This window comes from Nonomuraea monospora, from assembly GCF_039531895.1.
In the GTDB taxonomy this organism is placed as follows: domain Bacteria; phylum Actinomycetota; class Actinomycetes; order Streptosporangiales; family Streptosporangiaceae; genus Nonomuraea; species Nonomuraea monospora.
This window is the reverse complement of the sequence record NZ_BAAAQX010000002.1, coordinates 1-115343: the sequence shown is the minus strand read 5'-3', so window position 1 is coordinate 115343 and position 115343 is coordinate 1. Positions and strand designations below refer to the sequence as shown.

Sequence of the window (115343 nt, the reverse complement as noted above, 5' to 3'; positions counted from 1 at the left end):
ATCGCCTGGGTGGGCGGGAAATGGGTGGGCGACGTGCCCGACTACCCGCCGACCACCGGGCCGGGGCCGGACGCGCCGCTGCCGTTCATCATGACGGGTGAGGGCGTGGCCCGCCTGTTCAGCAACGCCGTCGCGGACGGGCCGTTCCCCGAGCACTACGAGCCGATCGAGTCGCCGATCGCCAACCCGCTGCATCCGCAGCAGTCGACCACCCCGGTGGCCTACATGTACGACGAACGGGCGGGGCGGGCGTCCCGCTTCGGCACCGCCGCCGACTATCCGTACGTGGCCACCTCCTACCGGCTGACCGAGCACGAGCACTACGTCACCCAGAACGTCGAGCACCTGGTGCAGCTCCAGCCGGAGGCGTTCGTCGAGGTGCCGGAGGGGCTGGCGCGGGAGAAGGGCATCGCGACGGGAGACCTGGTGCGGGTCTCGTCCCGGCGCGGCCGGCTGGAGGTGCGGGCCGTGGTGACCAAGCGGCTCGGGCCTCTGCAGGTGGACGGGCGGCAGGTGTACCAGATCGGGATCCCCATCCACTGGGGGTTCGTCGGGATCAACACCGGGCAGCACTGGCTGGCCAACGCGCTGACGCCGTTCGTGGGTGACGCGAGTGCGCGGACGCCCGAGTACAAGGCGTTCCTGGTCGACATCGAGAAGATCTGATGTACGGGCGGGAGCGGGCGTCGGAGCTGCGGGAGAGGTATCCGCACGCGCGCGAGGTGCTGGGGCTCTACCTGGCGCTGGTCGAGGTGTGGGAGGCGGCCGATCCCGGCGGTGAGGCGTCGCTGACGTGGGCCGCGGCGGAGGTGTTGCCGCGGGTGATGGCGGCCACGGTGGCCTCCGGGCCCCGCCCGCTCGCCGAGGCGGTCGCCGATCGCACCGATGGTGTGGAGTTGCTCGCCGCCTGGATGGCGGGCGAGGACCTCACGCCCGTCGAGCGTTTCCTGGCCCGCGCCACGATGCGCGTCGTCCCGCCGAGCAAGGGCGAGGGCTCGGGGCGGGCGGCCGGGCGCTGTCCCCAGTGTGGCGGGCCGCCGCAGGTCAGCTACCGGGCCGCGAGCGACGACCCGCTCGTCAGCGGACGCCGCGCCCTGGCCTGCGCCCGATGCCCGAACGAGTGGAACTTCTCCGCCACCACCTGCCCGAACTGCGGTGAGACCGGTAAACGCACCGTCCACGCCGAGACCGGTCACAACGCGAAACCGGCCATCGGCCGCCACGAGGCGACCCCGGAGGCGCTGTTCCCGCAGTTGCGCGCCGAATCCTGCGAGACCTGCCAGCGCTACCTCATAGACGTCGACCTGGCCCGCGACCCGGAAGCGGTCCCACGGGTGGACGAGCTGGCCGCCGTCCCCCTCGACCTGCACATGGCCGAACAGGGCTACACCAAGATCACGCCCAACCTGATGGGGTTCTGAGATGCCGCACATCACACCGGGCCAGGCGTACGGCTTCTTCACCGACACCAGCGTGTGCATCGGCTGCAAGGCCTGCGAGGTGGCCTGCAAGCAGTGGAACCAGTTGGAGGGCAACGAGCCGTCGTTCCTGGACGGCTTCGACAACACGGGCAGGCTGGACGCCGAGACCTGGCGGCACGTGCAGTTCCACGACAACGTGCCCGACGAGGCCGTCACCCCCGGCAACGGCACGGCCTGGCTGATGATGTCGGACGTCTGCAAGCACTGCAAACAGGCGAGCTGCATGGAGGTCTGCCCGACGAACGCGATCATCAGGACCGAGTTCGACAGCGTCTTCATCCAGCCGGACGTCTGCAACGGCTGCCGCAACTGCATCGCGGCCTGCCCGTACGACGTGATCGGGGTCACCGAGACGACGGGTATCGCGCAGAAGTGCACCCTCTGCTACGACCGCCTCCAGAACGACATGACCCCGGCCTGCGCGAAGGCCTGCCCCACCGAGTCGATCAAATTCGGCCAGGTCTCCGAGCTGCGGCGGACGGCGGCCAAACGGCTGGACATCCTGCGCGGCCAGGGCGTCACGCAGGCCCGGCTGTACGGGCACGACGAGCAGGTGTACGGCGGGCTGAACGCGTTCTTCCTGCTCATGGACGAGCCGGAGCGGTACGGCCTGCCCGATGAGCGCAACGCCGTGCTGCCCAGCCGCAACAACGCGGGCGGCTACCTGACGGCCGCCGTCACGGCGGTGCTGGGCGTGCTCGGCGGCCTGATCGCGTTGCGCCGCCGCAAGGAGCGCAAGGAGAAGGTGGAGGAATCGGCCGATGGGTGACGTGCAGCACTTCGCCGGCCCGCCGGACTGGCTGTGGTACATCCTGTTCTACTTCTTCCTCGCGGGCCTGTCAGGCGGCTCGTACGTGCTGGCCACCCTGCTCAGGCTGCGCGGCGCCCCCGGCGACGAGCCGATGGCCAGGATCGGCTACTACGTCGCGTTCCCGCCGATGCTCCTCTCGCCGCTGCTGCTGGCGCTGGACCTGGGGCAGCCGCTGCGGTTCTGGCACATGCTGGTCAACACCACGCCCGGCCACCTGGGGCTGAACTTCAAGTACTGGTCGCCGATGTCGATCGGGTCGTGGGCGCTGGTGGTGTTCGGGGCGATCACCACGGTGTCGTTCGCGGCGGCGCTCGTGCGGGACGGCAAGGTGCGGCTGCCGCTCGTGGCGCGGCTGGACGGCCGGGTGTTCAACGTGATCGGCTCGTTGTTCGGGCTGTTCGTGGCCGGGTACACGGGGGTGCTGCTGTCGGTGTCGAACCAGCCGGTGTGGAGCGACACGTTCGCGCTGGGCGGGCTCTTCCTGGCCTCGGGGCTGGCGGGGGCGGCGGCGCTGATGCTGCTGCTGGCCCGCTACCGGCCGGAGGCGCGGCCGAGCACGCCCATGTTGTCGGTCTCTGAGCGGCTGTACTCGCTGCTGGAGCTGGCGCTGATCGTGGTGTTCGCGGTGACGCTGGTCGTCGCGGGCACCCAGGAGATCGTCTTCGGGCTGCCGTGGCTGCTGCTGTGGGCGGTGGTGCTCGCCGGGATGGCGCCCGGCCTGTACGGGCTGGTCACCGAGCGCCTGTCGGCCGACACGGCGGTGGCGATGCGGTACTCGGTGGTGCTGCCGCTGCTGGTGCTGGCCGGGATACTCGCGCTGAGGGCGGCCATCATCTTCAGCGTGCAGGTGTGATCAGGGCTCGACGAGGCCGGCGCGGATGGCGTACCGGGTCAGGTCGAGGCGGTCGCGCATGCCGAGCTTCTGCAGGATGTTGGCCCGGTGCCGATCGACGGTCTTGACGCTGATGACCAGCGTCTCGGCGATCTCCTTGGCCGAGTTGCCCTCCGCGATCAGCTTGACGATCTCCTCCTCGCGCGGCGTCAGGATGCTCTCCGGCATGCGCTCGCCCTCGCGGTCGCGCTGCAGGTAGTCGCGGATGAGCGCGGTGACCGCGCCCGGGTAGAGGAACGGCTCGCCGCGCATCGTGGCCCGGCATGCCTCCAGCAGGTCCTGGTCGGCGACGGACTTGAGCACGTAGCCTGACGCGCCGACCTTGAGCGACTCGAAGAAGTACTGCTCGTTGTCGTACATCGACAGGATGAGGATGCGGATGCCGGGCGCCCGACGGGAGATCTCCCTGGCCGCCTGGAGGCCGGTCATCCGGGGCATCGCGATGTCGAGGATGGCCAGGTCCACGTCCTGTTCCGAGGCGGCCGCGACCGCCTCCGCGCCGTCGGCGGCCTCGGCGACGACCTCCAGGTCGGGCTCGGCGTCCAGGATGAGCCGCAGGCCGCGGCGGACCAGCGCGTGGTCGTCGGCCAGCAGGATGCGGGTCTTGTTCACGTGGTCGTGCTCCGATCACCAGGGATGACGAGACTGACGCGGGTGCCCTCGCCCGGCGGGGAGTCGACGGTCAGGCGGGCGCCGATGAGCAGGGCGCGCTCGCGCATGCCGCGGATTCCCGCGCCCTCCTGGACGGCTCCGCCCCGGCCGTCGTCGGTGACGCGCAGCACCAGGCGGCCGTCCTCGCTCGCGAGCGACAGCCCGGCGCGGGTGGCGCGGGCGTGCCTGGCGATGTTGGTCAGGCTCTCCTGCGCGATCCGATACAGGACGAGCTCGACGTCCGACCCCAGGCCGGGCAGGTCGTGCTGGATCGAGCGGGTCACCTTGACGCCGCTCATCCGGGAGACGTCCGTGGCCAGGGCGCTGAGCGCGGCGTGCAGCCCGAGGTCCTCCAGCACGCCGGGGCGCAGGCGGCGGGCGACCTGGCGCACCTCGTCGAGGCTGGCCCGCACGGTCTCCTGCACGCCGTGCAGGTCGTCCTGGAGGTCGGCGGGGGCGCGGTCCACCACCCGCTTCAGCCCGAGCAGCACCACGGTGAGGCTCTGGCCGATCTCGTCGTGCAGCTCGCGGGCGATGCGCTGCCGCTCGCCCTCCTGCGCGGCCAGCGCGTGGGCGCTGCTGGCGCTGCGCTCGGCCTCCAGCCGGTCCAGCATGGCGTTGAACGTGGCGATCAGGTGGGTGAGGTCGCTGTTGCCGCTGTCGGACAGGCGGTCGCCGGTACGCAGCAGGTCCACCCGCTGCATCAGGGTGGTCAGCGCGTCCAAGGGGGCCAGGCTGCGGCGCAGCAGCAGCGCGTTGGCGGCCAGCATCACGGCCAGCCCGATCAGCAGCACCGGCACCTCGGCCCACACGACGGGGGCGGAGACGGTGGCGGGGGAGATCGCGAGCACGATCGTGCCGGCCGCGAACACCAGCCCGTTGATCGTGACCAGCCGCCGGAACAGGCCCTGAGCCGCCGGCCGGGACGCGCCGCGCGGCGCGCCCGCGCGACGCGTCCCGGCCGGCGGCGCACCCCCGGTGCCGCCTTTCGCAGGATCGTCCATCGCCCCTAGCCTCGTGGCCCGGCGGTGCGGTTGTCCATGCGGTTTGACCCCCATTGAGAAGTACGTCGCTACATGTTCTATCCCCGCTGAGATGGGTGTTCGACCCAATAGTCACAGGGACGCCCACGCCCGGAGGATGGAGCGGAGCCGGAGGGGAGACAGCGACGTGGAAGCCAGCGACATCGCCGTGAACCTGCCGACCGTGACCACGCACGACCCTGTCACCAAGGCCGTGCGGATCATGGCGCTGGGCCGGATGCCCGGCCTGATCGTCGTGGACGGCAGGGGACGGCCCTCGACCGTACTGCCGGGGACGCAGGTGCTGCGGCTGGCGGTGCCGGGGGCGTACCAGGAGGATCCGGCGCTCTGCCGGACGATCGACGAGGCGCACGCCGACCTGTTCTGGGGTGAGCTGGGCGAGCTGACGGTGGGCGACTGCCTGCCACGGCAGCCCCCGACTCCGGCGACGGTGCCGCCCGACGCGACGCTGCTCGAAGTGGCCGCCCTCATGGCCAGGCTGCGCAGCCCGATCGTCGCGGTCGTCGGCCGCGACGGCGTCCTCACCGGGGCGATCACCCTGGAACGGCTGCTGACCTGCCTCGCGCTCTCCGGCCAGGACGACTGACCCACGTCCCGGCCGCGTAGGCCGGGACGACCGACACCCATTCCCCTCACCGGGCGGGCCATCCAGGCCCGCCCGGGCCGAAGCATGCCCACCCCACGGAGGTCACCATGATCCGCTGTTGTCCCGCCCCGCACTCATCCGGCTCGGCAGGCCGGTCCGGGCCGCCGGGGCAGCCGGGATGAGCGCCTTCGCCGCACTGGCGATCTTCCTGGTGGCGTTCTACTTCATCGCCACGGAGAAGGCCGACAAGGTCAAGGTGGTGCTGATCGCGGCCGGGCTGATGGCCGTGCTCGGCCTGATCCCCGGCGCCGGGGTGTTCTTCTCCGAGCACGAGGGCGTCGACTGGAACGTCATCTTCCTGCTGCTCGGCATGATGATCATCGTCGGGGTGATCAAGCAGACGGGCGTCTTCGACTACCTCGCCATCTGGGCCGCCAAGAAGTCCAGAGGCCGCCCGTACCGGCTGATGGTGATGCTGATGGCCATCACCGCCATCGCCTCGCCGTTCCTCGACAACGTCACCACGATCATGCTGGTCGCGCCCGTCACGATCGTGGTGTGCAACCGGCTGCGGATCGCCGCGCAGCCGTACCTGATCGCCGAGGTCCTGGCCTCGAACATCGGCGGCGCGGCCACCCTCATCGGCGACCCGCCCAACATCATCATCGGCAGCCGCGCGGGCCTGACGTTCAACGACTTCCTCATGCACATGGCGCCGATCGTGGTCGTCATCTTCGCGGTGTTCGTGCTGGCGTCGCGGTGGCTGTTCGCGAGCTCGTTCCAGTACAACGCCGAGCACGTGGCCGAGGTCATGGCGCTGCAGGAGCGGCGGGCCATCACCGACCCGCGGCTGCTCGCCCGCTGCCTGGTGGTGCTGGCCGCCGTCGTGGCCGGGTTCGGGCTGCACGCGGTGGTGCACGTCGAGCCGTCGATCGTGGCGCTGGTGGGCGCGGGCGTGATGCTGCTCGTCTCCCGCGCGAACGTCTCCGAGGTGCTGAGCGAGGTCGAGTGGCCCACGCTGGTGTTCTTCATGGGCCTGTTCGTCATGGTCGCGGGCCTGGTGCACACCGGCGTGATCGCCGCGATCGGCACGTGGGCGCTGGACACGCTCGGCAACGACTACTTCATGGCCGCGACGGCGCTGCTGTTCGGCTCCGGCGTGCTGGGCGCCTTCTTCGACAACATCCCGTACGTCGCCACGACCGCCCCCATCGTCGAGGGCGTGGTCGCCGCGGCCCCCGACCCGCAGACCGGGCAGGCACTGTGGTGGGCCTTCGCCCTGGGCGCCGACTTCGGCGGCAACGGCACCGCGGTCGCCGCCAGCGCCAACGTGGTGGCCCTCGGCATCGCCGCGCGCAACGGACACAAGATCAGCTTCTGGCAGTTCACCAGGTACGGGATCGTCGTCACCGCCATGAGCACGGTGCTGGCCTGGCTGTACGTCTGGATGCGGTACTTCACCTGAGTTCGTCCCTGATGCGGGGCCAGGGGGAAATCAGGGACGATCACCGATGAACCGGGCAGGCGCGGGCGGGCATCGTGGGGTGTATGAACCCCGCGAACCGTCTGGCCCAGCTCTCCTTCACCGCCGGACCGGCCGCCCTGCTGGCCGGCTGGTTCCTCATGCGCCCCGTCCAGGGCGGCCTCGAACCCGGGCCGTGGTGGACGGCGGCGCACCTGGTCTGGCTGGCCGGTTTCGCGATGTGCGCGGTGATGCTGCTGGCCATGCGCCGCATGGCCGGGCCGGTGACGGGCGGGCGGCGGGTGGCCGTGGAGGCGGCGACGGGCCTGGCGCTGTTCGGCGTGGCGGCCAACCTCGTCCAGCTCGCCATCGACCTCTACACCGGGTTCGCCGCGGCGGACGGCGCGGCCATGCGCGGCCTGCTGGACACCGTCAAGGGCTATCCCGGGGTCGAGCAGGTCGTGTACGGCCCCGGGGCGCAGGTCTTCTACGCCGCGGTCCTCGCGCAGGCGCTCATCCTGGCCCTGCTGCGCCGGGTCACGCCCGTCAGCGCCGCCGTCACCGCCGGTGGGGTGGTGGTGCTGGCGGTGGCCACGTTCGCGGAGGGCAGGAGCTCGGCGCTGGTCGCGCTGGGGATGGCGCTGATGTGGCTCGGCCTGCTGCTCCTGGGCCGCGGCAGGCCGGACGGCCCCGGCCCGGCCACGCCGGCGCCCGGCACGCGGGCGCTCGGCGCGCGAGCCTAGGGTCGGCACCTGGCACCTGGCACCTGGCACGCGGCGCGCGGCGCGCGGGCGCTTGGCGCGCGAGGCTAGGGCTCGGCGATGAGCTTGCGGACGTCCACGGAACCCCTGAGGTAGCCGTGCCGCTGCATGAGGTCCGCCACCCGCTGCAGCCGCTGCGGGTCCAGCGCGGTGGGAAAGGCGCCCAGCGACACGTCCCGGGCCGACTCCGCGTCGATCTTCGTGTACTTCGGCAGCACCGCCTCCACCTCCTTGCGGTTGGCGGCGGCGCGCAGGCCCTTGGCGAGCCCGCGGCGGAAGGCGGCCAGCGTCGCCGGATGGTTCGACCGCCACTCGTCCGTCGCCATCCAGCCGCTGGTAGGCAGGTCGGTGAAGCGGCCGGGCACGACGTCGGGAACCGCCCGCACCAAGCCCCGCGCCGCGCTGCTCGACAGGTACGGCTCGGCCAGCCACGCGGCGTCCAGCTTCCCGGCGGCGATCGCGTTCGCCATCTCGGGGAACGGCCTCTCGACGAACTTGACGTCCTCGGCGTCCAGCCCGGCGTCCGCCAGCATGGCGGTGACGCTGAGCGTGGCGGCGCCGTTGAGGTTGTTGACCCCGACCTTCTCGCCCTTGAGATCCTCAAGCGACTCGATCTTCGAGTCCTTCGCGACGACGAGGGCGTAGCTGGTGGGGCCGGCCTGCGCCGTCTCGGCGATGACCTTGACCTGCTTGCCGTGGCCGCCGGCCAGGATGGTGGTCACGTAGTCGGTCTGCGCCAGATCCACCGTCCCCGCCTCCAGCTGCGGGATCAGGGCGCCGGCGCCGGTGCCGATCACCGGCTGGACCTCCAGGCCCTCCTGCTCGAAGTAGCCCTTGCCGATGGCGACGAACAGCGGCGCGGCGTCGGCCGTGGGCATGACGCCCACCTTGATCGTGCTCAGCTCCGGCACCGGCTCCGGCGGGGGCTGCGCGGCGGTGCAGGCGGTGGATACCAGGGCCAGAACCGCGGCGGCGGTCAAGCGGATCGCTAAGTTCATCCGGGGCTGCTCCTCACGGGGATCGGCTCGGGAGCGTACCGGATGAAGATCAACCATCGGAAGGGCAGCTCCGCTCGAACGGCCGGTCGGGCAGGTGGCGGCGCCACTCCGCCTGCGTGAGAGCGCGGCCCGCCCGCGCGCACGCCGCCTCGGCCAGCCGCTCGACGCCCGTGGGCAGCCTGGTCAGCCGGCCGTCGCGGCCGATGGCGACCAGCTCGCCCGAGCCGGCGGCGAAGGCCACCGAACGGGCCGCCTCCGACAGCACCACCTCGGGCCCGATCCGCCGCCCCTGCCGCACGTCCCACAGGGTGAGCGTCTCGTCCTGGGCGGCGATCGCGAGCAGCCGGCCGTCGGCGGAGAACGCCGCGTCCCACGCCGCGCCGCCGATCCGCAGCCAGCCGCCGGACTGCGCTCCCGTGGCGACGTCCCAGACGCCGACCCGGCCGGCGAAGTTCACCGCGACCAGCTTCAGGCCGGGGCTGAACCAGACCTCGTCCGAGTGCGCGGGCAGCGTCAGCCGCGCCCCGACCGGCTTGCCGCTCTCCAGGTCCACCACCCGCGACTGGTCGGCGTCCAGCCCGACCAGCCGCCCGTCCGCGCCGGCGGCCCAGCCGAGCAGCCGCGGCCTGGGCACCTGCTTGAGCCGCCGCCCGCCCGGCAGCGACCAGAGCGTGAACGCCTTCTCTCCGGCCGTCCACAGGCCCCTCGGTGTGGGCAGCGCGGCGTTCGTCTCCCACACGTCGGCGAAGCCGGGGGTCAGGCCGGCCAGCTCACGCCAGGTCGCCGAGTCGCGGACGGCGACGCCCTCACCGCGCCTGATCGCCAGCAGCCGGCCGTCGCCGCTCATGGTCAGCTCGCTGTCGTAGTCGTCGAAGGCGCCGGCCGGGCGGCCCTCGCCGTTCAGCGTGACGCTGCCGGAGCCGAGCGCGTGGGTGGCCAGGACGCGGCCGTCGGCGCTGAGCCGCACCGAGTCCAGCTCGTCGGCGGCGCGCGGGTTCGGCTTCAGCGTGACGACCGTGTCGTCGCTCAGATAACGCAGGCCGGTGGGGCCGAACGCCCCCGCGCTCGCCGGGTCCTGCGGCTCGCGCTTGAGCAGCAGCGGCTCGTCCGCGTCCAGCCGCCAGACGGTGACCGTCGTGCCGATGCCCGCGAGCAGCTCGCCGTCCTGGCTAAAGACCGGCAGCGCGCCCGGCTGCCAGCCGTCGATCGTGCGCAGCTCCTCGCGCGTGCGGGTGTCGTACAGGGTCAGGCCGGAATCCTGGCTGATGGCCAGGGTGCGGCCGTCCGGGCTGAAGACGGGGACGCTGTAGCAGTGCGCGCACACGTCGCCGTAGCCGGAGCCCGCCTTGCCCGACGGCAGCGTCCACAGCCCGCGCCCCGCCACGGCGTAGCCGCCGCCCGGATGCACGGCCACCTGCTCCATCGTGGGCAGCGGGATCGACCTCCCGGTGAGCCAGTCGTAGACGTACTTGGCCTGCCCGATCGACACCACCAGCCGCCCGCCGCTGAACAGCACGGACAGCTCGATCTCGTCGGGGGCGCTCAGCCGCTTGCCCACGGACCGCCCCGTCGTCAGCTCCCAGACCCCGACGCCCGCGGCGTCGGCGATGGCCAGCAGCCGCCCGTCCGCGCTGACCGCCACCTGCCGCAGCCGACGGCCGGGCAGCCCGGTGAAGCCGCCGGTCCGCTTACCGGTCGCCACGTCCCACACCTTGACCTCGTCCGGGCTGACGCTGACCAGCGAGCGGCCGTCAGGGGTGAGCGCGCGGACCACGTCGGGGCCGGTGTCCGGGTCGCGGAAGGCCGCCGTGGCCGGGTCGGCGGCCGAGGCGAGCAGGCTGGACCTGGCCTCGTCGGTGGCCGACAGCCGCCCGGCCTCGGCGCTCAGCAGCATGCCGAGCACCGGGTCCTGGCCGCGTACCGCGTCGGCGGCGGCGGCCAGCCGGGCCGACTCGGCGGCGTCGCGCTGCTGCGCCAGCTTGGCGCTCTGCTCCGCCAGCGTCCGGCTCTGCCACACGGCCAGCCCGCCCGCCGCCAGCGCCAGCACCAGCAGCACGGCCAGCCCCACCGCGGCCAGCCGGGTGCGGCGGGAACGACGCCGGGTGAGCGCGGCGCCCGCCGCGAGGAAATCCCGCTCCGCCGGGGTCAGCGTGATGTGCCTGCGCCCGGCCGCGGCCCAGCTCAGCGCGTCGTCCAGGGTGCTGCCCGAGAACAGGTCGCCGTCCCTGCGGCCGTGGTCCTGCCAGCGGCCGACCGCCGTGCTGATGCGGCGGTGCACGGCCAGCCCGTCCCTGTCCGCCTCGATCCAGGCGCGCAGCCTCGGCCACGCCAGCGGCAGGGCGGGGCGCAGCAGCCGTACGGGGTCGGTGCCGGAGACGAGGTACGGGAATGCGGCCACCACCCGCTCCACCCCGTCCGGCAGCTCGGACCTGCGCGGGCGGCGCAGCGCCAGCTCGCCCTCGTCGCTCACCGTGATCAGGCGCAGGAACAGCTCGGGGGCCAGCTCCTTGTCCTCGGGCGAGAGCAGCGCGTAGGCGTCCTCGGCCAGCACGCCGAGCGCGGGATCGTCGGCGGGAGTGCCCACCCGCCGCCCGTCACCGGCACCCAGGGCCAGCAGCCGCGGCGTGTCAAGCTTCCCAGCGCCGCCAGCGCCGCCTCCAGCGCCACCGCCGTTGCCGGCGCCGCCTCCAGCGCCACCGCCTCCAGCGCCACCGCCGTTGCCGGCGCCGCCACCGCCACCGCCCGCGGCGCTGCCGCCGTCGGCAAGGTGCTGGGCGTCGAGGGTGCCAGTGCCGTCGTCGCGGGGCAGGTCAGGCGCGTCGGGGTCTCCGGCGTCGTCGCCGAGCAGGCCGGGCGCGTTCAGACCGAGGCTTGCGCCGCTGACCAGGCTGAGGAGCAGTCCGCGTGCGGACGGCCGCTGCCCCGGCTCCTTCGACAGCGCCGCCCGCACCTGCTCGCGCAGCGAGTCGGGCAGCACGTCCAGGTCGGGTTCGTGGGAGAGGACGCGGTGCATGACCGCCCCGAGCGACTCGCCGGTGAAGGGGTCACGGCCGGTCGCGGCGAACCACACGACCGCGCCCCACGCGAACACGTCGGCGGCAGGCCCCGCCCGCTCGCCGGAGAACACCTCCGGCGCCATGTACCCGGGCGTGCCCTTGACCAGGCCGGTCGAGGTGAGCGACATCTCCAGCGTCCTGGCGATCCCGAAGTCGATCACGCGCGGGCCGTCGGGGCCGAGCAGCACGTTGTCGGGCTTGAGGTCGCGGTGCACCACGCCGGCGTCGTGGATGGCGGTCAGCGCCGTCGCGATCGCCGTGGCCAGCCGGTGCAGCTCGCCGCCCGAGAAGGCGCGGCCGGCCGAGCGCAGGCTGCGGCCCTCGACGTACTCGCTGACGATGTACGGCCGCGGCCCCTCCAGGTCGGCGTCCAGCACCCGGGCCGTGCAGAACGAGGCCACCCGCTGCGCCGAGACCGCCTCCTTCACCATCCCGTCGCGCAGCCCGGGATCCCTGACGGGGTCGCCGCTCAGCACCTTGATCGCGACCCGGGTCCCGTCAGGGTCGTAACCTTCGTAGACGACCCCCTGGCCGCCCGCCCCCAGGCGGCCGGCCAGCCAGTAGTCGCCGAGCCGCTGCGGATCCCCGTCGATGAGCGCGTTCCCCATGACAGGTTGGATGATCGCGACGGCCATTCGGTTGAGGGTTACACGCGGCGGCCGTTCACCCGCACGTTGCGCAGCTCGAAGCCGCTGACGTCGGTCACCACGTCGGCCTCCGCCATCTGCTCGAACACGCTGTTGCTCACCCGCACGCCCTTGATCGGGTTACCCGGGTTGCCGACCAGGTAGAACGCCCTGGGCGCCGTGCCCGCCCGCAGGCCCCGGATGTCGATCGTGCCGACGTCGGGGAAGTAGGGGCCGGTGTGCTTGTTCTCGTAGTTGAGCGCCACCTCGACGACGGAGTCGGCCGCCTGCCCCACCGTGATGTCCTTGAAGTACAGGTCCCGCACGTAGCCGCCGCGCTCCGGGTTCGTCTTGATCCGGATCGCCCGCTCCAGCCGGGCGCTGCTCATCGTGCAGTTCCACGCGAACACCCAGCGCACCCCGCCGGTCGTCTCGCTGCCGACCGTGACGCCGCCGTTGCCGTCGCGCATCACGCACGAGTCGACCAGGACGTTCATGGACGGCTCGTTCACCCGGCGGCCGTCGGCGTTCTTGCCCGCCTTGATCGCCACGCAGTCGTCGCCCGTGTTGAACTCGCACCGCTCGATCAGCACGTCCACGCACGACTCCGGGTCGCAGCCGTCGTTGTTGGGGCCGCGCGGGCTGTCCACGGTGATCCCGCGGATGGTGACGTTGGCGCACAGGACCGGGTGGATGTTCCACATCGGGGAGTCCCTGACCGTCACGCCCTCGATGAGCACGTTGCGGCAGCGGTAGAGCTGGATGAGGTTCGGCCGCAGGTAGTGGCCCTCGCCGAAGACCCGCTCCGCCACCGGGACGCCGCTCTCGGCCTGCTGGGCCAGCAGCTTCTTGTCTGGGCCCTCGGACGGGGCGGGGTCGCTCGACCAGTCCCACCAGTGGGTGGCGTCGGCCTGCCCGTCGATCACGCCCGAGCCGGTGATCGCCACGTTGGTGCGGCCGTGGGCGTAGATGAACGGGGAGTAGTTCATCAGCTCGACGCCCTCGTACCGGGTGAACACCACCGGCAGGTAGTCGGCGGGGTCGCGGCTGAAGCGGATCGTGGCGTCCGCCTCCAAGTGCAGCTCGACGTTGTCGGCCAGGTGGATCGCGCCGGTCAGCCAGACGCCTGCGGGCACCAGCACCCGGCCGCCGCCCGCCGCCGCGCACGCCTCTACGGCCTGCCGGAACGCCTGCGTGCACTTCGTCGTCCCGTCGCCGACGGCCCCGTGGCCGGTGATGGGGAAGGTGCGGGAAGGGAAGCGCGGCGGGCGGATGCGGCGGCGGATGGCGGGCACACGCGCCCAGGCCGCAGCGGCCCGCGCGGTCTGAACGGCCGAGCCCTCTGCACCCGCCGAGCCCGCCGCGCCCGCCGCGCCCGCCGAGCCCGCCGAGCCCGCCGCGCCCGCTGCGCCTGCAACGCCTGTCGAGCCCGCCGCGCCGGCAGCGCCCGCAGCGCCCGTGGCTTGGGCGTATGCCGCCGGAGCGGTCAGAAGGGCGCCGCCTGCGCTAGCCGCCAGGGCCAGGAAACGCCTGCGTGAGTGCGCGGGTGATGGCTGCATGGAGGTCCTCCGTCGCATGGTTGGGGGGTCACGACCGCGCCACGGAGATCCCGCGCAGCTCGGTCATCGGGTGCTCACCGACCCGGTACGGCTCCGCCCGCCGCACCGCCGTGTAGAAGTGATGCAGCCGGCCGCCCCGGGCGACGACGGCAGGCTTGTGCGCGTACGTGTCGTCGGCCGACCCCGGCGGCCCCACGTCCACGAGGATCTCGTCGCTCTTCTCCCAGGTACGCAGGTCGCGCGAGACCGCGTACCCCTCGCGGGCGTGCCCGTCGAAGGAGAGCCCGAAGTAGAACATCACCCACCAGTCGCCGTCGCGCAGCACGCACGGGTCGGAGGCGAAGCGCTCGTCGAACGAGCCGAGCCCGCCGTTGGGCACGATCGGGGTCGGGCGCGGCCGTTCCCAGCGTTCGAGGTCGGGGGAGACGGCGTAGCCGATCTGCTCGCGCCAGCCGTCGTAGGTGCGGTTCTTGGCGTTGTAGAAGCAGTAGTAGAGGCCGTCGTGGCGCAGCAGCCACGACTTGTAGAGGCCGCCGCGCTCCCAGGCGCCGCCGTCCTGCGGGCGCAGCACCGAGCCGGTGTCCTTCCAGGTCCGCAGGTCGTCGCTGACGCAGAACCCGATGATGGCCGCGCCCGTCTCCATGCCGGGCTCCGGGTAGGCGTGGTATGTGCCCACCGCCCGGCCGTCCAGCCAGGTCACCTGGCCGTCGGAGTGCAGCCGGTTGTCGCGCACGATGGAGGTGAGCGCGGCGTTGTAGCGCCGGTACGGATGTCCGGGGTCGCGGGGGAGGACCACCTCGCCCGGCGACCAGGTCTCCAGGTCGGGCGATCGGCTCAGCGCGGTCTGGTAGCCGGTGCCGTCGAAGCCGACGTACGTCATGAGGAACTCGCCGCCGTCGGAGCAGACGAACGGGCAGTCCACGAAGAGGGAGTCGAAGCGGCCCGGCTCGCCGGACGGGCCGACGAGCAGGCGGCCCGCCTTGTGCGGGGTCCTGATGCGAGAGGCGTCGTATGCGGTCGCGGGGGCACTCGCGTCGCCTGCGCGGCCGTTGCCTGCGCCGCTCACTTGGTGGCTCCGAACGTCCAGTGCCCGGCGCGCACCTGCCAGGCCCGCTCGCCCACCGCGACCGCCCCCTCGGGCGCGGTGTGCCGGGTCAGCCCCAGGTCGGGCAGCCGCACCTCGGCCGACGAGCCCGGCGGCACCTCCACCTCCAGTGCGAACTCGCCGTCCGACCGCTGCCACGACACCCCCACCTGCCCGTACGGCGTCCGCGTCGCCGCCCGCACCGACTCCAGGTCGCCGGGCGCGGCGGGCGCGACGATCAGGCGGCGGAAGCCGTTCGAGCCGGGCGCCTGGCCGATGCCGCCGAGCCCCCGGTAGAACCAGGCGTCGATGGCGCCCAGCATGTAGTGGTTCTGGGAGAGGCCGCGCGTCGGCCCGTCCCACGCCTCGGTGAGCGCGGTGGCGCCGTGCCGCACCTGGTAGCCGTAGCTCGGATGGCTGGTGGAGTTGGCGAACCCCCACAGCGCCTCGTGCCGTCCGGCCCTGGTCAGCACCTGGTAGAGGGCGGGCAGCGCGATCTCGCCGACCGTGATGACGCCGTCGCGCACGTCCCGGCTGAGCCGGTCGAGCGCGCCGGGCGTCAGCTCCTCGGGGACGACGCCCATGTCCAGCGCGAACACCTGCGACGCCTGCCCGCCGAAGCCGCCGTCGTCCTGACGGAACGCGCCGGTGAACGCGGCCGAGATCGTGTCCGTCAGCGCGCGGAACCGCTTGGCGTCGTCGTCGCGGCCGAGCACGCCGGCGACCTTCGCCATCGTGGCCGCCGCCCGCCAGTAGCCCCACGTGGACACCAGCGGCACGGGCGTCGAGTCGTCCAGGCCGAACCAGTCGCCGAGCCCGTGCCCGAGTATGCCGTTCTCTGCCTTGCCCGTCAGGTAGTCCAGGTAGCGGCCCATCGCGTCGTAGTGCCGCGCCATGGCCGTGGTGTCGCCGTACCAGCGGTAGATCTGCCACGGCATGCGGATCAGGGCGCCGCCCCAGTTCGGGTCGTCCCTGAACGCGCCCTCGAACACCACGTACTCCGGCGCGGTGTCCGGGACGAGCCCCTCCTCCGTCTGCGCCTCGGCGATGCCGACCAGCAGCTCGCGGCAGTAGGCGGCCACGTCGTAGTTGTAGGCGACGACGTCGAACAGCAGGTGGGCCTGCTCCAGCCAGCCCAGTTTCTCCCGGTGCGGGCAGTCGGTCAGGACGCTGTACATGTTGCCGCGCACCGCGCGGTCGATGATCCGGTGGATGTCGTCGATCAGCGGGCGGGACGTCTCGAACCGGCCGACGTGCTCGTTGTCGGCACGCAGCACCAGCGCCGTCACCGCGTCGGCGCCGACGTGCTCGGGCAGGCCCTGGACCTCGACGTAGCGGAAGCCGTCGTAGCGGAAGCTCGGGTGCCAGGTCTGCGGGCCGTCCTTGGTGACGTACGTGCTGAAGATCGGCGCGCCGGTCGTCGGCTTCGACTGCACCACGCGGCCGAACGCGTCGAGTTGGTCGCCCGGCAGCAGCCGCAGGTAGCGGCCCGCCGGGAGGTCGAGCCGCAGCTCCGGCCAGCCCGCCGTGACCGCGCCGACGTCGAAGACGGCCGTGCCGTCCGTGGCGACGAGCTTGCCCGTCGCGGGCAGCCGCTCGGTGATCCTGATCGGCGGGCACGTCCGCGACCGCAGCATCTGCGTCCCATCGGGCCGGACGGTCACCGGGCGCCAGGAGGAGCGGTCCGTGCCGGGGGCGTCCCAGCCGGGGATCTCCAGGCGGGCGTCGTGGTCCTCGCCGCCGTACCAGTGCGAGCGGGTGGTCGGCCCCTCGGTGGCCAGCCAGTCCGCGCCCGTGACGAAACGGGCGGTCGTGCCGTCGGCGTAGCCGACCTCCAGTTGCGCGATCGCCCTGGGGGCGGCCTTGGAGCCGAAGAACTTCATGTAGCGGTCCTGGTGCGGGAACACGTGCGCGATGCCCGGGCCCAGCGCGACGCCGATCGCGTTGCGGCCCTCGCGCAGCAGCGCCGTCACGTCGTGCGTCGCGTACACGACCCGCTTGGCGAAGTCCGAGTACGGCGGCTCCAGCACCGCGTCGGTCACCGGGCTGCCGTTCACCGACGCCACGTAGACGCCCAGGCCCGCGACGTGCAGCCGGGCGCTGACCGGGGGAGCGGCCAGGGTGAACTCGCCCGCCAGCAGCGGCAGCGGGTACCCCTCGCCGGCGCGCGGGCCGTCGTTCTCGTCGTACCAGTCGGGGTGGGTGATCCAGGCGGCGCTCCAGTCGTCCGGGGAGAGCAGCCCCAGCTCGAAGCTCGCCTCCGCGCTCCAGCCGGACCAGGCGCCGTCCGCGTCGCGCACCCGGACCCGCCAGCGTGCGGCGATCCCGCTCGTCAGCGGCTCGCCGCCGTAGAGCACCCGCTGGTCGGCCGACTCCACCTCGCCGCTGTCCCACAGCCCGTCCACCTGGACGTGGTAGGCGGTCTGCGCGGTGCCGCCCGTGAGCTGCCAGCTCAGCGCGGGACGGGTGGCCTCCAGGCCGAGGGGGTCGGCCAGGTCGCAGGTACGCAGGTTCTTCACCATGACACTCCCGTGATCTTGAGCATGTGCGCGGCCTTGGTCGGCGGCCGGGGCGGCAGGTCCGCGTAGAGCGCCTTCTCCGAATGCCGCCAGCCGACCGGGCCGTGGCCGAGCAGCTCGACGGAGGCCAGCGGGCGTTTCGCCAGCCCGGCGGCGGCGCCCAGGCTGGTGATCGCGGCCGTGCCGTCCTTCGGCCAGGCCAGCAGGGTGGCGTAGAGGGTGTCGCCGCGCCGGGTGAAGCGAATGTCGCCCGGCCGGTAGGCGCGGTCGGCCTCGTTGTACCCCTCGTACCCCTTGGTGGCGCCCAGGCCGGTCGTGCCCTCGGCCGCGCGCAGCCAGGGCGTGGTGCCGTACACGCCCTCGCCGCACACCCGCAGCCAGTCGCCCACCCCGGCCAGCAGTTCGCGGGCGTGGGCGTCCACCGTGCCGTCGGCGTGCTGCGGGATGTTCAGCAGCAGGCAGCCGTTCTTGCTCACCACGTCGATCAGCGTGTGGATGATCTGCTGCGCGCTCTTGCGCGGGTGGAACATCGGGTCGTCGTCGGAGCAGTCGAACCACTCGCCGTCGCTCGTGTCGAACTGCCACGGGTGCGGCTGGGCCTCGTCGAGCTGGCGGCGCTCGCAGTCGAGCAGGACGGCCGTGCGGTCGGCGTCCGGCACGTCCTTGATCGTGACGGCGCCGCCGGTCGGGCAGGTGTTGTAGTAGTGCGCCAGCAGGTCCAGGCCCGCCGTGCTGACCGGCTGCGACTCCACCACGCTGCCCGCGTCGAACGGCAGGCGGCCGTCGTCCAGGTAGACCAGGTCGGGGCGGTAGCGGTCGAGCGCCTCGCGGACGCGGGCGTAGAAGCGCTCCGCCTCGCGGGCCGGCGGTTTCGCGCCCGGGTCGTGGCGTTCCGGGTAGAGCTCGGCGGGGTCCAGGCCCTCCCACCACGTGCCCTTGCCGTCGTTCCTGGTCAGCGCGCCGTCGTAGGGCTCGCCCGTCTCCGGGTCGCGGCCGTGGGCCACGTCGAGCCAGCGCCACGTCCAGTTCTGGTGGAAGCTCAGCCCGAACGGCAGGCCCGCCGCCCTGGCCGCCCGCTCCCAGGCGGCCACGATGTCGCGGCGCGGGCCGACGCGGGCGGCGTTCCAGCCGCGCTGACCGGAGTCCCACAGGTCGAAGTTGTCGCAGTGGGTGGCCAGGGCGACGAAGTAGCGGGCGCCGCTGGACACGTAGAGGTCCATCAGCTCGTCCGGGTCGAAGCGTTCTGCGCGCCACTGGTGGAACAGGTCCTTGGCGCCGCCCTGGAAGTGGGCGCGGTGGTGGGCGTGCTGGCGGCCGGCCCGCTTGCGTTCCCAGGGCTCGGACCAGGGCTGCGTGCCGTAGAGGTGGCGGGCGTACCAGTCGCCTGAGCGGGCCACGGACTGCGGGCCCCAGTGCGACCAGATGCCGAACTTCGCCTCGCCGAACCACTGGGGGATGCGGTGGGTACGCAGAGACTCCCAGGTGGGGTGGAACCGGGTCATTTCACCACTCGTATGTCGAAGGGGGCCAGGCGTAGCGGGCCTGGCTGTAAGGGTTCGCGGCGGCCGGTGACCTCGGTCGCCTGGGCGGTCAGGGTGGCCGTGCTCTCGCGGTCTGACCAGTTGTGGGCGAACCAGAGGCGCTCGCCGCGCGCGTTGACCGCCGAGTGCACGGTGACCTGCTGGGACCGCGTGGCCACCAGGCCCGTGGGCTTGCCGTGGCGGAACAGCTCGGCCGTCAGCTTCCTGCCCGGCAGCGTGCCCACGTAGGTGACTGTGCCTTCGCCCACGCGATGGCGGGTGATCGCGGGCCAGCGGCCGAAGTGATGGTGGTCGTAGTGGGCCAGCGGCTCGGCGCCTTCCAGCTCCAGCCCGTCCGCCCAGTGCCGTGCCACGTCCTCGAGACCGAGCCCGTGCAGGGGAACGGGGCGCAGCAGCGTCGAGTACTCGAGATACCGCACCCCGGCCAGCGCGCGCAGCGGCCCGGGCGCGATCTCGGTGCGCGCCCTGGCCTCCTCGTCGGCGTACCCGGTGCGGAAGGTCATGATCAGGTGCCCGCCGCCCCGCACGTACGCCTCCAGCTCCGCCGCCGTCTCGTCCGTGAGGCAGTACAGCGCGGGCGCCACGAGCACAGGCAAACGTTTGACCTGTGACACGAACCCCACCTGCAGCCCCGCGTCCACCGCCCCCTGATAGAACGTCGCCAGGATCCGCTCGTAGGAGTCCGGGTCGGGGTTACGCCCGTCGGGGGTGAGCGGCGGCTGGAAGGTCAGCGCCCACCTGCTGTCGTGCGAGTACAGGAACCCGACGTCCGTGTCCGGCGTGAGGCCCGTGACGTCCTCGGCCGCCCGCTCCAGCTCCGCGCCGAGCGCCGCGACCTCGTCATGGACACGACCGGGCTGCATGGCGTGCCCGAGTATCCCGCCCCAGTACGTCTCCGCGCCGTAGGGCAGCGTGTTCCAGTGCCAGTACGAGATCATCTCCGCGCCCCGCGCGACCAGCGCCCACGCCGCCTGGCGGAGCTGGCCGTCGTAGGGCGGCAGGTTGAGCTGGGACCCGGCGATGGAGCCCGCGTTCGTCTCCGTCACCCAGAACCGCTGCTTCTTGGACGCGTACATGCGGTCGGCGGCCTGCAGCAGCGCGGCCGGTCCGCTGGCGAACCAGGTGATCTCCACGGGGGAGTCGCCGGCCAGCGCGTCCTGGGGCAGGTAGTAGGCGTTCCCGCTGGTGACCGTCAGGTGCCGGGACAGCTCGACGTCGTGCAACGCCGGGCGCTGGTAGGCCAGGCAGGTGGTCAGCTCGCGGTCGCCGGGTACGAGTTCGCGCACGATGCCCGCCTGCCAGGCGATGAACTCGGTGGTCAGCTCGGCCTGGAACCGCCGCCAGGCCAGGTCGTAGGAGGGGGTCGTGTTGCCTTCGGGCCGCCACAGCTCGTCCCAGCAGGTGAGGCGGTGCGACCAGTACGCCAGGCCCCACTCCTCGTTCAGTCGCCCGACGTCGCCGTACCGGCGTGCCAGCCAGGCCTTGAACCGCTCGAACACCGGCTCGTTGTGCATGAGGTGGAGGCCCGGCTCGTTGTCGAGCTGGATCCCGAGCACGGCCGGGTGGCCGCCGTGGGCGCCGATGACCTGGCGGATGACGCGTTCGGCGTACCGGAGGAAGGTGGGGGAGGTGAAGTCGGCCTCCTGGCGCGCGCCCCAGGGGACGCGCCGGCCGTCCGCCCGCACGACGGCCAGCTCGGGGTGCTTGCGCTGCAACCATGGCGGGACGGCGTAGGTGGGGGTGCCGAGCAGGACCCGCATGCCGCGTTCGTGTGCTCCGTCGAGGACGGGGGTCAGCCAGCCGGGGTCGAACTCGCCGTCGCGGGGCTCCCAGGTGGACCAGACGGACTCGCCCACGCGAAGGGTGTCGATCCGGGCCTCGGCCATGAGGTCGAGGTCGCGCTTGAGGTCGGGGGCCCGCTGGTATTCCCAGTAGTAGGCGGTGCCGAAGCGGATGCCGGTGCTGCTCGTCGGGGGTGATGGCGTCATGAGAGTCCCCAGGCGATCTTAAAACGATTTACCGGATGATATATTTATTCACGCCCGGATGTCAATGCCTGTGAGATCTGGTCTGGGGACGATCAGGTCTATAGGGTTAAAACGTTTTGTCTCACCTCCCGGAGGCGGCGTTGATCTTTCATGAGGACCCCGGACCGGGCACCGGACGGCGGGCGCCGCGAGCGGACTTCGTCTCCGACGCGCCCCGCCTCCCGCTCAACGGCCGATGGCGCTTCCGGCTCTCCGGCACCGCCGACGGCACCGGCCCGTCGCTCCCCGACCCCGGCCTCGACGACACCGGCTGGGACACGATCCGGGTGCCGTCCCACTGGGTGCTGGAAGGCCACGGCGACCCCCTCTACACCAACACCGCCTACCCGTTCCCCATCGACCCGCCGCACCTGCCCGACCAGAACCCCACCGGCGACTACCGGCTCCGCTTCGACCTGCCCCCCACCTGGCCTTCCGGACGCAGCGTGCTGCGCTTCCAAGGGGTCGACTCCTGCGGCACCGTCTGGCTCAACGGCGAGCTGCTCGGGCACTCCAAGGGCAGCAGGCTGCCGTTCGAGTTCGACGTCACCGACGTCGTCCGGCCGCGCGGCAACGTCCTGGCCGTACGGGTGCAGCGCTGGTCGTCCGGCAGCTACCTGGAGGACCAGGACATGTGGTGGCTGCCCGGCATCTTCCGCGACGTGGAGCTGCTGTCGCGGCCCGAGGGCGGCATCGACGACTTCACCGTCCGCGCCTCCTACTCCGCCGGCACCGGCGCCCTCCTCGTCACCTCCGACACACCCGGCCTGGTGGAGGTGCCGGAGCTGGGCATCGCCGTCCCCACAGGACAGGAGGTCGTCGTCGGCGAGGTCGAGCCGTGGAGCGCCGAGCACCCGCGCCTCTACCGCGGCACCCTGCGCGCCGCCGGCGAGACGATCGCGCTGGCCATCGGCTTCAGAACCGTCGAGATCACCGGCGGCCGGCTGCTGATCAACGGGGCGCCGGTGCTGTTCCGCGGCGTCAACCGGCACGAGCACGACCCCGACCGCGGACGCTCACTCGACCGCGAGACCATGATCCGCGACATCGAGCTGATGAAACGGCACAACGTCAACGCCGTCCGCACCGCCCACTACCCGCCGCACCCCGAGTTCCTGCGGCTGTGCGACGAGTACGGGCTGTGGGTCGTGGACGAGTGCGACATCGAGACACACGGCTTCATCTACTCCGGCTGGGAGGGCAACCCGCCCGCCGAGCCCAGGTGGCGCGACGCCCTCCTCGACCGCATCCGCCGCATGGTCGAGCGCGACAAGAACCATCCCAGCGTCGTCATCTGGTCACTCGGCAACGAGAGCGACAGCGGCTCCGCCTTCGCCGACATCGAGACCTGGATCCGCGAACACGACCCCACCCGGCCGCTGCACTACGAACGCGACCCCAGCTACCGGCACTCCGACTTCTACAGCCTCATGTATCCGTCACTGGACGATCTTGAACGCATCGGGCAGCGCAAGGAGGAGACCCCCTCGGACGTCGTCGCGGGATCCCCCGACGACGTGCGGCGGCGGGGGCTGCCGTTCCTGCTGTGCGAGTACGCGCACGCCATGGGCAACGGGCCCGGATCGCTCGTGGACTACCAGGTGATCTTGGAATCGTACGAGCGGTTCTGCGGGGCGTTCGTGTGGGAGTGGATCGATCACGGGCTCGCGGCGGTCGATGAGCACGGGCGGCGGTACTACCGGCACGGCGGGGACATCGACTACCAGCCCAACGGGGAGCGGTACTGCCTGGACGGGCTGCTGTTCCCCGACCGGACGCCGTCGCCGGGGCTTCTTGAACTGCGCAAGGCCATCGAGCCGGTGGCCATCACGGTGGAGGGCTCCTCGGTGGTGGTGGTCAACAAGCACGACTTCGCGACGCTCGCGCACCTGGGCTTCCGGTGGCTCGTGGAGGTGGACGGGGTGCGGGTCGCGGCGGGGATGCTGTCCGTGCCCGAGTGCGCGGCCCGGTCGGAGGTACGGGTGCCGCTACCGGACGCCGTGGACGCCCCGGCGCAGGACGCTGCTGGTGCCGTGTCACGCCTGGCCTCTTCGGGCGGAGAGACGTGGCTGACCGTCGAGGCGGTGCTGGCCGAGGACACGCGCTGGGCGGCGGCCGGGCACGTGGTCGCCTGGGGCCAGACCCGCCTCGGCCCCGGCACCCCAGCCCGTCCCAAGGCGCACCAACCGCACGCCGTCGCGTCTCATCGGGACGGGACGGTGTCGCTCGGGAACGCGACGTTCGACAGCAGGACCGGACGCCTCACCCACCTCGGCAAGCTCGCACTGGACGGCCCCACGTTCGACGTCTGGCGCGCCCCCACGGAGAACGACCACGGCCAGGGCCCCCGCAACGCCCTGGCAGCCGACTGGCAGGCGGCAGGCCTGGACCGCTTCCTCCACCGCACCGGCCCCATCGAACACCCCGACCCCCACACCCTCGTCGTCCACGGCCGCAGCGGCCCCGCCACCCGCACCCTCGGCTTCCGCACCACCTGCACCTACCGCTGGCAGGACGGCGCCCTCCACCTCCTCGTCGAGGCCGACCCCGTGGGCGACTGGGACGACACCGCCTACGGCCACCTCACCCTCACCCCTCCCCGCATGGGCACCAGATGGTCCCTCCCCGGCGGCTACACCGACGTCGTCTGGTTCGGCCGGGGCCCCGGCGAGTCCTACGCCGACAGTCGCGCCGCCGCCCGCGCCGGCAGGTTCGCGGGGTCCATCAATGGGATGCAGACCCCGTACCTCGTCCCCCAGGAGAACGGCAACCACGTCGAGACCCGCTGGCTGGAGCTGTCAGGGCCGGGGCTCCCCACCCTGCGCGTGGACGGCGCGCCGCACCTCGACTTCACCGCCCGCCGCTGGACGAGCGAGGCGCTGCAAGCCGCCCGCCGCCCGCACGACCTGGCCGACTCCGGGCGCGTGTGGCTGAACCTGGACCACGGCCAGCAGGGCGTCGGCAGCGCCTCCTGCGGCCCGGCGCTGCCCGAGCGGTACCGCCTGGAGGTACGCCGTTACTCCTGGTCCATGACGCTGACCGTGGTGAGAGGAAGCTGATCGTATGACAGAACCGTCCAAGTTCGACCACTGCCCGTGGCTGTTCTGGGACCACGCCACCGACGAGGACCGCCGCGCCCAGGACCGCCACCTGGCCGGCCTCCGCGACAGGATCGGCCTCGACGCGGCCGAGAAGGTGTTCATCTCGCCGCTGGCCGCCGTCCACACCGACCGGCTCCGCATGGGCGACTTCTGCTACATCGCCGCGCACGCGTACGTCACGGACGACGTGTCGATGGGGCAGGACTGCACCGTCAACCCGTACGCGGTGGTGCGGGGGCGGGTGGAGCTGGGGGACGCGGTGCGGATCGGGGCGCACACGTCCCTGCTGGGCTTCAACCACGGCACCGCGCCCGACCGGCCGGTCTTCCGCCAGCCGATCACCTCCAAGGGCATCCGCATCGGGGACGACGTGTGGATCGGCTCGAACGTGGTCGTGCTCGACGGGGTGACGATCGGCGACCATGCGGTCATCGGGGCGGGCTCGGTCGTCACCAAGGACGTGCCCGCCTGGGCCATGGTGGCCGGCAACCCGGCCCGCCCCCTCCGCGACCGCCGCACCCCCCGCCCCACCCCGCCCAACGCCCACCCCACCCCGCCCAACGCCCACCCCGCCCCGGCCGACCCCCCCTCCACCCCGGCCGCTCCCGTACCCACGGCGGCCGAGGAGGCGCTGCCCGCACCGGCTGACGTCCAGCCCACGGCGGCCTTGCCCACGGCGGCCGAGGCGCTCACCTCTGCGGGGGCGGCGCACCCCGAGCGGCCCGAGGCGCATCCCGGGCAAGCCGACGCGCATCCCGAGCGCCCCGGGACGCTCACCTCCGCGAACGGAGCGCGGCCCGCCGGGGCCGGGGAACTGGAGGAGCGCCTGGTGGCGTTCGCCGCACGGGCGCGGGCGCAGGCGGAAGCGGTCCTGTCCCGGTGCTGGACCGGCGACCGCTACGTGGACCGCCCCGACGCCCCGCCCACCGTACGCGCCTGGTGCGACGCCGTGGAGATCGCCGACCTCCTGCTCTCCGGCCCCCCACCGACCCCGTCCCGCGCCGAGATCATCGCCTTCCTCCGCGACCGCCAGGACGCGGCAACCGGCCTGATCCCCGAACTCGGCGCCCCAGGCTCACCCGAGGCGGCCGACGGTGGACGACCGGAACTGGAGGGCGTGACCGCCTACCACGTACTCTGCGTCGGCTACGCGCTCAACCTCCTCGGCACCGCCTTCCATCACCCGGTCCACGCCGTCCACGACCTCCGCTCCCAGAACCTGACCACCCTCCTCGACAACCTCGACTGGACGCGCGAGGCGTGGACGTCCGGCTCGGTCGTGGACGCGATCGGCACCGGCCTCTACCGCAACCTCGCCGACTTCGGCCTGCGCGGCGACGTCGAAACCCTGTACGGCTGGCTCCTGACCCGCGCCCGCCAGACTCACGGCATGTGGGGCGAGCCGGACAACGACTCCGGCTGGCTCATGGTGGTCAACGGCTTCTACCGGCTCACACGCGGCACGTTCGCCCAGTTCGGAATGCCGCTGCCGTACCCGGAGCGGGCCGTGGACACCGTCCTCACCCAAGCTCGCGACCCCCGCTACTTCGGCCCGGACACCGGGAACGCCTGCAACGTCCTCGACGTCATCCACCCCCTGTGGCTGCTCGGCAAGCAGACCCGGCACCGCCGCACGGAGGGCGAGACGTGGGCCCGCGACCACCTGGCCCGCGCACTCGGCGGCTGGCAGGACGGCGCCGGGTTCAGCTTCGCGCTGAGCGGGGGGAGCGGCGCGGCGCGCACGCCTGGGCTGCAGGGGACGGAGATGTGGCTGGCCATCATCTGGCTGCTCGCCGACTACCTCGGGCTCTCCGACACCCTCGGCTACCGGCCCCGGGGAATCCACCGCCCGGAGCCGGCGATCCATCTTCAGGGTTGACCAGGTGGTCTCTGGATGGAGGGTCGCGTCAGCGCCGGCTCGGCTTCACGATCGAGGCGGCGCGGCGGCTCACCCCATGCGGAGTATGACCGCAGGGGAAACCCCTAGATGGAGATTCGATCGACTCGAACTGCGCGATCGCCCGGGATCACGATCGGGTCGGCAACCTCCACCACGCGTCCGTGGGAGGACATCAATCGGGTGATCGAGAACACGGGCGTTCCACTGCCGATGTCGAGCAGGTCCATTTCCTCCCGAGTCGGCATGCGAACCGAGGTCTCTTCGACGATGTCACCGTCGACCTCGATGCCCAGTGAGCGAAGCTGGCCGATGTTGCCGCCTGGCCAAGGCTCGTTGTGAGGGTCGGCCACCGGGGTGCCCTCGACATCGCGGGCGAGCAGACACGAACGGCTCAGCTGGCTCGGCACCCCGGAGGCGTAGAACACGAATCGCCGCTCCAGCACACGCGTCCCGACCGGCACGTCGAACAGCCCCGCCAGCCGTTCGTCTGCCTGAATCCACTCGAACCGTTTGTCCAGCCGGTACTGCGACCAGGCGATGCCCTGGTCTCTGGTGAACGACGTTTGCGGAACCACCTGAGATCCCTTGTCGGCCAGGTAGCGATCCATCGAAAGACGGCGGATCGCCGGGCGCGACCGCACTGAGGTGCCCGACCCGCGCTTGGTCTCGACCAGTCCCTCCGTCCGAAGGAGATCGATGGCCTGGCGAATGGTGATGTCCGAGACGCCGTACTCCTCGGCGATCAGGCGGTGGGAAGGGGGGCGGACACCTGGCGCCAGATCGCCTGAGCGAATCTTCTGGCGGAGCTCATTGGCGATCCGCTCGTAGGCAGGTTCCCGTTCCGCCACAGCTACCTTCCCAGTTCTCGCATAAACGCTTGACAAGAGCGTACACATGCTGGCGCCTCCGCTGTCTGATCCCGACCTGTGAGGACGCAACGTGAACCATGACAATGCGCAACCGGAGCCGCCGAGCGGGCAAGGCGGGTGCCGTCACACGGCGGATCTGGGCGGCAGCGCAAGGAGCGAGCGGCTTCTCACTGAGGTGGTGGTGCCGGGAGACACATCCTCGGTGCCACTTCTTCGGCGATACGTCACGCTTGTGCTGACGGCGGCTGGGCACCAAGACCTGGAACGTGTGCGCCTCGTCCTCACCGAACTGCTGAGCAACGCCGTGGTGCACACGCGCTCCGGGCGGCCTGGTTGCTGCGGAAGTATCCGAGGTCGGCGACGGGCTGGTGCGCATCGTGGTCACGGACGCGGGGGCCCGCACCATTCCGCAGCCCCGGCTGTCGGAAGATCACGAAGATCATGGACGTGGCCTGATCCTTGTAGAGGCGCAGGCCACCCGGTGGGGGACACAGCCGGGTTCCCTGGGCACTTCGGTGTGGGCAGAAGTTCTCACGGTGGACGCCGCCCCATCCAAGCGGGCGGCAAATGTGCCCGCCGATGTGGTGGGGGAATGAGCCGTTACGGCGGCGAGGCAGGCTGGGCTCGGCAGATTGACTGCGGGTCGATCGCGGCGGCCATCGCGAGGTGGCCCGGTGTGCTCGGGTGCAGGTGGTCGCCGCTGTCGTGGTGGGGCAGCAGGCGGGCGGGGGCGGCGGGGTCGCGGAGGGCGGCGTCGAAGTCGGCGACCGCGTCGAACGCGCCGCCGTCCCGGATGAACGCGTTGACCGCCTGCCGCGCCCGTTCGCCCTCAGGGGTGTGATACTCGGCGCCCGCGTACGGCGTGATCGTTCCGCCGATCACCCGGACGCCGGCCGCGTGTGCTGTGGCCACCATGCGGCGGTAGGCGGCGATGAGGTCGTCCGGCCGTGCGCCCGCGCCCAGGTCGTTGACGCCCGCCTGGATGATCACGGTGGTGATGCCGGGCTTGGTCAGCACCTCGGCGGCCAGTCGCGCCTCGGCCGGGCGTCCAGTGCCCGCCGCCAGCACCTTGCCGCCCGATACGCCCTCGTTGAGCACCGGCAGGCCCGAGTGGTGGGCGAGCAGGTCGGCCCAGCTGTGGCCGGTGTCCGAGCCGACGCCGACGGTGAGGGAGTCGCCGAGCGCCGCGACGATCGGCACCGGTGAGGGGGTGAGCACGGTCAGGGCGTCGAGCCAGTGCCAGACCGCGACGGGCTCGAGGTACGCGCCGCCGCTCTCCTCGGCGGCGTGGTCACCGGGGAGTGACCGGTAGGCGGGCTTCCACATGCCCGATGGTCGTGTGGTGGCGCGGTTGCGGCCGGTCAGGGTGTCGCAGTCGTTCCGTACGAACAGGCTCACCCCCAGCCACCGCCCCGCCTCCACCCGCCCCGCGACCGGATCGCTGAGCACCGTCTCCCCGGCCCCCACGGTCACTTCACCGCGCCCGCCGAAGGTGACGGTCCGGTTCGAGCCCGGCTCCAGGGCGGCCCCCGCCCGTGACACGCCCACGCACACCCGCCCGAACGTGACGGCCCGCCGACCGAAGGCGTTGGTGAGCCGCACCCGGAGCCCGGTCCCGCCGACGACGGCGCGCACCACGTTGCGCACCGTCACGTCGCGCAGCGAGCCGCCGAGCCGTTCGGACGCGGCGGCCCAGGTGGTCGTCAGCCCCATGCCGAGGTGAAGGAGTACAGCCCGGACCCGACCTGGCACACCAGCGCCGAAGCGGTCCGCCCCACCCCGGCGACCGGCTCGCCGGACTCGCGGACCGACGCGAAGTCCGTCGTGGGCACGTGCACGGTGGCCACCGCCCCGGGTGGAACCCGCACGGTGAGCCGCAGCACCCCATCGGCGATCTCCCACCGACTGGCCAGCCGCCCCAACGGCGTCTCATAGGAAGCGGCAGCCCACCGCAACGAGCCCCCCACCAGGGGCCGGATGCGGGGACGGCGGAAGCCCACCGACCCCTCCTCCTGCCCGAGCCCCGCGACCCCGCCATACAGCCAAGCCCCCACGGACCCGAGCGCGTAGTGGTTGAAGGAGTTCATCGCGACGGGCCCGAAGCCGTGCTCCTCGGTCCACCCGTCCCACCGCTCCCAGATGGTGGTGGCGCCGCGCTTGATCGAGTACCCCCAGGACGGGTAGCGGTCGTCGTGCAGCAAAGCGTAGGCCAGGTCGGCGTGCCCGTGCGCGGACAGGACGGGCCCGAGGAGCCCCACCCCGGCGAACCCGGTGGTCAGCCGCCGCCCGCGCCGTTCCAGGTCGGCGACCAGGTGGGCGACGGCGGCGGGCACCAAAGCGGCGGGGACGAGGCGGTGGGCGAGGGCCAGGAGGTAGCCGGTCTGGGTGTCGCCGGTGATCCGCCCGTCCGCCGAGACGAACTCGCGCGCGAACGCCGCCCCGATCCGCTCCCGCAGCCCCGCGTACCGTTCGTGTGCGGCGGTGTCGCCGAGCACGGCGGCGGCCCTGGCCGTGAGGTCGGCGCTGAGCGCGAAGTAGGCGGTGGCGAGCACGTCGCGGTCGGTGCGCACGTCCGCCTGGAGCCAGTCGCCGTAGTGGCTGCCGACCTTGTCACGCCAGATGAGGCCGGGGTTGTGGCGTTCGACGTGGTCGACCCAGCGGCGCATGCTGGGCAGGCTGTCGCGCAGCACCCGCTCGTCGCCGTACACCTCGTACAGGTGCCACGGCACGATGGTCGCGGCGTCGCCCCAGGCGGGGGTGCCGTGCCGTTCGGTGATGACGTGCGGAATGACGTCGGGCACCGCGCCGGCGGAGGTCTGGGCGCAGCGCAGGTCGGCGAGCCAGCCGGTGAAGAACGCCGCCACGTCCGCGTTGTAGCAGGCCGTGGGGAGGAACACCTGCGCGTCGGCGGTCCAGCCGAGCCGTTCGTCGCGTTGCGGGCAGTCGGTCGGGACGGAGACGAAGTTGTCGCGCTGGCTCCACCGGATGTTGCTCATGAGCTGCCGCACCATGGCGTCCGAGCAGGTGAACTCGCCCGCGACGGGCGTGTCCGAGTGCGTCGCCCGGCCCAGGACCGAGACGTCGGCGTGGCCGGTGACCTCGACGTAGCGGAAGCCGTGCACGGTGAAGCGCGGCTCGTACGTCTCCTCGGCCCGCCCCGCCGTCACGTAGTGGTCGGTGGCCTCGGCGGAGCGGAGGTTGCCGGTGTAGAGGCGGCCGTCGTCGGTGAGCGCCTCGCCGTGCCGCAGCGTGACGTGGGTGCCGGCCGGGGCGCCGCGCACGGTGAGGCGGACCCGGCCGGCGATGTTCTGGCCGAGGTCCACGATGGTGCGGCCGTCGCGGGTGCGCGTCTCGACCGGCGTCAGGTCCTGCGTCACCCGTACGGGCTCGGCGACGGACGGCACGAGCACCGTAAGGTCGGTGCCGGCGACGCGGGCCGGCGCCCAGGAGGAGTCGTCGAAGCCGGGCCGGTCCCAGCCGTCGAGGGCGTGGCGGGCGTCGTACCACTCGCCCATCAGCAGGTCGGCGTAGCGCAGCGGGCCCGTCGTCTCCCGCCAGCGCTCGTCGGTGCCGATGACGGTGCGTGAGCCGTCGGCGTGCTCGGCCACGATCTGGGCCAGGAGCTGCGGGTGGCGGCCGTAGCGCTGGGCCTGCTGCCGTCCGTCCCAGCCGAGGCTGCCCGACCACCAGCCGTCCGCCAGGATCGCCCCCACGCACAGCGGCCCGTCGCCGGCCAGGCCGGTGACGTCGTACACCTGGTACGGGACGCGCCGCCGGTAGTCGGTCCAGCCGGGGGTCAGCTCGCCGTCGCCGACGCGGTGGCCGTTGACGTGCAGCTCGTACAGGCCGCGCGCGGTGACGGCGATCCGCACGGCGGTCGCGGGGCGCAGGTCGGCGACGCGCCGGAAGTAGCGCGGCGCGGGCAGGTGGGCCGTGCGCGGGGTGCGCGGCTCGCGGTGGTCCGTGGGCGGCTCGAACGGCGGCTCGGTCTCGGGGTCGTGCTCGATCCAGGCGGCCCGCCACTCGTCGTCGTGCAGCACCCCGGTGCCGAACCACGACTGCGCCGACCCGCCGTCGCGCGTCTCGACCCGCCAGGTGTAGCGGGCGAACGACTGCAGCGGCGCCCCGCCGTAGTCGGCGCTCACGTCCTGGCCGTCGATCCAGCCGCTGTCCCAGGCCAGGACGTCGCCGGGGCCGCGCACGGTGACGCGGTGGCCGGTGGGGGCGTCGCCGCGCCGGTCGGAGGCCAGCCGCCAGGCCAGCCTGGGCGTGCGGGTGCCGACGCCGTGAGGGGTGCGCAGGTGCTCGCAGCGCAGGTCGTACGGCTGGAGCACGGGTGCGGCGGGCGGCTCGGGGAGCGACCAGTCGTCCGGCATGGGGTCTACCACGTCCACTCCTTCGCGGGCCGGGTCAGGTCGTAGTCGCGGCGCGGGGCGGTGGGGTGCACCTTGCGTCCGCTGTACATCGGGCGGGCGGTCCCCTCGGGGCTGATGCCGATCACGTCGTCGCCGCGCCAGCGCACCTGGTACTCGCGGCCGGCGGCGACCTCGGTGCTGGTCGTCTCGGGGACGGGGAAGGTGACGGTGACGCGCTCGCCCGCGCGCGGGGCGGGGATCAGCAGGTAGCCGTCGGGGGCCCACGCCCCGGCCTGGCCGCCGTCGAAGCCTCCCGACTCCCGTGACACGCGGACCTTGGCGTACCCGGCCCAGTCGGGCACCCGCATGCGCAGCTCCGGCAGGTTCTCGTGCACGTCGAGGTCCACCCGGCCCTCGTGGGGAAGGTGGCTGAGCACGGTGACCTGCTGGGTGGCCCGGGTGAGGAGCAGGTTGATCCGGTTGCCGGTGACGACGGAGTTCCAGCCCCAGAACAGGCCGCGCACGCCGGAGCCGACGCAGCACGCCTGGACGTCGGCGGTGTGGCCCCGGCCCAATTCGACGTCGCACACGTAGTCGTTGGGTGCGCCGTAACCGGCGAAGGCGCCGAGCACCCGCTCGCCCACCCTGACGTGCGTCGTCCAGCCGGGCTCGTCGCCCGACGCGTCGGGCGCGGACTCGACCCAGCTCAGGTCGAGGAGCTGCGACTCCACGAGGTGGTTGCGCAGGAACCGCTCGACCACCCCCCAGTACGCGGTGTGCCCGGAGCGGGCCAGCGTGGTGCCGGTGCCGATGAGGTCCACCAGGGAGCAGCTCTCGTGCTCGTAGCGCTGGTCGGCCAGGTCGCCGGGGGTCCAGCCGAACGCGGTGGCCTGGCCGAGCGCCCAGTCGTAGCTCCTGCGCACGAACGCGGTCAGCTCGTGGTCGCCGGTGTGCCCGGCGTAGCGGGCGAGCCCTTCGAGGGTGCCGAGCCGGGTGTGGAAGTGGCCGCTGCGGTAGGCGCGGGCGGCGTTGAAGCTGCCGTCCTCGTTGTAGACGCCGCTCTTCTCGACGATCAGCCGGGCGAACCAGCCGCACAGCTCCAGCGCGTCCTCGTTGCCGGTGGCCTGGTGGTAGCGGAGCAGCGGCATGATCAACCGGCCGCTGAACGAGGCCGGGTCGGGGGCCAGGTGCAGCGCGATCGCGTTGGGGGAGGGCCAGCCGCCGGGGGTGTACTCGGAGGCGGGGTAGAACCACACGTCCCGCTCCTTGATCGCGATCCGCTTGAGCGCGGCCACGTGCCGGTCGACCAGCCTGCGCGCCTCCGGGGCGCCGTCGGAGACGAACCACGTGGTCAGCGACAGCAGCACGGCCCGCTGGTCGATGAGGTTGGCGTTGGCGGGCCAGCCGCGTTCCGGCCTGGCCTGCCGGTAGCTCAGCCCGTCGGGGCCGAAGAAGCCGGTGAGCCTGGTCCTGAAGCCGTCCTCGACCTCCCGCCAGGTGTCCTTGCCGGTCATCTGCCTGGCCAGCAGGCAGGCGTCGAGCAGCCGGCCGTGGCTGGAGCCCCAGTCCCAGTCGCCGTGCTGGAGCGTCGCGGGGCGGGCCAGCAGGTCGGCGCTGAAGTACGGGATGCCGCCCAGGTCGGGGTCAGGGAGCCCGGCCACCGCGTTCATCGCCAGCTCGGCCCGTTCCTCCAGCAACACCGTGTCGGGAATCTCCGACATGTCTACACCTCATAAATATTCAAGGGCGCATAAACCTCTCGTCAAGCCTCCTTCGCTTCTCGCGCCGCCGTCAAGATGTGTATAGATATTCATGTCTTGTTGGATATGTGAACCTGAGGCACGATGGCCGCATGAGCGATGATGCGGTGGTACGGCCGCGCCCCGAAGCGGTAGTGACCCTGCGACCCGCCTCCGGCGCGCGGATCGAGGGCGGTTTCTGGGGCGCCAGGCAACGGGTCAACCGCGACGTGACGATCCCGCTGGGCGCCCGGCGCATTCGCGAGTCCGGCGCCTTCGCCAACCTGGAGGCCGCCGCCCGCGGCGCCGGAGGGGAGCACCGCGGCAAGGTCTTCGCCGACTCCGACGTCTACAAGTGGCTGGAGGCGCTGGCCTGGGAGCGCGGCAGGGCCGACAGCGACGGGCTGGCGCGGGCGTACGAGGAGGCGGCCGGGCTCGTCGCCGCCGCCCAGGCCCCGGACGGCTACCTGCACACCCACACCCAGCTCACCGGCCGCGAACGCTACAGCGACCTGGCCTCCAGCCACGAGCTCTACTGCGCAGGCCACCTCATGCAGGCCGCCGTCGCCGGCAGCCGCGCACTCGGCGACGACACGCTGCTGCGGGTGGCCGCGAAGTTCGCCGACCACCTCGTCAAGGACCTGCCCGCCGACGCGCTCGACGGGCACCCGGAGATCGAGACCGCCCTGGCCGAGCTCTACCGGGAGACCGGCGTCCGCCCGTACCTCGACCTGGCCGCCCGCATGGTCACCGGCCGCGGGCACGAGCGGCTCCCGCTCAAGGGCCACCACGGGCCGGGCATCCGCCAGGACCGGGTGCCGCTGCGGGACGCCACCACCGTCGAGGGGCACGCCGTCCGCGCCCTGTACCTGGCCGCCGGGGCCACGGACGTCGCCGCCGAGACCGGCGACGGCGACCTGCTCGCCGCGCTCACCCGCCAGTGGCGCGACATGGTGGCGACCAAGACGTACCTCACCGGCGGGCTCGGCTCCGTCTGGTACGGCGAGCAGTTCGGCGGGCCGCACGAGCTGACCCCCGAGACCGCCTACTGCGAGACCTGCGCCGCCGTCGCGAGCGTGCAGTGGTCGTGGCGCATGCTCCTGGCCACCGGCGAGCCCGGCTACGCGGACCTGATGGAGCGCACCCTGTACAACGCCGTCCTGCCGGGCCTCTCCCTCGGCGGCGACCGCTTCTTCTACGTCAACGCGCTGCGGGTGCGCGCCGGCGCCAACCCGGACGACCGGCGCGCCGCCGCCCGGGGCCGCCAGGACTGGTACGGCACCGCCTGCTGCCCGCCGAACGTCATGCGCCTGCTCTCCTCCCTCGGCCACTACCTCGCCACCCGGTCCGAGGACGGCGTCCAGCTCCACCTGTACGCGTCCGGCACCGTCCGGGCGGGGGACGTGCTGCTGGAGGTGCGGACCGGATACCCGTGGGACGGGCGCGTCGAGATCGTCGTCCGGGAGACCCCCGAACGGCCGTGGACGTTCTCGGCCCGCATCCCTTCGTGGGCCGACGGCGCGAGTGTGAACGCGGAGCCCGCCGAACCCGGATACCACCGGATCCGGCGCGCCTGGCGGCCCGGCGACCGCGTCACGCTCGACCTCGCCGTCCGCCCCCGCCTCACCGCCGCCGTCCCCCGCCTCGACGTGGCCCGCGGGCAGGTCGCCGTCGAGCGCGGCCCGCTCGTCTACTGCCTGGAGCAGCCCGACCACCCGGGCGTCATCGTGGACGACCTGTGCCTGGCCGCGACGCCCGGCCTGCGCGACGGCGCCCCGATCGCCGGCCTGCCCGCGGAGGTGGTGCCGATGATCGCACGCGGGCGGATCCACGCGCATCGCGACGAGGACGCGGGCTTCCCCTACCGCACCGCCGCCGCCCCCCGCGAGCCCGAGCACACCGGGCCGGTGGACCTCACGTTCGTGCCGTACTACGCCTGGGCCAACCGCGGCGCAGGGCCGATGACGATCTGGACCCCCATGCACTGAGACGAGGGCGGTGGCCGCACGCGCTCATGCGGCCACCGCCCTCGTCGAAGCGCGTGCGGCTAGCCGACCGTGACCCCGGTGACCGACAGGCCTTCGACGTCCATGGCCACGTCCGCCCGCGACGTCCGCGCGAACGAGCTGTCCCTGATCGTGATGTCCCGCAGCGGCTGCTCGGGATACCCCCGCAGCAGGTACGCGCTGCGCGTGCGATCGCTGCGCACCCCCGCCACGTGCACGTCGCGGATCGGCGGCGGGTCGTCGCCGTTGTGCCCGTCACCGTGGTAGAGGTCGATGGAGACGACCTCCTTGGTCAGCTCGCCGACCTCCACGTCGCGCACGTAGACGTTCTCCACGAAGCCGCCGCGCACCGAGTTCGTCTTGATGTAGAGCCCGAAGTAGAGCCCCTTGCCGCCCCACCGGCAGCGCTGGACGAACACGTTGCGGATGCCGCCGGTGGTGTCGGTGCCGATGGCGACGGAGCCGTACCGGTAGCGCATCTCGCAGTCCTCGATCAGCACGTCCTCGCACGGCACCCCGACGCGGCGCCCGTCGGGGCCGCGCCCGGCCTTGACGGCGATGCAGTCGTCGCCGACGTCGAACACGCAGCCGGAGATGACCACCGACCGGCACGACTCGGGGTCGCAGCCGTCGTTGTTGGGGCCGCGCGAGTAGATGGACACGTTCCTGACCAGCACGTTCTCGCACCGCACCGGGTGGATCTCCCACATGGGGGAGCGGACGATACGCACCCCCTCCACCAGCACGTTCCTGCACAGGTAGGGCTGGATCAGGTTGGGCCGCAGGTAGTGGCCCGCGCCGAAGACGCGCTCCTCGACCGGCACGCCATCGGCGGCCATGCGTTGCAGGGCGGCCCAGTCCTCGTCCTCCCACGGCATGCCCTCGCGGTAGCCGAACTCCGGCGTGCCCACCCACGGCCACCAGTGCTCGGGCCCCGCCGAGCCGTCGAGCGTGCCCTCGCCGGTGATCGCGATGTTCTCCTGGCCGTAGGCATAAATGAAGGGCGAGTAGTTGTAGCACTCGATGGCGGAGAAGCGGGTGTGGACGGCCGGGAGGTAGTCGGCGGGGTCGGTGCTGAACAGGATCGTCGCGCCCGCCTCGACGTGCAGGTCCACGTTGCTGAGCAGGTGGATGGCGCCGGTCGGGTGCGTTCCCGGTGGGACGCGGACGTGGCCGCCGCCCGCCTCGTGGCACGCCTGGATCGCGGCCCTGAACGCCTGCGTGCCCTGCCCGTAGGAGGTCACGTCGAACCAGCGGTCGGGGAACTGCGGCGGGCGCACCCGGTCCCGCAGCTCGTCCGCGTACCGCCAGGCCTCTTCCTCGGTGGCGAACTTCATGACACCTTCCTCATGCGCAGGGCGTGGTAGAGCGGCAGCGCGATCACCCAGGACGGGTTCCAGGTGTTCGCCTCGCCGGTGCGCTGCCAGTTGGTCTGGAAGAAGCCCTCGCCCTGCTCGCCGGGGGTCTGGAAGCCCCAGTCGCCGGGCTCCTGGCAGATGCCCTGGCCCATGGCGTGCAGGATGCGGTCCGCCTGCTCGGCGTACCAGGCCCGGCCGGTGGTCAGGCCGAAGTCGCTCAGCTCGGAGGTGGGGAAGAACACGTCGAGGTGGTGGTTCTGGACGCTGACTGTCGGCCAGCCGCACGCCTTGAAGCCGCGCCGCTCGAACGTGCTGCCCTTGTCGTACTCGGGCGACCACACGTAGACGAACGTCAGCAGCCAGTCGGCCGCCGTCTCCGCCCACTGCGCGTACCGCTCCTGGCCGGTGAGCTGGTACAGCTCCCAGGCGGCCAGGAAGAAGTACATCCCGGCCTCCTTGTCCTCGCCCGAGGCGTCGAGGGTGGCGTGCGCGAACGGCCGCTCGTACGTGGCCGCGTGCAGCCGGTGGTAATCGGCCAGCACCTCCTCGGCGCGCATCAGCCACATGCGCTCCCCGCTCAGCCGGTACGCCCCCAGCATGGCCTGCACGCACGCGATGCCCGCCGCGCTGACCATGGGCGAGACCGCCGTGCCGTGCGGCGTCCAGCCGATCGGGACGACGCCCTCGGGCAGCCGCGTGTGCCAGAACAGCGCGGCGGCGTCCTCCACCGCCTCCTGCCACCCAGGCGGCACGTTTAGGCCGGCCTCCCTGAACTGCAGCGCGAGCGCCGCCAGGTCGGCGATCGTCTCTCCGTGCGCGCGGCTGGACACGAAGTCGGCGTCGTTCCTGCGGAACATCTCCCACCGGCCCTCGTCGACCAGGTAGCGGGCGTGGCGCAGCCCGCGCACCGGCGTGGCGCTGCCCTCGACGTAGAAGCCCGCCGCCCGCCCGGCCCGCTCGAAGCGCCCGAGCATGGCGTCGCACCGCGCCAGCTTCATGCACTGGCCGGTCCACCCGTACAGGTACGAGCGGGGCCGGCCGTGGCGGACGCCCTCGTAGGCGAGGTAGCCGTCGCCGTCCCAGCGCGCGTCCATGGCGATGGTCTTCAGCCGGACGATCTCGTCGATGGGCAGCGGCCTGGCGGCCTCGTTCTGGTAGAGCCGGGTGTGCACGAGCTTGGTGAACCCGAGACCGCGCGGCTCCACCGGGCCCCAGTCGAGGGTGTGGCGGGTGACGATCGTCTCTCCTGGGGCGAGGTCCCGGTAGCCGAGCGGCCGCGCCTCCACCTGGGCCTTGCTGACGTAGCAGACGTCGGGCTCGCCGTTGAACGCGATCACGCCGCTCATCGCCGTCACCGCGGGCCCCGGCAGGACGCCGAGCGACCCGTAGGCGACCTTGCCGTCCTCGTCCCTGATGGCCTCCGGGTGGGCGAACAGGCTGAGGTAGCGGTCGTCCCAGGCGGCGTTGACGGCGGGGATGGGCAGGCGGTGCTCCTCGCACACGTACCCGAGGTGCGGGACCTGGCGGTCCGGGCCGGACGACGGGTTGTCGTTGTAGAGCACGCCCGGCATGGTGACGTGGGCGTCCTGGACGGGGAGGGGGAGCAGGAGGCCCGCCGCCACGTCGGCGAGCTCGCCGTCCGTGTCGTTGCGCCAGATGGTGGTGAGGGTGAGCAGGCCGCCGGGGGTGAAGGCCAGCTTCAGGCTCGCGCTCAGCCCGCCGGCCCGCGCGGTCACCACGACCGTGTCCTCGCGCAGGTGGACGGCGCCGGGCTCGGCGGGTTCGACGCGCCACGGCCGGCCCGCCGAGGCGGTGAGCAGGCCGCGGAGCGGCGCACGCAGATGCGGGCCGCCCGCGTCCCGGTGGCTCAGGTGCAGCTCCGGGCCGTCGGGACCCGCCACCACCTCGACGAGCTTCCCCCCGGGTTCGGCGATGCGCGGGAGCGTCATGACACCCGCCGCAGCCGGATGGCCTGCCCGACCGTCCCGGGCAGCGGGACCGTCACCGAAGGCCCCTCCTGTACCCCGTGCGGCGTCACCGTCATCCCCCACGTGTCGATCACCTCGACCTCGTACCGGCCCTCCGGCACGTCGTAGGCGCGCTCGGGGAACCGGTGCTCGCCGCAGAACTCCAGGTAGTACTCCCCGGGCACCTGCAGCATCGGCGCGTCGCGGTCGACGTACCCGGCCTCGTCCGGGATGGTGACGAGCACCTGCCGCAGCAGCCGCAGCCGCGGCACCGCCTCGCCGACGAGCGTCCCGCCGCCCTGCGACCAGGTCAGGCCGTCCTCGTCGAGGTAGGACTCCCCGTGCGTGACGCACCGCCGCCGCACGGCCCCGTCCCAGGCCTGGGCGACGACCTCCTGCGGGGTGAGGCTGAGCCAGGGGTCGGGCGCGTCGCCCTCGTAGCCGCACATGTCCATGGCGACCGGCTGGTGGTGGTCGCGCGTCTGGACCCACGCGTCGCGCGGGCTGCGCGCGGCGACGCTGCCGTGCGTGAAGCCGCGCCGCCACAGCAGCGGCGACTCGGCGGGCACGGTGATGGACAGCGGGTGGTGGCCGGGGTCCTCCTCGGCGACCAGGCCGGCCAGGCGCACCCAGTCGTGCTCGGAGATGCCGGGGAAGAGCGAGGGGTCGGCCGACAGCGACCACCACACGTTCGGATGCGCGGCCAGGCGTGGCACCACCTCCGTCAGGCAGCGGGCCGCGGCGTCCGCGTCGGCGATGCCGTCGTCCGGGTGCAGCAGCACCAATTCGGCCGTCACCCCGATCCCGGCCAGCTCCGTCACCCGCTCCTCCAGCGAGTCGAGGCTGCACCGGCCCGCCAGCGCCGCCATCCGGACCCGGTCGAAGGGGGAGGACTCCAGCGTGGCGAGCGTCCTGGCGCGCCGGTTGGCGCCTTGCAGGTGCCAGGCCAGCGCGGTCGTCGCCATCCCATTGATGATCATGAAACCCTCGTCATCCGCAGCGCCAGGTACGGCCGGCGCGGCAGCGCCACCCGCGCCTGCTTCCGGTGCGCGCCGTCCACCGGGGTGATCGTCATGTTCCAGGCGTCGATCAGCTCGACCTCGTAGGCGCAGCCGTCGTCGGGCAGGTCCACCGTGACGGCGGACGCCTGCCGCCGCCCGAGGTAACGCAGCAGCACGCCGTCGCGGCGCGCCTCCATGACCTGGCGCAGGAAGGCGATCCTGGCGGGGCTCTGCCCGTACAGGCCGCCGCCGTTGCCGATCCACGCCCGCTCCTCGAAGCCGGACATCGACTCGCCGTGGCCCGCGTAGCCGCCGCGCGCCATGGCCTCCCAGAACCGGTCCACCAGCTCCTCGCCGGTGACGTTGCCCCAGCGCCTGCCGATGTTGCCCTCGTAGCAGATCTCGTCGAGCACCACGGGCTTGCCGCAGGCGCGCAGCCACTCGTCGGTGGGGGTGACGTCCCAGTGCTGGATGCTCTGGTGGGTGACCCAGGGCTTGGTGAAGTCGTAGAGGGTGGCGACCTCGTACATGCGGGTGCCGTTGTGGATGGAGCGCAGGTGCTCGTACGGGTCGAGCCGCACGATCGTGCGCAGGATGTCGTCCCAGTCCTCGACGGTCTTGGACTTGTTGAAGTCGTACTCGTTGGCGGCCGACCACCACACGTTGCGGTAGGCGGCCAGGCGGGCGATCACGTAACGGAGGTAGGCGTGGTCGGTCTCCCTGCCCATGTCCTGGATGCCGCGCCGGCCGAAGTCGTAGGGGTGGAAGAGGATGATGTCGGCCTCGACGCCCAGCTCCAGCAGGTCCCGGACGCGGGCCTCCAGGTGGCGGAAGAAGACCGGGTTGTACCGGGTCTTGTCCAGCCCGTCCGGGTCCGTGCCGGCGAACGGCAGCTCGGGCGGCGTCATCGCGCCGGTCGGCAGCACGCACATGCGCAGCTTGTTGAAGGGCGAGGCGGCCAGCGTGCGCAGCGTGCGCCGCTCGCGCTCCTCGTCCAGGTCGTGCGTCCAGTGGTACGCGGTGGTGCCGAACGGCAGGTACGGCGTGCCGTCGGCGTACTCGAAGTCGATGCCGGACGCGCGCACGGGGCCGTGGTTGCCCTCGGCGGCGGGCGACACCTCGAAGGCGCCCGCGTGGCCGTCCAGCTCGGTCACGTTACTGACGGTGGTGTAGCTCCACGGACCCACCGCGTCCGGCATGAACCGGACGCGGTAGACGCCGTCGCCGTCGTAGAAGCCGTCGGCCTCGACGATGCGATTGCGGAACTGGAACCGGGCCGACAGACGAACGTCAGCGAAGGGGTTGCCGTCGGACGGCCCGGTCAGCTCGATCTCGTGGACGCCCCAGCGTTCCACGGTGGGGGACAGTGTTACCAATCCTTCCCTGCGGCGGCCTGCGCCTTGATGTAGTTGGGGATGTCCTGCTGCTGGGACAGGGCCAGCGCCTGCTCGGGCGTGCCGCCGTCACGCAGGATGTGCTGGCGGTAGACCGACCACAGCGGCAGGTCCCAGAACTCGGTGTTCTGGTAGTTCGTCACGACGGCGTTCTCGCCCCAGTACACGGCCGACGTGTCGAGCTTGGCCAGCTCGGGCACGTTCTTGCCGAAGTTCGACACGACGGCGTCGGTCTGCAGCACGGCCTTGATGCCCTGCTTGGAGATCTCCGTCTGGGCCTCCTCCGACACCAGCCACTTCACGATCCGCAGCGCCTGATCCTTGTGCGCTGCCGACGGCGGGACGAACGCGGCCCTCGTGTTCGGCTGGTAGATGGTCTTGCCGCCGCGCTTGAGCACCGGGACCGCGCTGACCCCGATGTCCACGCTCTTGGCCTGCTCGGCGAAGGCCGCCTCGTCGCCGTCCTCGATGAACAGCTCGCTGCCCGCGTACATGTTCAGCCGCGACAGCGTCTCGACCGCCATGGCCAGGTGGCCCGGCTGGCTCATGTCGCCCTTGAAGAAGTCGGTGACGGTGGTGAACTCGTTGCGCGGGATCTCCAGGAAGCGGTACAGGTTGTCGACGTAGCTCTTCCAGGCGTCACTGCTGATGTCGACCTTGACGTCCTCGGGCGCGGGCTGCTCGCTCGTGGTCGGCAGGAACGGGTAGAGACCGGCCTGGTTGAAGTCCAGGTACTGGTCGGGGTGCTGCATGTAGCCCTTGTAGTGGTCCAGGCCGTCGTCCCTGGTGAGCTGCTTGGCCTTCTTGTACGCCTCGTCGTACGTCATCCCGGGCGAGGGATACTTCACCCGGAACTTGTCGAAGATCTTCTTGTTGTAGAGCAGCACGTGCTCGTCGATGAACAGCGGCACGCCGTAGATCCCGCCGTCGGAGCGCGACCTGGTCAGCTCCACGGCGGCCTTGTTCAGCGTGTTCACGTCGATGCCGGCCGCCTGGAGGTCGGCGGTCAGGTCGCCGACCCAGCCCAGCGGCTCCAGGTCGCGGTCGATGCGGTTCTTCGGGTCCTCGATGATGATGTCGGGCGTGACCCCGGCCTTCTTGAGGTCCTCGTACCGCACGGGGTAGTCCCACGTGGCGTACTTGATCTTGACGTCGGGGAACGCCGCGCGCAGCTTGTTGCCGATGACCTCGTCGAAGACCCTGGTCGCGGACCCCTGCTCGTCCGCGACGGTCGCCTCGAACGGCTTGTAGTTGGCCGCGAAGATGAACAGCTCGTCGTCGCAGACCTGGAACGGCAGGTTGTACTTGTTGCCGACGTCCTTGCAGGCCGCCGCCGAGGCGTTGGCGGGGACGGCGGTGACGGACAGAGCGAGTGCCAGCAGCGCGATCCCACGAACCTTGCTCATCATTCACTCTCCTTGGCGGGCGAATAACTGCACTGGCGCACGACGTTCCGCCGGACGTTGTTCCTGAACTCGGTGATCGTGTGCTCGGGCCAGTTGGACAGCAGGCCCACCGAGTTGCGGAGGAACTCCTCGTTGAAGACCACGTGGCGGATGTTGTTGCGGTTGTAGGAATAGACCATGTGGATGAAGCCGTCGGCGCTCTGCGTGAGCACCGGGTAGGTGAACTGCGGGCCCGACTGGGCCTCGACGTCCACCGTGTTCTCCCAGGTGCGCCCCTTGTCGGGCGACAGCGACACGCGCATGGGGGAGCGGTGCTCCACCCACGGGTTGTAGGCCAGCACGAGCTTGCCGTCGGCCAGCTTCAGCGCGGCGACGCGGGAGTTCGGGTTGCCGATCGGCTCGGCGACGGGAGCGCTCCAGGTGCGGCCGAAGTCGGTGGACTCGCTCTTGTGGATCGCCTTGTCGCCGGTCCGCAGGTAGGCGACCAGCCTGCCCGGCTCCACCTCCACCACCGTCGGCTGGATCGAGCCGCCCGGCGTGCGGATCCACGCCCCGGTGTCCTCCGGATACGCCTTCCACGTGCTCAGGTCCTGGCTGAAGACGTAGAAGCCGGACGTGGAGTTCGCCTCGTCGTAGATCGGCAGCAGCACCTCGCCGTTCGACATGCGGATCGGGTTGGTGCCGACCATCCAGCCCCACTCGGAGCGGATGGTGCTCGGCTCGCCCCAGGTGCGTCCGCCGTCGTCGGAGGTGATGAGCCGGATGGAGGCCTGCTCCCAGCCGTGCCCCTCGATGACGACGAAGAACAGGTAGACCCGCTCGCCGTCCGACCACAGCACCGGGTTGCCGTCGGCCTTGCCCGGCTCGTCGAACACCACCTCCGGCTTGGACCAGGTCCGCTTGCCGGCCTCCAGGCGCGACAGGTAGAGCGCCTGGTTCGCGGCACCCTCCGACGTGCCGCCGTAGTAGACGGTCAGCAGGTCGCCCGTCGGAGCCTGCGTGATGGCGGCGGCGTGCACCTTGGGCACGGCCGGGTCGGGGGCGGCCACGTCCTGGCGGCAGGCGTACGCGCCGGTCGGCGCCACCTTCACGTCTCCGTCGTCAGGCCGGCCCGCCACGTACGAGGGCACCCCGACGGCGACCGCCAGCGCGCCGTATAAGAAGCTCTGTCTGAGTCTCATGAAGCGTCGATCTCCAGATGTTTGATGGTCTTCCTCAGGTAGGAGAAGGCGACGTGCAGCCGCCCTGCTCGGCCGTCGATGACGCTCGGATAGGAGTAACCGAGCTCGTTCTGCCAGTACTCGGAGTCGGAGTCCTGCAGCACCCGCCGGTGCGGCCAGTTCGCGCCGCCGTCCTCGGAGAGGGCGACGACCAGGGGGGTGCGCAGCGCCTTCCTGCGGCGCTGCCCGTTCTTGGTCACCCACCTGAACTGGTCGCGCTCCAGGCTCGCGTCGTTGTAGACGAGCGCGAGCCGTCCGTCGCCGAGCCTCGTGAGCTGGACGGAGGAGTCGTTGTTCGGCAGTCCGGTCCGCTCAGGAGCGGACCAGGTGCGGCCGTCGGCCGAGGCAGAGGCGTGGATCCGCCCCGCCCGCCGGTCGCGGAACATCGCCAGCAGCGCCCCGCCGGGCCGCTGGGCGATCGTCATCTGCACCAGGTCGCCGCTGCCGGGGACCTGGTGCTCGGTCCACGTGCGCCCGCCGTCCGCGCTGAGCTTGACCACGCTGTGGTCGCCGGCGGCGGTGCAGTGGTAGGCGGGCAGCACCCACGTGCCGTCGTCCAGGACGGCGGGCGGGTGCCGGATGAAGGTGCCAGGCTCGGCGAACAGCACGCGCGGCTCGCTCCACGTGCGGCCGGCGTCGGCCGAGGTGCGGGCCACCACGTGCGCGGTGGTCTGGTCGTGCGGCTCCATGGAGGTGTGCAGCAGCCACACCAGCCCGTCGCCGTCCTCGAACAGCACCGGGTTCTGCTCACTGCGCAGCGGGTCCGCCGCGACCAGCAGGGGCTCCTCCCAGCGGTCGCCGGTGCGGCGGGAGACCACCACGTTGGTGCCGGGGTCGCCTTCCCTCGGGCCGCTGAACCAGGTGGACAGCAGGTCGCCGCCGCGCGTGAGCAGCAGGTTGACCGCGTGGTTGTCGGGGCCGTGCGGCACCGGCAGCAGCGCCTCGCGGGCGCCGGGCAGCACGGCGGACGGCCGCACGACGCCGTCGAAGCGCGGGTCGGCCGCCTGGACGGCCGTGCCGGGTCGGGGGTCGCTCATGCGGTCACCTCTCGTACGTCGGGGTCGGGGACGCCGCGCAGGTCCAGCTCCTCCGCGAAGTGGCAGGCCACCCGCCGCCCGCCGACCTCGCGCAGCGGCGGGCGCTCGGTGCGGCACTCGTCCCTGGCGTACACGCAGCGCGGGTTGAACGGGCATCCAGGCGGCACGTTCGCCGGGTCGGCGATGTCGCCGAGCAGCTTGATCCGCTCGCGGTGCCGCTTGGCCGCCGGGTCGGGGTCGGGCACGGCCGACAGCAGCGCCTCGGTGTAGGGGTGCAGCGGCCGCGTGTACAGCTCCTCGGTGGGAGCCTGCTCGACCACCCGGCCCAGGTACATGACCGCGACCACGTCCGAGACGTGCTCGACGATGCCCAGGTCGTGGCTGACGAACAGGAAGCCCAGGTCCGACTCCTCCTGGAGGTCCATCAGCAGGTTGAGGATCTGCGCGCGCACCGACACGTCCAGCGCGCTGACCGCCTCGTCGGCGACCACCAGCCGGGGCGAGAGCGCCAGCGCCCGCGCGATCCCGACGCGCTGCCGCTGCCCGCCGCTGAACGCGTGCGGGTAGCGGCCGGCGTACTCGGGGCGCAGGCCGACGCGTTCGAGCAGCTCGCCGACGCGCTGGTCGATCTCCTCCTTGGTGCCGTAGTCGTGCACCCGCATCGGCTCGCCGATGATCTCGCGCAGCGTCTTGCGCGGGTTGAGCGACGAGTGCGGGTCCTGGAAGATCATCCGCACTTCCGTCCTGTACGGCTTGAGCTCCTTCTCCTTCAGCCCCGCCACGTCGATCACCGAGCCGTCGGGCCGCCGGTAGAGCATCCGCCCGCCGGTCGGGTCGTGCGCCCGCACGATGCACCGGCCCAGCGTCGTCTTGCCGCAGCCGGACTCGCCGACCAGGCCGAGCGTGGTGCCCGCCGCGAGGTCCAGATCGACCTCGTCCACCGCCTTCACCGCGCCGACCTGCCGGCCCAGCAGGCCGCTGCGGATGGGGAAGTGCTTGGTGAGTCCCTCGATCCGCAGCAGCGGTTCGGTGCTCATACGTCCTCCTCCTCGTACAGCAGGCACGAGACCTGGCGGTCCCCGACCTGGAGCAGGCGCGGCTCCACCGCGTCGCACCGCCCGGCCACCACGTGGTCGCAGCGCGGGTGGAAGAAGCAGCCGTCCGGCCGCGCGTACGGGGCCGGCACCATGCCCTTGATCGCCGTCAGCCGCCGCTGCCCGGCCCGCCCCAGCCGGGGCATCGAGCGCAGCAGCGCCTGCGCGTAGGGGTGGCGGGGCGCGGCCAGCACCTGCTCGGCGGTGCCGTACTCGACGACCCGGCCCAGGTACATGACGGCCATGCTGTCGGCCACCTGCGCCGCCACCCCGAGGTCGTGCGTGATCAGCATGATCGCCATGCCGAACTCGTCCTGCAGATCCCGCAGCAGCTCCAGGATCTGCGCCTGCGTGGTGACGTCCAGCGCGGTCGTCGGCTCGTCGGCGATGAGCAGGCTGGGCCGGCACGACAGCGCCATCGCGATCACGGCGCGCTGCCGCATCCCGCCGCTCAGCTCGAACGGGTAGGCGTCCACCCGCCGGTGCGGCATCGGGATGCCGACCCGGTCAAGCATCTCGATCGCCCGCTTGCGGGCCGCGGCCTTGCCGACGTTGTCGTGCAGCCGCACCGCCTCGACGATCTGGCTGCCGATGGTGTGCACGAGGCTGAGCGAGGCCATCGGCTCCTGGAAGACCATCGCGATGTCGTTCCACCTGACCTGCCGCAGCAGCTTGGTGTCCGCGCCGACCAGCTCGACGGGGCCGTTCTCGCGGTACAGCGTGATCCTCCCGCCCTCGATCTGGCCCGGCGGATCCACCAGGCGCAGGATCGAGCGGGCCATGACGCTCTTGCCGCAGCCGGACTCGCCGACGATGGCCAGCGTCTCGCCCTTGCGGACCCGCAGGTCCACGCCGTCCACGGCGCACACGACGCCGTCGTCCATGAGGAAGTGCGTGCGCAGGTCCTCGATCTCAAGCAGCACGTCGTCTGCGGGCACGCCTGCTCACCCTCCTATTGCCGTACGGATCGGCCGCGTCGCGCAGCCCGTCACCGAAGAAGTTCATGGCGACCACGACGACCACCACCGCGACGCCCGGCGCGAGCAGCCACGGCGCGTTCGCCACGACGCGCACGTTCTGCGCGCCCTCCAGCAGCACGCCCCAGCTCACGGCCGGAGCCTGCAACCCCAGGCCGAGGAAGCTCAGGCTGGTCTCGCCGAGGATCATGGCCGGGATGGCCAGCGACAGCGACGCGATGATGTGGCTGGCGAACGACGGGATCATGTGCCGGAAGATGATCGACAGCCGGCCCACGCCGTCCAGCCGGGCGGCGGTGACGAAGTCCTCCTCGCGCAGCGACAGGAACCGGCCGCGCACGTCGCGGGCCAGGCCGGTCCAGCCGATCAGTGACAGCAGCACCGTGATGGCGAAATATCGGGTCAGCGGCCCCCAGTCGGTGGGCAGCGCGGCCGACAGCGCCATCCACAGGGGCAGCGTCGGGATCGCCATCAGGAACTCGATGACCCGCTGCACGACGTTGTCGACGCCGCCCCCGAAGTATCCGGAGACGCCGCCGATGAGCATGCCGAGGAGGAAGCTCGCCGCCACGCCCACCAAGCCGATCGACAACGACACCCGGGCGCCGTGGATCAGCCTGGACAGCAGGTCGCGGCCGTTGGCGTCGGAGCCGAGCAGGAAGAACGGCCGGCCCTTGGTCTCCGGGCCGATCAGGTGGAGGTCGGACGGGATCAGCCCGAGCAGCTTGTACTCGTCGCCGTGCACGAACAGCCCGATCTCGGTCACCTGGGACGGATCCTCGGTGTAGGTCTGCGCGTACGTCGCCGGGTCGCGCTCGGTCGTGTACCCGTACACGTGCAGGCCGTGCTCGCCGGAGAAGCGCAGGACCTGCGGCGGCGCGTACGTCAGCGAGGTGTTCGCCGTCGAGCTGGACATCGGCGCGAAGAACTCCGCGAAGATGGCCACGAAGTACACCGGGATCAGGATCCCCGCCCCGATCATGGCGAGCCGGTGCCTGCGGAACTGCCGCCACATCAGCCGCCACTGCGGCAGCGTCCCTGCTTCCTGTCTCGTGGGTCGCCTGAGAAACATGTGGCGCTACTCTCTGTTGTACCGTTTGCGGATGCGCGGGTCCCACCACGCCAGCGCCAGGTCGCTCACCACCGTGCCGACCACGGTCAGCACGCTGAGGATCATGACGAAGCTGCCGACGAGGTACATGTCCTGGTTCATGACGCCGCTGAGCAGCAGCGGGCCGCCGGTGGGCAGGCTCATGACGACCGAGACGATGGTCTCCCCGCCGATCAGGCCGGGCAGCAGCCAGCCGACCGTGCTGAAGAACGGGCTGAGCGACATCCGCACCGGATACTTCAGCAGCAGCTTCCACTCCGGCAGCCCCTTGGCCCTGGCCGTGTGCACGTAGGGCCGGTAGAGCTCGTCGAGCAGGTTCGCCCTGGTCACCCGGATCATGCCGGCGGTGCCGGAGACCGCGATGACCGCGATCGGCACCCAGAGGTGCCCCGCCAGGTCCAGGACCTTGCCCAGGTTCCAGGCCGCGTCCTGGAACTGCGGTGAGAACAGCCCGCCCACGCTCGCGCCGAAGTAGCGGAACCCGATGTACATGAGGATCAGCGCCAGCATGAACTCGGGGATCGCCATCCCGATGAAGCCGAGGAAGGAGAAGCCGTAGTCACCGATGGAGTACTGCTTGACCGCGCTGTAGATCCCGATGGGGAACGCGATCGCCCAGACCAGGAGCAGCGAGCTGACCGACAGGATCGCCGAGAGCAGCACCCGCTCGCCGATGAGCGTCGAGACCGGCTGCTTCCAGGCAAACGATTGACCGAAGTCGCCGTTGAGGACGATGGCGGAGATCCAGCGCCAATACTGGACGAGGAGCGGGTCGTCCAGCCCGTACCGCAGCCGGAGGTTGGTGATCTGCGCAGGGGTGAGGCTCTCCCCGCCCGCCTGCGCGTTCGCGATCACCGTCGAGACGTAGTCACCCGGCGGCAGGTTGATGATGACGAACGTGACGATCGAGATCGCCCACAGCGTCACCACCACGTACACGAGGCGGCGGCCGAAATATCTCAGCACGTCGCCACCTCAGAAGGAGTACTGCTCGGGCATGGTCGGCCCGGGGGTCACCTGCGCGCTGGCCATGGAGTCGGGCACGTTCTTGAGCGTGTTGGAGACGATGCCGTACTCGTTCGGGTACGAGCTGATCCCGATCGCGTAGAACTGCTCCTTGGAGATCCGCACGACCTCCTTGGCGTGCTCCAGCGCCTTGTTGAAGTCCGGCTCGTTGCGCATCGCGGTGAACGCCTCCAACTGCGCGCGCACCTCCGCCGGCGGCTCGTCGCCGTTCTTGCCCTTGCTGCCGTACCACAGGGCCCAGCGGATGGCGTAGCGGGCGCTGCCGGAGTTGCTCGGCACGTAGTAGTGGTCGCCGCCGGTGCCGGTGATGATGTCGAAGTCGCTGCACGTGTACACGGACGCCTGCGGGTTGTTGCCCATCGTGCGCTCGGTGTACAGCGTGGCCGCGACCGGATCGACCCGCAGGCCGACCCCGACCGCGTCCCAGTGCTTCTTGACGAACTCCAGCGCCTGCACGTGGTGCGGGAAGTCGGTGTTGGACATGACGGTGATGGTCAGCGGCTTGCCGTCGGGGCCGAGCCGCTTGCCGCCGGAGTCCTTCTTCGTCAGCCCCGCCTTGTCCAGCAGCTCGTTGGCCTTGGCGACGTCGTACTCGGTGTACTGCTTGGCGAAGCCGGCGTCGTAGAGGGCGTTGGCCTTGGAGGGCGCCGCCTGCCACGGCTCGCCCTGGCCCGCGTACACGCCGTCGATGATCTCCTTGCGGTTGATCGCGTACGACAGCCCGATCCGGAAGTCCTCCTTCTGGAACAGCTCCCGCAGGTCGTCGTCGCCGATCGTCTGGTTGAACTGGATGATCATCGTGTTGCTGAGCCGGCTCGGCACGTCGAAGATCCGGTACTTGCCCTTCTCGGCGTTCTGCGCGATCAGCGGCTTGTTCTCCGGCGTGTTGAAGTTGCGGGTCTGCATGGTGATCTCGCCGTTCATGATCTTCAGCAGCTCCACCTCGACGTCCCCGAGGACCTCGGCCCTGAAGCGGTCGAGGTAGGGGAGCTGGCGCCCCTGCTGGTCGACCTTCCAGTAGTACGGGTTCCGCTCGGCCACCACCGCCGTGCCGTTGCCGAGCGCGTTGCTGATCTTCCACGGGTGCAGCGTGGGCATCTCGGCGTTGTGCGGGACGTCGTTCTTGTTCATGAACAACTGGGTCCAGTCCTCCAGCTGCTGCTCCTTGGCGAGCTGGTCGGCGTCCGGGTTGTACTTCTTGTGGAACTGCTTGAGGTAGTGCTTGGGCAGCAGGAGGCCGCTCGCCCCGCCCCGCTCGAAGGTGGAGACCGCGATCTGGAACAGCAGGCCCGCCTTCGGCTCCTTGTAGACGTAGCGCACGGTCCGCTCGTCCACCTTCTCGACCTTGGCCTTCTCGGTGGTGCTGCCGTTCTCCAGGAACAGGTCGTAGACGCCGGTCGTGTGCAGGTCGTGGTAGGTGGTCACGTCCTCGAACGCGAAGAGCATGTCGTCGGCCGTGCAGGGCTGGCCGTCGGACCACTTCAGGCCCTCGCGCAGGCGGAAGACGTATTCCCGGCCGCCGTCCTTGACCTCGAACTCGGCGACGTTCGGGATGATGTCGTCCGGGCCCTTCTGGCCGTTCGTGCCGGGCTTGAGACGGACCAGCGGCTCGTAGGCGAGCGTGTAGTACAGCCAGTCGAGGTCGTCCTCGCCGACCATGGCCGAGCTCCAGCTTCCGCCGTACTTGCCGGGCTCCTTGAGCGGGGTCACGACCAGCGGGTTCTTCGGCAGGCGCTGCTCCAGCGGCGGCAGCTTGCCGGCCTTGACCAGCTCCGCCAGCGCGGGCGCCTCCTTGGCCGAGGCGTCGGCGACCTGGGCGGCGCCGCCTCCGGCCGCGCTGGGGCTGGTGTCGAAGAAACTGCAGCCGGTGGCCGTGGCGAGCATCAGCAGGCCGCCGCCCCGGAGCAGGCTCCTCCTCGTGAACGCTTCGTTTGTCATGGGTGCTCCGTTCGGGGTCTAACGATTGACCTTGACCTGACTGAAGGTCGCCGTGGTGTAGACGTGGACGCCGTTCGGCTCCTGGTTGCCGTCCACGGCGAGGCCGACGTAGAACCTGCCGGTCCGCATGACGATGCGCTCGTAGCCGATGCGCTCCCAGTTGAGCGAGTTCTCCGAGAGGAAGGCCTCGAACTCGGTGTCGCCGCCGGTCGGCAGGCTCCGGCAGACCAGCCGCAGCCAGTACGACTTGTCGTCGTCCAGCGGATCCTCGCTGGTCGGCGGGTAGACGCCGACGCTCGGCGCCGTGCCGTGCGAGGCGACCCTGATGGCCTTGGCCCGCTTGCGAGAGCCGTCCTCGTTGCTGGCCGAGTAGCCGATGCCGGCCATCATGAACGGCGAGTTCGGCTCCAGGTCCTGCCGGATCATGATCCCGGCCACGGCGTCCACGTGGTTCTTGCTCACGCCGTCCAGCCGGGCGGTGATCTCCAGGACCTCGCCGCGCTTGCTGAAGCCGACCGCCTTGTAGGCGAAGTGGAAGGAGTCCTTCCAGCCGGCGACCTTGCCGGATCCCTTGATCGTGAACACGCCGTCCTTGAGCGCCGTGTTCCCGGGGATCGGCACCTCGCCGATGTCCTTGACCTGCCACCCCGAGTGCGTCCTGACGCGGTTGACGTGGATCGGCACCAGCGAGGAGGTGGTGGCCGAGCCGGTGCTGTCGGTGGCCCTGGCCGTCAGGAAGTAGGTGCCGTCCGTGACGCCCTTCCAGGTCGCCTGGTACGGCGCCGCCGTCGCCTCGCCGATCTTCTCGTCACCGTGGAAGAACTCGACCTTGGCGATCGTCGCGCCGTCGGCCGCCTTGGCGTCGGCCGTGATCGCGACGGGCTGCTTGTCCTTGTTCGCCGCGAACACCTGGTCGATCGTGGGGGAGGTGATCGCCACCGTGGGGTTGGCCGCTCCGGCCCGCTGGATCGAGTTCAGGTACCGCTCCAGGTTCGTGTACCCGTCGGCCCCGGCGGTCTTGGCGTCGTCGGCGTTGTTCGGGTCGAGCCCCTGCGCGGTCTCCCACTCGTCCGGGATGCCGTCCTTGTCGGTGTCGGCGGGCGCGGCCACCTCGGTGGGTAAGGGCAGGAAGCCGCCCACGTCCTTCTGGGAGTTGATGTGCCGGCCCGTGCCGGTGCGCGCCTCGCCGACCAGCCGGGCGTCGATGGCGTCCCGCCGCGGCAGGGTGGCCCCCGCCTGCTCCAGGACGGTCGCGTACGCCTGCCGCGGCGGCTGCTCGGTGATGCCGTTCGCGAACTCGACCGGCTGCGGCAGCAGCGTGATGCCGCCGATCGGGTAGGTGATGCCGAGCGTGTTGTCGGCCGTGACGTCGGCGTGCCCCTCGATCTCGTTGCCGCTGACGTGCCACTGGCCGAACCGGCCGGGTGCGACGATCTCCCTGGCGATCTTCGGCAGCGTGTTGGGGCCCGGCTTGTAGTAGTTACCGACCAGGTTGATGCCGTTGGACCACTCGCCGCCGTAGCAGGAGGTGATGCCGTGGTTGTAGATCACGTTGTTGCGGTGGTCGACGACCAGGCTCATGCCCTCGGTGAAGCTGAAGCGCGGGTTGCGCGCGTTCTCGTGGATCAGCAGGTTGTGGTGGTAGGTGATGTTGTCGCCACCCCACAGGCCGCCCATGCCGTGCCGGCCCTTGTCGTGCACCGAGTTCGTCAGGCCCTCGGAGATGATGCACCACTGGACGGTCACGTTGGTGTTGCCGTAGACGGAGAAGCACTCGTCCACGCCCCAGCTGAAGGAGCAGTGGTCGATGATGAGGTCCTTAACCCCGCGGGCGCCGAACGTGTCGATCGGGGTGCCCATCTCGTCGCCGCCGCGGAAGCGCAGGTGGCGCAGGATGATGTTGCTGCCCTTGATCTGCGTCTCGTTGCCGATGACGGTGACGCCGTGGCCGGGGGCGGTCTGGCCGGCGATCGTGAGGTTGGACCCGGTGATGTCGAGCCCGCCCTTGAGCCTGATGTTGCCGGCGACCCGGAAGACGATCGTGCCGTCCGACCTGGCGACCGCCTCGCGCAGCGACCCGGGGCCGTCGTCGTCCAGGGTGGTCACCTCGTAGACGGCGCCGCCCCGGCCGCCGGTGGTGTACATGCCCGCGCCCTCGGCGCCGGGGAAGGCCGGGATCTTGGGCTTGGCCGCGGCGGTCGCCGGCGCGCTCGCGCTCGGGCCGCCGCTGGGCTGGGGCGTCGGGGAGGCCGCCGCGGCCGGGCCCGCCCAGGCCACGGCGGGCGTGGCCAAGGCCGCCGAGCGCACGAAAGTGCGGCGGCTGAATTCTGATTGCTGGGGATCGAAGCCAGGGGCCTCGGCCATCGAAACGCTCTCTTTCCGCCCCGGGAATAGGCAGGGCTGTGCCATGAATCGGCACACTCCGGACCACGCTGTCGCTAGGTGAGAATTTTTATTCAGCCATGAATGGAGTGGATTGCATCACATCGTGAACGACACCGAAGTGACTGTCAAGAGCGGTTTCTCGGCCAGATGACGCGCCGGTAAATTCTCAGGACTCCTCCAGGAACGGCGAAGGCCGCCGTGCGGCACGCGCACGACGGCCCTGTCCAGGGGCGCTCCTGGTCTTCGGGGGCGCGTCAGTCCTTCAGCAGCTCCTCCGCCACGCCCACGTCCGTGATGAGGGTGTTGACCCAGCCGCCCCTGAGCGCCGCCCTGATGGCGGCGGTCTTGCGCCGCCCGCCCGCGATCGCGATGCGCCGCGGCACGCGCAGCAGGTCGGCGGCGGAGATGCCGAGAATGCGGTCCTCCAGCGGCGAGTCGACCAGCCGCCCGTCGGCGTCGAAGAAGCGCAGGCACACGTCACCCACCGCGCCCAGCCCGCGCAGCGTGCCCATCTCCTCCTCGCCGATCGCGTTGCCGCTCTCCTGCAGCAGCGGAGACGGGTTGAGGCTGCCGATCCCGACCAGCACCGTCGTCAGCCGCGACCAGGCGTCCACCACCTGCCGCACCACGTGGTCGTCGGACAGCGCCTGCCGCGTCACCGACGAGCCCACCAGCCCCGGCGCGGGCAGGAAGACCGGCTCCGCGCCGGTCAGATCGGCCAGATGCGCGGCCAGCCTGGTGGCCTGCACCTGCGCCGACCCCTTGCCCACGCCGCCGATGAGCTGCACGACCTCCTCGGCCACCCGCACCGGACGGCGCTGCATGGCCTCCACCGTCGCCAGCAGGCTCGCGCTCCACGACGAGATGCCCAGATGCTCGCCGCCGATCAGCGTCGCGTCGAGGTACGTCGCGCCCGCCGAGCCCAGCGCGGCCACCACGTCGTGGTTCTCGCCCGCGGCGTCCACGACGATGATCTGCTCCACGCCGTACTTGCGCTCCAGGTCCTCCTCCAGCAGCGCGTGCACGCCGCTGGGCACCACGACCACCGTGCGCACGATGCCGATCTCCGCGGCCTCCTTCAGCAGCCGCGACACCCGCGGCTGCGAGATACGGAGCTGGGCGGCGATCTGCGGCTGCCGCACGCCGTGCTCGTGGTAGAGGCGCGCGACGCGGACCAGCAGCCGCATGCGCTCGGACTCCTGGCTCAGCCGGCGACCGCCGAGCCTCACCGTGTCCGCGCGGCTCTTCTCGAACTGACTGTCAGCTGCCACGATCGCTGGCCTCCGCTTCGGCTCCGCCGCTCCTGCTGGTCCGGTGGCGAGCCCGGGCCACTGCCGAGTGCCATTCTGCTAGGGCGCGGCGCCGTTCGCACACCGGCAGAACGGGGGTGTAGCGCCGCCCATGGCGAGGCAGCCCGGACAGCTCCCGGCGGGACCATACACCGGACGCCGCCCCCGCGAGATGCGCCGCCCCCAGCGCCGACAGCTCGGGCCGCCACGCCACCCGCACCGCGTGACCGGTCACGTCCGCCTGCCACTGCATGAGGTCGCCGTTCGCGGTGGGCCCGCCGTCGGCCAGCAGCTCGGCCACCGGGCCCGCCGCGCGCTCGAAGGCCGACACGACGTCGCCGACCTGCAGCCCGATCGAGTCGACCGCCGCCCTCGCCATGTCCTCCCGCCGGCTGTCCAGGCCGAGACCCGTCATGATCGCTTCCGCCCGGTCGTCCCACCACGGCGCCCCGAGGCCGCCGAACGCCGGCACGATCTGCAGCCTACCCCGGCGGCCACGGGTCGCGAGCCGCGCCACCTCATCGGCCCCGACGCCCAGGACCCCGGCCAGCCAGGCGATCGTGGCGCCGGTGGACAGGATGTTGCCCTCCAGGGCGTACGCGGGCGTGCCGTCGTCCCACGCGATCGTCAAACACAACCCCTCACCCGCGCCCGCGCCAGCGCCCTGGCCTGCGCCCGCGCCAGCGCCCTGGCCTGCGCCCGCGCCAGCGCCCTGGCCTGCGCCCGGGCCTGCGCCCGCGCCTGCGCGCGCGCCATGGCCTGCGCCTGCGTCCACGCTTTGGCCCGCGTCCGCGCCTGCGCCATGGCCTGTGCCCGCGTCCGCGTCTTGGCCTGCGCCTTGGCCTGCGCCTTGGGTCGCCGCTGCTCCGGGGGGCGCCAGGCCCATCACGGAGGAGCCCGTGCCGTAGGTGACCTTGACGCGGCCAGGCTCGCCGGCCGCGTGCGCGTACAGGGCGGCGTGCGAGTCGCCGAGCACCGCCGACACCGGCACCCCCGCCAGGGCGGGATGCAGCGCCTTCGCGTCGGCGTGCGCCCCGGTGGACGGCACCACCCGGGGCAGCGCCTCCTCCGGCACGCCGAACAGTTCCAGCAGCTCAGGGCTCCACGCCCGCCGCCGCACGTCCAGCAGTTGCGTACGGGAGGCGCAGCCCACCTCGATCACGTGCCCGCCGCCCAGCCGGTGCAACAGCCACGAGTCGACCGTGCCCAGGCAGAGGTCACCCCGGTGCCGGCCGAGCAGCCAGGCCGCCTTGGCCGCCGAGAACATCGGGTCCAGGGGGAGGCCGCTGATCCGGCATACCAGAGAGGAAGCCCCTTCGGCGGCCAGCCGGGCGCACAGCTCGGTGCCCCGGCGGTCCTGCCAGCTCACCAGCGGTCCCACCGGCGCGCCCGTGGCCCGGTCCCAGAGCAGCACCGACTCCCGCTGCACGCTCAGCCCTACGGCCACCACCCTGCCCGCACCATCACGGTTGCCCAGGCAGGCGGCCACCGCGTCCAGGAGGCTGCGCCACAGCTCCTCGGCGTCCTGCTCGACCAGGCCCGGCTCGGGGTGCCGCCGCGACAGCGGCGCGGAGGCGTGTGCCACCACCTCGCCCGCCGCGTCCACCAGGATCGCCTTGGTCGCGCTCGTCCCCTGATCCACCCCGAGAACGAGCGGGTTCTCAAGCGTGGTCAAGCCCCAGCACCTCCAGCACCGACCGGGCGATCCCGTCGGCGGTGAGCCCGAAGTGCTCCAGCAGGAAGTCCGGTTCCCCGGTCGGCGCGAACGCGCGGGTGCCGAGCAGCCGCATCGGCACCGGCCGCGTCTCCAGCACGACCTCCGCGACTGCCGCCCCGAGCCCGCCGGTGGGCACCGCCTCCTCGGCCGTCACGACCGCGCCCGTCTGCCGGGCCGCCGCCGTGATCTCGTCCCGGTCGAGGGGGGAGACGGTGGCCACGTTCACCACCCTGGCCTGCACGCCGCGCTCCTCCAGCAGCGCCGCCGCCCGCATCGCCCGGCTCACCATCGTGCCCGTCGCCACGATCGTGGCGTCCACGCCCTCGCGCAGCCGCAGCGCCCGCCCGTACGTGAAGGCGGGGGCGCCCGGCGGCGACACGTCCGGCACCGGGAACCTGCCGATCCGCAGGAACACCGGCCCGTCCGTCTCCGCCGCCCACCTGATCGCCGCGCGGGTCTGCGCGGGGTCGGCGGGCACGATCACGGGCAGGTCGGCGATGGCGCGCAGCCACGACAGGTCCTCGGTCGAGTGGTGGGTCGGCCCCAGCGCGCCGTACGCGAGCCCGGGGCTCATCCCGCACAGCTTGACGTTGGCCAGGCTGTAGGCCACGTCGGCCTTGATCTGCTCCAGCGCCCTGGCCGTCAGGAACGTCGCCGCCCCGCACACGAACGGCACCAGCCCCGCGTTGGCCAGCCCGGCGCCGATGCCGACCATGTCCTGCTCGGCGATGCCCACGTTGACCAGCCGGTCGGGGAACTCCGCGGCGAACGCGCCCAGCTTGCTGGACCCCACCGAGTCGTTGCAGACGGCCACCACGCGGCTGTCGGCTCGCGCCAGCCGGACCAGCTCGTCGGCGAAGGCGTCCCTGCAGTCGTGCAGCTCCTCGACGATCAACGCAGTTCCTCGAGAGCCGTGCGGGCCTGCCCGGCGTCCGGCACCTGGTGATGCCACTCCACCCGATCCTCCATGAACGAAACCCCTCGCCCCTTCACGGTCCTGGCGATCACGCAGCGCGGCCGGCCCGCGGCGTGCGGCGCGGTGACGGCGTCCAGCAGCGCCAGATGGTCGTGGCCGTCCACCTCGACCGCCTCCCAGCCGAACGCCCGCCACTTGTCGGCGAGCGGCTCCAGCTCGTTGGTCGCGCTGGTCCTGGCGCCCTGCTGCAGGCCGTTCCTGTCGATGACGGCCGTCAGCGACGTGAGCCCCCGATGCCCGGCCGCCATCGCGGCCTCCCAGTTGCTGCCCTCCTGCAGCTCGCCGTCGCCCAGCACCACCACGGTCCTGGCCGCCGAGCCGCGCAGCCGCAGGCCGACCGCGATGCCGACGCCGACCGGCAGGCCGTGCCCGAGCGGGCCGGTGCTGGTCTCGACGCCGGGCACCGACCTGCGGCTCGGGTGGCCGTTGAGCGGCGAGAGCGGGGCCGCGAACGTGCTCAGCCGCTCCGCGGGGAAGAAACCGCAGGTCGCGAGCGTGGTGTAGAGAGCGACCGAGCAGTGGCCCTTGCTCAGGATCAGCCGGTCGCGGTCCGGCCAGGCAGGGTCCGCCGGATCGACGCGCAGCACGGCGCCGTACAGGGTGGTGAGGATGTCGGTGACCGACAGGTCGCCGCCCGCGTGGCCGAGGCCCGCTCCCGCGATCGTGCTGATCACGGTACGCCGGATGCCGCCGGCCATGGCGGCCAGCGTGACGGCGGCGGTGTCCCTGCCGGCGTGCGCCAGCCGCTCGCGCAGCCGCCGCCACTCGGCGATGGCGTCGTGGTCGGGCAGAAGGCCTCCGTGGCCGCCGACGGGAGGGGCGGCGGTGATCGTCGCGGTCGTCTCGCCCGGTCGCGAGAGCGATCCCGTCGTCTCGCCAGGTCGCACGGGCGAGCCCGTCGTCTCGTCAGGTCGCACGGGCGAGCCCGTCGTCGTTTCGCTAGGTCGCACGGGCCATCCCGATCGCCGACCAGAGGATCGCCTGCGCCGCCAGCGCGTCCTGCCGCTCCTGGGCGTCCCTGAGCGCTTCCAGGTCGATCCGGTCGCACACCTGCTCCAGCGCCCGGATGGTCCTGATGCTCTCCGACAGAGCCCGTACCGGGTCCTCCCTGAACGGGAACTGGTCGAGCAGGACGGGCGCGCTCCACCCGATCCTGCGCACCGCCAGCAGGTACTCGATGGTCTCGAACAGGTGCACCGAGGCCACCGGCAGGTCGTCGTCCCAGCCGCGCCAGTTGTCGTTCAGCTCGACCGAGACCAGCTTGCCGCGCCGGTGCACGAGCTGCACCGCCTCGGCCGGCGTCTCGCCGGCCAGCAGGGAGTGGCCGAAGTCCATGACGATGCCGACGTTCGGCTGCCCGGACTCGTCGATGGCCAGCAGGGTGCGGGCCGCGTCGGCGAGCGTGATGCGCACCCGCGGCTCCTTGGCCTTGTACTCGATCGCGAACTGCACGTCGGGATGCGCCGAGGCCAGGTCGCGGATCGCGCCGACCGTCAGCTCCCACAGCCGCGCGTAGTCGGCCTGGCCGGGCAGGTCGAACCCGTCCTGGCCCGGCCAGAACTTCACGTAGTCGGCGCCCAGCTCCCTGGCCACGTCCACCGCCTCGTGCACGCGCTCGGCGGCGCGGCGGCGCACCCCGGGGTCGGGGTTGGTGAACGCCCCCTTCGCGAACTCCCTGGTGTACAGGTGCGGCGTGATCGCCCTGGCCCGCAGCCCGCGGTCGGCCAGCGCCCGCGCCAGCTCCGGCGCCTTGTCGATGCCCTCGGCGAACGGCACGTTGACGTCCAGGCACTCCAGCCCGTCCACGGCCGCCGCGAGGTCCAGCATCTGCGTCATCGTCCTGGCCGGGCCGTAGCCGTCGGTGGCGTACCTGTCGACGATCTGCCCGAACGCCCAGATTCCGGCGCCGAATGTCAGCATGGTCCTCGTTCCTCCCATCAGCGGTGATCCGCGAAGGCGCGCAGCTTCGCGAAGAAGTCCTCATGGATGAAGCGCGCGTCGATCGAGTCGTAGGTGCGGATCGGCCGGTTGGCGACGGAGAAGTCGTGCGTGCCGTCGTAGCGGAAGTTCGGCGCGGGCCGCTCGGCCCACGTCCCGCAGTCGGGGTGCAGCATCAGGCCGATCGCGGGGGAGTCACCGAGCACGCGGAACTCGATCGACCCGCCGTGCTGCCGCTCGTTCCACTCCACGAGCTGGCGGACGAGGTACTCGCCGATCTCGCCGCACGGCGCGACCTTCGCGTCCAGCTCGGCGTAGCCGACGGCCATCATCCGGTACGTCGGCGCGGGGATCTGCCAGACCTTCAGCGCCGAGGAGAAGACGAGGTTGGCGGCCGTGATGTCGTTGGACAGGTTGAACTCGGGCCGGGGCCCCTGCGGGCCGACCCCGTCGTACCCGCCGCCGCCGATCCAGATCACGGTCACGTCCCGCTCGGCGATGCGCGGCTCCAGCATCAGAGCGGAGGCCATGTCGGTGAGCGGGCCGAGGAAGGCCACGTAGAGCGGCTCGGCCACGTCACGCATGGCCTCCTCGACGATCAGCTCGACGCCCGGCGCGGGGACCGGGGTGCCGGCGTCGGGCAGCGCGTACGGCGCGCCGTCCGCCACGGGCACCCGGCCGTCGAGCTTCATCAGCCGCAGCAGCAGCTCGATCTCCGCCCGGCTCTCCTCCAGGCTCGACCGGGTGCGCCGGTTGCCGAAATGCGCGGCCACCAGACCGCGAATATCCAGGCTCGGGGAGAGCAGGGCGTGCACGATGGCGAATTGGTCGTCCGCCTCGTTTTTCGCATCGGTGTTGATGATCACCCGGCGCCGATGGGAAAAGGTTCTGTCCGCCATGCGACTCCCGCCATGAATATTTATTCAGCAATGTATCTATATTCCGATATTAGGTTGTGACATTTGCCGTGTCAAGATCCCAGAGGATCACGTCAAGCGCGTGCGGCGAGATCGTGTGATCGTCGTGCGTGGCGTCCTCCAGCAGGTCCCACCGGCCCCGCTCCGGCCGCCCGCCCGCCAGCAGCGCCACCCGGTCGCGCACCGGAGCCTGGTAGACGCGGTGGCTCACGCCGTTGAAGCAGCACTCGTCGAAGCGGTTGAGAATCTGCAACTGCCCCCGGTTCTCGCCGACCGAGGCCATCACGTACATCTGCAGGTAGTCGTCGGCCGTGCCCGCCGTGATGGAGGAGTAGAAGCCGGGGAACGACGCCCGCGTCTGCTCCCAGTCACCGGTGGTCGGGCTCGGCTTCGGCGAGGCCGCCCGCAGGAAGAACGGCAGCGAGCCCGCCGTCGGGTAGCTGCGGTTGATCCGCGGGTCCAGCGCCGCGTACACCGTGGTCGTCCAGCCGCCGCCCGACAGCCCCAGCATCTCCACCGACCTCGGGCGGTAGGTGGCCTGGGCGTGGTCGAGCGTGACGACCAGCGGCTCCAGGAAGAACGTCAGCGTCGAGAACGTGTCGCTCTCCCACGGGCCCAGCTCCTTGTGGGAGGGGCTCGGCAGCATCGTGCCCGGGGTCTTCGGGTCCTCGATCCGCTGGCCGGCGTTCCAGTGGTGGAAGGGCATCGCGTACGTCATCACGCGGTAGCCGCGGTCGAGGAGCGGCTGGATGGTGCGGAGCATGGTGTCGAGGGGCTCGCCGTGGCCGTTGTGGTAGAGGGCCAGGCGGTGGTTCCACGGTTTGCGGGGGAGGAGGTCGTAGACCTTGGCGGTGATCTTGTAGTTGAGGGGGACCGTCAGGAGGTCGATGCGACGTACGGACGTCAGTGAAGCCAGTTCGCTCGGGGTGGGGATGCCGGTTTCGACGGTGGGGGTTGTCTTCGGCAGACCGGCGCCCTTCCAGATGAAGTCGATCATCTGCCGGCGGCGGGCTGTGATCTCTTCGGGGGTGGTGATGCCGATCAGGGGCTCGATGTCCACGCCCGCGGCTGCCGGGGGGAGGGTCTTGTACTCGGGGCCGAACTTGGCCGCCGACTCCTGGTTCACGGGTGCCACGGGGCGGGGCGCGAGCTTGCCCCCGCGTACGGCCGCCGGGCCGCTTTCGGTGGCGGCGCTTCCTGCGGCGGTGGTCCTCCCCGAGGTGGTCGCTGCCGCGGCGCTCGCCGGCACGCCGGCGGCCAGCGCTGCGCCGATCCCGCCCAGCACGCCGCCCAGCATCCTGCGCCGACTCGCACCCGGGCCGTCCTTGGAGGCGTCCGCCGTCATGTCCGTCATCTCGTTACTCCCCTCCATCAACGCCAGGCCTCGGGATCCCAGCCACCCAGCACGAACGCCGGATCGCTCCACCGCCCCGCCTCCTCGGCCGTGAGCTGCCGCGAGCACGCCAGCCGCTGCGAGGTGTCGATCGGCCGCCCGTCCAGATCGGTGCTCCCGTACTCCCAGAACGACGCCGACCCGGCCTGCGCGCAGTCGTTCGGATCGATCTGCCACCCCACCGGCGCCACGTGCGCGTCCATCTTCGTGTCGATGAACACCGCCTGGCTGTGCGTGAACCGCCACACGGCGGTCCGCCCCAGCACCACGGACGCGTCCGGCACCCCGGCCGCCCGCGTCAACCTGGTGCGCACGAACACGTAGCCGGGCCGCGTGGCGTCGCTGCGGCTCTGCGAGATGTAGCCGCGGTCGGTGGACTCCAGCACCGAGTCCTGGATGAACACGGTGCCCGTGCCCCACACGAAGTCGGTGTCCCCGCGGATGTGGCTGTCGGTGACGAAGCCCTTGCCCTGCAGCCGCAGCGTGTCCTGGTTGCTGAACAGGTTCACCCGCTCCAGCGCGATGCGGTCGTTGTTCCCCCGGAAGGCCTCGGCCTGCGAGCCCCCGTCCGGGGTGGTGTTGTGCACGGTGAGGTCGGCGAGCCGGAAGTCGGCCGCGTCCACGCCGAACGTCTGCCGCCAGCAGTTGTGCAGGTCGGACGTCTCCAGCACGCGGCGCGGGCACACGTCGGCCGGGCCGCCGTTCACCAGCGCCTTGTCGCCGTTGCGCAGGTCGTTGTTGGGGTACTGGATCACGGTGCGCCCCGCGCCCGCGCCCTTGACGGTGACGTGCGGTCGGTCCTCGCGGACGTAGACCATCTCGGTGTAGACGCCGCGCTTGACGTCGATGGTGACCGGCCGGGTGTTGCCCGTCGGCACCGCGTCCACGGCGCCCTGGACGGTGCAGAAGTCGCCGGCGCCGGAGGCGGAGACGGTCAGGTGGCGGAGGTCGCGGGGCGGGTGCTTCCTGGTGGTGAAGCTCCAGCTCGCGGCGTCCTGCCCGGCGAAGACGCCGGCCTCGACGGTGACGGTGTACCGCCGGCCGTAGTCGAACCGGTGGTGCGGATGGATGGTGGCGGTGCTCCCGTCCACCATGATCGATTCGTACGAGAAGTCGTGCGGCAGCCCCGTGTCCGAGATCGCCTGGCCGATGTTCTTCTTGTCCGTCCTGGCGGTGGCCGCCTCGATGCGGTCGGCGAGCGTGCCGTCCGCGCGCCGGATCTCGACGGCTCCCGCCGAGCCCAGCGTGACGGGCTCGGGGAAGGTGATCGTGAGGGGGGCGTCCACGCAGGTCCCGCCACGTCCCGGCGCCGAGAACCGGGGACCGGTCTCCGCGGCGGCCGGGGCCGTGACTAAGACGAGCGCTGTGACGAGAACGGGGATCGATGCCTTCACATTCGGCCTCTCTATGCGCGAATGGATAGTTGGCGGTGAATATATATGTAGACCGCTCAACAGGCTGGGTCAAGGGTTGTGAGCCCCGTTCGTTCGTGATCAGGGCACGAAAAGCCGCGTGAGGCGGGTCGTCTGCGTGCTCGTGATCAGGTTCGTGTCCGGGCTGAGGACGTCGCCCGCAGGCAGGAAGGCGGTCCTGCCGGTCAGCACGGTCTTCAGGCCGAGGCTGCTGCTGTAGGTCCAGAGCTGTTCGAGCCTGCCGTTGCACGGCTGGAGCGTGACGAAGTCGGGGAAGCCGTCGAGGCAGAGCGGGTTGCTGGTGTTCTCGGTGGAGCGCAGGACGTACCGGCCGGTCGAGTTGTCCGGCTCCTTGAGGAAGGCCCACTGGGCCTGGCTGCTGTCGTTGTCGAAGGTGAAGCCGACCTTGGAGTGGGGCACGGGCGCGCGGGCCGTCAGCACCAGGGTGCCGAACGACGTCTTCAGGCCGAACTCGACGTGCGGCACCGCCGCCTGGGCGGGGGCGGCGGTGACCGTCAGACCGGCGAGCGCGATGGTGCCGAGCAGGGCCGCGCTGACGCGGCGCCGAACCGTTGCGGTGGACATGGAACTCCTTCACAGATGAGTGACTCTGTGAACGAGCTTCGCCGCGGCGGGGGTGGCGGCGGATCCGTGGTTCCCACCGAGTTAAGGACGGCGGGCCAGGGCACGTAGTTCCGCCCGGTCGGTGGAGGCCGTCTTGGCCAGCAGGTTCGACACGTGCGTGTCCACGGTGCGCGGCGAGATGAACAGCCGCTCGGCGATCTTCCTGTTGGACAGTCCCTCGGCGACCAGGCCGAGCACGTCCATCTCCCGGCTGGTCACCCCGGCGGCGCGCAGCCCGTCCGGAACCGTGGCCAGCCCCCGGCCCCGCCGGGTCGGCGCGCCCGCGCCGCGCAGCAGGTCGCGGCAGATGCGGGCGAGCTGCGCGTCGCCCGCGCGCAGATGCGCCTCCAGGTCGGTACGGAGTGCGGGCACCGGATCACCCCACCCGTCGGCGATCGCGGCCTCCAGCGCGAACAGGCGCAGCAGCCGCCGCCACCAGTGGTGCTCGGCCAGCGTGCCGTCACCCTCCGCGAACAGCGCCGCCGCCCGCGCCCCCTGCCCCTCCCGCCCGGCGGCGACGGCGTCGGCGTACTGCAGCCCCGCCCTGTTCGCCGCCCGGAACACCGCGGGCGAGCGGCGCAGCGTCTCACGCGCCTCGGCGTCCCGATCGGCGACGACCGTCCGCAGCAGCGCCCACAGACCCCAATGTTGTACGGGCCCCGCCTCGCAACGCCCCACCAGGTCACGCAACGCGGCGTCGAACAGCGCGGTCGCCTCCGGCAGGTCGTGCCGCAGCAGGTGCAGCAGCCCCCGGGTGGCGTGCACCTGCGCGGCCACCTCGACGGGCGGATCAGGACGGGCCGCCGCGTCCGCCAGCACGGCCTCCATCCGTGGCGAGTCGCCCTCGGCCGCGTACCCCATGGCGGCGAACACCTCCGCGACCGCCCGCATCCCGTGCAGCCGCAGTCGTCCGGCCCGCTCGGCTGTGCGCACGGCCAGGTCACGGGCCGCACGCGGCCCCTCCACGGTGACGGCCGAGTTCACCCGCAGCAGATCCGTCCGCACCACCTCGGCCAGCAGCCCCGTACGCCGGGCCAGCTCACGCGCCTCCGCCAGCAGCGGCGAGTCCGGCGAGCCGAGCAGCTCGATCGCGGCGAGCCCGAACAGCGCCGTCACCCGCGCAGGCAGCAGGCCGTGCTCCGCCCCCACCCGCGCCGCCAGCCCGTACGCCTCGCGCGCCACCTCCAGGTCGTGCCCCAGCGCGCACCGGCCGACGGTCGTCAACGCCCGGCACACCGTCTCCCAGCGTCCGGCCCGCTCCGCCCGTTCCACGGCCACGGCCGCCAGCTCGACCGCCCGCCGCAGGTCACCCGCCCCGAACGCGGCATCGGCGGCGAGCACCAGCGCCCACGGGTCGCCTGGACGTCCGGCGCGTTCCACGTACCGGTCGGCTGCCCGCCAGCACCTGGCGACGACGGCCGCTTCGGCCAGCCGCAGACACAACTCGGCGTGCCGGTCGCCGGTCAGCTCCTCCAGCGCCCAGGCGCCGGACTCCATCGCGGTGTGGGGCTGGCCGAGCAGGGTCAGCAGGCGTACCTGCTCGATCGTCACGACCGGCCGCAGAGCCTGAGCCGCGGACGCCCGCGCCAGCAGGTCCTCCGCGCTGTGCAGGGCGCCGCCGGCCAGGTCTCGCCTCGCCAGCCGGAGCAGGATCCCGGCCGACCTCTCCCGCTCACCCGCCGCCGCCAGCAGCGCTGCTGCGTGCGCGTCATGCTGCGGATCGGCCCTGCTCAGCAGCACCTCGGCGGCGCGGCGCGCCACGGCGGCCCGCTCGGGCGGCGTGACCGATGCCAGCACCACCTCACGCGTGAGCGCATGCCGCCACCGCAACCGCCCTCCCGCCTCGTCCGCCGCCTGCGGGCCTGCGCCTCGCACCGGCGCCTGCGAGTCCGCGGCTCGCACCAGCAACCGAGGGCCCGCTGCTCGGAGCGCGGCCAGCACCTCGGGCTCCGGCTGGCCGGTCACCGGCCCGAGCACCGTCGCGTCCACCTCGTCGCCCAGCACCGCGGCTGCCTCCAGCACAGTGCGCTGCGCGGGCGTGAGCGTCGTCAGGCGGGCAGTGATGCGGCAGGCGAGGCGAGGCGTGACCTGGGGTGTGCCCGATTCCAGTATCCCGGCCACCAGCTCCTCCGCCAGGTAGGGCAGACCGTCCGACTGGGCCACCACGTGACTGAGCAACTCGCCGGGAAGCATGACGGCGCCGGCGCGGCGTCTGGCCAGCACCTCGATGTCGGCGTCGGACAGGCGGCCGAGCCGTAGCGTGGCTACCTCCGGCAGCAGGAGAAGACGGTCCAGGTGGTCGGGGGCGCCGGGCTCGTCATCCCTGGCGGAGACCACGATCAGGACGGGCCACCGGCTGCTGGCCGCGGCGAGGTACTCGATGAGGGCCAGCGTGTCCGCGTCCGCCCAGTGGACGTCCTCCAGGACGAGCATGCACCCGCCCCCACCATCTCCGGCCTCCCGCAACAGCCGGAGCAGCCCCTCACCCAGCACCAGAATCGGGTCCACGTGCGGCGGCGGCGCGTCACCAGGCTCGGCCCACTCCGGCACAAGCCGCCCCAACATCCCCCGATACGGCCGCAACCCCTCCGGCAACGCCCCCGGCGAGGAACGTCCGGCCAACGCCTGCGCAACCGCCCGAAAGGTGCCACCCCCCTCGACCGCCCGCCCACCCAGCACCACCAGCCCAGCCGCACGAGCGAGATCACCACCTTCACCGAGCAGCCGCGACTTCCCGATCCCCGCCTCTCCCGTGACCAGCACGACCCCGCCCCTGCCAAGCCGAGCCTCACCGATCAGCCCCAAGAGCACAGCCGCCTCACCGTCACGGCCCACCATCCCCATCACCATGGCAGCAGTAGACGCCGCGGGTCCGGCCACGCATATGCCAGACGACACAGAGCGCGCACCCGTCCGCGAGAAAAAACTTCTGAGGACGTGTCGAAAACGGCCCGGCTCGTTCGCCGCCATGCCAGACAGCCGGACAGACCGGCCCCGCGAACGCAAGGTGGCTCACCATGACTCAGCTCGCCCACAACCAGACCCGCCCGATCTCCGCACCCCGCCGCCTCCTGCTCGGCTGCGGCGTCCTGGCAGGCCCGATGTACGTGACCGTCGCCCTGGTCCAGGCGTTCACCAGGGAGGGCTTCGACCTGGCCCGCCACCCCTGGAGCTACCTGGCCAACGGCGACCTCGGCTGGATCCAGACCGTCAACTTCGTCCTCACCGCCCTGGCCACCATCGCCGCCGCCGCGGGCCTGCGCCACGCCCTCACCCCGGGACGCGGCGCGCGGTGGGCGCCGATCCTCCTCGGCGCGTTCGGCGCCAGCATGATCGGCGCCGCCCTCTTCCCCGCCGACCCCGCCATGGGCTTCCCCGCCGGAACCCCGGAAGGACCCGGCGCCATCACCCTCTCCGGAACCCTGCACATGGCGGTCGGCGGCGTCGGCTTCCTCTGCGCGGTCGCGGCCTGCTACGTCATCGCCTCCCGGTACGCCCGCGACGGCCACCAGGGCTGGGCCTGGTACTCCCGCGTCACCGGCACCGTCTTCCTCGGCTCGTTCCTCGGCATCGCCAGCGGCGGCGGGGTCGCCTGGACCAACCTGGCGTTCGTCGCCGGCATCCTCGCCCTCTGGACGTGGATGTCGCTAATGTCGCTGAACCTGTCCCGCTCCGCCTGAAGTCCTCTCTCATCAGCCATCCCACTGAAAGGCCCTGCCACCATGCGCTACCTCGTCACCCTCAAGGTCACCGCCCAGCCCGACGGCCCGCCCCCCGCCGACCTCATGGACGCCATCATCAAACTCGGCCAGGAAGCCACCGAATCCGGCGCCCTGCTGGACACCAGCGGACTGGCCCCCAGCTCGGAAGGCGCCAGGGTCGAGGTCGGCGGCGGCCGGCTGATCGTCAGCGACGGCCCGTTCGCCGAGGCCAAAGAGATGATCAGCTACGCCCTGTACGAGGTCAGGACCAAGGAGGAGGCCGTGGAATGGGCCTCCCGCTTCGTCAGGCTGCACCACGAGCTGTGGCCGGGCTGGGAGGGCCAGGCCGACGTGCTCAGACTGTTCGGCCCCGCGGACTTCGCGCCGCCCGCCTGATCGCGATATTCAGGACGCATGACGTCAGCCGATTCCCACCGGGCGGTCGAAGCGGTCTGGCGCATCGAGTCCGCCCGGGTCATCGCCGCGCTGGCCCGCATGGTCAACGACCTTGGGCTGGCGGAGGAGCTGGCCCAGGACGCCCTGGTGGCGGCGCTGGAGGAATGGCCGCGCAACGGCGTACCGGACAATCCGGGCGCCTGGCTGACGCAGACCGCCAAGCACCGCGCCATCGACCAGTTCCGCCGCCGCGACACCTACCAGCGCAAGCTGCAACAGATCGGCCGTGACATGGAGCTGCGACAGGAATGGGCCGAGGCCGAGCTCGACGACGCCCTCGACGACCACATCGGCGACGACCTGCTCCGCCTCATCTTCACCGCCTGCCACCCCGAGCTGCCCGTCGAAGGACGGCTGGCCCTCACCCTCCGGCTGCTCGGCGGCCTCACCACCGCCGAGATCGCCCGGGCCTTCCTCGCCCCCGAACCCACCGTCGGCCAGCGCATCTCCCGCGCCAAACGCACGCTCGCCGACAAGCGGATCCCCATCGAGCTGCCGCCGCCCGCCGAACTGCCCGCCCGGCTGGCGTCCGTACTCGAAGTCATCTACCTGATCTTCAACGAGGGCTACGCGGCCAGCGCGGGCGAGGACTGGACGCGCCCGTCCCTCTGCCAGGAGGCGATGCGCCTCGGACGCGTGCTCGCCGGCCTCATGCCCGCCGAACCCGAGGTGCACGGCCTCCTGGCACTCATGGAGCTCCAGGCGTGCCGCCTCCCGGCCAGAACCGCCCCCGACGGCACCCCGATCCTCCTCCTCGACCAGGACCGCAGCCGCTGGGACCGGCTCCTCGTCCGCCGCGGCCTGAACGCCCTGCGCCGCGCCGAGGCCCTGGGCACGCTCGGCCCGTACGGCCTCCAAGCCGCCATCGCCGCCTGCCACGCCCAGGCCCTCACCCCGCAGGCCACCGACTGGGCCAGAATCGCCGCCCTGTACCGGCTCCTGGCCCACCTCACCCCGTCACCTGTGGTCGAGCTCAACCGGGCGGTCGCGGTCGGCATGGCCCACGGCCCCGCCCAGGGCCTGGAGATCGCCGACGCCCTCCTGGACGAGCGTGCGCTCCGCGACTACGCGCACCTGCCGGCCGTTCGCGGTGACCTGCTGGCCAAGCTCGGCCGCGAGGAGGAGGCCGCGGCTGAGTTCCGGCGCGCGGCCGGGCTGACGCGTAACGCGCGTGAGCGGGAGGTGTTCCTGGAGCGGGCCGCCGGGCTGAAACGGCCGACCTGATCAGGAACTGCCCGATGGATGGCGATCACGCGAGCGGTGGGCGGGAGATCCCTACTCTTCGCCCTGCTCAGCGGGCTTGCCGAACAGGTCTTGGAGTGTCGGGGCATTTACTGCGCGGGTGATCCAATCGTGCAGTTGAGTGAGGTCCTTGGTGCTTGTGATCATGGTATGGATGCTGTCCGGGATGTTGAATCCGCGGGAGGCCAGAACGAGCAGCACCGCCTCGGCGGCCTCCTTGATCTTGCCCTCTTCCCGGCCCTCTTCCCTGCCTCGGCCGAAGTGTTCGCGGGCGAAGGGACTGTAGACGGGCCAGGCGGTGGACGCCATGATCTCCTCCAGGATCTTCCGGATTTCGGGTCCGGACATGCTGTACGCGTATTGACGCGTAACGTATCGGATCGTTCACTCGTTGTAACGGTCATTCATGATGATCGGGCTTTGCATCGGCTGCTCATGGGGCGAGCACCTGAAGCGGCAGGAGGATGGCGTTCGCGATGCCGCCGCCGAGGATCAGTCCCGAGCCGAGGGTGGCGGCGAAGGTGCCGTGGTCGTGCCTGCGGCGTTCCAGCGAGAGTCTGGTGAGGCTGCCGAGCAGGATGGCGGCGCAGGTCGCGGCCGGGAGCAGGACGCCGAGGGCCAGCATGGTGGGCATGGCGGTGGACCAGGCTAGGGCCAGGCCGGCCAGCCCCGCGCAGAGGAGGAAGGTCGTGGTCTCTTGTGTGTAGTCGGTTGAGCCTTTGAGCAGGGTGTTCAGGAAGTTCAGGGCGGCTGAGGTGGGGGCGGGGAAGTCGGCTGTTCCGAGGGTGCCCAGTTGGGTGATCGCGGAGAGCAGGCCGATGCCGGTCGCGACTCCGGCCAGGCTGCCTATCGCCTGGTAGGTGAAGAGGCGGTGTCCGGCGGGGAGCTGGCCCGTCGGGGAGGTGGCGGCGACCTTGGCGGCCTCGATGTAGTAGGCGGAGGACAGGGCTGAGCAGCAGATGAAGGCTGTGAGCAGGTACGTCGTGTGCGCCGGTACGTGGAGGAGGGCGAGGACGACGATGGTCAGGTACTGGAAGACCCCGACGGGGGCCATGCCGATCGCGGCGTTGACGCGGTTCAGGAGCAGGGCGAAGAGCGGGGGCAGGGCGATGAGGATGAGCGCCGTGGTGGGTGGGAGCCATGGGGACGAGGCCGCGATCGTGATCGGGAGCAGCACGGCGGTGCCTGCCACGGTCGCCTTCCAGCGGCGGCTTCTTCCGGGTACACGTAGGTCGGTGGTAAGGCTCTGCCTGCGGTTGCGTAGCTTTCCGCCGGACAACTTCGCGAGGAAGCCGCAGGCGTACCCCAGCAAAAGGCCCACCCCGACGGCGAGAATCCAGGGCGAGCCCAGGTGCTCGATGTAGGCGGGCGCTCGCTGCGGCGACCCGAGCCACCACACGACGAGCGAGTACGCCGCACCGACCCCCACCCAGGCGGCGGCCGTCCCGGAGATTCGCATTCCGAGCCCGAAGAGCATCGGTGACAGCGACACGGCCAGGTAGGCGGACGGGCCAGGGGTGAGCGGAAGGGAGGTGCGGTTCGCGAGGGTCGCCGCGAAGGAGAGGCCGGCCGCGACGGTGGCGCCGATGAGGATCAGGCGTTGCTGGCCGGCGGCCGTTTCGCGGTCGCGGGCGTCGGTGAGGGCGTGCATGAGGTCGATGACGGGCCACAGGGCCGGGTATTTCAGGGTGCGGTCGTTGATGATCGAGGGCGCCAGGAGGATGCCCAGGAGGAGGCCCAGCAGGTTCGCGGTCAGGCCGAGGGCGATCAGGGCGGGCCAGGGCGGTGGTGCGGCGCCGCTCAGGAGGACGGCGCCGATGCTGGTGTCGATCGCGGTGACGGCCAGGGTGCCGCCTGAGGCGACGGCGTACGTGAGGAAGAGCGTCCGCCAGTGCAGCCCTCGCAGCAGGCGCAGGACGGCGCCGCCGAGCAGGACGGTCACGATCGCACCGCCGAAGCCGGTTCCGGCCTTGAAGGCCAGGATGACGTTGAGCGCGCTGAGGCAGCTTCCGAGGCCCAGGCCGAGCACGATGGGCGTGAACGTCAGGCGGCGGGGCCTGCGCGGGCCGGTGGCGGAGGCCGCCGGGTGTTCCTCGCCGGGCGAAGCCCGGGATGGGGGCCTGGCCATGACACGGCTCCTCGGGGTGCCCGGAAGTGCCATGCTGCATGCCGTGATGGAGGCTGGTCAACCGCGATCGATCGGTCATATGTGGGGCATGTCGGGTTATGTGCGGGTTAGGAGTATGACCAGCAGGCCCAGGCCGAGCGTCAGGTCCAGCATGCCGCACCATTCGGCGAACGTCCGTGCGACGATCTTGTCCGCGCGCCAGTGGTAGGCGTCCCAAGCCGCGTGTCCCAGCAGGCCCGCCGCCACCAGGAAGCCTCCCGCGACGGGAGGTACCGAGATCACCAGCAGGCCGTAGGCGATGAAGGCGAGCGCGCCCGGTGTCTGCAGGGCGTACATGCGCGGCCCGCGCAGCCGTCCGTTGATCAACCCCAGTGCGGCGAGGGTGATCACGGTGAGTGCCAGCGGGGGGCCAGGGTCGATGCCGAGCACGCGCAGGAGCACCACCGTGGCCAGGGCGGCGAGCACCACCGCCCAGGTGATGCGGCGCCGGTCCGCCACGGCGAGGAACAGGTAGCCGGCGGCGGGCACCACGAACACGATCGTGTACTCCAGGCCGTTGCCGACGTCGGACAGGCTGAAGGCGGCCCAGGCGAGCGCCAGCCAGGTCGGCCAGCGGCGTCCGACGGCGGCCAGCGCGCGCCGCCACCCGGGCCTGGGCGCGGCGCCCTCGCTGGTGGCCGGGCTGGCGCCCTGATCGGTGGTCCGGTTGGTGGCCGGGCTGGCGCCTTGGTCGGTGGTCCGGTTGGTGGTCGGGCTGGTGCTCTGGTCGGCGGTCTGGTTGGTGGCTGGGCTGGTGCTCTGGTCGGCGGTGCGGTCATCAGGGGAGGGGGAAGGGGGAGTGGAGTCGGTCATGGCCAACACAGTGGTTCGGGGGTGGCCGGGGGAGCAGCAGAAGGCGGGCAGGCGGTCCGGATTCTTGGGGTGCCGGTCCCGGGCCGGGGTCATCCGAGCGGCGCCTCCCCGTACGGCACCAGCCTGACCGGCCCGAGCAGCCCGTAGGGTTGCCGCGTCAGCCCGCCGTAGACGGACGGGTCCGCGACGCGGAGTGCGTTGCCGAGCGGGGTGGCGACCTCCACCTCGATGGTGTTGGGGCCGCGCCGGAGGTACGGGCCGAGGTCGAGGACGGGGTGGAGCTGGTCCACGGGGCCGAGGCGACGGCCGTTGACGCGTACCCGGCAGGTGTCGGTGACCTCGCCCAGCTCCAGGTAGGCGGGGCCGTCCGCCTGCGCTGTGGCCGTGTACGTCCCGACGCCGGACACGTCGGCCAGCTCCGGGAGCTGCGACCAGGGGAGGAGCCGGTCGAGGGTGACGGAGTGCGTGGCTCGCGAAGGTCCCCGGTCCGAGACCGTGAGCCGCCAGGCGCTGAGTTCGGTGGGTGCGGGGACGGGGCCGATCTGGGTGGTGAGCGTGCGGCCGTCCGACAGGGTGGTGGTGTACGTGCCCGCCTCGGCGGCCCGCACCACGAGGCGGTTTCCGTCGTAGCGCACCAGGTCGGCGTCCGTGGTGGTGGCGTGCGCCCGCCGTCCCGCGCCTGGGTCGCCGCCTCGGCCGGCAGGTCCGCCCAGCCGGGCGCGGTCGCCGAACAGGCCCGGACGGCCGATGGCCACGATCCTGGCCTGGCCAGGTTGCAGGGACACGCGCAGGCGGACGCCGTCGCCGTCCGCCCCGTAGTGCGCGATGCGGAAGATGCCGCCCGTCCACGGGTCGAGGAGGTACGGGACGCCGTGCGGGTCGGTGCGGGACAGCGTGACGTCGTGGTCGATCGCGGTCACGGGTGGCTTGACGTTCTCCTGGTGCTTGCCGTTGCACAGGTAGTAGTAGTCCACCTCGCCGTCCACGCGGCGCATGGTGAGCAGAGTGGACGGGGTCGCGTACCGGACGTCGGGACGCACGCCGAGGGCGGCGAGGGCGGCGGGCACCTCGGCGGCGGTGGCGACCGTCCTGACCGTGGGCTCGGCGAGCAGGGCGGTCAGCAGCGCGCGCAGGCGTTCGTCGGCGCCGTCGTGCGGCACGCCAGGGACGGACGCCGACTCCCACGCGCCGAGCAGCACGATCGGCAGGCCCGCCCGCGCGTACTCCAGCAGCCGGTTCGCCGTCCCCGGCGTCATCGTGCACGCGTTGGCGTGGAAGCGGTCGCCCTCCACGAACAGCGCCCGGTACGCGGGCCGGCCGAGCCGCCCGTCCGAGACGCGTGCGCCAGGCAGGTCGAGGACCGGCCCGGTGACGAACTGGTGCGTCCAGCCGCTCGGCACGCCGCTCGCGGTGAACCAGGAGGCGCCGATGCCGGTCTTCGTGTACCCGGTCTGCCGGAAGACGGCCACGTCCACCCGGGGCACACCTTGTCGCATGATCAAATGAATTCGCGCGAAATATCCGGAAATGTCGGTGATGTGGTCCCAGGTCGGCTGGCGCGGGCCCCACGACTCCGCATACCCCACCGTCCCGTTGTACGGCGTGAACGCCGCGAACCCCGGCCACCCGGCGCCGGGCGCGTCGGCGTACGAGAAACCGTGCAGCACCGTCTGGTTGAGACCCGCCGCGTACGCCCCGCCCATCGTGCGCAGCAGCTTCTTCCACGTCGTCGTGTACGCCCCGCCCTGGTACGCCCCCGCCTCGCAGGACAGCACCTCCCGCCCCGCCACGTCCCGGCCCCCGGCCAGGCAGCGGTAGTCGTCGAGGTTCTTGAACCCCAGCGACTCGCCCTCCGGCACGTCCACGATGGCCGCCGCCTCGATCGCGTCCGTCTGCAGCCCGTACGGCTGCGCCCGCAACCGCAGGCCGATCGAGTGCGCCCAGTCGCGCAGCGCGGCGAAGTGGTGCTCGTTGAACAGCTCGGACACCGTGTCCCAGTAGTCCTTGCGAGCGCGGCGGGTCAGGACGGAGTCGTAGGCGAAGACCGGATCCTCGTTCGCCAGCATCACCACCGGCAGGATGTCGGTGAGGGGGTAGCCGCGGCGGCGCTCGAACTCGGCCGGGAGGGCGGGTGTCCAAGGGAGGGCGTCGGTCTCGATCTCTATGGAGTCCTCGAACAGGGCTCCGCCGGCCTGCTTGAGCAGCTTGCGGATGGCGGGGGTGAGGAGCGCCGACTCCCAGTGGTCGATCACCGCCTGGGTGCCTGCCTGGCTGAAGTGGTCCACGACGTACGACTCGGGGGTGGTGTGGGGGCCTGATTCCGGGCGTTGGGCGGAGCCGCGTTGCCAGTAGGAGATGAGGAGCCAGTCGCCGTCGGCGGGGGCGGTCCAGGTGATCGTTCCGGCGTCGGTGAGGGGGACGGGCTGGAGGGAGGCGGGGTCGAGGCCGGTCTCGTCGCGGGTGGAGTGGGCGGGGTCGATCCTGGCCGCCTGCACGAGCAGCAACTCACTGCCGGACGGGTCGGTGGCGGGCGGCTCGCCCGGACGGGCTGCGGCGGCGGACGGCTCGTCCACGCGCGCGTCGGTGGCGGGAAGCCCGTCAGGACGCGGGACGGCGGGAGGCTCGTCAGGACGCGGAACGGCGGGAGGCTCGTCGGAACGCGGGGAGGTGGCGGGCGGCTCGGCGAGAGGCGGGGGGATGGTGGGCGGGGGTACCGGGCCGGAGTAGGTGGTGCCGGCGGGGACGGGCGCGGTGCCGTGGGCCAGCTCCTTGGCCGCCGCCGCACTGGCGGGCGTGATGGTGGGGACGGCGGCCGGCCAGGCGGGGCCGATCGTCAGGTCGATGCTGAGGCCGCGCTTGGCCGCCTGGTCGAGGGCCGCGGCCACGGCGGCGTTCCAGGCGGGCGTTCCCCAGCCGTGCCCGGCCGGGTCGAGGACGGACTTGTCGCGGATGCTGTGGTGTACGGCCGCGATCTCCGCCCCGCCGAAGCCGGCGTCGGCGAGCTGGTCCACCTCCCGCCGGATCTCCCGGGGATCGACGTGGGCGTCGGGCCACCACCAGCGCACCATCGGCCTCACCTCGCGGCGTGGACGCGCGAACCAGGCGGCCGAAGGGGCGGGGGAGGGTAAGAGGTCGTCGAAGGTCAAGAAGGCGGCGGCGCCCAGCGCGAGAAACCCACGCCGAGTCACCGCGACTCCGCCGGGAGGCGTGGCGGCGGGTGGCGGGAGGGAGGCGTCGCCCGGCCGCGCGAAGGCGGTGGCGGGTGGCGGAAGGGATGCGTCGCCGGAACGCGTGTTGGAAAGGCCGTGCTGCGTCAAGTCATTCACGGGCGCTCCAAGAAGCCGGTTGGATGGGGCGCCGGACCAACTGGCCCGGCGCCCCGGCCGGTGTGCCGAAGCCAGGCGACGGTTACGAGCCCCGCCGCCCCCTCGGCTAACTGGGGATCGGGTACGGGAACGCCCCCGTCACGCCGATCTTGTCGTACTCCATCTTCGAGGCGTCGAACCCATCCACCCAGTTCGCATTGGCCACCTCGTTGCACTGGTAACTCTGGTACGACTGGTCGGTGGTCCTGCCCACCTCGATGTTGTCGAAGGCGAACCCGCACCCCCCGGCGTCCATGTGCACCCCGCGGGTCCCGCTGTCGGGCATGGACGCGTCCGGGATGACGTCGCCGATCACGACCTGGGAGACGTGGTTGGTGATCTCGTGCGGGTCCAGGTTGGAGACGCCGTAGGTGTAGAAGGCGCCCATGTCACCGCTGTCGAGCCCGGTCTCCTCCAGCCTGAGGTACTTGAACACGTTCCCGTGCGCGTACCCGTCGCCGTCCTTCACCTCGGGCCGGACTTCGAGGCTCACCCCGTAGCGGGCGCTGTGCTTGACGACGGTGTGGCTGACCTCGTTGTTCCCGGTGTTCATGAGCTCGACGCCGGACGAGTCGCCGGGCACCAGCTCGCCGATGTGGTGGATGTAGTTGTTGGTGAACACGTTCTGCCCGGCGACGTCGCCCTCGCCGGGGTAGGGGCCTTCCACCTTGATGCCGTCGGCGCCGACGTTCTCCAGCAGGCTGTCGGAGACGCGGACGTGGTCGTTGGCGAACAGCAGGTAGACGGCGGTGAAGCCGGTGTCGGAGATGTGCAGGCGGGTGAGGTCGATGCCGCTGGTGTTGGTCAGCGTGATCATGCCGAACCGGTTGCGCGGCATCTCGATCTGCCGGTCGTACTCGGGGTACTTGTGCGGCTCTCCGGCGTCGCCGGCGCTGATCCAGCCGTTGCGGTACCAGCTCACGAAGTCGCTGTACTGCAGGGCCAGCCCGTCGAAGGACAGGTTGCGCACCCGCGCCGAGGGAGAGCCGCCCTTCAGGGAGAGTACGGTCTTCACGGTCGGCGCCATGACCTGGTCGATCGAGCCGCGCGGCCAGTAGTAGACCTCGCTGTTGGCGAAGTCGAAGTAGTACTCGCCGGGCTGGTCGAGGAAGTCCAGCGAGTTCTGCAGGTAGTAGCGGGAGCCGCCGCGGCTGTTGACCAGGGCGTAGCGCGTCCAGTGGGCGAGGGTGAGCTGGTTGTCGTCCCACGACGGGTTCTTGATCGGCACGGTGTCGGTGAACCAGCTCCACGACCCGCCCGACCAGACCATCACCTGCGCGTTGGTCAGGTCCCAGCTCTTGTCCCAGTCACCGGGGTTGGAGTACAGCCACTGGTAGACGGCCTCCTTCTCCGGCTCCTTCAGCACGGACGTCAGGTAGGGCGCCCACACGTCGTCGGAGCGGCGGTTGGGGTAGCGGGCGGTGGTGGCCCGCTTGCCGTCCTCGAACAAGGTGTAGAAGGTACGGTCGAGCTTCGTCCGGTAGATGTCGCCCTTGTACTTCTCCCACCCGGTCACCGGCTTGGCGCCCAGCAGGCGGGCCTTGCCGGGGCCGTCCACGCTGCGGTAGATCACGCGGTGGCCGTTCCTGCCGGAGTCGGCCTCGGTGAACTCGATGGTCTTGTCGACGACGTAGTCGCCGGCCTTCAGGTTCACCACGATGTCGCACGTCTGCGGGCGCTTGCGGACCTGGTCGCGGGCGTGCTCGATGGTCTTCCACGGCCGCCGGGCGTCGCCGGGGCCGGCGTCGGTCCCGTTCGGGGCGACGTACAGGTCGATCGGCGTGCACGGCGCCTGCGCCGACGCGGTCGGCGCGACGAGCAGCGCGCCGAGCGCCACCGCCGCCGTCACCAGCGCCTTCACTGGGCGGCCCCGGGGATCGGGTACGGGAACGCGCTCGTCACGCCGATCTTGTCGTACTCCATCTTCGAGGCGTCGAACCCGTCGGCCCAGTTGGCGTTGGTCACCTGGTTGCACTGGTAGCTCTGGTACTTGTCGTCGCTGACCTTGCCCACCTCGATGTCGTCGAAGGTGAAGCCGCAGCCGCCGGCGTCCATGTGCACGCCCCGGGTGCCGCTGTCCGGCATCGCGCCGGCCGGGTCGTTGACGACGTCGGTGATCACCATCTGCTTGACGTGGTTGTCCATGGGGTGCGGCTCGACGTTGCTGACGCCGTAGGTGTAGAAGGCGCCCATGTCGCCGCTGTCCAGGCCGGTCTCCTCCAGCTTGATGTAGGAGAAGGAGTTGTTGTGGGCGTAGTTGTCCTCCGGCTTGATCTCCGGGCGGACCTCCAGGCTGATGCCGTACCGCGCGCTGTGCTTGACGTTGATGTTGCTGACGGTGTTGTTGCCCGTGCTCATCAGCTCGATGCCGGAGGCGTCGCCCGGCACCAGCTCGCCGACGTGGTAGATGTAGTTGTTGCTGATCGTGTGGTGGCCGGAGACGTCGCCCTCGCCGGGGTAGCCGCCCTCGACCTTGATGCCGTCGGCGCCGATGTTCTCCAGCAGGCTGTCCGACACCTTGACCCGCTCGTTGGCGAAGAGCATGTAGACGCCCATGAAACCGCTGTCGGAGAGGTGCAGCCTGGTCAGGTCGATGTCGCGGGTGTTGGTCAGCGTGATCATGCCGAACCGGTTGCGCGGCATCTCGATCTGCCGGTCGTAGACCGGGTACTTGTGCTCGTAACCCGAGTCGCCCTCGCTGATCCAGCCGGCCCTGTACCAGTCGACGAAGTCGCTGTACTGCAGGGCCAGGCCGTCGAAGGCGAGGTTCTGCACGCGCTGGTCGGGCGTGCTGCCCTTGAGCGACAGGATCGTCTTCACGGTCGGGGCCATGACCTTGTCGATCGAGCCCTTGGGCCAGTAGTAGACCTCGCTGTTGGCGAAGTCGAAGTAGTACTCACCGGGCTGGTCGAGGAAGCGCAGCGTGTTCTGCAGGAAGTAGCGGGAGCCGCTGCGGCTGTTGACGAACGAGTAACGCGCCCAGTGGTTGAGCGTGAAGAAGTTCTTGCGGAAGTCGGCGCCGCCCAGCGGGACCGTGTCGGTGAACCAGCTCCACGAGCCGCCCGACCAGACCACGACCTGCGAGTTCTTGTCGAAGTCCGCGTCCCACTCCTTGGGCACGTCCTCAGGCTTGAAGTACAGCCACTGGCGCACCGCCTCCTTCTCCGGCTCGCCGAGCACCGAGAACAGGTAGGGCGACCACAGGTCGTCGCTGGTCCGGTTGGGGTAGCGGGCGGTCGTGGCGCGCTTGCCGTCCTCGAACAGCGTGAAGAAGGTACGATCGACCTTGGTCTTGTAGATGTTGTCGTCGTACTTCTGCCATCCCGTCACCGGCTTGGCACCCAGCAGGCGGGCCTTGCCCGGGCCGTCAGCGCTGCGGTAGGTGATCCTGTGGCCGTCTTTGCCCGAGTCGGCCTCGGTGAACTCGATGGTCCTGTCCACGACGTAGTCGCCGGCCTTGACGTTGACGACGATGTCGCAGCTCTGCCTGCCCTTCTTCGCCCGGAGGGCGTCGCGGGCCTGCTCGATGCTCTTCCAGGGGCGCTTGGCGCTGCCGTCCGCACGGTCGCCGCCCTGGGTGGAAACGTAGTAGTCGCAGGTTCTGGCCGTCGCGGCCGATGGTGCTGGGGTCGTCAGACCGCCCACGAGTAAGACGATCGCGCCCACGGACCTGAGAATCACTGGCTCTCCTTAACGTCCCGCCACCGTTCGTACTCGGCGCGGGTCTCGGGGGTGAGTGGGTAGTAGTCGGAAAGCGCCCCGCCCTCCTCGATGCGGGCGCGGCTGTAGCGCTCCCACTGCTCGTGGTCGGCGGCGGCTTCGAGCACCTGGCCGGCCCGGCGCAGCGGCACCACCACGGCGCCGTCGTCGTCGGCCACGCACAGGTCGCCGGGCAGCGCGAGCGCGCCGCCGACGGCCACCGGCACGTCGTAGGCCCAGGGGAACAGCTCCGCCTGCGAGGCGTAGTGCGGGGTGGCGCCGGTGGACCAGATGGGCAGGCCGAGGCCGCTCACGCGCGGCAGGTCCCTGATCCGGCCGTCCACGACGATGCCGGCGCCGCCCTTGCGCTTGAAGTAGCGCACCAGCATGTCGCCGAAGCAGCCGGTGTACGCGCTGCCGTACGCCTGGACGACGAGCACGTCACCGGGCTCGATCTCCTCCAGCACGTGCCACAGGGCGGTGTGCCGCTCGACGTACTCCTGGCCGAGGCCGGAGGCGATGTCCTCGCGCTGCGGCATGAACTGCAGCGTGCGCACCCGCCCGGCGATCCGCTGCCCCGGCGCGATGGGGCGGGGCCCCTCCACGAACGTGCGGCGGATGCCCTGCGCGTGCAGCTTGGCGCAGGCGGTGGCCGAGCTGATCCGGGACAGCCCCTCCACGAGGGCGGGATCGGGTGCGGCGGGCAGTTTCCCGCGCACAGGCAGATCCCAGATGGCGTCGTCCATGAAACTCCTCAATCGGTCTTGCGAATGCTCGGTCGCAAGGCTCAGTAGTGCTGGTGCGACGGCGTGCGGACGCGCGCGGTCGTGTGCAGGTCGAGCCGGATGCGGCGGCCGGGCGGCAGCTCCACGAGCAGGCGCGGGCCGTCCACGGTCACCTCCTGCTCGGTGTGGGCGATGGGGGGCGAGGTGTAGGCGCGCGGGTCGCCGGGGTAGTCGTCGTCGGCGACCTGGGTGACGGTGGCGCGGTCGATGCGGTCCTCGCCGAACTGGCCGGCCTGCACCACGACGCGCCGGGTGTGGGCCAGGCTCAGGTTGACCAGCTCGACGGCGGTGCCGCTGGGGCGCACCGAGTCGACCAGCGCGGCCACGTCGCGGGGCAGCCCCGGGCGGGCGCGGTCGGCGTCGAAGTAGGCCAGCCGGGTCGGCAGCAGGCCGCCGTTGTAGAGCACCTGCGGGGTGCCGGTGACGAGCTGCAGCAGCGCCTCGGTGAGCACCGGGTTGAGCCGCTGCCAGTGGTGCACGTGGATGGTGGCCAGGTCCGCCTGGTCCGAGGCGACCAGCGCCATGCGGCGCTGCACCTGCCCGAGCGCGGTGGACAGCATCCGCTCGGGGAAGCCGGGGTTGGCGCCGCGCAGGAACTCCAGCCACGGCGCCTCGTGCCCGGCCTCTTCCTTGTTGCGGAACGGCCGCACCGTCGACCAGTCGTAGCCGGACGCCTTGCGCAGCCGGTCGAGCCGGTCCGCGTCGCCCCGTTGCTGCGACACGTGCCAGAGCCAGACCGGCAGGCCGAGCTGCGGCGGCTGGAAGTCGAACCAGCCCGTGTCGTCGTGCCGGTTGGGCACCAGCATGGTCGGCTTGACGGCCTCGTCGCCCAGCTCCGCCAGCCAGCGGTCGCTGATGCTCATGTCGGTCTCGGTGACGGCCGCCTGGACGGCGCGCCCGTACACGGCTTCGAGCGGGTCGCGGCCGATGGCGAGCGTGGCCTCGTCCCCGGTCAGCAGGTACGCGTTGACCGCGGCGATCGCCGCGGCGGCGCCCACGCTGTAGAGACCGTGCGGCCACTGCCAGCCGTAGTTGCCGCCGTACCAGCGGCCGCCGTGCAGCTCGCCGACGACGCCCGACGGGCCCACGTTGTCCGGGATGACCCCGTCGTTGGCCTCCGCCCTGCGCTGCCAGGCGCCGATGTAGCGCAGCGCCCAGTCGCGGTAGCGGTCGTCGCCGTCGTACAGCCAGGCGTTGACGGCCAGGCTGGTCGCGGCCAGGTTCACGGCCACGTCGCCGCGGCCGATGCGCTCGCTCATCGCCGCGCCCATCCGGGCGGCGTTGCTCGGGTCGCCCAGGTCCTCCCAGCGCTCGATGCCCGGCAGGTCACGCAGCGGCAGGCCGAACGGCCGCATGCTGACCAGGTCCGTGTGGTAGGAGGCCCACTCCCACTGCAGGCCGTAGCGGGGGCCGCCGGCGCCGTTGTGCGGGGCGCGGATGATGTCGTGCGCGGCGTCGTAGTTCGCCGAGCCCGGCAGGTACAGGTCGGCGAAGCGGCGGGCCCGCTCGCGGAAGCGCTCGTCGCGCGGGTCGGCCGCGCAGATGCCGTAGAACAGCAGCATCGACTCGCCCTGGTGGAACCAGTCGTAGCCGCGCTCGTACTCCTCCACCAGGTAGCCCAGCTCGGTGAGCTGCGTGGTGACGCCCTCCCAGTGGTGCTTGGCGGCGTCGAGCAGGTCGTCGGCGCCGCCGAGCTGGTAGAGCGTCGGCCAGTTGAAGAACGCCTCGTAGAAGTCGTCGGCCCCGTCGCGGTCCGCCGCAGGGCCGTGGTAGATCAGCCGGCCGTCCGGCCCGCAGTAGCGGGCGGCGAAGCCGCGCCACGCCTCGTCGAGGGCGTCGAAGAGCCTGCGCTCCAGCACCGCCCACGCCGGCGGCTCGCCGAGCGGCACCGTCGCTTTGATCTCGCGCATGGTCAACCTTTCGTTGCTCCTGCCGTGAGGCCGCTGATGATGTGCCGTTGCATGAAGACGAAGAAGATCAGCAGGGGCGCGATGGCCAGCAGCAGCGTCGGGAAGACCACCGTGTAGTCGGTGGAGTACTGGCTGACCGCCGCGTACACGCCGGTGGTGACCGTGTAGAGGCCGCTGCCGGGGCCCAGGATGATCTGCGGGTTCACGAAGTCGTTCCACACCGAGAAGGTGTTGAGGATGACCATCGTGGCGACCGCGGGCCGCATCAGCGGGAAGACGATCTGCCAGAACGTGCGCAGCCTGCCCGCCCCGTCCACCGCCGCCGCCTGGTCGAGCACGGCCGGGACGGTGGCGATGTAACCCGCGTACAGGAAGATCGAGAACGGCAGCGTGAGCGTGGTCTCGAAGAGCACGAAGCCCTGGACGGTGCCCATCAGGCCGAAGGTCTTGAGCACGTACACGACGGGGATGACCAGCACCTGGCCGGGGATGAACGTGCCCGCCAGGAAGAACAGCATGAGCGCGCGGAAGCGGCGCTTCGGGCTGCGCGCGATCACGTACGCGGCGGGCGCGGCCAGCCCCACCGACAGCACGTTGACCGCCACCACGAACAGCAGTGTGATCGCGTAGCCCTTGAACACGTTGAAGTTCGGGTTCGTCAGCGCCCTGCCGAGCGGTTCCAGGGTGAGCCCGCCCAGGCCGAACGGGTTGGACAGGATGTCCTGCTGACCCTTGAACGCGTTGACGGTCAGCACGTACAGGGGGATCAGCATGAAGGCGACGCTCGCCCACAGGAACGTCTTCTTCGTCATTGGTGCACCGCCAGCTCGCCGCGCCTGCGCAGCTTGGTCACCACGAACGCCAGCGCCCCCGTCACCAGCATGAGCAGCACCGACTGCGCTGAGCCGAAGCCGAGGCGGGCGTCGTGGAAGGAGTTCCACAGGATGAGGTAGGCGACGGTCTGCGTCTGCCCGGCCGGGCCGCCCGCCGTCAGCGAGACCACCAGGTCGTACGTCTTCAGCAGCGTCACCAGCGACAACACGATGTTGACCGTCACCGAAGGGCCGAGCGCGGGCAGCGTCACGTTCCTGAACACCTGCCAGCGGGTGGCCCCGTCGATGCGGGCCGCCTCGATCAGCGAGTGCGGCACCGCCTGCAGGCCCGCCAGGTACAGCACCACGTTGACGCCGAACCCGGCCCACACCAGCACCGCGATCATGGTGACGGTGGCCCAGGTCGGGTCCGACAGGAACGGGATGACCTCGCCGCCCCAGGTCGTGACCAGGTTGTTGACCGCGCCGCCGGTGCCCAGGATGGCCGACCAGAGGAAGCCGACCACCAGGGCGCTGAGCACGTGCGGGTAGAACAGCACGATCCGGAAGAACGTGTTGGCCCGGGAGGCGCCGTTGACCAGGAGGGCGAAGCCGAGGCCGAGCAGGTTCAGCCCGGCGGTGCCGGCGACCGCGACCAGCAGCGTGACCAGGGAGGCGCGCCGCAGCTCCGGGTCGTCCATCAGGTCGAGGTAGTTGGCGGCGCCGACGAAGGCGGGATTGGCGCTGAAGCCGTCCCAGTCGGTCAGGCTCAGGTAGAGGGCCAGGCCGACCGGGACGATCAGCATCACGGTGTAGAGGATCGTGGCGGGGGCCACCATGAGGGTGTTGGCCCAGCCGTCGTGACTCCTTCCGCGCCTGCGCGCGGGCGCCTGCACGACGGGAGGAGCGTGCTCTCGGGTGAGGGTCATGAGCGTCCGGCCAGCCAGCGGTCCACGCCCTCGGCGACCTCCTCGGGCGACTTGCCCACGTACAGGCCCTGGACCTCGGTGTTCCACGCGGAGTTGAAGCCCTTGGGCAGGGTCGCGTCACCGTAGCCCTCGCCCTGCGGGACACCCTGCGGCGCCTGGTCGAGGATGTCCTGCACCTGCTTCTCCAGCGGGGTGAACTCGCGCTCCACGCCGGTGCGGAAGTTGCCGTCCTGCGCGAGCTGGCTCTTGACCGCCGCCGGGTCGGTGACCAGCCACTGGACCAGCTTGAGCGCCGCGTCCCTGCTGGGGGTGGACTTGAGGATCATGTACGGGGCCGCGAGCGTGGCGCCCTGCGGGCCCGGGTAGGTCTGGCCCTCGTCGACCGGGGCGGGGAAGACGCCGACCTCGAAGTCCTTCTTCGCCTTGGCCTCGGTGGCGGTGAACCAGCTCCCCATGACGTACATGGCCGACTTGCCGGACAGGAACTGGGTCTCGGCGTCGGCGTACTTCAGGCCGAGGGCGTTCTTGTCGACGTACCCCTTGTCGATCCAGCCCTTGTAGCGCTCGAGGTAGGGCCGCAGCGACTCGCCCGCCTTGGTCTTGCCCGCCTTGACGTCCTGCTGCCAGGCGGGGTGCGTCTGGGCGCGGCTCGGGTTGGACAGTTGCAGGAGCTGCAGGCCGGTCAGGAAGTCGCCGCCGGTCTGCAGCGGCAGGTAGCCCGCCTTCTTCAGCGCCGCCATCGCGGTCTCGAACTCGTCGAACGTCTGCGGCGGCTGCTCGATGCCGGCCTTGTCGAAGGCGGCCTTGTTGTAGAAGACCAGCGACTGGGCCTGCACGCCGACGCCGACCTGGTAGAGCTTGCCGCCCAGCTTGGCCTGCTCGGCCAGCGGGGTGTCCTTGGTCCACGCCTGGTCGGTCAGGTCGAGCATCTGCTTGGCCAGCGTCTCGTCGGCCATCAGCGTCTCCACCACGTCCGGCGCGTTGCCGGCGGCGAGCTGCTGCGGCAGCGTGTCGGCCACGCCCTTGCCGGTCGGCGCCTCGATCTTGACGTCGATGCCGGGGTTGGCCTGCTCGAACGGCTTGACCAGGCCGTCCCAGTACGTCTGGGTGAGGTTCGGGCTGATGTTGACCAGCATCCGGACGGTGACCGGGCCGCCCTCGCTCTGCTGTGCCTGGGACTCGCCGGCGAAGCCGCCCCCGCCGCAGCCGGTGAGAACGAGCAGGCAGCCGAGGGACGCAAGGGCGAGGGATGGACGGGGGGAACGCATCGCACCTCCAAGGGGGCGAGATCTGCGACGCCTTTTAATGGGTCGTTACTCGATTAGCGATTATTTAATACGTTGGTCACATAGGCCCGTCAAGGGCAAATGCGACGCTACAAATACGTGTCCTGTGAGTTGCCGAGTCATAAATACGTTAAGGTTGCGGCGTGGCTGGACACGAGGACGACAAACGGCTGGTATTGGGGGCCGAGGAGCTCGCCACCCTGCGCGAGTGGGCCGGCCGGGAGCCCACCGGCGGCGGCGGGCCCGCGCTGCGCAGCCGCATCGTGCTGGCGTGCGCCGAAGGGCTGCCCCGCAAGGAGATCGCGACCCGGCTGTCGGTCAGCCCCGCTACCGTCGCCAAATGGCGCGCCCGCTTCGTCGAACGCGGGCTCGACGGCCTGGCCGACGCGCCCAGGCCGGGCCGCCCCCGCAGCGCCGAACGGCAGGAGGCCGAACGCGTCATCGCCGCCGCGGCAGGAGGCGGCGCCGTGCCGTCCACCCGCACCATGGCCGCCCAGCTCGGTCTCTCCCAGTCCACGGTCGCCCGCATCTGGCAGGAGCAGCAGATCGCGCCCGACGCGGCTCGCGTCCTGCCCAGAGAGCTGCTGTCGGACCGCGTCTACGCGCTGCTGCGCGGCTGGATCGTCGCCGGCGAGCTGGTCGCCGGGCAGCGGCTCGTCGAAGCCGAGATCGCGCGCCGGGTCGGCACCAGCCAGGCCCCGGCGCGGGAGGCGATCAAACGGTTGGCGCACGAGGGCCTGGTCATCTCCTATCCCAACCGAGGCAGCTACGTCGCGGAGATCTCGGACGAGCAGGCTCGGGAGGTGCGCGACATCAGGGTGTTGCTGGAGGAGTATGCCGCACGCGGCGCGGCGGCCCGCATCCAGGCCGACACGTTGCGGCAGCTCTCGGCCGACGTCCTGAGCATGCGGCAGGCGGCCCGCGACGGCGACATCGGGGCCTTCAGGGACGCGGACCTCGCCTTTCACCGGCGGGTGTGCGCCGCCTGCGGGAACTCCTTCCTGCTGCGGTTGTGGCGGACCATCGAGTCGAACCTGTGGAGCCTGCACGTGGTCGGCAACCCGCTCTACGACGGGGACTGGTCGGCCATGGCCGGTCACCATGACGACCTGGTGGCGGCGCTGGCGTCGGGGGACCCCGATGAGGCGGCGCGGCTGTTCGCGGCGCACGCCCGTGGCGAGGCCTCCCGCACCCGCCCCCGCGCCCCCCGCCCCACCTGACCAGCCCACGCTCCTTCCCCGCCGTACTCCGGCTGAGGTCCTTTCGGGAGAACGCGGTACGGCCCGGACGGCGGCACCGCCTGCACACGCCATGCGCACAGCCCGCGGTGGGCGGGTGGGTGGCGAGGTGCGTGCCGGTACGGGGCCCGCACCGGGGTGGCGGGCGGGCCCGGGCGCGTCAGGAGGATGGTGCGACGTCGTAGGTCGCCCCCTTGCGGGTCTCGAACACGACCACCCCCGCCTCCGGCCGCTCCACCCTGAGCGGCCGCCCGCGTTCCGTGACGGTGACGGGCGTGGACGTGCGGAGGGTCAGGGGGCGGCCCAGGCGGGAGTGCACGCGCCCGCGCCGCAGCGACCCGCCGGCCCACTCCACGTCCACCTCGAACCCGCCCCGCGCCAGCAGCCCCCGGTACGAGCCGGCGGGCCAGGCGGCGGGCAGGGCGGGCAGGAGGTGGACCTGGTCGCCGTGGCTCTGCAGCAGCATCTCGGTGATCCCCGAGGTGCCGCCGAAGTTGCCGTCGATCTGGAACGGCGGGTGCAGGTCGAACATGTTGGGCGCCGTCCGGGCGGGCACCAGCAGGTTGCTCAGCCGCTTGTAGGCCTCGACGGGGTCGAGCAGCCGCGCCCAGAAGTTGATCTTCCAGGCCAGCGACCACCCGGCCCCCGCCTCCCCGCGCAGCTCCAGGGTGCGGCGGGCGGCGGTGGCGAGGTCGGGGGTCAGGCGGGGGTCGATCTGGTGGCTGGGGAACAGGCCCCACAGGTGGGAGATGTGCCGGCTGCGCGACAGCGCCGCGTCGCCCCGGTAGTCCTCCTGCCACTCCTGGATCTGCCCGAGGTGCCCCACCTGGTTGGGGACGAGCCGCCCGCGCGCCTGCGCCACCTGGGCGCGCATCCCGGCCTCGACCCCCAGCACCTCGGACGCCTCCTCGAAGGCGCCGAACAGGTCCCGGAGGATCTGCATGTCCATGGTGGGGCCCGCGCAGATGCTGACGTTCTCGCCGCCGTCCTCGTGGTGGCCCACCTCGGGGGAGTGCGACGGGTTGGTCACCAGGTAGCCGGTGCGCGGGTCGGTCTGGAGGGTGTCGAGGAAGAACTCCACCGAGCCCTTGATCAGCGGGAAGTGCTCGCGCAGCCGCCGCTCGTCACCGGTGTAGAGGTAGTGCTCCCACAGGGTCAGGCACAGCCACGCCCCGCCCGTCGGCCACACGCCGTAGAAGGCGAAGTCCACGGGGGCGGTGCCGCGCCAGCCGTCGGTGTTGTGGTGGGCGACCCAGCCGGGCGCGCCGTAGGTGTCCCTGGCCGTGCGGGCGCCGGTCTCCGACAGGTCCTTGATCAGGTCGAAGAGCGGGTCCATGCACTCGACGAGGTTGCCGGGCGCGGCGGGCCAGTAGTTCATCTGGCAGTTGATGTTGATGGTGTACTTCGACTGCCACGCCGGTTCGAGCGAGTCGTTCCAGATGCCCTGGAGGTTGGCGGCGTAGCCGGGGGCGCGCGAGCAGGAGATCAGCAGGTACCGGCCGTACTGGAAGTACAGGGCGGCGAGCTGCGGGTCCGTGTCGAGCTGCTTGCGCTGGACGCGCTCGTCGGTGGGCAGCGCCGCCGCCTCCGAGGTGCCCAGGTCGAGCGAGACCCGGCCGAACAGCCGCTGGTAGTCCTGTACGTGCCTGCGCCGCAGCACCTCGTACGGCCGCCCGCCCGCCTTCGTCAGATGCCGTTCCGCGACCTGCGCAGGGTCGCCGCCGACGTCCTGGTAGCCGCGGTAGCTGCTGCCCATGGAGATCAGCAGCGTGACCTCGTCGGCGCCCTCGACGACCAGCGTGCCGCCGTGCACGCGCACGGTGCCGCCCTTGGCCTCTGCCCTGGCCAGCGCCTGGAAGCGGACCTCACCGGCCATGCCCTCGGTCTGGCCGCTGACGCCGTTCAACGCGATCGTGGCCCGCCCGGCGGCGGCCGAGGCGGACTGCTGCGGGCTGGAGAAGGCCGCCGTGAACGAGATCGAGCCGCGCTGGTCGGCGGTGTGCCGCAGCACGATGACCTGGTCGGGGTTGCTGGCGAAGACCTCGCGCTCGTGCCGGACGCCGTCACGGGTGAACCGCACGCTGGTGACGGCGTCGGCCAGGTCGAGCTCACGCCGGTAGCCGGTGAACTCCGCCGAGCCGGGGTAGGTCAGTGTGAGGTCGCCGAGCACCTGGTACCACGCCTGTTCGCTGGGCGTGCCGAGCAGCTTCTCGTCCGCGAGGTTCTGGGCGGCCTGCCACTTGTCCTCCCAGACCAGCCGCCTGATCTCCGGCAGCGCCTCCAGGGCGCCCGGGTTGTCGTAGTTGTGCGGCCCGCCGGCCCAGATGCTGTCCTCGTTGAGCTGCAGCCGTTCGGTGGCCACGCCGCCGAACACCATCGCGCCCAGCCGCCCGCAGCCGACCGGCAGCGCCTCCAGCCACACCTCGGCCGGACGGGTGTACCAGAGGGTCAGCGGACCGGCCTGCCTGTCGTCGGCCCATGCCGGGAGGGCGTCGGCACCGCTCATGATCAGGGATCCGGCCGCCGCCCCTAAACCGGTGGCGAGCACTCCGCGCCGCGTATATCCGTTGCTGTCCACTGTTGATCACTCCTGTCGCATACATAGGATGTCTGTCGTGAATCGCATCGATGCCCACCATCACGTCTGGGACCTGTCCGCCCGCTCCCACGCCTGGCTCGACCCTGCCAAGATGGCCCCGGTACGCCGCACGTTCACCCTCGATGACCTCGCAGGGCACGCCGCCGCCAACGGTGTGACCGCGACCGTGCTGGTGCAGGTGCTGCCCGATCTCGACGAGACCAGAGACTTCCTGACGCTGGCCGCCGAGTCAAGACTTGTGTCGGGAGTCGTCGGATGGATCGACCTGACCGAGCCCGGCGTCGCCGACACGCTGGCCGCCCTTCCCGAGGGGCTGGTGGGCGTGCGGCACGGCGTGCAGGCGGAGGCCGACCCCGCCTGGCTCAACCGGCCCGACGTGCGCCGGGGCCTGGCCGCCGTGGCGGACGCGGGGCTGGCCTACGACCTGCTGACGCTGCCCCACCAGCTCCAGGCCGCCATCGACACGGTGAGCGCGCTGCCGGAGCTGACGTTCGTGCTCGACCACCTGTCCAAGCCGCCGATCGCGTCAGGGGAGCTGGAGCCGTGGCGCGGCCGGATCCTCGACCTGGCCGCGCGGCCCAACGTCTGCTGCAAGCTGTCGGGGATGGTCACCGAGGCCGACTGGGGTTCGTGGCGCACGTCCGACCTGCGGCCGTACGCCGAGACGGTGCTGGAGGCGTTCGGCCCCGAGCGGGTCATGTTCGGCTCCGACTGGCCGGTGTGCCTGCTCGCGGCCGAGTACGACCAGGTCGTCTCGGCCGCCGACGAGCTGTGCGCAGGGCTGTCGGACAGTGAGCGGGAGGAGGTGTTCGCCGGGACGGCGCGGCGGGCGTACCGGCTAGGAGGCTGACTCCACCCGGAACGTCGTGTGGTACGCGCGCGACTCCTGCGGGCCGAGCCAGATCATGCTGCCGTCCTGTCGGGCCGCCGCGTCGCCGGACACGTGGTGGGTGGACGGCTCCAGGCCGACCGCGTAGTTGCCCGAGCGCAGGTTCAGCCACTCGAAGAAGTACGGGAACTGCGCCGCCCGCCACTCCACGGCCACCCGCATGCCCAGCCGGTCGTTGACCACGGCCACCCGGTGCAGCCCGTCGGGCCGGGGGACGAGCGCGTGCTCGTACACCTGCTCCACGAACCCCGGCACGGGCCCCGGGAAGGTGAGGTGGTCGGCCTTCTGCTCGGCCACGCTGTCGCTCTGCCACAGCGTCTCCCGGATGTCGGCCTCGAGCCTGGCGCCCTCGTCGAGCAGCGGCCAGCCCAGATTGATGTGGTACAGGTACATGTGCGGCGTCGGCTCGAACCCGGCGTTCGTCACCGTGTCGACCAGCCTGATCTCGTCGCCGCCCAGGTCGGCCTCGATCCGCCGCACCAGCCGCAGGTTCTCGGCGAAGACCGCCGCCTGCCGCACCTCGCCCTCCGCCCACAGCACGCACCGCTCGCCGTCCCACCGCTCGCCGTAGCCGGTCAGCCTGGCGGGCAGGTTGCCCGCACGCCCGTGCAGGCCGTGCCGTACGGACTCGCGCGGCGGATACCGGTAACCCTCCGCCGGCACGTCACCGCCGAACAGCGTGTGGTCCAGCCCCGCCGTCACGATCAGCCCGGAGAAGGAGCGCAGCCACGACAGCCCGTCCTCGTCGTTGTGCTCGTGCAGCCCCGGATGCCGGAACCCGGTGGGGGAGCGCCAGCCGAACGCCCGCCCCGCGTGCTCGGCGTGCCCGATGTCCATGCACCGGTCGACCAGCACGTCGAACGCCAGCCCCGACCCCGTCCTGAACTCCAGCGCCCTGACCCCGCGCTCCACGCCGTCGCCCAGCGTGACGAGCCGGACCCCGCCCATCGCGCTCAGGTCGCCCGTCAGCTCGGCCAGCCGCCTGCGGTCCGGCGTCATGCCATCACCCACCCTCCGTTGACTTCGATGCTCTGGCCCGTGACGAACGAGGCGTCCGGGCCGGTCAGGAACGACACCACGGCGGCCAGCTCGTCCGGCGTGCCGCGCCGCTGCAGCGCCTGCCGCTCCAGCACCATCCGGTTGTACGCCGCCAGGTCCTCGTGGATCTCCTCGGCGGCCGTCGGGAACGCCCCGGGCGAGACGCAGTTGACCCGGATCTCGCGGGGGCCGAGCTCGCGGGCCAGCGCCCTGGTGAACGCCGCCGCCGCGCCCTTGGTGGAGACGTAGGCGGCCAGGTCCGCCCAGCCGCCGTGCATGGTGATCGAGGCGATGTTGACGATGGCGCCGCCGCCCAGCTCCGTCATCTGGCGGGCCGCGTGCTGGGCGCACAGCCAGTACGCGCGCTGGTTGACCGCGACCACGTGGTCGTACTCGTCCAGCGGCACCTCCAGGAACGGGCGGGCCGGGTAGACGGCGGCGTTGTTGACCAGGACGCCGACCGGGCCGAGCCGCGCGGCCGTCTCCTCGAACGCGGCCTCGATCGCCGCCGGGTCGCGCAGGTCGGTCTTCAGGTTGAGCGCGCCCTCCAGGCCGGCCGTGTCCACGTCGAGCGCTGCCACCTGGTGGCCGTCGGCGGTCAGGCGGCGCACGATCGCGCGGCCCAGCGCCCCGGCGGCGCCTGTCACGAGCGCCGTGGTCATGGTGTCCTCCATTCCTCGTGCAGGGTCTTGAGCAGGTCACGGGCGGGGGTCCTGGCGAGCAGGCCGTCGCGGATCAGCGCGGACGAGCGCTCCTGGCGGGCGATGTAGCCGGGGAAGCGCGGCCTGATCCAGGCGGCCTCCATGGTGGCGCGGGTGTCGCGGTAGAAGGCGGGGGTGCTCCCGGTCGCGGCGGGTGTCGCCTCGCCGAGCCCGCCCGTCCACACCGACCGCGCGGCGGGCTGGCCGCCGGTGGCCGGGAAGAGCGTGCCTTGCACCGGCTCGGACGTCAGCCGCAGCAGGTGTGCCCGCACCGCGTCGCGGATCGTGTCGATGCGCCGCCGCGACACCACCAGCCCGGTGCCGCCGAGCACGCTGCCCGGCTCACGCCCCGGCCAGGCGGGCGCGTCGGTGAAGGCCAGCGGATAGGTGACGTACCCGTACAGCAGCGGGCAGAAGTCCACCTCGCCCGCCGCCATCGCGTCCAGCACCCCGATCGGGTTGCGCAGCGACAACGCGGGGTCGGCGGCGGCGAGCAGCTCCGCCATCAGCTCCAGCGCCCGCTCCCCGGCCGCCGGGTCGAGGAAGTCCCCGCACGTCACCGCGCAGAACATGAGGAACGCGTGCGGCCCGCCCAGGCACAGCGCCATCCGTCCGGACTCGGCCGCCGCGCGGACCCCGGGCCAGGAGGACGGCACGCGCACGCCCGGCCGGGCGGCGGCGACCTGGGTGGCGGCGTCCAGGGGCAGCGCCCACTGCCGTCCGTCCAGGTGGTAGCTCTCGTACGAGCGGCCCGCGAAGCGCAGCCCGGCCAGTTCCTGAGCGGTGAACAGCTCGTCCATGGGCACCAGCGCGTCCGTCGCCGCGCCCAGGCCAGGGTGATCGATCACCATCACGTCATAGGTCTCGCACAGGCGGGCGATCGGCTCCGACTCGAAGCCTTCGAGCGGCTGCCGGTCCCAGGTGATCGGCTCCGGCACGTCCCCGTACGGGTTCGCGCCCGCCAGGTCGAGCCGCGTCAGCTCGTCCAGCGGCGCGTACCCGCGCGGATGGTCCCAGGTCAGCCCTCGCATGCCAGCACGCCCTCCGCGGCCAGCTCGGCGGTGCGTCCGGGGGAGTAGCCCAGCTCGGCGAGCAGCTCCGCGGTGTGCTCGCCGACCAGCGGCGCGCCCCTGCGCACCTCGGGCGGGGTGGCGCTGAAGCGGTAGGGGAAGCCGGGCGTGGTGACCGTGCCCTCGGTGCGGTGCTCGTAGGTGACGAACGAGCCGTTGTGCTCGACCTGCGGGTCCTTGACCAGGTCGGCGTAGCCGTACACCGGGCCCGCCCACAGGTCGTGGCGGGCCAGGATCTCCAGCCACTCGTCCGTGGTGCGCCCGGGCAGGCGGGCGGCCACCATGGCGGTGATCTCGTCGCGCCGGGTGTGGCCGTCGGCGTCGCCGTCCATCGCGGCCAGCTCCGGCAGGTCGAGTGCCACGGCGAGCCCGTCCAGGCGGGGCATGCCGAGCGCAATGAAGCCGTCCTTGGTGGCGAAGACGCCGTAGGGGGCGCGGATGTAGGTGTGGCCGTGCGGCTCGCGTCCGCGCCGCTGCGGCACCTTGCCGACCGTGAAGATCGACAGCTCCTGCATCTGCACGGCGACGGCCGCGTCCAGCATGTTGACGCTCACCCGCTGGCCCTCGCCGGTGCGCTCGCGGTGCAGCAGCGCGGCCAGCGCGCCCTCGAACGCGCTGTAGGCGGTGATGGCGTCGATCGCGTACGAGCCGGCGGGCGCGGGCGGGTCGCCGTCGCGGCCGGTGCTCAGCATGGCGCCGCTCATGGCCTGCAGCAGCAGGTCCTGGCCGGGGCGCGAGATGTACGGGCCGGTCTCGCCGTAGCCGGACATCGAGACGTACACGATGGACGGGTTCAGCCCGCTGATCGTCTCGTAGTCCATGCCGAGCCGCTCGGCCACGCCCGGCCGGTAGTTCTGCAGGAACACGTCGGCGCTCTCGGCCAGCCGGTGCACGATCGCGCGGCCCTCGTCCGACTTGAGGTTGACCGCGAGGCTGCGCTTGTTGCGGTTCAGCGACAGGAACGAGGCGTTGACCTGGTTGCCGTGGGCGCCGCCCGCCGGGGCGTGCCGCTGCCACTCGCCGGTGACCGGCTCCACCTTGACCACGTCCGCGCCCAGGTCGCCCAGCCGCATGGCGGCCAGCGGGCCCGCCATCGCGATGGACAGGTCCACGACGCGGTAGCCGTCGAGCACTCCCATGTCAGCGCCCCTCGAAGACGGGCTCGCGGCGCTCGGCGAAGGCGGCCCTGCCCTCGGCGGCGTCCTGCGTGGCGAAGCAGACGGTCTGCAGGTCGCGCTCGTACTGGATGGCCTGGTCGAGCGGCATCGAGTAGGCGGCCTTGAGGTTGGCCTTGGCGGTCTGGGCGGCGATCGGCGGGCGCTTGGCGATGGTGTGCGCCAGCGTCCTGGCCGCCTTCAACAGCTGATCGGGCGCGTGGACGTCGGTGACCAGCCCCCACGCCTGGGCGCGGGCGGCGTCGATGGGGTCGCCGGTGAGCAGCATCGTGGCCGCGTTGCTCTGGCCGACGGCGTGCGCGAGCAGCGCCGACTGGCCGCTGCCGCCGATCCAGCCGAGCTTGATCTCCGGCGCCGCGAACGTCGCCGTCTCCGCGGCCAGCCGGATGTCGCAGGCCATGGCCAGCTCCAGGCCGCCGCCGTAGGCGTAGCCGTTGACGGCCGCGATGATCGGCTTGCGCAGGGCGCGGACGGCGTCGCCGTAGTCGCCGCGGTTGCGGAACTCCCAGGGGGTGGCGTACTCGTCCAGCTCGCGGATGTCGCTGCCGACGCAGAACGAGCGCTCGCCGGCGCCGGTCAGCACGGCCACGCGCAGGTCGGGGTCGGCGTCCACCCGGGTCAGGCAGGCACGCAGCGCGGCGGCCATGTCGGGGGTGATCGCGTTCAGCTTGGCGGGTCTGTTGAGGGTGACGACGGCCACGGGGCCGTCGAGGTCGAGGAGGACGTCCAAGGGGGGAGCCCTTTCGCAACTAACAGCTTCACAGCTAACAGCAGAGACGTACGTGCTGCTCGGCGTCGGCCCTGGCCACTTCGACCACCGTGCGCATGGCCTCCTCGGCCTTGCGGTGGTGCCGGCGCCTGATCGCCTGGGCCACGCGTTCGTGACCGGGCAGCGTTTCCTTGTTGTGCGCCACCGAGCGGGTGTGCACCTGGCGCACGGACCGCAGGGCGATGCTGATCATTTCGTAGATGTAGAGCAGCAGGTCGTTGTCGGCGGCGGCGAACACCGCCTTGTGGAAGGCCAGGTCGGCCTCGATGAACGGCTCGGGGTCGTCCGCCGTGGCGTACAGCGCGGCCAGGGCCTCGTCGATGCGCCGCACGGCCGCCGCGTCGGCCCGCTCGGCCGCCACCCTGGCGGCCCCCGGTTCCAGCGCGACCCGCAGGTCGGCCAGCACCCGGATGTCCTCAGGACGGGGCTCGGGCTCGAAACGCCAGCTCAGCACGTCGGCGTCGAGCAGGTTCCAGGACTCGCGGGGGCGCACGATCGTGCCCGCGCTCCTCCTGGTCTCCAGCAGGCCCTTCCCGGCCAGCACCTTGACGCCCTCCCGCACCGCGGAGCGGCCGACGCCGAGCTCGCCGACGAGCTCCTCCTCGATGGGGATGGACGTGCCGGGGGCCAGGGTGCCGCCGACGATGCGGGCGCCGAGGGCACGTACGACCTGGACGTTCCTGGCCGAGTCCCGCTGGGGATCAGTTGCCACGGCTCCGCACGCTATCCCGAGCGCGCCCGTTTTCATAGACCTTCATCTGATGAAGTTAGTTTTTCATCTGATGAAGTGACATTTCGGGACTTTGGTAGTACCTTTCCGGCAAGTGGTACGACCAATTGAGGTGATCGCCGTGGACGCCGTCTCCGATGCTCTGGCCGGGCTGATCCGCGACCTCGGCGAGGGCGCCAGGCTGCCGCCCGAACGCGAGCTGGCCGAGCGCCTCGGCGTCAGCCGCACCGCGCTGCGCGACCGCCTGCGGCTGCTCGAAGCGTTCGGCGTGCTGAGCAGGCGGCAGGGCTCCGGCACCTACGTCCAGCGGCTCGACCCCCAGGGCCTGGAAACCGCGCTCGACCTGGCCCTGTCCGCCAGCCACCTCACGATCGAGTCCCTGCACTCCGTACGCGTCGCGCTCGAACGCCAGGCCGCCAGGGAGGCCGCCCGCCGGGGCGACCCGGTCGCCATCGCGCACGTCGGCAAGGCCCTGGCCGACATGGAGGCCGCCGCCACCGCCGAGGACATCGACCACGCCGACTTCGCCTTCCACCAGGCGCTCCTGCACGCCACCGGCAACGCCGCGCTCACCTTCTTCGCCGACGCGATGACCGGCGTGCTCTTCCGCGCCGTCCGCCAGCGCCGCGACCGGCTCAAGACCCACCCCCGCGACAAGGAGGTGTCGGTGGCCGCCCACCGGCCCCTGTACGAGGCGCTGCTCGCCGGCGACGCGGACGCCGCCGGGCAGGCCAGCGACGACCACTTCCAGGTCTGGCACGACCTGTTCACGCAACCCACGATGGAGCGGCCTTGACCCCGACACTCGGACTGATCCACACCTCGGCCACGCTGGTGCCGGTCTTCGCGGAGCTGTGCGCGAAGCACCTGCCCGGCGTCGAGACGTTCAACATCGTCGACGACAGCCTGATCAAGAACACCATCGCCGCCGGCCGCCTCACCCCGGGGACGGCCCGCCGCGTCGCCGGCCACGTCGCCTCCGCCGAGGCCGCCGGCGCCTCCCGCATCCTCGTCACCTGCTCCTCGATCGGCCCGGCCGTGGAGGCCGCCGAGCCGCTGACCGGCGTGCCCGTGCTCCGCGTCGACCGGCCGATGGCTGACCGCGCGGTCACGCTCGGGCCCTGCGTCGGCGTCCTCGCCACCCTGTCCACCACCCTCGAACCGACCGCCGACCTCGTACGGCGGCGCGCCCACGCGGCGGGGGCCGAGATCGCGCTGACCGCCCGGCTGTGCGAGGGCGCGTTCGAGGCGCTGATGAGCGGAGACGCCGCCACCCACGACGCGCGCGTGGCCGAGGCGCTGGCCGAGCTGGGCGGGCAGGTGGACGTGGTCGTGCTCGCGCAGGCGTCGATGGCGCGGGTGGCCGGGACGGTCTCCGTGCCCGTCCCGGTGCTGGCCAGCCCGCCGCTGGCCATGGAACACCTGGCGAAGGAGCTGCATGCGTGAGCTGACCGTGCCCGCCGGACGCCAGCCGGTCGCGTCTGGCGGGCGTGAGCTGACCGTGGCCACGTACCGGGTGGTCACCCGCCTCCCGCTGGAGCAGGCCGTGAGCGCGATCGCGGGCGAGCAGAGCACCGGCACGTTCGTCAGCGTCGCCGGCGAGACCGACGAGCTGCGCGCCCGCCACAGCGCGGTCGTCCTCGACATGACCGAGATCCCCGCCCCGATCACCGAGCCCCTGCCCGGCTCGCGCGGCGACCGGCCGCTGCACGCCGCCCTCGTGCGCATCGGCTTCCCGCTCGACAACACGGGGCCGTCCCTCACCAACCTGTTCCCCGTCGTCGCGGGCAACCTGTACGAGCTGCGCGAGCTGGCCGGCCTCAAGCTGGTCGACCTGGAGCTCCCGGACGCGTTCGGCCGGGCCTACCTGCCGGCGGGCCACGCCGTCGAGGGCACCAGACGGCTCGTCGGCCGCCCGTCCGGGGTGATGATCGGCACCATCGTCAAGCCCAACGTCGGCCTGCGCCCGTCCGACTACGTGGACCTGGTGCTGGAGCTGGGGCTGGCCGGCGCCGACTTCATCAAGGACGACGAGGTGAACGCCGACTGCCCGCCCGCGCCGCTGGCGCAGCGCGTCAGGGCCGTGACGGGCGCGCTCGACGAGGTGGAACGGCGCACGGGGCGGCGGCCGATGTACGCCTTCAACATCAGCGACGAACCCGACCGCATGCTGCGCAACCACGACCTGGTGGTGGCCGCAGGCGGGACCTGCGTCATGGTCAACCTCAACGTCGTCGGCTTCCCCGCCGTCGCCATGCTGCGCAGGCACGCCCGGGTGCCCATCCACGCGCACGTCACCGGGATCGGGGCGCTGTCCCGGCACGCGGGGCTGGGGATCGGGCACGTCGCGTACCAGAAGCTGGCCCGCCTGGCGGGGATCGACCACCTGCACTGCGGCGGGTTCCACAGCAAGTTCTACGTCACGGACGACGACGTGGCCGCCATGGTCGCGGCCGTCCGCACGCCGCTGCTCGGCGGCTTCCCCTGCTTGCCGGTGCTGTCGTCGGCGCAGTGGGCGGGGACGGCGCCGGTCACGCTGGAACGGACCGGGACCGACGACCTGCTGGTGCTGGCCGGTGGGGGAGTGCTCGGGCACCCGGACGGGGCCGCGGCGGGGATCACGAGCATCCGGCAGGCCTGGGCGGCGACGGTGGCGGGGGTGCCGCTGCACGAGGTGGACTCGCCGGAGCTGGCCCGGGCGCTGGCCCACTTCGGTGGGGTGGTGGCGCGATGAGGCGGCCCTGGCGTGGCGCGGTGAGGCCCGGGGTGGCGCGGTGAGGCTGCCCTGGCGTGGCGCGATAAGGCCCGGGGGTGCCGCAACGTGACGCTGGTCGCCTTCGTGGCCGACGACTTCACCGGCGCGACGGACGCGCTGTGGCAGTTCCGCCGGTTCGGGCTGAGCGGGTCGCTGGTCACGGACATCGCGCACCTGCACGACCGGGACGACGTCATCGGCCTCGCCACCACCGCCCGCGCCTCGGCCGACCCGGTGGCGTCCGCGCTGCCCGCGCTCAGGGCGGTGGCGGCGCTCGGCCCGCGTGTCGTGCAGTACAAGGTCTGCTCGACGTTCGACTCCTCCCCGTCGCGGGGCAGCATCGGCGCGGTCATCGCGGCCCTGCGCGGCGCGGGGCTGGCTCGCGGCGCGGTGCCGGTGCTGGCCGCGCAGCCGGAGTTCGGGCGTTACACGTGGTTCGCCAACCACTTCGTACGGGCGGGGGACGAGGTCGTCCGGCTCGACCGCCACCCACCGGCCCGCGACCACCCTGTCACCCCGGCGACCGAGGCCGACCTGCGGGTGCGGCTGGCCGAGCAGGGGGCCGGGCCTGTGGGGTGGCTCCCTGCGGGGGCGTCGGAGGAGCGGTACCTGGCACGGCGAGCGGGCGCGGCGGTCGTCGCCGACGCGATGACGGACGCTCACCTCGTCTCCCTCGGCCGCCTCCTGCTCGGCGTGGCGGGCGAGGAGCCGCTGTACTGCGTCGGGTCAGGCGGTCTCAGCTACGCCCTCGCCACCGCCCTGACCTCCCGCTGCCGACCGCCGGACGACGCAGGCGCGGTGCTCGGTCCGGCGGCGCCGGTGCTGGTGGTGTCCGGGAGCCGTTCGCCGGTGACCGCCCGTCAGATCGACGTCGCCGAGGCGGCGGGCTGGGCGGTGCTGGACGTCTCCGGCGGCCCCGGCACGATCGCGCGAGCCGAGGCGAACCTGCGCGAAGGCCGTCACACCATCGTCCAGTCCACCCGTGGGCCGTCACGGGCGGGCGTCGGCGACCTGCTCGGCGGGGTGGCCGTGGCGGCGGTGCGGAAAGGCCTGGTGGGGCGGCTGGTGGTGGCGGGCGGCGACACGTCCGGCCTGGTCGTGACCGCGCTGGGCGCCCGAGCCCTGGACGTGACCGCCACCCTCGCGGTGGGCGGCCCTGTGTGCGTGCTCGCGTCGGACGATCCGGCGTGCGACGGCCTGGAGGTGGCGCTCAAGGGCGGCCAGGTGGGCGGCGAGGACTTCTTCCTGAGCGCCGCCGGCGGAACGGCGCCGCGCACAACTCACCAAGTCAATATGATATAGAGCACTATGTCCGGACAGCAATTTATGTCCGGATTCTGTGACACAGAGGCATATGAGAGCGGTCCCACAACCCCTTCGGTAAGCCAGATTTCCGCAGGTGAACCGGGGTTTTCGGGGTGTCGCACCCCCCGAGTCGATCAAATGTGAGTGACCTTACCGTTATATATCGCCGTTTCTGACTGTTATATTTTTGCTTATATTCTGCGCCCTGATCGCCATCCCGACATCGCGTTGAAATTTCACGATGCGAGATGGGTTTTCGTTGCGGGGGGCGCCTCTCCGCCAAGGAAGGTTGCGCCCTCGGTCAGCGCGAACGGAGAGTGATGGGCAAGTACCTGCTCCGCAGGTTGGCAATAAATGTGATCTTGGTCGCCGTAGCGGCCAGTTTGGCGTACATGCTCGCGGCCACCACCATGAACCCGCGGGCAGCGTACGAGGGACGCCAGCCCCCGGTGGCCGAAGAGGTCATCGACGCCACACTTGATGCCTACAACCTGAACGACAAGACCCCCCTGCTCCAGCGCTATGCGACCTGGGCGTCGGGTGTCGTCACCGGAGACTTCGGCAAGACGTGGAACGGCGGCTCGGTCAACGCCGAGATGGGCCGTCGCGTCATGGTCAGCCTGAGACTCCTGCTCATCGGCACGCTGCTGGGCTTCGCCCTGGGTGTGGCGCTGGGCGCGGTCTCGGCGGTGCGGCAGTACAAGCCCAGTGACCGGTTAATCGGTGTCGGCTCCTTCGTGATCATGGCGATCCCGGTGTTCGTGCTGGCCACGCTGCTGGCGATCGGCACGTACAACCTGAACAGGGCGCTCGGGTTCACGCTGATCGAGTACACCGGCGAGTACAACCCCCGGCTGTCCGGCTGGGACCAGTTCCTCAACCGGATCAACCACCTCATCCTGCCGACGATCTCGCTCAGCCTCGGCGCGATCGCCTTCTACAGCCGGATCCAGCGCAACATGATGCTGGACGTGCTGGGGCAGGACTTCGTCCGCACCGCGATGGCCAAGGGGCTGAAGCGCAGGACGGCGCTGACCAAGCACGCGCTGCGGACCGCGCTGATCCCCTCGGCGACGTACTTCGCGTTCGCGTTCGGGACGATGTTCACCGGCGCGACCTTCACCGAGAAGATCTTCTCCTGGCACGGCATGGGCGCCTGGCTGGTCGACTCGATCAACCAGAACGACGTCAACTCCGTCGCCGCGGTCACGTTCTTCGCCGCCGTCTGCATTCTGGCCGCGTCCTTCCTGTCGGACCTGCTGGTGGCGGCCCTCGACCCCCGGGTGCGGGTGAGCTGAGATGCGATCGAAAGTCGTCTTCAAGCGCCTGCTGCGCAACAAGCAGGCCCGTTATGGCTTCATCGCGCTGATCCTGCTGGTGGCGCTGGCGTACGTGGGGCCGTTCTTCGGCGCGTACGACTGGACGGACAAGGACTTCATGGCCTTCCTGTCGGCGCCCGACGCCGACCACTGGTGGGGCACGACCGCGATCGGCCAGGACATGTACGCGGTGACGCTGCGCGGCATGCAGAAGTCGATCATCATCGGCATGCTGGTGGCGCTGATCTCCACCGGCCTGGCCGCGGTCGTCGGCGCGTTCGCCGGCTACTTCGGCGGCTGGGTGGACCGGGCCCTCATGTGGGGCGTGGACCTGCTGCTCGTGCTGCCCAGCTTCCTGATCATCGCGATCATCTCGCCGCGGCTCAGGGAGGGCACCTGGCTGTGGTTCGTGGTGCTGCTGGCCGCGTTCTCCTGGATGATCACCTCCAGGGTGGTCCGCAGCATGACGCTCTCGCTGCGTGAGCGCGAGTACGTGCTGGCCGCCGTCTACATGGGCATCCCGCGCTGGAAGATCATCTTCCGGCACATCGTGCCGAACCTGGCCTCCCTGCTGATCATCGACGCCACCCTGAACGTCAGTGGCGCGATCATCGGCGAGGCCGCGCTGTCCTTCTTCGGCTTCGGCATCCAGCCGCCGGACGTCTCGCTCGGCACGCTGATCGCGGAGGGCTCCCGCAACGCCACCGGCTACCCGTGGCTGTTCGCCTTCCCCGCCGGCCTGCTGGTCGCGCTGGTGCTCAGCGTCAACCTCATCGGCGACGGCCTGCGTGACGCACTCGACCCGGGGAGCAACTCGTGAGCATCTTGGAGGTCAGGGACCTCACCGTCACCTTCCCTGGCGGCATCGAGGCCGTGCGCGGCGTCAGCTACGAGGTCGAGCGCGGCGAGGTGCTCGGCATCGTCGGCGAGTCGGGCTCCGGCAAGTCCGTGACCTCGCTCGCCGTCATGGGCCTGCTGCCGCAGCACGCGGTGGTCAGCGGCTCGGTCAGGCTGCACGGCCAGGAACTGCTCGGCATGAAGGAAGACGAGCTGGTCAAGGTGCGCGGCAAGGCCATCAGCATGATCTTCCAGGATCCGCTGTCGGCCTTCACCCCCGTGTACACGATCGGCGACCAGATCGCCGAGGCCGTCCGCATCCACCAGAAGCTGGCCAAGGACAAGGCGGCCACGCGCGCCGTCGAGCTGCTCGACCTCGTCGGCATCCCGAACCCGAAGCTGCGGGCCAGGGCGTTCCCGCACGAGTTCTCCGGCGGCATGCGGCAGCGCGCGATGATCGCCATGGCCATCGCCAACGACCCCGACCTGCTGATCTGCGACGAGCCCACCACCGCGCTCGACGTCACCATCCAGGCGCAGGTCCTGGAGGTGCTCAAGACGGCGCAGCAGGAGACGGGCGCCGGCATCGTGATGATCACCCACGACCTGGGCGTCATCGCCGGCATGGCCGACCGGGTGCTCGTCATGTACGCGGGCCGCCCGGTCGAGCAGGGCCCCGTGGACGACCTGTACTACCGGCCGCGCATGCCGTACACGATGGGGCTGCTCGCCTCGATCCCCAGGGTGGACGGCGAGGAGGGGCCGCTGGTGCCGATCGAGGGCAACCCGCCCTCGCCCGCCTCGCTGCCGCCGGGCTGCCCGTTCGCGCCGCGCTGCCCGATGAAGGTGGACATGTGCGACGACGAGGAGCCCGAGCTGACGCCGTTCGGCGGCGGGCGCCACGTGGCCTGCATCCGCGCGCACGAGATCGAGCACAAGGGCCTCACGGGCGCCGACGTGTTCCCCGTGCCGGTCATCCCGCCGAGCGACGTCGTACGCGTGCCGCGCGCCGAGCGCGCCACCGTGCTGGAGCTCGACGACATGAAGAAGCACTACCCGCTGATGAAGGGCGCGATCTTCAAGCGCCGCGTCGGCACGGTGTTCGCGGTGGACGGCATCAGCTTCGACATCGCCGAGGGCGAGACACTGGCCCTGGTCGGCGAGTCGGGCTGCGGCAAGACCACCACGCTGCAGCAGATCATGCAGCTCCAGCCGCCCCAGGACGGCCGGGTGGTCGTGCTCGGCAAGGACAGCGCCAAGCTGGACCAGGCCGCGCGCAAGGCGCTGCGCGGGGACCTGCAGATCGTCTTCCAGGACCCGATGGCCGCGCTCGACCCGCGCATGCCGGTCGGCGACATCATCGCCGAGCCGCTGCGCGCGCACGGCAAGAAGGACGTCAGCGCCAAGGTCGCCGAGCTGCTGCAGCTCGTCGGGCTGGCGCCGGAGCACGCGGAGCGTTACCCGCAGCAGTTCTCGGGCGGCCAGCGGCAGCGCATCGGCATCGCCCGCGCGCTGGCGCTGGAGCCGAAGGTGCTGGTGCTGGACGAGCCCGTCTCCGCGCTCGACGTCTCCATCCAGGCAGGCGTGATCAACCTGCTGGAGGAGCTGAAGAACAGGCTGGGCCTGTCCTACCTGTTCGTGGCGCACGACCTGGCGGTGGTCCGGCACCTCGCCGATCGCGTCGCCGTCATGTACCTGGGCAGGATCGCCGAGATCGGGGAGGTCGAGAACGTCTACGACCGCCCCGCGCACCCGTACACGCAGGCACTGCTGTCGGCGATCCCGTTGCCCGACCCCGAGATGGAACGCACCCGCAAGCGGATCCTGCTCGAAGGTGACCTGCCCAGCCCGGCGGACCCGCCGTCGGGGTGCAGGTTCCGCACCCGCTGCCCCAAGTTCGCCCGGCTCAGTGAGGCGGAACGGCGGCGGTGTGTGGACGAAGAGCCCTCGGTTGCCAGGCTGACCGGTGCCGTGGACCACGGTGCGGCCTGCCATTACGCGGAGGAGATCGAGGTCATCGCGACCTCGGAAATTCAGGAGGAAGAGTGAAGGTTCATCACCGTGCGGCCGCTGGGCTGGCGGTCCTGGCCCTGGCCGTGGCGGCCTGCGGCGGAGGCGGCGAGTCCGGCAGCAAGCAGCCGAACGCCGAGCAGTCCCAGCAGGCGCAGCAGCAGATGACGCAGACCCCTGCCATCAGCATCAACCCGGTGCCCTACGAGCAGGTCAAGGACGGCGGCACGCTCACTCTCGCCATCGGGCAGTGGCCGACCCAGTGGAACCCCAACCACGTGGACGGCAACCAGGCCGACACCGCGACCATGCTCGACCCGATCCTGCCGCAGCTCATGATGGCGGACGAGAACGCGCAGTTCACGCCGAACGCCGACTACCTCTCCGACGTGAAGAACGAGACGGTGGACGGCAAGCAGACGGTCACCTACACCATCAACGACAAGGCCACCTGGTCGGACGGCACGCCGATGACCTGGAAGGACCTTGAGGCGGCGTGGAAGGCCAACAACGGCGAGAACAAGAAGTACAAGCCGGCCTCCACCGACGGCTGGGACAAGATCGAGTCTGTGAAGAAGGGCGACTCCGACAAGGTCGCGATCATCACCTTCTCCAAGCCGTACTCGGAGTGGCAGGGCCTGTTCAACCGCGGCACCGCGCACCTCATCCCGGGCGAGCACATCACCACGCCCGACAAGTTCGACAACGACTACAACCAGAAGATCCCGGCCACCGCGGGTCCCTTCAAGGTCGAGAAGATCGACGAGGGCACCAAGACGCTGACCCTCGTGCGTGACGACAAGTGGTGGGGTCAGAAGCCGAAGCTCGACAAGATCATCTTCCGGACGATCGCCGACTCGTCCGCCGAGGTGAACGCCTTCGCCAACGGCGAGATCGACGCCGCCTACATCGAGGCGGGCAACCCGGCCAACCTGCAGCGGGCCAAGGAGGTGCCGAACTCCGAGATCCGCAAGGCGCTCAGCCCGAACTGGCGGCACATCACCGTCAACAACTCCAGCGAGTTCCTGAAGGACAAGTCGGTCCGCCAGGCCGTCCAGTACGCGATCAACCGTGACGTGATCACCCAGTCCGACCTGAAGGACATGGAGTGGCCGATCCAGACGCTCGGCAACCACGTCTACATGAACAACCACAAGGGCTACGTCGACAACTCCGGCGACCTCGGCAAGTACAACCTGGAGAAGTCCAAGCAGCTCCTCGACGCGGCCGGCTGGAAGCAGGAGGGCGAGTACCGCAAGAAGGACGGCAAGGAGTTCGCGCTCAACTTCGTCATCCCGGCCAGCGTCGCGACCGCGAAGACCGAGGGTGAGCTGACCCAGGCCATGCTCAAGGAGGCCGGGATCAAGGTCACGATCCGCCCGGTCCCCGATGACAAGTTCTTCACCGACTTCATCATCAAGGGCGACTTCGACCTGGTGCCGTTCTCCTGGATCGGCACGCCGCTCCCGCTCGGCAGCCTGCCGCAGATCTACAAGACCGGCTCCGAGAGCAACTTCCCCAAGGCCAGCGACCCGGCCGTGGACGCCGCCATCCAGGCGGCCGTGGACGAGACCGACCCGGCCAAGGCCGTCGAGCTGGCGAACGCCGCCGACAAGCTCATCTGGGACATGGTGCACACCATTCCGCTGTACCAGCGTCCTGACATCTGGGCCGTGAAGAAGACGCTCGCCAACTGGGGCGCGCGTGGTTACGCGTACTACGACTACACGGCGGTCGGCTTCACCGGCTGATCCCCGCGTCGCATGGCGAAACCCCCGGCCCCTCCGGCCGGGGGTTTCCCTTTTGATCAGCCGTGCGAGTCGGACACCGAGCCCTTGAACGTGGTGAAGCAGGAGGGGCCGTTGGCGCCGTCGAAGCGGACGGAGTCGAAGAAGTCGCGGAAGCTGACGAAGAAGTTGCCCTGGTCGCGCGGCCGGGTCACCGCCGAGCAGCCGTCGTAGCCGGCTTCGGAGTAGAGGTGGATCCAGGAGTCGGTGCGGTTCCAGTCGGACTTGGCGCGGTCGGCCATGCCCAGCGCGGCCAGGTCGGGGGTGTCGGTCTTGATCTGGACGATGTCCCCGGTGCCGTCGAGGCCCGAGAACAGACAGTAGTAGCCGTCCTGGCACCGGTCGTAGCCGTCCGCGGCCTGGGCCGGCGCGGCCAGGGCGGTCAGGGCGGCGGCGGCCAGCGGCAACGCCAGCATGTGAAGCTTCTTGCCCACTCTTCCTCCATGGGTGAAACTTTCCTTCCGCCCGAACATACATGGCGCGATCTTGTCAGGAAAGGGGTTGACTCAACCCGCGGCGAACTCCCGCAACGTCAGGGGAGGCCGCCCGCCGTGCCGCTCGATGGTCGCGGTGACGCGGTAGAGCGGGTGATCGCCGGCGCCGATGGCGCGGAAGAGCGCCCACAGGTGCGTGAGATGCTCGACCGCGTACGCGTCCCGGTACACCTCCATCGCCCCCGCCTCCCACTCCTCCGGCGGCAGGTCCGCGTACTCGACCCCGAGCGCCTCGGCCGCCGCGCCCGCGGTGGACATCTCTCCCGTCAGCAGGCACACCGGATCGACCGGAGCGGGATCGAGCAGCAGCCCCGCACCCACCCTGGCCACGTCGGCGCCCGCGACCAGCGGGAGCTTCGTGGACGGCGGGCCCAGCGGCAGCGCCAGCCGGCCCGCCGCGGCCACCACGACGGCGAGGTTCTCGAAGAACACCCCCGCCCGCAGGTGCACCGCGCCCACCCCGGCCCAGTCGAAGACCTGCTCCGACAGCCAGTGCCTGCGCATCCGCGGCGTGCCCGCCTCCGGCTGCGCGTCGAGCTGCGACACCTCGACGACGCGGGACACCCCCTCCTCCCGGGCCGCGGCGGCGAACGCGGCGGTCGCGTCCATCAGGCCCGCCGTCACCGGATAGGTGAAGTACGCCCGCGTGACCCCGCGCATCGCGGGGCGCACCGTGGTGATCTCGCGCAGGTCGCCCACCACCACCTCCGCGCCCAGCTTGCGCAGCTCGGCGGCGCGCTCGTCGTCGGCGCGGACGAACGCCCGCACCTCCTCGCCGCGCTCCAGCAGCAGCTCCGCGACCTTTCTGCCGGTCGCGCCCTGCTGCCCGCCGGCCGCGCCGGTGACCAGGATCATCTCTCCTCCTGAAGGGTGAGCGTGAACAGGCCGAGCCGCTCCAGGTCACGCAGGAACGGCCCGGCGGGGAACGCCTCGGCCGGACTGAAGACACCCGGCCCAGGGCCGCTGGTCAGTCGGAGAGCGGCCTCGACGGAGGCCAGCGCGCTCATGCGCCACAGGTCGTGCCCGCGCGCCTGACCGGCCCGGTTGCCGTCCTGCGTGATCACCTGGACGGCGACCGTGAAGTGCGAGCCCGCCCGGGTGGCGGCGTCCACGTGCTCGCTGGTGAACGCCTGCTCCTCCTCGAACGTGTGCGCCGTGAGCTGCGCCTCCACCTGCCGCGCCGCCACGTGCCTGGGCACCGTGACGACCTCGGGGAACGGCACCGGCGCGATCATCGTGCGCGGCCCCAGCGGCGGCGGGAACGGGAAGACCGCGTTGCGCGGCTCGACGTAGCCGACGTGCTCGGCGCCGTCGGCGTAGGTGATCCGCCGGGTGTCGGCGAACAGCAGCTCGGCCGTCTTCCTGGCCCCCGTGGTCAGGCGCCAGCCGGACACCGAGTACGCGGTGATCACCCGGTCGATGCCCGTCACGCCCGCGGCCACGGCGCCCGCGAGCAGGTCGCCCAGCCCGCCGTAGAAGCTCATGGCCGTGACCATCGTGATGCCCGCCTCGCGCGCGGGCCCCTGCATGGTGTCGAACATCCACTTCGTGTGGTGCTGCTCCAGGGCGTGGTCCACGTAGTGGCAGCCGGCTTCGGCGGCGGCCGTGGCCAGCGCCCTGCCGGTGTCGGTGAACGGGCCCGCGCAGTGGATCAGCACGTCGGCCGAGCCCGCGAGATCGCGCAGCGCGGCCGGTTCGTCGAGGGCGGCCTCGGACACGAGGGCTCCGCCCAGTTCCTCGGAAAGGGTCTTGAGCGCGTTGCCGTCGCGGCCGGCCAGGGTGATCTCCAGGCCGCGGGCGTGCAGGTCGGCCGCCACCAGGCGGCCGGTGTGCCCGGTCGCGCCGTAGACGGCGATGTGCGGTGGTGACATCATCGTGCCTTACGTTGGGATACTGGCCGTACGTAACTGTTTTCGAACTTACGTACCGCGAGTATGTAAGTCAATGGGAGCACGATGATTCGCCGTACCCAGGCAGAGCGCTCCGACGAGACCACGGGGCGGCTCGTACGCGCCGCGCGGGACCGCTTCGGAGCCACCGGATACGCGCTGACCTCGATCGACGCCGTCGCCGCCACGGCCGGGGTGACCAAGGGCGCCGCCTACCACCACTTCGGCGGCAAGGCCGACCTGTTCCGGGCGGCGTTCGTGGCCGAGCTGGAGGCGGTGGACGCCAAGCTGCTCGGCATCGCCGCCGAGGAGAGCGACGTGTGGGCGGCGCTGCGGCGCGGCTGCCGGACCTTCCTGGAGCACTGCCTCGACCCCGGGTTCCGGCAGATCGTGCTGCTCGACGCGCCCTCGGTGCTCGGGTGGGAGACCGTGCGCGAGATCGAGCACGATCACATGCTGCGGATCCTGCGCGACGGGCTGCTCATGGCGGTGGCCGCCGGGCGGGCGCCGGAAGGCGATCTGGACGCCCGCGCGCGGCTCGTCTTCGGTGCGTTGTGCGAGGGAGGCATGCTGCTGGCCAGGGCCGAGGAGCCGGAGGCCACGCTGCGGGACATCGCAGCGGAGGCCGACCGGCTGCTGTCGGCCCTGGTCACGCCACCGCCTTCCGGCTGATCCGCGGTCACGCCGCCGCCTTCCGGCTGATCCACGGTCACCCGCCGCGCGGCTCGGGCTGCGTCGTGCGGGTCATCCGAGGGCGACGGTGACGCGCTGGGTGGCTCCGGCCGCGCCGCGCAGGTCGCCGAAGGACAGGCGCAGCGAGCCGCCCGTCCCGGCGGCCGTGACGGACGGGGAAGCCGAGAGCACCTCGCGTACCGGGCGGTCCCAGGTGAGCGCCAGCGCCGCGGCCTCACGCGGCGGGTCCGAGACGCAGACGTGCGCGGTGCCGTCGGCACGCTCGCGGATCAGCACGCTCGCCGGGGCGCTCGCCGAGAGCGTGCCCACCCGGGCGGGCGCCCAGAGGTTCGCCGCCGTCAGCCCCAGCTCAGGAACCCTGATCACCTGCGCGTACGGGGTGTTGGAGACGATCTGCACCCGGCCCGCGGCCGCCGCTCTGGCCCGGGTCGCCGCCTCGGTGGCGCCCGGCATGAGCACGTACGCGTAGGAGGCGCTGATCGGGTCGGCGCCGTGGTCCAGCCACATGGTCAGGTAGCGGCGGGTGATCGGGTCGGGGGAGCCGCCCGCGTTGACGTCCCGCCAGGAGCCGGTCCGCTCGTCCAGCAGGAGGTTCAGGCTGGTGGGGGAGGGGAAGACGTAGCCGGCGTGGCCGGCCACGTGCACCCAGGAGACGCCGTCCCGCCGCTCCCGCGCGCCGGCCTGCGTGCCGTCCCGCGCCCCGTCCCGCCCGCTGTCCCGTCCGTCGTCCCGTCTGCCGTCCCGGCGTGCCTTGTCGCGGGTCGCCTTGCCGCCGTCGCCGCCGTCCGCCTGCCGTCCGTCGAACCGGCCGTTCCAGCGGTCGCCGTTCACCCGTACGGCGACCTCGCCGCGCGCCCCCAGGTTGCGGTTGTCCACCACCGTCTCCACCGGCACCTCGTCCGCGCTGGTGATGCCCGCCCCGAGGCACACCACGCAGTCGTCCAGGAAGAACCACGCCTTCCTGGCGGCCATCGTGCCGCCGAGCCCGCGCAGGTCCTGCCCCACCGCGGCGAACTCGCCGTCCGTCGCGCCGCCCACCCAGCTCACGTCCGGACGGGGCAGCGCCCACGCGCCGCCCTCGCCGTCCGCCAGCCGCTTGGCCGACACGGTGGTCCCCGGCAGCCGGTACGGGTCCGCCGTCGCCCAGTACGCGTCTGTGTACTGCTCCTCGCCGAACCCGTCGCCCCACCACGACAGCCATCCGGCGCCCGTGTGCCAGCCCCGCGCGTTCTCGCCGTTGCCGTACTCGTAGTGTGCCACCCGCCGCGACGCCATGCTCACCGAGGCCGCCCAGCCGGGCCGCCGGTGGACCGCCCGGTCCATGCTCGGGAACAGCCGGTGCCCCACCGGCTCGGCCGCCGCCCGCGCCGCCGAGCCCGACACGGCCAGCAGCCTGGCCGTACGGGCGACGCCCAGCGAGCGGCTGCCCTTCACCGGCCTGCCGCGCTCCAGCCAGCCCTTGACCATGGCCTGCCAGCGCTCCCCGCGCTCGCCGCCGGCCACCTCCGCCAGCAGCGCGATCGAGGCGAGCATGTCCTGCCCGCGCCGGTGGTCGTCCTGCGCGCCCCTGCTGATGGAGCGCCCGGCCACGTTGTCCATGAGCAGCCCGTTGTAGACGAACGGCGCCACCGCCTCGTCCACCGTGCCGAGGAACGCCCGCAGCTCCGGCCCGTCCAGGTCCCACGGCGAGCCGCGCAGCAGCGCGCCCAGCATCGCGACCCCGCCGAACAGCACCGCCCCGTAACCCCCGACATAGGGGACGCAGTTGTGCTGGATGAAGGAGCCGTCGGCGTAGAAGCCGTCGCCCTCGGTGACCGGGGCGAACACCGGGGTCAGCGCGTTCCTGGCGCGCTGGATGCGTGGCGCGTCGCCGCCGAGCAGGCCGCGCAGGGCCAGCACCTGGCACAGATCCACCCGGTTGGCGGCGGTGCTGCTGCCCGTGTAACGCGTCACCGCCGTCTCCGGGACGAACGCGTCCACCGCCGCGCAGCACGCCGCCGCCCTGCGGCCGGTCAGCCTGTCCGACATCAGCAGCGCCGTGTCCAGCAGCGCCTGCGGGCCGCCGATCTGCCAGTGCCACCAGTTCCCGTACGGGGTGGTGCCCGGGTGGTAGACGTCGGTCAGGAGGTGGTCCAGGCCTGCCAGCACGGCGCGGCCCAGCGCGGTGTCGCCGGTCACGCCGGTGCCGGGCTGGGCGTACGCCTCGGCCATCGTCCTGAGGCGGGTGAAGCTCTCGTGCAGGCTCGCCGACAGCACGGCGGGGTCGGCGGGCGCGGCGCCGCGCTGCCCCCTGCCTGACCAGGCGCGGCTGTGCTGGGTGATGCTGATCTCGGACGGGCTCGCGTACATGAGACTGACCCCCGACGGGCCCGCGCCCGCGTAAGGGAGCCCGCGCCACAGCGCTCCCGGCTGGGGCCTCATCGACTCGCGGTGCCTGGCCGCCGCCCGTCCCAGCTCGGCCAGCCTGCTCCGGTACGGCTCCGCCGAGCGGTCGAAGCCCTCCCCGAGCAGCAGCGCCCGCCACCGGTCCCGCAGGTCGGCGTGCCGTGGCGCCACCCCGGCCCAGCCGCGCGCGGTCCCAGGCCCCATCCCGGTGACGAGCCCGGTGCTGAGTGCCGCTCCACCGGCGGCGCGCAGGAGAGCACGCCGCGTCCATCCACCCGACATGAGATCCCCCGAGGCCGGTCGTGCTGCTGCTGCGGACATCGGGGACGATATAGGCGCTCATGTCGGTGACCGGCCCGACATCAGTGGCGTTGATCAAGTGCTGACTGTTTCATGCCCCCACAGGGATAGGTGGCTCCCCGAAGGGTGAGAAAGCGCTTTCCGGCAAGCGTGATCGGCAGCCCCTCACAGGCGGTAAAGCGGTGATGAAACTTTCACCGGATCGGGCCCCGTTTTCGCTGGTGCCCGGGGATCACGGGGGCGCCGGGGCCTGCCGTCCCGGGAAACTCGGCAGTTGTGACCTAGAGTGCGTTTGGGAGCGCTCCCAAAACACCCTTCGAACCGAGCGCGGAGCAGCGTGCCATGAGCAACCCGAGCAGTAGATGGACGAGCAGGGCCGCCGCGCTGACGCTCGTCGCCGCGAGCCTGGTGACGGCGCCCCCCGCCGTCGCCGCCGCGGCCTTCCCCTACCAGGATCCGACCCTCCCCGTCGCCACCCGGGTCACCGACCTGATGTCCCGGATGTCGCTGGACGAGAAGCTCGGCCAGATGACCCAGGCCGAACGCGGATCGGTCAGCGAGGCCGAGGTCGGCACGTACCGGCTGGGCTCGGTGCTGTCGGGCGGTGGCTCCGCGCCGTCCCCCAACACGGCGACGGCCTGGGCCGACATGTACGACAGGTACCAGAACGCCGCCCTGGCCACGCCCCTCGGCATCCCCGTGATCTACGGCGTGGACGCCGTGCACGGCCACAACAACGTGCACGGCGCCACGATCTTCCCGCACAACATCGGCCTCGGCGCCACCCGCGACCCCGCCCTCGTCCAGCGGATCGGCCGGGCCGTGGCCGAGGAGGTGTCCGGCACCGGCATCGACTGGAACTTCGCGCCCTGCCTGTGCGTGGCCCGCAACGACCGGTGGGGGCGCACGTACGAGTCGTTCGGCGAGACCCCCGACCTGCCCTCCTCGATGGCCTCGATCATCACCGGCCTTCAGGGCAGCGCGCTCAACGGGCCCGCCTCCGTGCTGGCCACCGCCAAGCACTACGTCGGCGACGGCGGCACCACGGGCGGCACCGACCAGGGCAACACCCAGCTCTCCGAGACCGAGCTGCGGGCCGTCCACCTGCCGCCGTTCGAAGCGGCCGTGGAGCGCGGCGTCGGCTCTGTGATGATCTCCTTCAGCAGCTGGAACGGCACCAAGCTGCACGGGCACCAGTACCTGATCACCACGGTGCTCAAGGGTGAGCTGGGCTTCGACGGGTTCGTCGTCTCCGACTGGAACGGCATCGACCAGATCGACGGCTCACCCGGCACCTCGGCCCAGGACGTGCGCACCGCCGTCAACGCCGGGATCGACATGGTCATGGTGCCCGTCGAGTGGCGGCGCTTCATCGACCTGCTGCGCGCCGAGGTGCAGGCCGGGCGGGTCACCACGGCACGCGTGGACGACGCGGTGCGGCGCGTGCTGACCAAGAAGTTCGAGCTGGGGCTGTTCGAGAAGCCGCTCACGGACCGGTCGTACACCTCCAGCGTGGGCAGCGCGGCGCACCGCGCGCTGGCCCGCGAGGCGGTCGCCAAGTCGCAGGTCGTGCTGAAGAACGCGGGCAACGTGCTGCCGCTCGCCAGGACCGGCGGCAAGCTCTTCGTGGCGGGCAAGAGCGCGGACGACATCGGCAACCAGAGCGGCGGCTGGACGATCTCCTGGCAGGGCTCGTCCGGCAACACCACCACCGGCACCACGATCCTGCAAGGCATCAGGAACACGGTCGGCTCCGGCGCCACCGTCACCTACAGCCGCGACGGCAGCGGCATCGACGGCACCTACCGGGCCGCCATCGCCGTTGTCGGCGAGACCCCGTACGCCGAGACCACGGGCGACCGCCCCGGCAGCCTCGGCCTGGACACCGCCGACCTGAACACCATCGCCACCCTGCGCGCCTCCGGCGTCCCGGTCGTCGTGGTGCTCGTCTCCGGCCGTCCCATGGACGTCGCCGCCCAGCTCTCCGGCTGGAACGCGCTCGTGGCCTCCTGGCTGCCGGGCACCGAGGGGCAGGGCGTGGCCGACGTGCTGTTCGGCGCCACGCAGCCGACCGGCAAGCTGCCCATGACCTGGATGAGCAGCGCGTCCCAGCAGCCGATCAACGCGGGCGACGGCAAGACGCCGCTGTTCGCGCAGGGGTTCGGCCTGACGTACGAGCCCTCCGGCGGGGACGACACCAGCCCGCCCACCGCGCCAGGCACCCCCGTCGCCTCCGCCGTCACCTCCACCTCGGCCACCCTGACCTGGACGGCCGCCACCGACGACGTGGGCGTCACCGGCTACGACGTGGTCCGCTTACAGGGCTCGGCCGAGACGGCGGCGACCACCTCCACCACCGCCTCGGCCTCCGTGACAGGCCTGACCGCGAACACCTCCTACACCTTCGCCGTCTACGCCAGGGACGCGGCCGGCAACCGCTCACCCCGCTCGGGCACCGTCACCCTGACCACCACCGGCGGCGGGACGGGCGGCGGGTGCACGGCGACGCCGTCCACGCAGAGCCAGTGGGCCATCGGGTACGTCATCCAGGTGACGGTCACCAACACCGGCACGGCGGCCAGGAACGGCTGGACCGTCACCTTCACCCTGCCTGCGGGGCACACGATCAGCGGTGGCTGGAACGGGACGTTCACGACGTCCGGCCAGACCGTCACCGTGCGCAACGTGGGGCACAACGGGGCGTTGGGGGCGGGAGCCAGCACGTCGTTCGGCTTCCAGGGCACCCGCCCGAACGGCGACACCTCCCTGCCGTCGGGCTACACGTGCGCCTGAGCGCCATGCGGGCCGGTGACGCGCGCGCCTGAGCGCCATGCGGGCCGGTGACGCGCGCGCCTGAGCGCCATGCGGGCCGGTGACGCGCGCGCCTGAGCGCCATGCGGGCCGGTGACGCGCGCGGCTGATCGTGGGCGCGGGCCGGTGATGGGTTCGCCCTGTCACCGGCCCGGTGCCTCGTCCTGCCTTACCGTTCCTCGTACACTCGCCCGAACTCCACCTGCGGCGTCCCGCCGGAGAAGTTGCGATCCACCTCAGCCCGTTCGGCGGCGCTGGGTGTCGCGTTCGTGCAGCTCACCGGCGCGCTGGAGCCCGACATCAGGTCGGAGCACCGCCCGGTGCGCCGATCAGGCAGCCCCAGGATGTGCCCGATCTCGTGCGTGGCGATGCGCAGCGGGTAGTAGCCCTGGTTGACGGCCTGCCGGCCCATCCAGATCGTGCCCCGCCCGAGGCTGGTCGGCTGCGCCCGGGGCCAGCCGTTGTCGGCGAGCACGACGAAGTGGGCGGGCGTGCCGCGCATGAGCCGGACGTTCACCACGTTGGAGTTCCAGACCTGGGCGGCCTGGTCGATGGTGGCGCTGAACTCGGCGGCGCGGCTGGCGTCGTACCTGAGCACCGTGACCAGTGCGGTGGCCTGAGCGGGCGCGGTGACGAGTAGGAACGCCAGGCTCAGGACGACGGAGAGCATGAAGCGAAGAGGTCTTGACACGGAGCCTCCTCCAGGAGTTGGGGGTGTTGTGACGGTATGCGCACCCGCTCGCCCCGGAGACGTATCAAGTTGCCCCTATCGTCGTGATATGGCCTCCGCCCCCGGCTCCGGAAACTGTCAGTGCTCAAGTGCACACTCAATGCATGCAGAACGAGCCGCTCGAACTCGGCGAGATCTCCTTCTCCTCCTGGTACGCCCACACCGACAAGATGGCGGAGGTCGGCTTCCTGACCATCGCCAGGAAGCTGCCGTCGCTCGTCGGCCAGGCGATGCGGATGGCCTGGCAGGCCAGCCCGCGTGACACCCTGGCCACGGTCGCGCTCAACCTGCTCGGCGGCCTGTTCACCGCGTTCGGCCTGCTGGCCACCACCGGCGTCCTGACCGCGCTGTTCAGCGAGGGCCCCACCCCCGACCGCGTCATGGCCGCCCTGCCCGCCCTCGCCCTGGTCGGCGGCGCCGCGGTGCTGCGCGCGGCGACGCAGGCCGGCGCGGGCTGGGCGCAGTCCCGCCTCACCCCGCAGATCGCCCGCCTCACCGAGGAACGCCTGTACGGCCTGACCAGCCAGGTGGAGCTCGCCGCCTACGACGACCCCGACTTCCACGACGCCTTGGAACGTGCCAGCAGCCGCGGCGTGTCCATGGCGGGGTCGGTGGTGGCGTCGGCCGTCGACACGGTCACCGCCGCCGTCGGCATCGTGGCCGCCGCCGGCGTGCTGGGCGTCCTGCACCCGACCCTGCTCCCGCTCCTCCTCCTGGCCGTGCTCCCCGACGCCTGGGCCGCCGTCCGTAGCGCCCGCCTGCGCTACTCCACCATGTACGCGCTCATCCCGGCCCGCCGCCGCAAATGGATCATCGGCCAGTTGCTGGCCGAGCGCACCCCAGCGGCCGAGGTGCGCGCGTTCACGATGCGCGGCTTCCTGCTGCGCATGTACGACGCGGTGGCGCGCGCCGAGCAGGACGTCATGCTCACCCTGGCCCGCCGCCAGACGGTGGCCAGGCTGGTCGGCGAGGCCCTCGGCGGTCTCGGCACAGGGCTCGTCTACGTCGCGCTCGGCATCCTGCTGGCCGTGGCCGCCATCCCCCTGGCGGTCGCGGGCACCGCCGTCCTCGCCATCCGCTCCGGCCAGACCTCACTCGGCAACCTCATGTACGCCACCAACCACCTCTACGAGGAGGGCCTCTACTTCACCGACTTCCTCGACTTCTGCGCCGAAGCGGAAGGCCGTCTGCCCAGCTCCCGCACCGCCACCGCCCTCGAGGGCTTCGAACGCATCACCGCCACCGATCTCACCTTCACCTACCCCGGCGCCTCCGGCCCTGCCCTGCGCGAGGTGTCGATCGAGATCAAACAGGGCGAGGTGATCGCCTTCGTCGGCGAGAACGGCTCCGGCAAGACCACTCTGGCGAAAATCCTGTCCGGCCTGTACGAGCCCGACTCCGGCACCG

At 71.6% G+C, this 115343-nt stretch carries 85 protein-coding genes (1 of these 85 running past the window's edge); 26 read left to right on the top strand and 59 right to left on the bottom strand.

Going from position 1 to position 115343, the window contains the following annotated elements; all coding sequences use genetic code 11:
- The 4 genes in view from fdnG to nrfD are tightly spaced (at most 1 nt apart) and all read left to right on the top strand, a layout consistent with a single transcriptional unit that may run on beyond the window.
- Nucleotides 1–666, top strand: the end of a protein-coding gene (gene fdnG / locus ABD331_RS03855; RefSeq protein WP_344470835.1) for a formate dehydrogenase-N subunit alpha. It extends 1758 nt beyond the left edge of the window; only the last 666 of its 2424 coding nucleotides appear in the window; the start codon falls outside the window, past its left edge; its stop codon occupies nt 664–666.
- On the top strand, nt 666–1421 hold the full coding sequence (locus ABD331_RS03850) for a formate dehydrogenase accessory protein FdhE domain-containing protein (protein ID WP_344470834.1): 756 nt from the start codon (nt 666–668) through the stop codon (nt 1419–1421). The genes fdnG and ABD331_RS03850 overlap by 1 nt, the downstream gene beginning before the upstream one ends.
- 1 nt (nt 1422) lies before the next feature.
- Nucleotides 1423–2250, top strand: a complete 828-nt coding sequence (locus tag ABD331_RS03845; RefSeq protein ID WP_344470833.1) for a 4Fe-4S dicluster domain-containing protein — start codon at nt 1423–1425, stop codon at nt 2248–2250.
- The gene (gene nrfD / locus ABD331_RS03840) at nt 2243–3145 is read left to right on the top strand and encodes an NrfD/PsrC family molybdoenzyme membrane anchor subunit (protein WP_344470832.1); all 903 of its coding nucleotides are present in this window, start codon (nt 2243–2245) and stop codon (nt 3143–3145) included. Before ABD331_RS03845 ends, nrfD begins: the two co-directional genes overlap by 8 nt.
- On the opposite strand, the gene ABD331_RS03835 is transcribed toward nrfD, so the two are convergent.
- Nucleotides 3146–3796 (bottom strand): response regulator, encoded by a 651-nt coding sequence (locus tag ABD331_RS03835; protein WP_344470831.1) that lies wholly within the window; start codon nt 3794–3796, stop codon nt 3146–3148.
- Entirely contained in the window at nt 3793–4839 is a 1047-nt protein-coding gene (locus ABD331_RS03830; protein WP_344470830.1) for a sensor histidine kinase, read from the bottom strand. Before ABD331_RS03830 ends, ABD331_RS03835 begins: the two co-directional genes overlap by 4 nt.
- A 166-nt stretch (nt 4840–5005) precedes the next feature.
- On the opposite strand from ABD331_RS03830, the gene ABD331_RS03825 reads away from it, so the two are divergent.
- The 3 genes from ABD331_RS03825 (at nt 5006) to ABD331_RS03815 (ending at nt 7669) form a co-directional block, all read left to right on the top strand.
- On the top strand, nt 5006–5464 hold the full coding sequence (locus tag ABD331_RS03825) for a CBS domain-containing protein (RefSeq protein ID WP_344470829.1): 459 nt from the start codon (nt 5006–5008) through the stop codon (nt 5462–5464).
- Nucleotides 5465–5642: 178 nt separating this feature from the next.
- On the top strand, nt 5643–6929 hold the full coding sequence (locus ABD331_RS03820; RefSeq protein WP_344471517.1) for an ArsB/NhaD family transporter: 1287 nt from the start codon (nt 5643–5645) through the stop codon (nt 6927–6929).
- A gap of 83 nt (nt 6930–7012) precedes the next feature.
- Entirely contained in the window at nt 7013–7669 is a 657-nt protein-coding gene (locus ABD331_RS03815) for a hypothetical protein (protein ID WP_344470828.1), read from the top strand.
- Between the two features lie 65 nt (nt 7670–7734).
- Here the strand turns inward: ABD331_RS03815 and ABD331_RS03810 are convergent, their stop codons facing one another.
- The 7 genes from ABD331_RS03810 to ABD331_RS03780 are packed head-to-tail and all read right to left on the bottom strand — an operon-like array spanning nt 7735 to nt 21058.
- Complete coding sequence (locus ABD331_RS03810; RefSeq protein ID WP_344470827.1) at nt 7735–8685, bottom strand: ABC transporter substrate-binding protein; 951 nt, start codon at nt 8683–8685, stop codon at nt 7735–7737.
- Between the two features lie 49 nt (nt 8686–8734).
- The gene (locus tag ABD331_RS03805) at nt 8735–12376 is read right to left on the bottom strand and encodes a WD40 repeat domain-containing serine/threonine protein kinase (protein WP_344470826.1); all 3642 of its coding nucleotides are present in this window, start codon (nt 12374–12376) and stop codon (nt 8735–8737) included.
- An 11-nt stretch (nt 12377–12387) separates the two neighbouring features.
- Nucleotides 12388–13926, bottom strand: a complete 1539-nt coding sequence (locus ABD331_RS03800; RefSeq protein WP_344470825.1) for a glycoside hydrolase family 28 protein — start codon at nt 13924–13926, stop codon at nt 12388–12390.
- Nucleotides 13927–13954: 28 nt separating this feature from the next.
- Nucleotides 13955–14992, bottom strand: coding sequence for a glycoside hydrolase family protein (locus tag ABD331_RS03795; RefSeq protein ID WP_344470824.1), 1038 nt, complete (start codon nt 14990–14992; stop codon nt 13955–13957).
- Nucleotides 14989–17532, bottom strand: a complete 2544-nt coding sequence (locus ABD331_RS03790) for a family 78 glycoside hydrolase catalytic domain (RefSeq protein WP_344470823.1) — start codon at nt 17530–17532, stop codon at nt 14989–14991. Before ABD331_RS03790 ends, ABD331_RS03795 begins: the two co-directional genes overlap by 4 nt.
- Nucleotides 17526–19031 carry an alpha-L-fucosidase gene (locus tag ABD331_RS03785; RefSeq protein ID WP_344470822.1) on the bottom strand — a complete coding sequence of 502 codons (1506 nt, stop codon included), beginning with the start codon at nt 19029–19031 and terminating at the stop codon, nt 17526–17528. Before ABD331_RS03785 ends, ABD331_RS03790 begins: the two co-directional genes overlap by 7 nt.
- Entirely contained in the window at nt 19028–21058 is a 2031-nt protein-coding gene (locus tag ABD331_RS03780; protein ID WP_344470821.1) for a beta-galactosidase, read from the bottom strand. Before ABD331_RS03780 ends, ABD331_RS03785 begins: the two co-directional genes overlap by 4 nt.
- A gap of 140 nt (nt 21059–21198) precedes the next feature.
- On the opposite strand from ABD331_RS03780, the gene ABD331_RS03775 reads away from it, so the two are divergent.
- The gene (locus tag ABD331_RS03775) at nt 21199–24156 is read left to right on the top strand and encodes a glycoside hydrolase family 2 TIM barrel-domain containing protein (protein WP_344470820.1); all 2958 of its coding nucleotides are present in this window, start codon (nt 21199–21201) and stop codon (nt 24154–24156) included.
- Nucleotides 24157–24160: 4 nt separating this feature from the next.
- On the top strand, nt 24161–26077 hold the full coding sequence (locus ABD331_RS03770) for a DapH/DapD/GlmU-related protein (protein ID WP_344470819.1): 1917 nt from the start codon (nt 24161–24163) through the stop codon (nt 26075–26077).
- A 104-nt stretch (nt 26078–26181) separates the two neighbouring features.
- Here the strand turns inward: ABD331_RS03770 and ABD331_RS03765 are convergent, their stop codons facing one another.
- The 4 genes from ABD331_RS03765 to ABD331_RS03750 form a co-directional block, all read right to left on the bottom strand.
- Entirely contained in the window at nt 26182–26946 is a 765-nt protein-coding gene (locus ABD331_RS03765; RefSeq protein ID WP_344470818.1) for a GntR family transcriptional regulator, read from the bottom strand.
- A gap of 621 nt (nt 26947–27567) precedes the next feature.
- Nucleotides 27568–28680 carry a GDSL-type esterase/lipase family protein gene (locus ABD331_RS03760; protein WP_344470817.1) on the bottom strand — a complete coding sequence of 371 codons (1113 nt, stop codon included), beginning with the start codon at nt 28678–28680 and terminating at the stop codon, nt 27568–27570.
- On the bottom strand, nt 28671–31355 hold the full coding sequence (locus ABD331_RS03755) for an alpha-L-rhamnosidase (RefSeq protein ID WP_344470816.1): 2685 nt from the start codon (nt 31353–31355) through the stop codon (nt 28671–28673). The genes ABD331_RS03760 and ABD331_RS03755 overlap by 10 nt, the downstream gene beginning before the upstream one ends.
- The gene (locus ABD331_RS03750; protein WP_344470815.1) at nt 31349–33043 is read right to left on the bottom strand and encodes a glycoside hydrolase family 127 protein; all 1695 of its coding nucleotides are present in this window, start codon (nt 33041–33043) and stop codon (nt 31349–31351) included. Before ABD331_RS03750 ends, ABD331_RS03755 begins: the two co-directional genes overlap by 7 nt.
- 131 nt (nt 33044–33174) lie before the next feature.
- Between ABD331_RS03750 and ABD331_RS03745 the strand changes: the two genes are divergently transcribed.
- The gene (locus ABD331_RS03745) at nt 33175–35049 is read left to right on the top strand and encodes a glycoside hydrolase family 127 protein (protein WP_344470814.1); all 1875 of its coding nucleotides are present in this window, start codon (nt 33175–33177) and stop codon (nt 35047–35049) included.
- Between the two features lie 59 nt (nt 35050–35108).
- Here the strand turns inward: ABD331_RS03745 and ABD331_RS03740 are convergent, their stop codons facing one another.
- The 23 genes from ABD331_RS03740 to ABD331_RS03630 form a co-directional block, all read right to left on the bottom strand.
- Nucleotides 35109–36404, bottom strand: a complete 1296-nt coding sequence (locus ABD331_RS03740) for a glycoside hydrolase family 28 protein (protein WP_344470813.1) — start codon at nt 36402–36404, stop codon at nt 35109–35111.
- Nucleotides 36401–38374, bottom strand: a complete 1974-nt coding sequence (locus ABD331_RS03735) for a hypothetical protein (protein WP_344470812.1) — start codon at nt 38372–38374, stop codon at nt 36401–36403. Before ABD331_RS03735 ends, ABD331_RS03740 begins: the two co-directional genes overlap by 4 nt.
- Entirely contained in the window at nt 38371–39372 is a 1002-nt protein-coding gene (locus ABD331_RS03730; RefSeq protein ID WP_344470811.1) for a DUF5605 domain-containing protein, read from the bottom strand. Before ABD331_RS03730 ends, ABD331_RS03735 begins: the two co-directional genes overlap by 4 nt.
- Complete coding sequence (locus ABD331_RS03725) at nt 39369–40748, bottom strand: DUF5060 domain-containing protein (RefSeq protein WP_344470810.1); 1380 nt, start codon at nt 40746–40748, stop codon at nt 39369–39371. Before ABD331_RS03725 ends, ABD331_RS03730 begins: the two co-directional genes overlap by 4 nt.
- 14 nt (nt 40749–40762) lie before the next feature.
- Entirely contained in the window at nt 40763–42193 is a 1431-nt protein-coding gene (locus ABD331_RS03720) for an ABC transporter substrate-binding protein (protein WP_344470809.1), read from the bottom strand.
- Nucleotides 42193–43374, bottom strand: coding sequence for a sialidase family protein (locus tag ABD331_RS03715; protein ID WP_344470808.1), 1182 nt, complete (start codon nt 43372–43374; stop codon nt 42193–42195). Before ABD331_RS03715 ends, ABD331_RS03720 begins: the two co-directional genes overlap by 1 nt.
- Complete coding sequence (locus ABD331_RS03710; protein WP_344470807.1) at nt 43371–44450, bottom strand: sialidase family protein; 1080 nt, start codon at nt 44448–44450, stop codon at nt 43371–43373. Before ABD331_RS03710 ends, ABD331_RS03715 begins: the two co-directional genes overlap by 4 nt.
- The gene (locus ABD331_RS03705; RefSeq protein ID WP_344470806.1) at nt 44447–45487 is read right to left on the bottom strand and encodes an ABC transporter ATP-binding protein; all 1041 of its coding nucleotides are present in this window, start codon (nt 45485–45487) and stop codon (nt 44447–44449) included. The genes ABD331_RS03710 and ABD331_RS03705 overlap by 4 nt, the downstream gene beginning before the upstream one ends.
- On the bottom strand, nt 45484–46482 hold the full coding sequence (locus ABD331_RS03700) for an ABC transporter ATP-binding protein (protein WP_344470805.1): 999 nt from the start codon (nt 46480–46482) through the stop codon (nt 45484–45486). The genes ABD331_RS03705 and ABD331_RS03700 overlap by 4 nt, the downstream gene beginning before the upstream one ends.
- Complete coding sequence (locus ABD331_RS03695) at nt 46457–47593, bottom strand: ABC transporter permease (RefSeq protein WP_344470804.1); 1137 nt, start codon at nt 47591–47593, stop codon at nt 46457–46459. The genes ABD331_RS03700 and ABD331_RS03695 overlap by 26 nt, the downstream gene beginning before the upstream one ends.
- Before the next feature lie 6 nt (nt 47594–47599).
- Nucleotides 47600–48598, bottom strand: a complete 999-nt coding sequence (locus ABD331_RS03690) for an ABC transporter permease (RefSeq protein WP_148442183.1) — start codon at nt 48596–48598, stop codon at nt 47600–47602.
- A gap of 9 nt (nt 48599–48607) precedes the next feature.
- Nucleotides 48608–50596 (bottom strand): ABC transporter substrate-binding protein, encoded by a 1989-nt coding sequence (locus tag ABD331_RS03685; RefSeq protein ID WP_344470803.1) that lies wholly within the window; start codon nt 50594–50596, stop codon nt 48608–48610.
- 18 nt (nt 50597–50614) lie between these two features.
- On the bottom strand, nt 50615–52960 hold the full coding sequence (locus ABD331_RS03680; RefSeq protein WP_344470802.1) for an Ig-like domain-containing protein: 2346 nt from the start codon (nt 52958–52960) through the stop codon (nt 50615–50617).
- Between the two features lie 275 nt (nt 52961–53235).
- Complete coding sequence (locus ABD331_RS03675) at nt 53236–54252, bottom strand: sugar-binding transcriptional regulator (RefSeq protein ID WP_344470801.1); 1017 nt, start codon at nt 54250–54252, stop codon at nt 53236–53238.
- Nucleotides 54242–55945 carry an FGGY family carbohydrate kinase gene (locus ABD331_RS03670; RefSeq protein ID WP_344470800.1) on the bottom strand — a complete coding sequence of 568 codons (1704 nt, stop codon included), beginning with the start codon at nt 55943–55945 and terminating at the stop codon, nt 54242–54244. Before ABD331_RS03670 ends, ABD331_RS03675 begins: the two co-directional genes overlap by 11 nt.
- Nucleotides 55932–56882, bottom strand: coding sequence for a transketolase family protein (locus tag ABD331_RS03665; protein ID WP_344470799.1), 951 nt, complete (start codon nt 56880–56882; stop codon nt 55932–55934). Before ABD331_RS03665 ends, ABD331_RS03670 begins: the two co-directional genes overlap by 14 nt.
- The gene (locus ABD331_RS03660) at nt 56879–57880 is read right to left on the bottom strand and encodes a transketolase (RefSeq protein WP_344470798.1); all 1002 of its coding nucleotides are present in this window, start codon (nt 57878–57880) and stop codon (nt 56879–56881) included. The genes ABD331_RS03665 and ABD331_RS03660 overlap by 4 nt, the downstream gene beginning before the upstream one ends.
- A gap of 22 nt (nt 57881–57902) precedes the next feature.
- Nucleotides 57903–58883: a sugar phosphate isomerase/epimerase family protein gene (locus ABD331_RS03655; protein ID WP_344470797.1), complete on the bottom strand. Its 981-nt coding sequence runs from the start codon at nt 58881–58883 to the stop codon at nt 57903–57905.
- Between the two features lie 17 nt (nt 58884–58900).
- Nucleotides 58901–59800 (bottom strand): nucleoside hydrolase, encoded by a 900-nt coding sequence (locus ABD331_RS03650; RefSeq protein WP_344470796.1) that lies wholly within the window; start codon nt 59798–59800, stop codon nt 58901–58903.
- A gap of 49 nt (nt 59801–59849) precedes the next feature.
- A complete protein-coding gene (locus tag ABD331_RS03645) occupies nt 59850–61172 on the bottom strand; it encodes a hypothetical protein (protein WP_344470795.1) in 1323 nt (440 codons plus the stop codon).
- A 17-nt stretch (nt 61173–61189) separates the two neighbouring features.
- Nucleotides 61190–62605, bottom strand: a complete 1416-nt coding sequence (locus ABD331_RS03640; protein ID WP_344470794.1) for a pectinesterase family protein — start codon at nt 62603–62605, stop codon at nt 61190–61192.
- Between the two features lie 99 nt (nt 62606–62704).
- Complete coding sequence (locus tag ABD331_RS03635; protein WP_344470793.1) at nt 62705–63208, bottom strand: hypothetical protein; 504 nt, start codon at nt 63206–63208, stop codon at nt 62705–62707.
- Between the two features lie 81 nt (nt 63209–63289).
- Complete coding sequence (locus ABD331_RS03630) at nt 63290–66085, bottom strand: ATP-binding protein (protein WP_344470792.1); 2796 nt, start codon at nt 66083–66085, stop codon at nt 63290–63292.
- Nucleotides 66086–66264: 179 nt separating this feature from the next.
- Here ABD331_RS03630 and ABD331_RS03625 point away from each other — a divergent pair, with 179 nt between their 5' ends.
- The 3 genes from ABD331_RS03625 to ABD331_RS03615 are packed head-to-tail and all read left to right on the top strand — an operon-like array spanning nt 66265 to nt 68628.
- Nucleotides 66265–66927, top strand: a complete 663-nt coding sequence (locus ABD331_RS03625) for a DUF998 domain-containing protein (RefSeq protein WP_344470791.1) — start codon at nt 66265–66267, stop codon at nt 66925–66927.
- A gap of 42 nt (nt 66928–66969) precedes the next feature.
- Complete coding sequence (locus ABD331_RS03620; protein WP_148442216.1) at nt 66970–67344, top strand: YciI family protein; 375 nt, start codon at nt 66970–66972, stop codon at nt 67342–67344.
- Nucleotides 67345–67362: 18 nt separating this feature from the next.
- Complete coding sequence (locus tag ABD331_RS03615) at nt 67363–68628, top strand: RNA polymerase sigma factor (RefSeq protein ID WP_344470790.1); 1266 nt, start codon at nt 67363–67365, stop codon at nt 68626–68628.
- 51 nt (nt 68629–68679) lie between these two features.
- Here the strand turns inward: ABD331_RS03615 and ABD331_RS03610 are convergent, their stop codons facing one another.
- From ABD331_RS03610 to ABD331_RS03560, 11 genes are all read right to left on the bottom strand, one after another.
- Nucleotides 68680–68994 (bottom strand): hypothetical protein, encoded by a 315-nt coding sequence (locus ABD331_RS03610; RefSeq protein ID WP_344470789.1) that lies wholly within the window; start codon nt 68992–68994, stop codon nt 68680–68682.
- Between the two features lie 85 nt (nt 68995–69079).
- The gene (locus tag ABD331_RS03605; RefSeq protein WP_344470788.1) at nt 69080–70774 is read right to left on the bottom strand and encodes an OPT/YSL family transporter; all 1695 of its coding nucleotides are present in this window, start codon (nt 70772–70774) and stop codon (nt 69080–69082) included.
- A gap of 96 nt (nt 70775–70870) precedes the next feature.
- Nucleotides 70871–71626, bottom strand: a complete 756-nt coding sequence (locus ABD331_RS03600) for a RodZ family helix-turn-helix domain-containing protein (protein WP_344470787.1) — start codon at nt 71624–71626, stop codon at nt 70871–70873.
- Nucleotides 71627–71715: 89 nt separating this feature from the next.
- A complete protein-coding gene (locus ABD331_RS03595) occupies nt 71716–74694 on the bottom strand; it encodes a glycosyl hydrolase (RefSeq protein ID WP_344470786.1) in 2979 nt (992 codons plus the stop codon).
- A gap of 364 nt (nt 74695–75058) precedes the next feature.
- Nucleotides 75059–76852 (bottom strand): right-handed parallel beta-helix repeat-containing protein, encoded by a 1794-nt coding sequence (locus ABD331_RS03590; RefSeq protein ID WP_344470785.1) that lies wholly within the window; start codon nt 76850–76852, stop codon nt 75059–75061.
- Complete coding sequence (locus tag ABD331_RS03585; RefSeq protein WP_344470784.1) at nt 76849–78672, bottom strand: right-handed parallel beta-helix repeat-containing protein; 1824 nt, start codon at nt 78670–78672, stop codon at nt 76849–76851. The genes ABD331_RS03590 and ABD331_RS03585 overlap by 4 nt, the downstream gene beginning before the upstream one ends.
- The gene (locus tag ABD331_RS03580) at nt 78669–79436 is read right to left on the bottom strand and encodes an RraA family protein (protein ID WP_344470783.1); all 768 of its coding nucleotides are present in this window, start codon (nt 79434–79436) and stop codon (nt 78669–78671) included. The genes ABD331_RS03585 and ABD331_RS03580 overlap by 4 nt, the downstream gene beginning before the upstream one ends.
- A 41-nt stretch (nt 79437–79477) precedes the next feature.
- The gene (locus ABD331_RS03575) at nt 79478–81385 is read right to left on the bottom strand and encodes a DUF8034 domain-containing protein (RefSeq protein WP_344470782.1); all 1908 of its coding nucleotides are present in this window, start codon (nt 81383–81385) and stop codon (nt 79478–79480) included.
- A 2-nt stretch (nt 81386–81387) separates the two neighbouring features.
- On the bottom strand, nt 81388–82197 hold the full coding sequence (locus ABD331_RS03570) for a carbohydrate ABC transporter permease (protein ID WP_344470781.1): 810 nt from the start codon (nt 82195–82197) through the stop codon (nt 81388–81390).
- Nucleotides 82194–83126 (bottom strand): carbohydrate ABC transporter permease, encoded by a 933-nt coding sequence (locus tag ABD331_RS03565; RefSeq protein ID WP_344470780.1) that lies wholly within the window; start codon nt 83124–83126, stop codon nt 82194–82196. Before ABD331_RS03565 ends, ABD331_RS03570 begins: the two co-directional genes overlap by 4 nt.
- Nucleotides 83123–84394 (bottom strand): ABC transporter substrate-binding protein, encoded by a 1272-nt coding sequence (locus ABD331_RS03560; protein ID WP_344470779.1) that lies wholly within the window; start codon nt 84392–84394, stop codon nt 83123–83125. The genes ABD331_RS03565 and ABD331_RS03560 overlap by 4 nt, the downstream gene beginning before the upstream one ends.
- A 161-nt stretch (nt 84395–84555) precedes the next feature.
- On the opposite strand from ABD331_RS03560, the gene ABD331_RS03555 reads away from it, so the two are divergent.
- On the top strand, nt 84556–85632 hold the full coding sequence (locus ABD331_RS03555) for an FCD domain-containing protein (protein WP_344470778.1): 1077 nt from the start codon (nt 84556–84558) through the stop codon (nt 85630–85632).
- Nucleotides 85633–85810: 178 nt separating this feature from the next.
- On the opposite strand, the gene ABD331_RS03550 is transcribed toward ABD331_RS03555, so the two are convergent.
- Entirely contained in the window at nt 85811–88156 is a 2346-nt protein-coding gene (locus ABD331_RS03550) for a glycoside hydrolase family 95 protein (RefSeq protein ID WP_344470777.1), read from the bottom strand.
- 109 nt (nt 88157–88265) lie between these two features.
- Here ABD331_RS03550 and ABD331_RS03545 point away from each other — a divergent pair, with 109 nt between their 5' ends.
- Entirely contained in the window at nt 88266–89099 is an 834-nt protein-coding gene (locus ABD331_RS03545; protein WP_344470776.1) for an amidohydrolase family protein, read from the top strand.
- Here ABD331_RS03545 and ABD331_RS03540 read toward each other — a convergent pair.
- From ABD331_RS03540 to ABD331_RS03515, 6 genes are read right to left on the bottom strand one after another with little or no spacing between them, the layout of a single operon-like run.
- Complete coding sequence (locus ABD331_RS03540) at nt 89088–90137, bottom strand: aldose 1-epimerase family protein (protein WP_344470775.1); 1050 nt, start codon at nt 90135–90137, stop codon at nt 89088–89090. The genes ABD331_RS03545 and ABD331_RS03540 overlap by 12 nt on opposite strands.
- On the bottom strand, nt 90134–90838 hold the full coding sequence (locus ABD331_RS03535) for an SDR family NAD(P)-dependent oxidoreductase (RefSeq protein WP_344470774.1): 705 nt from the start codon (nt 90836–90838) through the stop codon (nt 90134–90136). The genes ABD331_RS03540 and ABD331_RS03535 overlap by 4 nt, the downstream gene beginning before the upstream one ends.
- On the bottom strand, nt 90835–91908 hold the full coding sequence (locus ABD331_RS03530) for a hypothetical protein (protein WP_344470773.1): 1074 nt from the start codon (nt 91906–91908) through the stop codon (nt 90835–90837). The genes ABD331_RS03535 and ABD331_RS03530 overlap by 4 nt, the downstream gene beginning before the upstream one ends.
- Complete coding sequence (locus ABD331_RS03525; protein ID WP_344470772.1) at nt 91896–93086, bottom strand: CaiB/BaiF CoA transferase family protein; 1191 nt, start codon at nt 93084–93086, stop codon at nt 91896–91898. Before ABD331_RS03525 ends, ABD331_RS03530 begins: the two co-directional genes overlap by 13 nt.
- Before the next feature lies 1 nt (nt 93087).
- Nucleotides 93088–93852, bottom strand: coding sequence for an enoyl-CoA hydratase/isomerase family protein (locus ABD331_RS03520; protein WP_344470771.1), 765 nt, complete (start codon nt 93850–93852; stop codon nt 93088–93090).
- 34 nt (nt 93853–93886) lie between these two features.
- Entirely contained in the window at nt 93887–94603 is a 717-nt protein-coding gene (locus tag ABD331_RS03515) for a FadR/GntR family transcriptional regulator (protein WP_344470770.1), read from the bottom strand.
- 112 nt (nt 94604–94715) lie between these two features.
- On the opposite strand from ABD331_RS03515, the gene ABD331_RS03510 reads away from it, so the two are divergent.
- From ABD331_RS03510 to ABD331_RS03475, 8 genes are all read left to right on the top strand, one after another.
- Nucleotides 94716–95417 (top strand): FadR/GntR family transcriptional regulator, encoded by a 702-nt coding sequence (locus ABD331_RS03510; protein WP_344470769.1) that lies wholly within the window; start codon nt 94716–94718, stop codon nt 95415–95417.
- Nucleotides 95414–96067, top strand: coding sequence for an aspartate/glutamate racemase family protein (locus ABD331_RS03505; RefSeq protein WP_344470768.1), 654 nt, complete (start codon nt 95414–95416; stop codon nt 96065–96067). The genes ABD331_RS03510 and ABD331_RS03505 overlap by 4 nt, the downstream gene beginning before the upstream one ends.
- Nucleotides 96060–97355: a RuBisCO large subunit C-terminal-like domain-containing protein gene (locus ABD331_RS03500; RefSeq protein WP_344470767.1), complete on the top strand. Its 1296-nt coding sequence runs from the start codon at nt 96060–96062 to the stop codon at nt 97353–97355. Before ABD331_RS03505 ends, ABD331_RS03500 begins: the two co-directional genes overlap by 8 nt.
- 87 nt (nt 97356–97442) lie before the next feature.
- The gene (locus tag ABD331_RS03495) at nt 97443–98678 is read left to right on the top strand and encodes a four-carbon acid sugar kinase family protein (protein ID WP_344470766.1); all 1236 of its coding nucleotides are present in this window, start codon (nt 97443–97445) and stop codon (nt 98676–98678) included.
- A gap of 323 nt (nt 98679–99001) precedes the next feature.
- Nucleotides 99002–99979, top strand: a complete 978-nt coding sequence (locus ABD331_RS03490) for an ABC transporter permease (RefSeq protein ID WP_344470765.1) — start codon at nt 99002–99004, stop codon at nt 99977–99979.
- Between the two features lies 1 nt (nt 99980).
- Nucleotides 99981–100820, top strand: a complete 840-nt coding sequence (locus tag ABD331_RS03485; protein ID WP_344470764.1) for an ABC transporter permease — start codon at nt 99981–99983, stop codon at nt 100818–100820.
- Nucleotides 100817–102886, top strand: coding sequence for an ABC transporter ATP-binding protein (locus ABD331_RS03480; RefSeq protein WP_344470763.1), 2070 nt, complete (start codon nt 100817–100819; stop codon nt 102884–102886). The genes ABD331_RS03485 and ABD331_RS03480 overlap by 4 nt, the downstream gene beginning before the upstream one ends.
- Entirely contained in the window at nt 102883–104598 is a 1716-nt protein-coding gene (locus tag ABD331_RS03475) for an ABC transporter family substrate-binding protein (protein ID WP_344470762.1), read from the top strand. The genes ABD331_RS03480 and ABD331_RS03475 overlap by 4 nt, the downstream gene beginning before the upstream one ends.
- A 56-nt stretch (nt 104599–104654) precedes the next feature.
- Here ABD331_RS03475 and ABD331_RS03470 read toward each other — a convergent pair whose 3' ends face one another.
- The 3 genes from ABD331_RS03470 to ABD331_RS03460 form a co-directional block, all read right to left on the bottom strand.
- The gene (locus ABD331_RS03470; RefSeq protein ID WP_344470761.1) at nt 104655–105068 is read right to left on the bottom strand and encodes a peptidase inhibitor family I36 protein; all 414 of its coding nucleotides are present in this window, start codon (nt 105066–105068) and stop codon (nt 104655–104657) included.
- Between the two features lie 72 nt (nt 105069–105140).
- Nucleotides 105141–105983, bottom strand: a complete 843-nt coding sequence (locus ABD331_RS03465) for an NAD(P)H-binding protein (protein WP_344470760.1) — start codon at nt 105981–105983, stop codon at nt 105141–105143.
- Nucleotides 105980–107002, bottom strand: a complete 1023-nt coding sequence (locus ABD331_RS03460; RefSeq protein ID WP_344470759.1) for a saccharopine dehydrogenase NADP-binding domain-containing protein — start codon at nt 107000–107002, stop codon at nt 105980–105982. The genes ABD331_RS03465 and ABD331_RS03460 overlap by 4 nt, the downstream gene beginning before the upstream one ends.
- Before the next feature lie 81 nt (nt 107003–107083).
- On the opposite strand from ABD331_RS03460, the gene ABD331_RS03455 reads away from it, so the two are divergent.
- A complete protein-coding gene (locus tag ABD331_RS03455) occupies nt 107084–107689 on the top strand; it encodes a TetR/AcrR family transcriptional regulator (RefSeq protein ID WP_344470758.1) in 606 nt (201 codons plus the stop codon).
- A gap of 72 nt (nt 107690–107761) precedes the next feature.
- Here ABD331_RS03455 and ABD331_RS03450 read toward each other — a convergent pair whose 3' ends face one another.
- On the bottom strand, nt 107762–110416 hold the full coding sequence (locus tag ABD331_RS03450) for a polysaccharide lyase 8 family protein (protein ID WP_344470756.1): 2655 nt from the start codon (nt 110414–110416) through the stop codon (nt 107762–107764).
- Between the two features lie 321 nt (nt 110417–110737).
- On the opposite strand from ABD331_RS03450, the gene ABD331_RS03445 reads away from it, so the two are divergent.
- A complete protein-coding gene (locus tag ABD331_RS03445) occupies nt 110738–113188 on the top strand; it encodes a glycoside hydrolase family 3 N-terminal domain-containing protein (RefSeq protein WP_344470755.1) in 2451 nt (816 codons plus the stop codon).
- Nucleotides 113189–113375: 187 nt separating this feature from the next.
- Here ABD331_RS03445 and ABD331_RS03440 read toward each other — a convergent pair whose 3' ends face one another.
- Nucleotides 113376–113897 (bottom strand): snapalysin family zinc-dependent metalloprotease, encoded by a 522-nt coding sequence (locus ABD331_RS03440; protein ID WP_344470753.1) that lies wholly within the window; start codon nt 113895–113897, stop codon nt 113376–113378.
- A 143-nt stretch (nt 113898–114040) separates the two neighbouring features.
- On the opposite strand from ABD331_RS03440, the gene ABD331_RS03435 reads away from it, so the two are divergent.
- Nucleotides 114041–115343: ATP-binding cassette domain-containing protein (locus ABD331_RS03435; RefSeq protein ID WP_344470752.1), on the top strand; the 1303-nt coding region annotated here is incomplete at its 3' end.

Coding starts and splice junctions, on each gene's coding strand:
- ABD331_RS03850 (WP_344470834.1), top strand. CDS start 666: ATGTACGGGCGGGAGCGGGCGTCGGAGCTGCGGGAGAGGTATCCGCAC.
- ABD331_RS03845 (WP_344470833.1), top strand. CDS start 1,423: ATGCCGCACATCACACCGGGCCAGGCGTACGGCTTCTTCACCGACACC.
- nrfD (WP_344470832.1), top strand. CDS start 2,243: ATGGGTGACGTGCAGCACTTCGCCGGCCCGCCGGACTGGCTGTGGTAC.
- ABD331_RS03830 (WP_344470830.1), bottom strand. CDS start 4,839: ATGGACGATCCTGCGAAAGGCGGCACCGGGGGTGCGCCGCCGGCCGGG.
- ABD331_RS03820 (WP_344471517.1), top strand. CDS start 5,643: ATGAGCGCCTTCGCCGCACTGGCGATCTTCCTGGTGGCGTTCTACTTC.
- ABD331_RS03815 (WP_344470828.1), top strand. CDS start 7,013: ATGAACCCCGCGAACCGTCTGGCCCAGCTCTCCTTCACCGCCGGACCG.
- ABD331_RS03810 (WP_344470827.1), bottom strand. CDS start 8,685: ATGAACTTAGCGATCCGCTTGACCGCCGCCGCGGTTCTGGCCCTGGTA.
- ABD331_RS03805 (WP_344470826.1), bottom strand. CDS start 12,376: ATGGCCGTCGCGATCATCCAACCTGTCATGGGGAACGCGCTCATCGAC.
- ABD331_RS03800 (WP_344470825.1), bottom strand. CDS start 13,926: ATGCAGCCATCACCCGCGCACTCACGCAGGCGTTTCCTGGCCCTGGCG.
- ABD331_RS03790 (WP_344470823.1), bottom strand. CDS start 17,532: ATGGTGAAGAACCTGCGTACCTGCGACCTGGCCGACCCCCTCGGCCTG.
- ABD331_RS03785 (WP_344470822.1), bottom strand. CDS start 19,031: ATGACCCGGTTCCACCCCACCTGGGAGTCTCTGCGTACCCACCGCATC.
- ABD331_RS03780 (WP_344470821.1), bottom strand. CDS start 21,058: ATGACGCCATCACCCCCGACGAGCAGCACCGGCATCCGCTTCGGCACC.
- ABD331_RS03770 (WP_344470819.1), top strand. CDS start 24,161: ATGACAGAACCGTCCAAGTTCGACCACTGCCCGTGGCTGTTCTGGGAC.
- ABD331_RS03760 (WP_344470817.1), bottom strand. CDS start 28,680: ATGGGGCTGACGACCACCTGGGCCGCCGCGTCCGAACGGCTCGGCGGC.
- ABD331_RS03750 (WP_344470815.1), bottom strand. CDS start 33,043: ATGTCGGAGATTCCCGACACGGTGTTGCTGGAGGAACGGGCCGAGCTG.
- ABD331_RS03745 (WP_344470814.1), top strand. CDS start 33,175: ATGAGCGATGATGCGGTGGTACGGCCGCGCCCCGAAGCGGTAGTGACC.
- ABD331_RS03740 (WP_344470813.1), bottom strand. CDS start 36,404: ATGAAGTTCGCCACCGAGGAAGAGGCCTGGCGGTACGCGGACGAGCTG.
- ABD331_RS03735 (WP_344470812.1), bottom strand. CDS start 38,374: ATGACGCTCCCGCGCATCGCCGAACCCGGGGGGAAGCTCGTCGAGGTG.
- ABD331_RS03730 (WP_344470811.1), bottom strand. CDS start 39,372: ATGATCATCAATGGGATGGCGACGACCGCGCTGGCCTGGCACCTGCAA.
- ABD331_RS03720 (WP_344470809.1), bottom strand. CDS start 42,193: ATGAGCAAGGTTCGTGGGATCGCGCTGCTGGCACTCGCTCTGTCCGTC.
- ABD331_RS03715 (WP_344470808.1), bottom strand. CDS start 43,374: ATGAGACTCAGACAGAGCTTCTTATACGGCGCGCTGGCGGTCGCCGTC.
- ABD331_RS03710 (WP_344470807.1), bottom strand. CDS start 44,450: ATGAGCGACCCCCGACCCGGCACGGCCGTCCAGGCGGCCGACCCGCGC.
- ABD331_RS03705 (WP_344470806.1), bottom strand. CDS start 45,487: ATGAGCACCGAACCGCTGCTGCGGATCGAGGGACTCACCAAGCACTTC.
- ABD331_RS03695 (WP_344470804.1), bottom strand. CDS start 47,593: ATGTTTCTCAGGCGACCCACGAGACAGGAAGCAGGGACGCTGCCGCAG.
- ABD331_RS03685 (WP_344470803.1), bottom strand. CDS start 50,596: ATGACAAACGAAGCGTTCACGAGGAGGAGCCTGCTCCGGGGCGGCGGC.
- ABD331_RS03680 (WP_344470802.1), bottom strand. CDS start 52,960: ATGGCCGAGGCCCCTGGCTTCGATCCCCAGCAATCAGAATTCAGCCGC.
- ABD331_RS03655 (WP_344470797.1), bottom strand. CDS start 58,883: ATGCTGACATTCGGCGCCGGAATCTGGGCGTTCGGGCAGATCGTCGAC.
- ABD331_RS03650 (WP_344470796.1), bottom strand. CDS start 59,800: ATGGCGGACAGAACCTTTTCCCATCGGCGCCGGGTGATCATCAACACC.
- ABD331_RS03645 (WP_344470795.1), bottom strand. CDS start 61,172: ATGACGGACATGACGGCGGACGCCTCCAAGGACGGCCCGGGTGCGAGT.
- ABD331_RS03635 (WP_344470793.1), bottom strand. CDS start 63,208: ATGTCCACCGCAACGGTTCGGCGCCGCGTCAGCGCGGCCCTGCTCGGC.
- ABD331_RS03630 (WP_344470792.1), bottom strand. CDS start 66,085: ATGGTGGGCCGTGACGGTGAGGCGGCTGTGCTCTTGGGGCTGATCGGT.
- ABD331_RS03625 (WP_344470791.1), top strand. CDS start 66,265: ATGACTCAGCTCGCCCACAACCAGACCCGCCCGATCTCCGCACCCCGC.
- ABD331_RS03620 (WP_148442216.1), top strand. CDS start 66,970: ATGCGCTACCTCGTCACCCTCAAGGTCACCGCCCAGCCCGACGGCCCG.
- ABD331_RS03615 (WP_344470790.1), top strand. CDS start 67,363: ATGACGTCAGCCGATTCCCACCGGGCGGTCGAAGCGGTCTGGCGCATC.
- ABD331_RS03610 (WP_344470789.1), bottom strand. CDS start 68,994: ATGTCCGGACCCGAAATCCGGAAGATCCTGGAGGAGATCATGGCGTCC.
- ABD331_RS03605 (WP_344470788.1), bottom strand. CDS start 70,774: ATGGCCAGGCCCCCATCCCGGGCTTCGCCCGGCGAGGAACACCCGGCG.
- ABD331_RS03600 (WP_344470787.1), bottom strand. CDS start 71,626: ATGACCGACTCCACTCCCCCTTCCCCCTCCCCTGATGACCGCACCGCC.
- ABD331_RS03595 (WP_344470786.1), bottom strand. CDS start 74,694: ATGGTGCGCTGGTGGTGGCCCGACGCCCACGTCGATCCCCGGGAGATC.
- ABD331_RS03580 (WP_344470783.1), bottom strand. CDS start 79,436: ATGGACGACGCCATCTGGGATCTGCCTGTGCGCGGGAAACTGCCCGCC.
- ABD331_RS03575 (WP_344470782.1), bottom strand. CDS start 81,385: ATGCGCGAGATCAAAGCGACGGTGCCGCTCGGCGAGCCGCCGGCGTGG.
- ABD331_RS03570 (WP_344470781.1), bottom strand. CDS start 82,197: ATGACGAAGAAGACGTTCCTGTGGGCGAGCGTCGCCTTCATGCTGATC.
- ABD331_RS03565 (WP_344470780.1), bottom strand. CDS start 83,126: ATGACCCTCACCCGAGAGCACGCTCCTCCCGTCGTGCAGGCGCCCGCG.
- ABD331_RS03560 (WP_344470779.1), bottom strand. CDS start 84,394: ATGCGTTCCCCCCGTCCATCCCTCGCCCTTGCGTCCCTCGGCTGCCTG.
- ABD331_RS03550 (WP_344470777.1), bottom strand. CDS start 88,156: ATGAGCGGTGCCGACGCCCTCCCGGCATGGGCCGACGACAGGCAGGCC.
- ABD331_RS03540 (WP_344470775.1), bottom strand. CDS start 90,137: ATGACGCCGGACCGCAGGCGGCTGGCCGAGCTGACGGGCGACCTGAGC.
- ABD331_RS03535 (WP_344470774.1), bottom strand. CDS start 90,838: ATGACCACGGCGCTCGTGACAGGCGCCGCCGGGGCGCTGGGCCGCGCG.
- ABD331_RS03530 (WP_344470773.1), bottom strand. CDS start 91,908: ATGCGAGGGCTGACCTGGGACCATCCGCGCGGGTACGCGCCGCTGGAC.
- ABD331_RS03525 (WP_344470772.1), bottom strand. CDS start 93,086: ATGGGAGTGCTCGACGGCTACCGCGTCGTGGACCTGTCCATCGCGATG.
- ABD331_RS03500 (WP_344470767.1), top strand. CDS start 96,060: ATGCGTGAGCTGACCGTGCCCGCCGGACGCCAGCCGGTCGCGTCTGGC.
- ABD331_RS03490 (WP_344470765.1), top strand. CDS start 99,002: ATGGGCAAGTACCTGCTCCGCAGGTTGGCAATAAATGTGATCTTGGTC.
- ABD331_RS03485 (WP_344470764.1), top strand. CDS start 99,981: ATGCGATCGAAAGTCGTCTTCAAGCGCCTGCTGCGCAACAAGCAGGCC.
- ABD331_RS03465 (WP_344470760.1), bottom strand. CDS start 105,983: ATGATCCTGGTCACCGGCGCGGCCGGCGGGCAGCAGGGCGCGACCGGC.
- ABD331_RS03460 (WP_344470759.1), bottom strand. CDS start 107,002: ATGATGTCACCACCGCACATCGCCGTCTACGGCGCGACCGGGCACACC.
- ABD331_RS03455 (WP_344470758.1), top strand. CDS start 107,084: ATGATTCGCCGTACCCAGGCAGAGCGCTCCGACGAGACCACGGGGCGG.
- ABD331_RS03450 (WP_344470756.1), bottom strand. CDS start 110,416: ATGTCCGCAGCAGCAGCACGACCGGCCTCGGGGGATCTCATGTCGGGT.
- ABD331_RS03445 (WP_344470755.1), top strand. CDS start 110,738: ATGAGCAACCCGAGCAGTAGATGGACGAGCAGGGCCGCCGCGCTGACG.